Origin of the sequence: Moorella glycerini (genome assembly GCF_009735625.1) — a bacterium.
GTDB classification, from domain to species: domain Bacteria; phylum Bacillota; class DSM-521; order Neomoorellales; family Neomoorellaceae; genus Neomoorella; species Neomoorella glycerini.
Genome location: NZ_CP046244.1, coordinates 1 through 115,343 on the forward strand (window position 1 = coordinate 1; position 115,343 = coordinate 115,343).

Genomic DNA, 115,343 nt, shown 5'->3' on the forward strand with positions numbered 1-115,343 from the left:
AATCCTGGAAACATAGGAGCGAGAGATGCCCATTTTGCGGGCTATATCCCGTTGGGTACGCCGCAGGCCATGGAAAAGCCCGAAACGCATGGCCAGGACTTTTTTCTCCCGCGGTGTTAAAACATTCACTTTTTGCATAACCCATTGCCGTTCGTAAGAAGTTTCCACCATTTCCGCTACATCCTGGTCCGACCCAAGGATGTCAATTAAAGCAATTTCATTTCCTTCCTTATCCGTCCCGATGGGGTCATAAAGGGAAACCTCGCCCCGGGTCTTTTTCATGGCACGCAGGTGCATAAGGATTTCATTTTCAATACAGCGGGCGGCATAAGTAGCCAGCTTGGTACCTTTATTCATGTTGTAAGTATTAATTGCTTTGATGAGGCCAACGGTACCAATGGAAATCAGGTCGTCGTTATCCTCACCGGTATTCTCAAATTTTTTCGTTATGTGGGCTACCAGGCGCAAATTATGCTCGATTAAAATATTACGGGCCTTCTGGTCCCCCCGCTGCCAGAGTTCCAGGTATTTTTGCTCTTCTTCCTCACTCAAGGGCTGGGGAAAGGCATTATTGGTAATGTAGGACAGGAGGAAGCTAATGCCCTTTAAAACAGAAAGGGCAACCAATACAATCAAGCCTGCTTCCATAAGCTATACCTCCCGGGCCCGATAGCGTTACCCTTTATATATTTATGGAAGCGCGGCTTAATAAGTGCTTGTCCTGGAGATTTATATTTATTTTATGAGCCGGCTAACTTATCATTTATTCTCCCCCTTACCGTCCAACCCGCGTTTCAGCCCCTGTCGTTTTCAATGGAGCAGGCGTTATATACGTACCTGGCAGGTAATATTTCCTGGCTACTTGCGAGCACATTTTCAAAAAATAGCATACTAATCCTGCCTGTAACCAAGCCGGCGCGATATTTCCTCGCCGGCTTGGCGTACAAGCTGGCCAAGCCCGGGTACTCGCTCCAGCGTGAAGTGCAGGGTAGGGCCGGAAATGCTAAGGGCTGCTACTACCTGCCCACGGTGATCAAAGATGGGCGCGCCGACACAGCGAATCCCTTCTTCATTTTCGCCATCATCTATAGCATAGCCGCATTCCCGTACCCGGGCCAGTTCCGCCTGCAAAGCTGTCATGGTGGTAATTGTCCGGGGCGTAAACCGGGGCAAGCCCCTGCTGGCAATTACCTTTTCTATTTCTTCCGGCGGCAGGAAGGCTAGTATGGCCTTACCTACGGCCGTCGAATGGAGGGCCACCCGGCGGCCAATCTGGGAATACATGCGGATGGTACGGTTGCCTTCAACTTTATCAACATAGACGGCTTCCGGACCATCCCTGACAACCATATGGGCTACTTCCTGGCTCCTGGCTGCCAGTTCCTTGAGGTACGGGTGGGCAATGATCCGGGCATCGAGGCGTTCCAGCAGGCTACCGCTTAGATCCAGGATTTTTAAACCAAGGGTATATTTTCCCGTTGCCTGTTCCTGGTCAACATAGCCATAAGCCTTCAAGGTCGCCAGCATGCGATAGACGGTACTTTTATTGAGGCCCAGCCGGCGGCTGAGGTCGCTCAAGCCCACACCTTCAGCGGCTGCTGCCAGGGCTTCCAGGATTTTAAGACCCTTCTCCAAGGACTGGACGTGACCTTCAGTCTGTGGCAAAGTTATTCACTCCAGGAAATGAGATCTCCTGAATTATTGTAGCACTATTTTGAAGCGGGGAAAATCACTCTTGTGCTGGCAGAAATTTTATCTTATACTATTTGTAAGGCAGGATACGGGTGATTGCTTTTGTTATTAGCCCGATTATTGCGTGCTCTTCAAGTGAGTAACGCTCTTTCATTGCAACGCCGTATCCTGCCTTTCGGTAGCAATATTTAAGGCGGAAATGGTAAAAATCCGCCTCTTGAACAACCGCGTTGGCAGCCTTGAACAAGGCCAGGAAAAGATGAACTCCAGGCTGGATAACCTGGAGGGCAGGATGGTCAGCCTGGAGAAAGGCCAGGAACAAATCAATGCCAGGTTGGGTATCCTGGAGAAGGATGTAGCAAGGATCAAGAAGATTACCAGGAATACCATTAATTCTTCTGCCAGAACCTTACATGCTTGAGTTGAATATCAAGCACCGTACTTAATTATGAGAACCACCTCGTTCTAAAGCGCGTTTCAAGGCTGAATAGCTCTGGTATATAAGGAAGCAGGGTTCTTTTATTACCGCTGTTGTTTCCACTTGCTGATTCCTATATTTTGGATTTAGCATTTGGGTTGGCCCTTTCATTATGTCTAAGAAGCAGAAGAAATCTCTTTATAAACAGGCAAATATACTCCCGCATCCCTGACGACGCAGCCGGCTTTGCCGCCGTCGCGCATGATCTGGGTGCAGCGGCTGCAGGCTATGCATACCCGGCGCTCGTCCAGATAACCCCTGGTGAGCAAGTCCCGGGCGAAATCGGGATAGGCGAAGGCCAGCCTGCCGGCTCCGGCCAGGGTTGCCGCGCCGCGGGCGATATTGGCGGCCGCCGCGTGGCCGAAAAACTGCCGCAGCCAGCTGTAGCCGCTGCCGACAATGGCCAGTTCCGGTTCGGCCTCCTGTATCTCCCTGGTAATTTTAAACAACCTGGCGACGCTTTCCAGGGGGTGTTCGGCCGGCAGGCCCGCCCCCTTGGGGGGTATATCAAAGGGGCGGGTGACTTCCGGGTTTGTATAATAAGGATTGCCGGCCGAAATGCTGACCAGCGCTACCCCCTTCTCCTTGAGGAGGCGCACCAGCCGGATGGGGTCGGCGAGGTCGGGGCGGGTGTAATCTTCCGGATCAACGCCCCAGCCGTAGGGATAGGGATGGGCGTCATAGGCGTTTAACCTTACGGCCAGGATAAAGTCGTTACCTGTTTTGGCCCGCACCTTTTCCACCGTTTCCAGGAGAAAACGGCTGCGGTTGTTAAAATCGTCGCCATACCTGCCTGCGCGGGTATGAGCGGCCAGCAGCTCCGACAAAAGGTAGCGGTAACAGGACTTGATATCCACCCCGTCAAAACCCGCCTCCTGCGCCAGCAGGGCCGCTTCCACATATTTATCCTGCAGCTGTTCCAGGTCAGCGTCGGTAACTGGTTCCTGGTCAGGAGAAACCCCGGCCCGGGCATCTAAATAGGGGTCATGGTAAGCGATCACCGGCTGCGGCCTGCCGTAAGGCTTGCTGTAACGGCCGGAATGGGTTAACTGCAGGATACACAGGGGATGGTGGCCGGCCCCCATACTGTCCCTCGCTTCTCGCAGAGCCGTAGCAAGGAACTCTTTAAAGGAATGAACATTGTTGCGGTTGATATACAACTGCCGCAGATTGGCCCGGCCCCCGGGGACGACGGCGGTAGCCTCAAACCAGAGCAAACCTGCTCCTCCCCGGGCAAAACGCTGGTAGCGGCGGAATGTCAGTTCGGATGGGCTACCGTCTTCGCTACCATCACATCCTTCCATGGGGTGGATGGCCAGGGAAATTGGGCAGTTCCCGGCTGCCGATCTTTACCTTCCGCGCCAAGGGACGCAAATCCTCGATAAGCTCTATATCCAGTTTTAATTCGGCTATCTTTTCTTTTAACTCCTTGAGGTTTTTGAAGTTAAATTTGCTGAAGAGAGCCATAGAAGCCATCTCCTTAAAATTTGGATATGAATCAGGTTCTTTCGCGTTTGGTTTGGATGAAACAAAATTATGATGCGACCGCCCTTAAAATGGAGCCTCACACCCGTTTCTAAGGGGGAGGAGGCACAGGCCAGCTTCGCTTGTTGTCCCTTGCCAATTCATGCCAACACGGGCATTCCCCAGTGGCTCATTGTAGAGGCAGTTAAATCTAGCTTAAGCTGTTAACCAGACCATCTCCCTACCCACTCCGATCCCACTCCGTCTTATGAACTATAGTCGCATAAAGTATAATTTAACGGTATATCCCGTTAACGATTCCTGGCAGCTATTCCTCCATACAGTCGTATACGCCGGTGTTCCAGAGTTCGAGGCAGGCCTTTTTGGAGGCCTACCGGCAGACGAAAGCAGGGTAAATATATTATATTCCTACGGCCGCACTGGTTCTTGTGTCGTTATCGTCATCTGCCCATCCTTAAGGCTGATGACCAGGTCTGATAAAGGACAGGTTTCCTATGGGATAAGGACTGCCTTAAAGGCTTCCCTGCTGCCCATAACTCGACATTGCCGGCAATGGCCGGGATGGCTTCGTCGTCAAAATACTGCACCGGGCAGCCCATGGCTTCGGCTTCGACGTTATAGATATCGATGCCAACCGTAACCAGGTCATGGCCGTACAGCTCATAGGCCTGCAGTTGCCCGCGGACAATTAGATCTGCGCTCCTGGGAAGCCCCCGTGGGTGAAATTGCTGAACTTCAGTATATTGAAAATTATGGCAAACCCCACGGCGATCAAGGCATATACCGCGCCCAGGGAGATACCGTTAATTATCAATTGTGCCGTCATAATTTGCGCTCCTTTAAAACTCACGGGATGGCCGGGACGGGTCCGCAGGCCTGTACCCGTCCCGGTGCGTAACCCTACTATTGCTTCTGCTGCTCCTGGGTAATATAACGCTCTTTGGTAATATACTGGCCCTTCTCGATTTTAATCATCACCATGGAAAGGCCATAGGGACGGTGGGTATTGGGGGAGATGCTGATGTTACCTGTTGTCCCCTTGATGTCTTTTGTTTGCTCCATGGCGTCGCGGACTTTGACCGGGTCAAGGGCACCGGCCCGCTTAATGGCGTCAGCAATGACCAGGATACTGTCATAGCCAATAAAAACCTTGTTGAGGGGTTCGTCATTATAGGCCGCTTTATAGGCCGCGGCTACTTCTTTAATCTGCGGGTCTTCAGCGGCAATATTGTTGGGGAAATAAATATCGTTGGCGGCATCCCCGGCCAGGCTGGCGAAGGGCGGGGCGAAATCCAGGCCGCCGGTAATAGGTATATTTGATAGCTTCCTGGACGTCATTTTTGGTATCATACGTAACCAGCTTCAGCTTCTTGCCATTGATGCTGCCTTCTTTATTGATCTTGTCGATGGCCAGCTGGGCGCCGTTGGTAACCATCTTGCCCCAGACCGAGGTGGTAGAACTTAGATCCTGCAGGTTGCTGATGACAATCACATCACTGCTGCTTGCCTGGGTCTCCCCGCCGCCTGCCTGGTTCTTGCCCTGAGGAGAGGTGCTCTTGCCACAGGCTACCAGTACCAGAACCAGGGCTAAAATCATAAAAGACAAAACTAACTTTTTCATGCCTTCAGTACCTCCATTTTTTTTCTTTTTGCTTTTGTTTTTCCCTTTAGCCCGAAATTGGCTCTTAAGATTGGCGCCCTCCCTGCTTACACCCCCTTCCAAGCCATACATATGTGTCAGCATCTAGAGCCAACAGTAACGAATTTAATTTTAAACAGCAGGTGACCGGCGGCTATTTTATTTACCAGCAGCAAAAACCTGACCGGCCGGGCTATAATCTACCGAAGACCGTACGGCCCGTCAAATTCCTGCCGGTGTAAGAAAAATTTTGCGGCCTAAAAAGGAGGAAGCTACCGCCGAATAGGGCTTCATCCTTTTACTCGTGACCATTATTTCCACGGCAGATGAGGTAGCCGCCGCACCCGGATTCGCCGGCTTTGAAATAACATCTTTAGAAGCCCCGCAAGAGATGGATGAAATTAATGAGCCCTGGAGATGGCTCCAGGGCTCGTTGGTTTACCTCTGTACCCTGCCGGAGGCGTCGCCGCGCATGAGGTGCAGGACTTCTTCGCGGGTGACATGGTTAAAGTCGCCGGGGATGGTGTGCTTGAGACATGAGGCGGCCACAGCAAATTCCAGGGCCTCAGCCGGGACAAACCCTTCCGTGAGGGCGTAGATTAAGCCGCCGGCGAAGGCGTCACCGCCGCCGACCCGGTCCACAATGTGGATCTGGTAACGGCGCGAGCGGTAAAACTCCCGGCCATCGTAGAGGAGAGCCGACCAGCCGTTGTCAAAGGCGGAAAAGCTCTCCCTTAAGGTTATGGCCACCTTTTGCAGGTTAAAGCGAGTTAATAGCTCCCGGGCCACCTGGCGGTACCCTTCTTCGTTAATCTCTCCTCTGGTAACATCGGAAGCCGCCGCTTTAATGCCGAAAACCTTCTCCGCATCCTCTTCATTGCCGATGGCTATGTCTACACAAGTCATTAATTCCGTCATGGTTGCCCGGGCTTTTTCCGGTGTCCAGAGGTTCTTGCGGTAGTTGAGGTCACAGCTAACCGTAAGGCCCATTTCTTTCGCCGTGCGGGCAGCTTCCAGGGTAACGGCGGCCACATTCTCGCCCAGGGCGGGGGTAATACCGGTAAAGTGAAACCAGGAGGCGCCGGAAAAGATCCTGCCCCAGTCAAATTCACCCGGTTGTACCCCGGCAATGCTGGCGTACTTGCGGTCATAAACCACCTTTGAAGGCCGCTGGGAGGCCCCGGTTTCCAGAAAATAGATCCCGAGGCGTTCACCCCCCTGGAGGATATAGCTGGTATCCACCCCGTAGCGGCGCAGGTGGTTGATGGCTGCCTGGCCCAGGGGATTGGCCGGGACTTTGGTGACGAAAGCGACCTCAGCGCCATAATTGGCCAGGGAACAGGCGACGTTGGCCTCACCACCGCCGTAAGTAACTTCAAAGGAAGCGGCCTGGACGAAACGCTGGTAACCAGGGGTAGACAGGCGCAGCATGATCTCGCCGAAAGTAACTACTTTAGCCACAGGAAAAACTCCCTTCTTTCAAAATTAAGGCTAGCGATTATGATGGGGAGGCTTCACCACCCGGCGGCACCAATAATACAGATGAAACCGGCACCCACCAGGCCGTTTAGCCGTTTAACAGTCGGGGTACACCTCTTGCATAGCACCTGGCAGGCTGAACGCTCCCGTTCGTAATCCTTTCTCAGTTGGATTCTTGGCCGGGGCTAACTGCAAGTACGGTAAAGGTGAAAAAGATTATAACCCCCTCGCTGCCCGGATAGCCACCACAAACTGCCGCGCTGTATCCTCTACCAGGCCGTAATCGCCTGTCTTAGCGCCTTTAGTCAATTCCCCACCGACTCCCACAGCTTCGCAGCCGGCTTTGATCCACTGGCCGACGTTCTCCAGGCTGACGCCGCCGGTAGGTATAATCGGCGCCTGGGGTAATGGGCCTTTAATAGCTTTAATCATTTCCGGGCCAAACGCACTGCCGGGGAAAAACTTCACAAAATCGCTGCCAGCTTCCATAACTTCGACTATTTCTCTTATGGACATCGCCCCGGCCATACAGACTTTCTGGTAGCGGTTACAGGTTTTAACCATCTCCAGATCCAGGCAGGGGCTGACCAGGAACTCGGCCCCGGCCAGGATGGCCATCCGGGCCGTGGTGGCATCCAGGACCGTGCCGGCGCCAATGAGAATCTCCCCCTGTCGGTAAGTAGCCGCCAATTCCCTGATAACTTCCAGAGCCCCCGGTACGGTAAGGGTGATCTCAATGGCCTCCACCCCGCCCGCTTTAACGGCTTCAGCAATTTTGAGCGCCTGGTCCGGATTCTCCGCCCGGACTACCGCCACAATCCCGCAGTCGATAATCCGCTGCATAACCTTTAACTTTTGCATATTAACCCGCCTCCGGTTTATATAATGAAACACTGGTTTACTATAATAAAATATTCGCTGTGTTGGGTTGAATTCCTGCAGGATTTTTATAAATAAGTGCTTCCCCCGTTTAAATCTTTTTCTGCGGCACTAAAGCCAGGCTCAAGGCATACAATACTTTGCAAGCTTTAGCGAGGAGGTTTTTTTATGCGTTTTGGCCTTGCCCTGGGAGGTGGGGGGTTAAAAGGAGCGGCCCACTTAGGTGTTTTACGCGTCCTGGAGGAAAACGGTATTAAACCCGATCTCGTCGTCGGGACCAGCGCCGGTTCCATTGCCGCCGCCCTGTATGGGGCTGGCCTCCTGCCGGCCGTTAGCTCCATGAGCAGCCTCCCTGTTGCTAACATCTTTAGACTAGAAAACTACCGTTTTACCGGTTTGCCCCTGGGGCTAATTCATGGTGGCACCATTGAAGGCGTGCTGAAGCGGTCCCTGGGCAATCGCCATCTTTCGGAACTCCGGCCCCTGACAGCAGCCGTGGCCTGCGATATAATCAGCGGCGAAACAGTCATCTATACTGCTGCCCGGCCAGTTAAACCCTTGCCGCCGGACATGGTCCTGGGCGGCGACGTGCCTGCCTGGCAGGCCATCCGGGCCAGCATTTCTATCCCGGCCCTCTTCGCTCCCTATAAAATCGGCTCCCGCCTCCTGGTAGACGGCGGCCTGACGGACAACGTCCCGGCCGATATTGCCCGTTACCTGGGGGCTGATATTGTCATTGCCATCGACCTGGACTGCGGTGTCCCCAGCCGGGCCTTCCGTCATGCCGGCGAAGTCCTCCTCCAGAGCCTGGATATCATCAGCCGGCGGAATACCTCCCTTACCTTAAGGCTTTACGCCGACCTGGTCCTCAAACCCATTAAAAAACCCGTCAGTTCCTGGGACGTCAGTGAGTTCAGCAACCTGGTGGCCGCCGGTGCGGAAGAAGCCCAGCGCAATCTCCCGCAAATTCGCCGCCTGCTGGGGCGATAAAAAAGCCGGCTCCCGGGCAAGGGGCCGGCTTTTTTTAATTTGCAATTTACACCTTAAGATTACATCGGGTTACTTTAGCCAGTGCCTCGTTTATCGCCGCCGCTCTATTCTCGGGTACAATTACTGTTAAGTGATCACCTTCCAGAAGCCTGGTATTGCCGCGGGGAATGATTTCCCTGGCTCCTCTGCGAATGGTAACCAGCAAACAATCTAGGGGTAAAACCAGGTCTTTGACCCGGCAACCGCAGGCGCTCGCCCCGCTCTCAACTACAGCCTCGACAATCAGCATTTTGTCTTTAGGAGAGGGTTTGGAAATACCGTCACTCTTCGCCCTGGCTAAATCCCGTTCCAGCAGCATCTCATAAACGGGTAAACATCCCAGAGCCTCCGCCACTATATAAGCGATCATACAGGTAAAAAGAAGCGGTAAAATATGCTGGTAGTTACCTGTCATTTCGATTATGAGCACAATCCCGGTAAGGGGGGAACGCACAATAGCCACGAAATAGGCAGCCATTCCAATTACCGCAAAAGATGGCCCCAGGCCCTGAAAACCAGGAATAAGCAGGCCGCTGATCTCGCCAACAAAGGAGCCCAGTAAAGCCCCCAGAACCAGGAGCGGTAGAAAGATACCCCCGGGAACCCCAGCACTGTAACTTAACATAGTTAAAAGAAACTTGACTGCAAAGAGAAGGGGGATAATACCCACTTGAACCCGGCCCCAGAGGACATCTTCTGCCAGCTGGTGGCCGCCGCCTAAAACCTGGGGTAAGAAATAGCCCAAAACCCCTGCCAGCGAGACTGCCAGCGACGCCCGCAACCAGCGGGGCAGGCCTTTTAAACTGTCTGCCACATCAAGGCTTCCTTGCAAGGTGCGATTAAAAGCCACGCCTAAAACACCGGTTAATATTCCCAGGACTAAAAATGCCGGTAAGGTGGCCAGGGGTAAAGGTAATAATTCCTTAATGCGAAAGGTAGGAAGTGGCCCTAAAATCCTCTGGGATATCAGATCGGCAGTAACACTGGCTGCCAGGGCTCCTCCCAGTACATAGGGTGAAAAATTACGGCGCAGTTCTTCCAGGACAAAAACTACTCCCGCCAGGGGGGCGTTAAAGGCTGCCGCCAGCCCTGCTCCTGCACCACAGGCTATTAAGTGCAGTTCTTCCGTTTTGGACCGGCTAAGGCTTTTACTTACTGCCTGGCCGGCGGCAGCGCCCATTTGTACCGTCGGCCCCTCCCGGCCCAGGGATAACCCGGCCCCAATAGCCAGGACCCCGGCAATAAATTTTACCGGGATAACCCGCCACCAGATGAGCTCGCGCTGGCTAATCAGAACGGCTTCCACGTGGGGAATGCCGCTGCCGGCAGTTTCCGGAGCAAAACTGGTCAACCAGCCTGCCAGGGCACCGGCCAGGGCCCCCAGGCAGGGTAACACCAGCCAGCCCCAGCCGGGTATACCCCGTGCCCACGTTAAAAGCTCATTGCGCCATAAGTCCCCTTCCGTCAGGACTAAGCGAAAGGCTACACCAACTACCCCGGCGCTGGTGCCCGCTAAGGCTCCTTTAAGCAGAAAACGTAAAAAATAATCATACCGCCTTAGCAGCAGGCTATCATGAATAGAATGTTTTTTAAGTAAAAGAGCTTCGTCCCGCACTTCTTTTCCTGCCCCCGCACAGGCACTTCCCGATGTCACTTTTCCATTGTACCACCCCTTGACTTTTTTGTTAAGCCCATTCCCATTTTATGAATGTTTCTTCTCCGTTACCCGGACTTTATTGATACATTTCACCAGGGCTTTGACAAAGGCCGCCCGGCCCTGGCTACCGGTGAAAACGGGTTGATAGTCCAGTTCCCGGGCTGCTTTTTCCCAGCTGAGATCCCACACTTCGTTTAAAAAGACCGGTCCCGTCCATTCTCCTGGAGGAATTACTTGTAACTCCGAGCCGGAGCCGGTTAGTTCAATAAGCAGGCTGGCGATTTCTTCCCAGCTCAAATAAAGGCTCCCCAGGTTATAGGTTTGCCCGGCGGCCCCCGACCTGCTGAGGGCCAGCCGGCAGGCCAGGGCCAGGTCGGCCAGACTGACAAGTGTGCCCCCGGCAAGAACCGGCACCTGGATGGAGTCATCATGGAGTACCGCCCGTACCAGATTCCGCAAATGCCGGCCGCCGATTTCCTCGCCGAAGGCCCACCAGAAACGGAAAATGGTAACCGGTAAGCCCTGCTCGCGATAATAGTGGCGGCATAATTCCTCAGCCGCAAATTTACCCAGAGCATAAATGGGCTTACGGGCTTCACCTACCAGGCAGGGGTGGTCCTCGAGAACGGGCCGGGTTGTAGCCCGGCCATAAACTGTAGCCGTGCTGGTATAGATAAAATGTTTGACGCCAGCCCTGACAGATGCTGCCAGTAGATTTATATGCCCGACCAGGTCGCCACCAAAAATATCCAGGGGTTCATCGCTGAAGCTCCAGGCCAGGTGGATCACTGCCTCCACGCCGTCTACGGCCCGGGCTACCAGTTCCTTATCCTCCAGATTGCCCCCGCATAGATTGACCTGGCTGCTCCCGGGGCTATCAAGAAAACTTAGGGCCCGGTCCAGTACCCGCACCTGGTGGCCGTGATAACAGAAATCCTGGACCAGGTAGCGGCCAACATCGCCCGCACCGCCGGTTACCAGTATTTGCATGGTCAATACCTCCCTTCCCGTATTAAAAGCGGGGGTACTAAAGTACCGCCCGCTTTAACTTAAATTTTTAGCAAACTATAATTAATGTACAATTAACTTAGCAAGAGCTATGCTTGCGTTGTAAAGCCACCATCACCAGACTTCATACTTGGTAGCACTGGTTTTGGCATACTACGCAAAACCAGGGCTCCCAGAGCTGCTAAAAAGGCCATTAAAGCAGATACATAAAATACCAGGGACCAACCAGCTGCCTGGACCAGCAGGGCGGCCACATATCCACCCAGAATGCCACCAAATCCTTTAGCGCTATAAACAACACCGTAATTACTGGCTGCATAAGTGGTACCAAACCTGTCTGCTGTGGCGGGAGGGAACAGGGAGTAAATTTCACCCCAGGTAAGCATGATGCAGAAGATCAAAGCAACAAACAGCCAGGGGTTGCGCCCTAAGGTGGGCATTAAAGCAATAAAGATCGCATTTAGAGTATAAGCCACAAACATTGTGTTTTCCCGGCCGAACTTATCAGAAATTGCCCCCCATAGTATCCGGCCCAGGCCGTTAGAAATACGGTCCGCCGTCACACCCATAATCACAAAACTGGCAGCAATACCCACATCTTTGGCAAAGGGCTTTGTTTGCGCGGTCACCATCAGGCCACCGGTAGCCATAAAAATGAACATGATATAAATCAGCCAGAAGTGGGGGGTCCGTATCATTTCCCAGGGAGCAAAACCTCTCTTTTCATCCTGTTTTGTTTTATCCCTGGTGCTATGAGTTGAATGGCTTCTTTCCCAGGGCGGGTAACGGAGAATCTGGGCAACTATTAAAATAATAAACCCTTGCAATATACCAGTATAAAGGAATGCTGCAGCATAGCCCTGGGTTGCAAGTATTTTGCCGATAATTGGTATGAACGGCGCCGAACCGCCACCAAAGCCCGCGGCAATCAGGCCAGAAGCCAGGCCCCTCCTATCGGGGAACCACCTGACAGCTACGGCAATACTGCCACCGTAAACAAAACCAGCACCAAGGCCAGCCAGGGCATAGAAAAAGTACAAGGCAGGCAATGATTTCACAAATGCTAATGCCGTCCAGCCGATACCCACGAGTATACCGGCAACCGTAAAGAATATTTTGGGACCAAAACGATCTAATAAATAACCTTCTACGGGTTGGGTATATGTTTCAAACATAATAAAAAGCGTAAACCCGAGTTGCACTGCCGGCAGTTTCCAACCGAAAGCTTCCTGCAACGGGGGTACAAACAAAGTCCAGGCATATTGCAAATTGGCGATCATGATCATTCCAATAATCGCAGATACTAATTGTACCCACCTATTACCAAGGAAAGGACCATAAACCTCACGGGCATCATACATGGCAGGCTGAGTTTGCAAAGCCATTTAGAGCACCTCCCAAAATAATCTTATTATTTTACCCTTTATTTAATTTATTCCTTTTCCATTCTTATGTCGATTTTAATCGATTTTAATGGCTATATTTGGGAGGTAGAATGGCTATTGCTCTTACATTGTAATGATTAAGTAATGAAAGATTGCAACAGTATTTGCTATCACTCTCGAATCCTGGAACATAATAAATAAAACATCTAATCAACTCCTGCCCCCGGGTTTTTTATTAACCCGGAGGCAGGTGTTCTTTCTTTATGCGCTGGTCGCTACCGCCGGCACGGTGATGCCCACTTCGGCGCACCTGGCGTCGACGAAGGCCTGCATTTTGGCGATATGCTCTGGTTTCAGGTGGGTAAAGCGGCCCTGGAGCTTCATGTATTCGCTGACGGGCTTGCGCTTGTCGATCTTGACCGACAGCTTGTATTCGCCATTCTCGTATTCATAGAGCTGGAACATGCCCGTCTGGACGGCCAGTTTGGCCATCTCGATGGTCTTGTCGGCCGGGAACTGCCAGCCCTTGGGACAGGGAGCATGGATGTGGATATAAGCCGGACCTTCCTGGTTCAGACCCTTACGCACCTTGTTCATTAAATCCACCGGCCAGCCGATGGAGGCCGTAGCCACATATTTCAATTCCGGGTGGCCGTGGGCGATGACCTTGGGGTTATCCTTGGGGAAGAGCTTCTTCCCTTCCGGCACTACCGGGCCGGGTGGGGTAAAGGTGGTATGGGCACCGTAGGGTGTGGTCGGGGATGTTTGAATACCGGTGTTAGCGTAGGATTCATTATCGTAACAGATAAAGAGGACGTCATGGCCGCGGTAGAGCATGGCCGACAGGGCCTGGAGGCCGATGTCCACGGCGCCGCCATCGCCGGCCATAACGATGATGTTGGGGAATTCGGCGTCAGTCTTTTTCTTGCGGATCATGGCTTTAAAGGCAGCTTCAATACCGGATGCTACGGCACCGCCATTGGTAATCTGGGCATGGATCCAGGGTACCCGCCAGGGACCGCAGCCGTAACTGGTATTGGCCACGTACATGCAGCCGGTAGGACCGATAAAGATGGTATTGGGACCGGCAGCTTTGGCCACCAGGCGATAAGTCAGGGCCGGGCCGCAACCGGCACAGGTACGGTGCCCGGGGACATAGTACTCTTCCACAGGAGCCTTTTTCAGGGAAGTAATTCGTTCCAGCATTATTACTTTTCCCTCCTTCCGGGTAAACGTTTATAATTCAAAGGGGATCCAGTAAGCAGTCTGCTCAACTTTGCCTGTTTTAGCGATTTCCTTTAACTTCTGGTACATGCGGTAGAATTCGTCGTGGGTGACAACCTCGCCGCCCAGGCCAGCTACAAAACCGACAGTCTTGACTTTATCGCCGTAATCGTAAAGGGCCGCCCGCAGTTCCGACAGGAGGACACCGCCGCTGCAGGAAATGCCGAAGTTGGCCGAGACATCCAGGACGCCTATGGCCTTGAATTTAGACAGCCGCTCTTTTATCTGTTCTGTCGGGAAGGGCCGGAAGGTCCTGAGCCTTGCCACGCCAACCTTTTCACCCAGGTTGCGCAGGCGCCGGGCCACTGCTTTGGCCGTTTCCATGTGGGCACCCTGGCCGAACATGATGAGCTCAGCGTCATCCGTCAGGTATTCATCCAGATAGGGATCATATTTGCGACCAAAGATGCGGGCGAATTCATCGCAGGCCTCTTCTAAAACCTTGTGCACGTTTTTAACGGCCTGGTAGCGCTGGTACTGCAGGGGCGGTCCCATGGCCGGCTCAATCTGGGGACCGATGATCTGCGGGTTCCTGGGATCCAGGACATGGTGGTTCTTGTAAGGCGGCAGGAACTCTTTCACCTGGGCCTCGTCGGGAATATCCACCCGTCCCAGGATATGGCTGACGAAGTAGCCATCCAGGCAGGCGTACTGGGGCAGCAAAACCCGCGGGTCTTCACCTACCCGGTAGTAAATCAGGGTATTGTCCAGGGCTTCCTGGGGCGTGGAGGCCCAGCCCTGGATCCAGCCCTGGTCGCGGCAGCACTCGGCATCGGTATGCTCTTCGCCAAAGTCACCGGGCGGGTCCAGGGTGCGGTCGGCTATGGCCATTTGCACCGGCAGGCGCTCACCGGAAATGGGGGAATAGACTTCGAAAGCATAGGTTACCCCCACGCCGGAACTGCCGGTAAAGACCCGCGCCCCGGCAGCCGAAGCCCCGTAGACAACGCTCAGCTGGGCGTGCTCGCCTTCGCCGTGGATGAACTCGGCATCCAGTTCACCGTCGGCCACCATACGGGCCAGTTCCGACATAATGCCGGTATAGGGGCGGATGGGGTAGGAACAGATCACATCAACATCAGCCAGGCGGACGCCATGGGCCACTGCCACGCAACCAGAAATATTTCTTACTTTACCCATCTTTTTCACCTCCTGAAAAGATTAATTTTTAAAATCTAATTCTGGAACGTTACTCAAAGCACCGCTGGGGCAGACGGCGGTGCAGAGACCGCAACCTTTGCAGTATTTGAGGTTAAAGGTAGGTCCCTCATCGGTCATGGTTATGCAGGAATCGGGGCAGGAGATCCAGCAGGTCCAGCACTGGGTACAGGCTTCCTGGTTGAGAACAGGCCGCTGGATGCGCCAGTTACCGGTAATCATGCCTGCATTTTCGGTCTGCGGCGAGGGTACGGTGCCGGCAAAGGGCATTTGCTTCAAAAGCTCCCTGGCCGTTACGGCTACTTCTTCTACCACTTCATGGGCCGGAAGTTGCCTTATTTGCGCTTCTTCATAACCCCGGCGCATGGCGGCAAGATTTTTGACTACTGCTGTCAGGTTATCAATATCCACAATACCGGTTGCCTTGACAACGGCTCCGGCAATGGGGGCGGCTATACCGGCGCCAATTCCGGTAGCGTCAGTCGCGCCTTCAGCGCCGGATAGGGTCATAATGGCCTGGGCCATGCTATTGGCATCAACGGTAACAACCCGGGCCAGGTTGCCGGTATCGCCGAGGAATTCCAGGATGGTATCAATGCTGCGCCTGGTATTAACCACCAGGGTGCTGCCCGGCTTGATACCCTTCAGGATGGGGACACCCTTGACCAGGGCTTCCTCAACGACAACGACAATATCGGGGTTCTCATTTTCGTAAATGTACTTGCTTTCAATGGGATCGCTGCTGATGCGGGCGTAGGCCCGTACCGGGACATAGATACGGTCGGGGAGATCGACATAGTTCTCCCACGCTTGCACATACTTGCCTTCTCTAGCAGCAGCTTCCGTTAAGGCCACCACGATGTCGCGGGCGTCTTTATTCATGACCACGCCGCGGGCCCAGACGGTAATCTGCTTCAGGTTGGGTTCGACAAAGAGTTCTTGCGTGGACAATTGACGTTCCTCCTTTCTAGCCTGCCAGTGCTACATAGATGGTGTTTCCCACGGCCGGGAGCATTCCCGGCCGCCGGTACCCGGGGAATTCCAATGGCTGGAACACGCCCTGCCCCGGCCGCCACTTTATAAGTTACTGCTTTATCTTCCAGCCTCACCTCCCCAGCCTGCTCACTGCTCCGGGAATTACATTATTCCAGACGGGGCGGACACTGCGGTTATCCACCCCGGTCCGCACCTGGTGTTTTTCCCCCTGGATTTCAGCCAGGGCCTGCTCCAGGTGGCGGGTTTTGATAACACCCCGCCCTGGTTCGTTAGCCGTATCTCCCTTCACTATTTCGGCTACAGCCAGCAAGGCTGCCCGTTTACACACGGCTTCTATTTCTGAGCCTACCAGCCCTTCGGCTGCCTGGGCCAGGTTGTCTAAATTCAGGCCGCGTTCCACCGGACGGGAGCGTAAATAAATCGCGAATATTTCTCGCCGGGCCGCCTGGTCCGGGTAAGGAAACTCCAGGATCTGGTCAAAGCGTCCGGGCCGGAGGACGGCCGGGTCGAGGATGTCAATCCGGTTGGTTGCCCCCAGGACGATTACTTCCCGCAGGTCCTCCAGGCCGTCCAGTTCCATCAAGAATTGGGATACCAGGCGGCTGCCAATGTTGCTCCCTTCGCCGCTTTTACGGGCGGGCAGCAGGGCATCGATTTCATCAAAAAACAGGAGGCAGGGAGAGGCCTGGCGCGCCTTGCGAAAAATCTCATGCAGGGTCTTTTCCGCCTCCCCCCACCAGTGGGAAAAGAGGAGGGAACTGTTGACAGGGATAAAATTTATCCCGCTTTCCCGGGCGAGGGCCCTGGCAACCAGGGTCTTGCCTGTGCCCGGCGGCCCGGAAAGCAAGATGCCTTTCGGTGCCGGCAGGTCAAATTGCTGGAAAAGCTCGGGATACAGCAGGGGCCACTGGACCATGGCCTGGAGGCGCTCTTTAATCTCGGCGAGGCCCCCTACATCTTGCCACCCGGCCGAGGGAATCTCCATGGCAAACTCCCGCGTTGCCGAGGGCTCTACCTCTGCCAGGGCATCCAGAAAGTCACGCATGGTTACCTGGAGTTGCAGGTCATCCAGGGAGCCTTTCCCCAGCTGGAACCGGGCCAGGCCGCGGCGCAGGGCGTACATGCCTGCTTCCCGGCAGAGGGCGGCCAGATCGGCACCGACAAAGCCGTGGGTAATGGCTGCCAGTCGATCTAAGGAGACATCTCCTGCCAGGGACATGCCCCGGGTGTGAATCTGCAAAATCTCCCGCCGGCCCCGCTGGTCGGGCACGTTAATGGCTATCTCCCGGTCAAAGCGGCCCGGGCGCCGCAGGGCCGGGTCCACCAGGTCGGGAATGTTTGTGGCTGCGATCACAATGACATTGCCGCGGGATTCCAGCCCGTCCATCAAGGCCAGCAACTGGGCCACCACGCGCTTTTCGACATCGCCGTGAACGTCGGCCCGGCGGGGCGCGATGGCATCAATCTCATCCAGGAAAATGATGCTCGGTGCCTTTTTCCTGGCCTCGTCAAAAACCTGGCGCAGGCGGGCTTCGCTTTCGCCGTAGTATTTATGCATTATTTCCGGGCCGTTGACATGAATGAATTGGGCATCCGTTTCGGAAGCTACGGCCCGGGCAATGAGGGTTTTGCCCGTACCGGGAGCGCCGTACATGAGAATACCCTTCGGCGCTTCCACACCCAGCCGGTGAAACAATTGCGGGTATTTCAGGGGGAGTTCGATAATTTCCCGGACCCGCTGGACTTCTTTGGCCAGGCCGCCAATATCTTCATATGTCACCCGCTGGCCCCGGCCTTCCGTGTCCTCGCCGCCTTTAAAGCGTACCGCCGTGTCGCGGGTAATAACTACCGCTCCCCGGGGCGCTACCCCTTCGACAGTAAAGGCCTCATCGCCACCGGCAAACTGGGGGATGGTTATCTGGTCCCCGAGCATTACTGCGCGGCCAATTAAATATTTTTTCAAGTGAACAATCTCATGTTCACCGGCCAGGGTCCAGCCCGGGAGTACCGGTGCCAGGATGACGGTCCGGGCCGGCTGCCAATCCTGGCTGGTCAGGGTAATGCCTTCACCAATACCGACCCCGGCATTCTGTCTTAAAATACCGTCCATCTGGATGTTCCCGGGCGGGCACCCCTCTTGAAAGGCAGGCATAACCCTGCCCACCGTCGTCCGCTTGCCGGTAATGGCTACCACATCATTAGGTTTTAAGCCCAATTCTTCCATCACGTCGGAAAGTACTCTCACAATACCCTTGCGGGCATCTTCGACCATACCTTCACAAACACGGAGTTTAACACCAGCTGCGGGCATAAAAAGCGTCCCCTCGCCGTCCATTTAATATTACTGGTATACGGTATACCTTGAATACAGTTTTTAAAACTGTTTCTCCTGCACCTGTACGCTCCTGAACTTTATAGCCTGTCGAATTTATGCTACTTATGTCAGCTATTTTAGACCACCAACAGACCAGATATTAAATATCGTGTTTGGTATACCTTTTGTTTGCCTTTAAAATTATTCGACACCTCGCCGGAGATTCCTGCTGGTTAAGCAAAACTTTTTCGTTAAAAGCTGGTATTTTTTTGATCCCTTAAGGCCAGCTGGAGGAAGTAGGCCTGGCGGGAATTTTCTATATGCTGCCGGGCAATTCTTTCCGCCCTTTCGCCGTCACCTTTCATGAGGGCTTCCAGCAGTTCCCGGTGCTCCCTGGTTGCGGCCCTCGTCCGGCCGGGGATACTGTACCCAATCCTGGTAAAGCCTACTATATAATCCACCAGATTGTCAATCATCTGGTGCAGGCGGGGACTCTCGGCAGCCTTACAGATGATTTCATTAAACTCCAGGTGCAGCTCCTGCAACCTGTCGTAATCGTCTTCGTCACAGGCCTTTTCCATGGCATTTACAAGTTCATTTAATCTTTTTAACTGAATTGGATTAATATGTTCAGCAGCCAGCCGGGCGGCCAGTCCTTCCAGAACGGCCCGGATGCTGTAGACCTCCCAGGCTTCCCGGGTGGACATGCGGGCAACCACTACTCCCCGCCGGGGCAGGTGCTCGACCAGACCTTCCAGCTCCAGTTTGCGGATGGCCTCCCGTACCGGGGTGCGGCTGACACCCAGTTGTTTAGCAATTTTCCGTTCCACCAGGCGGGTTCCCGGCTCCAGACGACCGGTGAGGATGGCTTCCCGTAAAGCATTGTAGGCTTCCTGGCGCACAGGCTGGTAGTTCTGCAGGTCGATTGGTTCAAGCAAGCTTTCCATCATATTCCCTCCTGCGTCTTTTTCTTAAATACATGCCGTTGCCTGCCGCATATGGTACATGGGATACCTTAACTTAAAATTAACACATATTTGGGCCAAAAACAAGGGGGGACAAGTAAAAGTAAAAGTAAAACGCGCTCTTCCCCGCTTTTAACGGGGAAGATTGCGCGTTATACCTTGTCTACCCCTTTTCTACCGGCAGGCCGGCCATTTTCATTTTTTCCCTGAATTCTTCCTCGTACTCCTCATAGGTGTGAACCTTGACCGGGTAATTCCAGGGGTTGATGTGCCTCCTGGCACGGCTATCATTGGGCAGGTTGCGGGTCGGGCTAAGGAAAATACCACCCATGTGCACCAGCTTGCTGAAGGGGAAGTAGGCCCCCAGGATACATACGAGAAATAAGTGGATGTAGAAAAGAACGCCAATTCCTGCCGGGACTCTGGGCCTGAAGGTCACCAGTCCCATAGTTAATTCCTTAACCGCTGTAATGTCTACCCTGAAAAAATAGCGCATGAGGATGCCCGTGCTGGCTATTCCCAGGATCAAAAAGAGAGGCAAGTAGTCGGCCGGGAGGGAGATATAGCGCACCTGAGGTATAACCACCCGCCTGAGAAAGAGATAAGTCACAGCAATTACAATCACTATGTCAGTTACATAGAGCCCCTGCAGGCCGATGCGGAAAAATCCATCGATGCTTTCCAGCCAGGGCACAAAGGCCGGCGCCGGCTCGGTAAAAAAGCGCAGGTGACGGAGAAAGATCAGCAAGAAGGACCAGTGAAACATTAGTCCCCCCAGCCAGAGCCACTTTTCCCAGTGATAGGCCAGCCTGGGGCCCTGGTGTAATTCCATCCTGGTATTTCTTAACAGGGAGCGAAAGAGCAATACCTCCAGGGCCATCCTGCCGATCACGCCGGCAGTGCTGGAAGGGTTGTCAAAGGTACTCGCCTTGATCCAGGGCAGGGATTTCTGTTGCCCGGCAGTGGTAGGTATCCGGAAAGGGACCGGCACCCGCGCCCACTTTATAACCCGGTAGGCCATCCCTGCCAAAAAGATGGCGATGGCGGCGTAGGGTATAATAACTCCAAACAGATATTGCAACCCTGCCACTCCCACGCCAAGAGTGACAACCATAATTAAGGCAATAACGATAAAGAAGGAAAAGGCCATTCCCATATCTTTACCCCTCGTTTCCGCTAAACTGTTTCTTCTTTGACAGCAATGGCTATTTTATATAAGAAGGTAAGTATCAGGAAGCCGGTTGCCCAGACTCCCAGGGCAATTAAGGTTTCCGGCAAAGTAGGCACGTACTCGGTAACCCTTTCAAAGGGATTGGGTATAAAGCCGCCGATGACCAGGCCTATTCCCTTTTCGATCCACATGGAAATAAAGACTGCCGCGCAGGCTGCCTGGAGGTAAGTATCCCTGGTGCGCGTCGCGGGGTTAATTAAAAGGACCAGGGCCAGCACCGCCAGGATGGCAAAGGTCCACATCCAGGGCACGAGCTTGCCATGACCATCCAGGCCGGCAAAGAGGTATATAATGCTGGACATACCATGGGCGGGTACCTGGCTGTAGAAGGCAGTGAAAATTTCCAGCCCGACGAAAAAGACGCTGATAATGGTGGCGTAGGTGACAATTGCCGCCAGCTTTTGGATGGCTTCCCGGCCGGGATCAAATTTACTGACCCGTTTAATGATATAGCTCAGGAGGATCAACAGGGCCGGGCCGGAAGCAAAGGCCGACGCCAGGAAGCGGGCCGCCATAATGGCCGTCAGCCAGTAGTGCCTGCCCGGCAGTCCGGCGTAGAGAAAGGCCGTAACCGTATGAATACTGACCGCCCAGGGGATGGAGATGTAAACTAATATCTTTGTCCAGGCCGGGGGCGGAACGGCTTTATATTCTGCCTCCAGGGCATGCCAGCCGGCAATGATATTTAACAGGAGATACCCGTTCAGCACGATCATATCCCAGAAGAGAATCGAATTGGGGGTGGGATAGAAGATCATATTCAACAGGCGCATAGGTTTACCGAGGTCCACTATGATAAACAATAAACACATGATCAGGGCGGCAACAGCCAGAAATTCGCCCAGGATGGTAATCCTGCCGAAGGCTTTGACATTATGCAGGTAATACGGCAGAACGACCATCACCGCCGAGGCCGCCACCCCCACCAGGAAGGTGAACTGGCCAATATATAAACCCCAGGAAACGTCCCGGCTCATGCCGGTGATAGTCAGGCCTTTTTGCAACTGCCAGAGGTAGCAGGCCAGGCCTATCGCTACCAGGACGAGTAAGAAAATTACCCAGACCCAATATTTTTTACTTCCAGTTAAAGCCTTGACCAGCATAACTACCTATCCTCCATCAATCGGAAGTCAGAGGCTGGAAGTCATCCAGCACCCAATCTTTGCTAAATTAGTTATTTTTTCTTATATGAGGTAATAAACACTGGGGCGGGTTCCGAGTTCCGGTTTACGCTGAACGGTATAACGGCTGGCCAGTATTTTTCTTATGCCGCTGTTGGGGTCTTCCAGGTCGCCGAAGATCAGGGCTTCTGCCGGGCACGCTTCGACACACGCCGGTAGCTGTCCGGTGTCAACCCTCTCGGCGCAGAAATTGCACTTTTCCACGACACCCTTTTCCCTGGTGGGAAACTCCGGGTTTACTTCTTTGATAAAAGGCCGCGGGTCGCTAAAGTTAAAGCTCCTGGCGCCATAAGGGCAGGCAGCCATACAGTAGCGGCAGCCTATACAGCGGTGATAATCCATCATGACGATGCCATCCCGGCGTTTAAAGGTTGCCTTTGTGGGGCAAACCCTCACACAAGGCGGGTTCTCACAGTGATTGCAGAGCACAATAAAGGGTTTGCCTTTTATAATCTCCGGTATATACTCATGCTCCCCATCCGGGAAAGCATTTTCATAGGGCTCAGTCCAGATCCACTTGATTTCTTCTTCTTTATTGGCAATATCAGGTATGTTGTGAGCCCTCTGGCAGGCCAGAAAACACTTCCGGCAACCTTCTTGATATTTGGGCCAGCACTTTTTCATATCAATGACCAGGCCCCATTTCTTACCGGCCAGGGCTTTCGAACTCGTATTATACTCCGTGCTATTACCTGCGAAGCCCTTAACTGCCGGCCAGAGGGTGAGCCCCAAGAGACATGCGCCACTGGCTTTTAAGAAATTTCTCCTGCTCGTTTTCATCACTTACTCTCCTTTGGCTCAATATGGCAGGTCCAGCAGTCAGGTTGGACATCTAAATAATTATGGCACTGGTCACAAAACTGGGCCTTGCTGGAGTGGCATTGCAGGCAGGTCTTCTCCAGGCTCATCTCGTACTCTTTGCCGTTGCTGGCTACATAAATCCTTTTACCCTCCCGGACAACCCGGGTGCGCCACTCATCCAGCAACTTCATATGGTCGGTGCGCATGTACGCTGTGGCCTCAACACACTGTTTCTCGGGTAACTGCTGGATGGCCGGCGTGTCGAGGCTGGGTGCCGGTGCCGGGGGGGCGGCTTTACCTGCATTGGCCCAGAAAGGGAAGGTCACCAGAACGATAAACACAATCAGGCCGGTAATAATGTAACGGGAATCATTCACCGCCGTTCTCCTCCTTTCCCTTTACAGGCAAAGGTTCTCCCCGCAGATTTGTCTCCCTTGCGGCTTCCCCGGTCATTACCAGGGCATTGCCGACCAGCTCGTGGACGCCGGCAACTGCCACGCCTGGTGCCCAGTAATCCATGAGGGCCGGGAAGACAGCCCGGTCAACGGCGCAGATGCAGGCCAGCATATTAACGCCGTATTTATCCCGGACGTACTTCACCGCGTTGGCCCGGGGGAAGCCGCCGCGCATTCTCATTTCCATATATTCATCGGAATTAAGGCCCGACCCGCTGCCGCAGCAGAAGGTCTGCTCCCGGATGGTATTCTCTGGCATCTCATAGAAATTCCGGCAGACATTTTTAAGGATATAGCGCGGTTCTTCAAAGAGCCCCATGGCCCGGGCCGGGTTGCAGGAGTCATGGAAGGTTACTTTCAGGTGGTCATTGCGGCTGGGATCCAGTTTAATTTTGTTATGCCTGATCAGGTCGGCCGTAAATTCAACAATATGGACCATCTTGGTTGACCTGGCATTTTCAAATTTAGTACCGGTTATGGGGGAAACCGGCTCCTCCAGGAAATCGGCCGGGCCGTTCATAGTATCCATGTACTGGTTGATGACCCGCCACATGTGGCCGCATTCGCCGCCCAGGATCCACTTCACCCCCAGCCGTTTTGCTTCAGCATACATCTTGGCATTGAGCCTTTTCATCATCTCATGGGAGGTGAACATGCCGAAATTACCGCCCTCAGATGCGTAGGTGCTGAAGGTGTAGTCAAGGCCGATTTCATGGAAAAGCATCAGGTAACCCATGAGGGTATAGGTACCGGGATCGGCGAAAACGTCGCCGGAAGGTGCGATGAAGAGGATTTCGGCACCTTTGCGGTTGAAGGTCGGTTCCACCCTGATACCGGTAATATTTTCAATTTCGTCGACACAGAACTCAACCATATCTTTAAAGGCGTGGGGTTCAATGCCGACGTGATTTCCCGTCCGGTAACAGTTGGCTACCGGGGCGGCGATCCAGTCAATATTACACCCGACCAGGTTGAGGAGTTCCCTGGCGATCATGGTAATTTCTGCCGTGTCGATGCCGAAGGGGCAGAAAACTGAACAACGGCGGCATTCGGTGCACTGGAAGAAGTAGTAGTACCATTCCTTCAGGACATCCAGGGTCAGTTCCCTGGCCCCGATGAGTTTCCCCAGGAGCTTACCTGCCGTCGTGAAATCCTTGCGATACACCGAGCGGAGCAGTTCAGCCCTCAAGACCGGCATATTCTTGGGATCCCCGGTGCCGATGAAGAAATGGCACTTGTCGGCACAGGCGCCGCAGCGCACGCAGGCATCCATAAAGATTTGTAAGGAACGGAACCGCCCCAGCCGTTCCCTCAGGCCTTCCAGGATAATTTCCTGCCAGTTTTCCGGGAGTTTCCAGTCTTCGTCTTCCGGTGACCATTCCCGGGGGTTGGGGAGGCCTACGGCTTCCAGGTTTTTAGGCTTGGCGCCATACAAGTAGGTGCCACGCCTGAATTTTACCGGGGTATCCATCCACCCCGTGCGCGGCGGTTTATAATTAATCGCCAGCAGTTCATCAGGTTTCGGTAGCGATGCCATTTTCCCACCTTCTCAATAAGGAAAATTTATGGTCACGTTTGCCCTTTCCAGGAACCTGGCAGTTCTATTTTTAATCTCCTTTACCTTGAGATCCCACAGCTGCTCCCGGCACTGCATGTAAATATCGAAGGCCAGGAGGGCCAGGTCTTCCAGACGGGCTTCCACTACATCAAGGGAAAGGCCTTTTTCCCGGATTTCACCAGCCAGTTCCTCCTTGAGCACATGCTTTAACTGGAAAATAAAGGCAAGGGCCTGGGAAGGAGAGAAATCCTGGACCGCCCTGATCCTGATAATACTATCGAGACAGGCCCTGACCCTGCCAGCTTCCATCCCCTGGAGGATTTCCTCATAAAGGCCCTCTAATCCCTGGTAGATAGTCGTGCCCACCGGATTGGCGAACCGGTCCTGTTCTTCCTTCAAAAACCGGGCCGTTTCCGCAGGGTAAGAGTCCAGTACTCTCTGATACCATTTTTGTAAAATGGCGCTTTTCCTTTGGGTTAAAATTTCGTGTGTACCTGGCAAAATATTATTTCTGCCGTCTTTCACAAACTCCCCTCAATCCCTTCGTTCACCGGAGCACTACTTTTGGTATTTATAAATTTAGTTCGCTATTTCTCTTAAAATTCCTGCTGCTGGCAGAAATATTTTTTTGTACTTGTAAAATGCCTGTATCTGTCGTCCGGTACTGCTGCTGCCTGCTGCCATTGACCGCTGGACGACCGCTGGTGTATACTCATTCTTAACTGAGGTGATGATATTGGCCGGTAACAACCGGGAACATTCGTATTTTACCTTTTTGTCTTCTATGAAACTAGGCCTTTTGCTTTTATTGCTCCTGGGAGTACTGGCTTCCCTGGGGAGCTTCCTTCCCCAGGGCCAGCCCGCTGGGTTCTACCGTGCTTATTACGGAGAACTACCTGGAAGATTGATTGTCCTCTTGTCCCTGGACCACTTATACCACAACTGGTGGTTTATTACCCTTGGAACAATTTTAACTGTCAACATCCTGACCTGCTCACTACGGCGAGTAAAAAAAGCCCCTGGCCGGCGTGGATGGGGTTCCATTATCCTGCACTTAAGTATCCTGGTGATCCTGGCCGGGGCGGCCATATCTGGGGTTATGGGCCGGCATACCTATGTCGAAATAGGTGTCGGCGACAGCCTTGACCTGACCGGCAGGGGTTTCCCGGGCCAGGTTTTAACGGTTAAGGATTTTAAAATTGAATATTACGAAAACCTCCAGCCCAGGCAGTACATTAGCAGCGTATCCCTTAAAACAGCTGATGGCCTGGAAATTGAGCGAGATATCTGGGTAAACCGTCCCTTAAAATTTAAGGGCTTGAAAATTTACCAGACCAGTTACGGCTGGCTGGCCCGGGGACAGGCCGTTATTGACGGTAAAGCGGTACCTTTCGACCTGGCCAGTGGCCGGGGTCTTGACATCGACCCGGGCAAAAATGTAAGGCTGGTCTTTTTCTTTATTCCTGATTTTGATGAACAGGGGGGCGGGTTACATTCACGTTCCCCCTTGCCCAATAATCCCAGACTGGCTGTCGTCCTTTTCCAGGATCATCAAGTAACGGCGAGGCAAGTCCTGGCCGAGAATGAAACGAAAGCCGTGGACGGCTATCCCGTTACCTTTTCCGGCTACCGTTATTACACCGGACTGGAGATCAAAAAAGACCCGGGGGTTGGAATAATTTACACCGGGTTTATCTTGTTATTGCTGGGTTTTGTTCTTCGCTACCTGGTTCCTGATAAACATGTCCCGGGAAGAGCACCGCATGACAGTTAGCATCGTCACCGGCGGACAAGTAAAAGCGAAGAAGTAAAAACGAGAGGTGGCGCCAAGATATGGAATCCAGTTTTAACCTGGTAGCCTATATTTTGTTGCTGGTAGCCGTTACTTTGAGCCTGATCTCCCTGTGGCGGCCCAACAAATATACCGGTCCCCTGGCCCTGGCGGCCCTGGTGCTGTCCTTTGCTTCCCTGACCCTGGCCCTGGTGCTGCGCAGCATTACTGGCGGCAGGCTGCCCTTTGCTACTTTATACGAATTTGCCCTGCTTTTTGCCTGGGGCATACTCCTGTTTTATCTTATTTCCCGTAAGATGATCAAATCGGACCTGTTAATGGTCCTGGTAGCTCTCCTGGAAGTAATTATCCTCTCCTATAGCAATACCTTATCTTCTGGCACCAGGCCCCTGATGCCGGCCCTCCAGAGCATCTGGCTGCAGTTTCATGTTCTTACGGCCATCATCGCTTACGGCGCCTTCGGCCTGTCCTTTTGCTTAGGTCTTATCTACCTGCTCAAAGAAAAGGGATACGACAGCATCGGCGAAAGTATCCTGCCGCCCCTGGCTAAGATCGATAACCTGCTCCACTGGTCGGTAGCGGTGGGATTTCCCTTTATGACCCTGGTTCTAATTACCGGGGCCGTCTGGGCCGAAGAGGTCTGGGGCAGGTGGTGGGGCTGGGACCCCAAGGAAACCTGGGCTTTAATTACCTGGCTGATTTACGCCGCATATCTCCACGCCCGGAAAACTTACGGCTGGCGGGGGAAAAGGGCCGCCATTATGGCCATTGTGGGCTTTCTGGCGGTGCTCTTTACCTTGTTTGGCGTCTCACTACTCCTTCCCGGCGCCCACAGCTATGTATAGGTTTAGGCCAGGCCTTCAAACCTGCGGGCGGCGGCCAGGACCTTCTGGATATAGGCCTGCGTTTCCCGGTAAGGAGGAATGCCGCCGTAACGTTTAACGGCGCCGGGGCCGGCGTTGTAGGCTGCCAGGGCAAGGACCAGATCACCCTGGAAGCTGTCCAGAAGCTGCCTCAAGTACCTGGCGCCGCCGTCCAGGTTGGCTTCCGGGTCGAAGGGATCCGTCACCCCCAGGGCCCGAGCTGTTGCCGGCATGAGCTGCATGAGCCCCGTGGCCCCGGCCGGTGATACCGCCCGGGGATTAAAGCCGGACTCCGCCTCGACTACCCCCTGGAGCAGGGCTGCCGGCAGGTTGTACCTGGCCGCCACCCGGCTGATGAGGTCTTTAAAGCCAGAGCCGGGCAGGCTGCGGGCCCCAGAAACAGGGTTAGGGGCGGCAGTTGCCGGCTTTCTGCCCGTCCCTGTTGCCTCTACTGCCGGGGATTGTCCCTCTTCCAGTTCCGCCAGGAGCACCAGGTAAAAAAGGTTATTGAAGTAATCTTTACTGCCGCCGGTATTACCCGCCGCAGTCGCCTGCATTTTGGCCCAGGCTGCTACCAGCGGCGCCAGGGAACTGATATCCATACCTGTCTCCCTTCCTTATTAAGCACCTGCACCTCATTATACCATAATCACCGGCAACCGGGGATAGTTTACTGGATTGCGCCGGTTGTTGACGTAAATCCCCGGCGTTGTTACAATAAGGCTGAGACAAAGGCTTAAAATGAAGGAGAATAATAATGCCTGTTTACGAATTTCGCTGCCTGGAGTGCGGAAAACTTTTTGAAAAGCGTTTTGCCAGTATGCATGAAAAGGTCGAACTCCAGTGTCCTGAGTGCCAGTCCCGGTCCCTGGAACGGGTAATCAGCCGGGTTAATTTTCTCACCCGTCCGGGAAAGGGCGAGCAAAAACCAAAGCTCACGACCAAATCCTGCAGCCCCGGCAGCAACTGCATGACCCTGGATATCCCGGGACCGGAGGAATAAAGGTTAGGGAAAAGAAGAGCAGGGAGAAGCAACCCATGAGCAAAGAGCTTGCTCTCAAGCCAACCTGCCCCTTTTGCGGGTTACCCGTTGCCAGGCCCAAAGAGCAGGTTACTCGCCGGCCAAACGAAATGCCGGTAGAGTCCTGTTCCTGTGGCGCCGTCTATGCCTGCGATATAACCGGTCACAACCTGGGAGCGGCTTTTATTGAAGCCCTGGTCTTTAGCTGTAACCTGGACTGGGATCTGGCCTGGGGCCTGCTACCAGAGGAGGATTACCTGGAAAAGCTGGTTGAGAACTACGACTATGAAACCCATTTAATTGTTCCCGGCGGGTTTTATGAGGGCAGGAGAATCTCCGGCGCCCTCTATTTCGTTAAACTGCACCCGGATATCCTGGAGGTTACCCGCCAGGGGGTGCAAAAAAAATTGGCGCGAGCCGCCGCCATTTCCTCCCAGACATCTACAGCGCCTCCTGGTGAAAAGAAGTTCACTAAAAAAGAAATCGAGGCCCTGGTAAATGAATATCAGGTCGAAACCCTTTTAAATATAGCCAGGTCTGAACGGCGCCTGATCAGGGAGTTGCAGCGGCTTCTCTATGCTGGCGACGAACTGCTCCGCTTCCGGGCCGCTGATATTTTAGGTAAAGTAGCCGCCTTCATTGCCCAAAAGGACCCGGAAAATATCGCCCGGCTGCTGCAGCGATTATTAACCTCCGTCACGGGCCCTGGTTCTTCAGGCTGGGGGGCCATCGATGCCGCCGGTGCCATTATCGCCAGCCTCCCGGAAACCTTTGCCGGGTACATTCCTGCGTTGTACCAGTTGCTGGCAGACACAACCCTCCGGCCCCAGGCCTTACGGGCCATCGGCAGTATTGCCAGGGTAAAGCCCGGGCTTATCCGCCCGGCCTGCTTACGTTTTCTACCTTTTCTCCAGGACCCGGACCCTGCAACCCGGGGCTATACGGCCTGGCTCCTTGGCAATTTAAGCGCAGCAGCGGCCAGGGATATGCTGCGGGGTCTTCAGGATGACGGGCAGCCAGTAACCTTCTACGACAGCGGCAATTTACAAAAAAAGACAGTGGCTCAACTGGCGTCTGAAGCCCTGGCCAAAATGGAGGTTGGCGAACCTGTACACGGGTATTAGTTTTTGCGGTATGGTTCCAGTTTCTGCAGGAATTCCGGGTGGACGTTAAACCCGAGTTCAAGGGCCCGGTCAATGTGCTCAATCGCCCTGGCCAAATCCCCGTTTAAATAATAGGCATAGGCGAGATTATTATGCCCCAGGGCAAAATCAGGTGCTATCTCCAGTAACTTCTGGCCGGTGGCGATGGCTTTGGCGATGTTGCCCCGCTGGAGATAACAATTAGCCAGGTTATTCCAAGCCTGGACGATCCTGGGGTTCAGCTCAATGGCCTTCTCCAGGGCGGCAATGGCCTCTTCCGTCCTGCCCATTTGGGAATAAGCAAACCCCAGGTTGGCATAGCCCCGGGCATACCGCGGCTCGATGGCGATGGCTCTTTCGTTGGCTGCGACTACCTTTTCCAGCTCCCCCTTTTGCCAGTAGATATAGCCCAGGTTTACATAAGCCTCAAACATGCGGCCGCTGCTGGTAATTGCCTCTTCAAAGGCCGCAATTGCCTCGTCCCATTTCCCCTGTTGCATATAGGAAACCCCCAGGTTGTAGAGCGCCGTGGCGCACCCGGGGTTTTCCGCGAGTATTCGCTTTTGCCCGGCAATAAAGTCTGCAAAATCCTGCGGCTCAGCCATCCCCTTCCTCCTCCGCATATAAGATATGAGAAATGAGAAGTGAGATTTTAGGTAAGAACTGGCATGGCCAGTTCTTAGCATAATTCAGACCTCTGACTTCCTGCTTCCGACTTCCATATAAAGGAGAGGCTGCTATCATATATGTTTGGCAGCCTCTTTTCCTAAAAAACGTATTTGCTGGGCTTTATTTTCCCTCGCTTCCGGGACCTTGCGGAGCGCCCAGCACTCAACTCGTTTGGAACAGGTGCTCTTTGTGAACAAAACCTTTGCGAGTTGAGTGCTGGGTCAGCCGTGAGGCTTAAGGCGGGATTCCCGGCCATGTTAGGAGTTTGCCCCGCCCTCGCTCTTGGCACAGCTTGTGGCCACTTCGCCGCTCAGGCCAGGCCGCTCGCTCCCAACTCCTACCTGCCTGCTTACTGGTCTTCAGTTATACCCCTTCCCTTTAAACCGTACATGGTGGTGCTACCGGTGGAGAAGTAGATTAATTTTTCTTCGTTAACCAGTTCCGTAGCGGCCTTTTTAATATCCCTCATTTTGGCTTCCGGTATCCTGGCCTGGACGGCCTTTTCCAGGTCTTTGAAGTAGAACTTGCTCTTTTTACTGGTCTCGGCAAACTCGAGGATGGCCTTTTTAATCTCCTCCATCATCGCTCATACCCCCTTATCTTCAGGCAGGCCTAGTCGTCAATACCTCCTGCCGCCCTGGAGACTTCCCAGGCCGCCCCGGTAAACTTAAACTGGGTGCTGGTGCGGTAGGTATCGTAGGCCAGGCGATAATCATCAATCAGGTGCTCGGTAAAGGGCAGCTCGCACTTCTCAAAGAACTTCTCCCAGCCGATCCGTTCCGCCCAGTCGCCGATGCGCTCATACTTCCTGGCCTCAGCGGCATAAACTTCAATGATCTTCTTGACGGTGGCCACCACTTCCGGGAAGCGGGGGAAATTATTGGGCAACCAGGGTACGATTACTTTGGAAAACTTGGGTTCGCTAATGCGATTGGATATCTTGCCGCCGGCCAGGACGGCCACCCCATCACCAAGCTTATCGGCAATGGGCAAAGCCGGGCACATGGTATAACAGTTGCCGCAGAACATGCAGCGTTCTTCTTTTATTTTTACCGTCTTCCTGCCGTCTTCTGTTTTACCCGGGGAAATAGCCCCTACGGGACAGGCGGTAATGGCCAGGGGTATCTCACAAATCGAGTCAATATTATCGTCCACAATGGGCGGTTTGCGGTGGATGCCCAGCAGGGCGATATCCGAGCAGTGCACGGCCCCGCACATATTTAAACAGCAGGCTACGGAAATCCTGACATGGGCTGGCAGGGTCATGCCAGTAAAGTAGTCCATCAGCTCATCCATGATGGCCTTGACCATGGAGGAAGCGTCGGTAGCCGGGGTATGGCAATGGATATAGCCCTGGGTATGGACAATATTGGTTACCCCTGCACCCGTACCGCCGATGGGGAATTTGTAGCTCCCCGAGATATATTTCCGGCTTAGAAGGTCCTTTTTCAAAGCCTCAACCTTTTCATAACTGGTGACCATGAATTCGATGTTATTGCGGGTGGTGAAACGGACATAACCGTCACAATATTTATCGGCAATATCGCAGATCTCGCGGATATTTTCGGCCGTCATGAACCGGGAGCCGCCGCATCTTACGGTAAAAACCTTGTCTCCAGTTTCGGAAACATGGACCATAATACCCGGCTCTAAGATGTCATGATAAAGCCATTTACCGTAATTCTTTTGAATAACCGGCGGGAAAAACTCCCAGAAGTGCCGGGGGCCAATATCGGTAATCCTATTTTCCGTCGGTTTCTCCGGGTTGTATTTACCAAGGCGTTCTTGCGATAAGGCCATGATGCCAACCTCCTCCTATCGTTTATGCCGCAGCCGGTAATCTTTGATATCGCGCTTCCAGCCGCCGGGTACGTCTTCTTCTTTCCAGAAGATATACGGGTTGGTGCGCGGCATTTTAACCATCTGGGGAGCAGCCGGGACGCCGATAACCTCCAGGAACCTGGGCAGCCCTTTACGCTGGATCAGTTCGCCCAGGCGCTCGCGGTTCTTGCCTTCTTCAATCCACCAGTCCCAGACCTTCTCGAGCAGCTCTTTGATGTTGTCGTAGGGTGCTTCGGCTTTCATAAAGGGAACGGTCAATACCGCCAGCTGGGCGCCCTCCAGGATCGGTGCTTTGGCTCCAAAGAGGATGCTGACGCCCGTGTCGATGCCAGGCCTTAAAGCCCTGGGCATGGTATTGATACAGTGCATGCAGCGGTTGCATTCCTGGTTATTGATTACCAGCTTGCCGTCCTCCATGACCATACACCCGGTAGGGCAGAGATCAATGACTTCCTTCTGGATATCGAACTTGCCCCAGTCGCGACCGCTATGGGCGCCGCCATTGGGTTGAATTTCGCCCCTGATATAGGCCTGGACTGCTTCCTGGTCGATGCGGATGTCGTCCCGCCAGGTACCGATTAAGGCCATGTCAGAACGGGCCAGGGAAGCCACACAGCCGTTGGGACAGCCATCAATCTTGATCTTGAATTTATAGGGGAAGGCCGGGCGGTGCAGCTCATCCTGGTAATGGGTAGTCAACTCGTAGCACAAATCCTGGGTATCTATGCAGGCGAATTCGCAGCGGGCTTTGCCGATACAGCAGGAAGGTGTGCGCAGGTTCGAGCCCGAGCCGCCGAGATCCTGGTCCAGTTCATGGGTCAGGTCATAAAAGAGGGGCTCTAACTGTTCGGTGGTGGTCCCCAGCAGGATGATATCACCGGTGGAGCCGTGCATATTGAACATGCCGCTGCCCCGGAACTCCCAGAGATCACAGAGGGCCCGCAGGAAGTCCGTTTTGTAAAACTTACTGGCCGGTTGATTGACGCGCAGGGTATGAAAATGGGCCACAGAAGGATATTTTTCGGGAACATCGGAATAGCGCCCGATAACGCCGCCGCCATAACCAAAGACGCCGACAATGCCGCCGTGCTTCCAGTGGGTTTCCCCGTCATCAAAGGATAATTGCAACTGGCCAAGCAAATCATCCACTACATCCTGATCAATCATCATCCGGTCTTTAGGGAGTTTCTTGCGGTGCAGGGCTTCCCGTTTGGCGTCGGCGACAAAGCTGGGCCACGGTCCCTTCTCCAGCTCCTCTAAATCAGGAATATCATGCTTGATCTTAAAATCTTTAAGCTCTTCTTCCGTGTAGTTATGCAGTTCTTCGTCCGTGTAGATGCGTAACTCTTCATACTTCAGTTCCTTTTGTGGCCGCTTTGGTTTAAAATCCATCGGCAATACCCCCTTTGTTGGTGTTTGTTGATTTTTTCAATCCTCACCCGGCGTGAAAGCCTGGCGTACGACGTCCAATACTATTCGGCAGGGATCAAACTTCGCCTCCTTCCCGGCAATGAATTTGAAAGAACTATCGTTAGCGTTTCCCGGCCGGGACTGCAAAGAATAGTTAGCGCAATCCCAAACCTTTTTTCAGAACCCTTTTGCAAACTAACCGGCCATGCCAGGTAGGCACAACCAAACATGAAAATAGGGTTATTTTCTTGTTAACACAAGTGATACCAAACCCCTTTGTTGCTCAAGGAACTACTTTTGCTATTTATAAAGTTAGTTCGCTATTTCTCTTAAAATTCCTGCTGCCGGCCGAATTTTTTTCTTCATTTCCACCAGAAGCAAAAGCGGCAGGCTGGAAGCCTGCCGCCCGGTATTCGCCTTTTGCGCCGTGTCGCCACCTACCCCGGTTACCATCATTTAACTAACGGCGGGGCAGGGGATGCTTGTACTCTTTATGCCGGTTATGCCTGGACTATTACCTGTCCCGGCCCGGCTTCCACCTCCCCGATAATCCTGGCCGCCGTCACGCCGCGCTCCTTGAGAGCTGCCATCAGTTCTCCCGCCTTCTCTCCGGCTACAGCAATCAACAAGCCGCCGGAGGTCTGGGGATCGTAGAGGATGTCCTGAAGTGCTTCCGGTACGCCAGCGTCCATACTGACATCCTTGGCAACATAACGGCGGTTATTATAGGCACCGCCGGGGATCAAGCCCAGAGCCGCAAATTCCAGAGCCCGGGGCAGGACTGGAATAGTACGGGCATGGATCACCAGGTTAACGCTGCTGCCCCGGGCCATTTCCAGACCATGTCCCAAAAGGCCGAAACCGGTGATATCGGTACAGGCGTGGACCCCAACAGCTACCATAGCGGCCGCCGCCTCCCGGTTCAAGGTGGCCATCCAGCGGCTTACCTCTTGCTCTAGCTCCGGCGTGGCCATTTCTGCTTTAATGGCGGTAGTAATAATCCCCGTCCCCAGAGGCTTGGTCAGGATGAGCTTGTCCCCCGGCCGGGCACCACAGTTGGTAACTATCCTGTCCGGGTGGACGACGCCGGTTACCGCCAGGCCATACTTGGGTTCCTCATCGTCTATGCTGTGGCCGCCTACCAGGACGGCCCCGGCCTCCAGCACCTTGTCGGCCCCACCCCGCAGGATCTCTCCCAGGACGGCAATATCCACCTTTTTGCTGGGGAAGGCCACGATATTCATGGCCGTCAGGGGTTTACCGCCCATGGCATAGACGTCGCTCAGGGCATTGGCCGCGGCAATCTGGCCGTAGAGATAAGGGTCGTCGACAATGGGCGTAAAAAAGTCAATGGTCTGGATCAGGGCCAGGTCGTCCGTCAAGCGATAAACCCCGGCGTCGTCGACACTATCCATACCCACCAGGAGATTGGTGTCCTGCATCACCGGCAGGTACTGCAGTACTTGCTTCAGGGTCCCCGGACCCATCTTGGCCGCTCACCCGGAACTGCAGGAAAGCCGGGTTAACTTTGGATTTTCTATCTTAGGGCTAAACCCGCAAGCGTTGTCAGATTGTGCCATTATTTCCGCCCTCCTTCCTCCTCTTATTTTACCAGCTTTTAGCCAGGCCATGTATGACAAAAAGGCATAATAAAAAGGCCCTTAAGGGCGCCTTCTGAGCGGGTAGTACCTTGACAGTATTCAAGGTTACGGGGAAAGCAAAATATGCATCTATACTCTGGCATCTTTCTTCCGGATCAGGTAGGAGTAATAATCGTCCCTTATCTCTTTACTGATAAGGGTATGTCCGGCCTGCTGGCACCAGGCCGGTAAATCAAACTCCGAGGCCAGGTCATCAACCCATACTTCCAGCAAATCCCCGGGTTTAAGCTTTTGTATCTGTTTTGCCGTAGCCATTAACGGCCCGGTACAGTTCATACCCCGGCAATCAAGTACTTTACGGGTCACTAAACTTCTTCCTCCCGTGTATTCCCCTGGAGTAGCCTGATCAGGTTCAGGACCAGGTTGCGCTCTTCCTCTTTAGCACGGCTTACAAAACGCCGTATTTCTTGATACTGGTCTTCGGCAGCTACACTTAAAGGGCGCCGGTTTTCATTCAATGAATGCAAGAAATCCAGCAACCCCCTGATCTCCATTTCTTCCCAATCGGCCAGGGCGCGGACAATTTGCTGGAGAACCGGGCGTCGCAGGGCCTCCCGGATGTCGGCAGCCAGGCGATAATCCAGGTATAAATCTTCCTCCTCTTCCTCCATGAGGAAGTAGCAGGTTGATACCCCCAGGGCTTCGGCCAGGCTGCTCAATGTTGCCAGGGAGGGCTGGATGCGGTCCGTTTCGATCTGGCCGATAAGGCTGTGGGAAATACCCACCTGCTGGGCCAGTTCCTTCTGGGTCAGGCCCATCTTTTCCCGCAAGCGCTTTAATTTATTGCCCAGGGTATCCTCCTGGCTGGAACGCAGGAGGGAACTGGGGGACACCTCCAGGACGGCAGCCAATTTCTCGAGAGTTTTTAACGAGGCCGTCGACCGCGAGCGCTCGATCTCGCTGATATGGGCCAGGGATACGCCGGAACGACGGCTCAATTCGCTTAAGGTTATCCCCTTTTGTTCTCGCAAGCGCCGCAGCCTGGCCCCTACAGTATTTTGGTCCTTGTTACCATTTTCCTCTGTAAAGTAACTAATATCTACATTTAAAATACCGGCTACCTCCGCCAGGGTAGCTGTCGAGAGGCGCCTGGTTCCCTTTTCTACCTCGGCCATACAGTCCGGGGCAATATCCAGGCGGTCGGCCAGTTCCTCCAGGGATATGCCCCGCTCTTCCCGTAACTTCTTTAACCTTTCCCCTACCGTCATAGCAAAGCTCCTCCTTATTTCCCTTACAATGTTACCGTTTTTATTTTTCTTTTACCGGCTGCCAGGCCCACCAGGTTCGCCGCCCATTCGGGGTGGGTGGGAGCATAGAGATGATTGTAGCCGGCCAGGACCCTGTTATAAAGGATGCCGTCCACCCGGCCGTCGATACCAAAGCCGCGCTGCACCCGGTAAAGAAAACGCACGGCCCTGCGGTCCAGATTAATTACCCGGGAATGATGAAACTCATGGCCTTTAATGAGGCTGCCCCGGCTTAAAAAGGGGCTGTCTCCCTCTACCAGCATGGTTGTATAGCCGTGGCCCTGGGGCCGGGAGGACATGGTGACATCTAAGGGCAAAGCGCCGCTCATCTCATACCAGCGTCCCTGGTAATTAAGGCGCCTGGCCAGGTACATCAGCCCGCCGCACTCGGCATAAACGGGCATGCCTTCAGCTACAGCCCCTTTGACCGCCTGGCGGAGAGATACATTGGCCTCCAGCCGGCCGGCAAAAACTTCGGGAAACCCGCCCCCTATATACAGGCCGTCGATGGCCGGCAGCTTTTCATCCTGCAGGCTATCTATGGTAATCACTTGCGCGCCGGCCTGCTCCAGGGCCTCCAGATTTTCCGGGTAATAAAAGGTAAAAGCGCGATCTTGAAAGATACCCAGGCGTACCTGTGGTAAAGGCGGTTGCTGCCCCTCTGGCCCGGGGGGCAGGGCCGGGACCTGGCTGGCAATGGCCAGCATGGCGTCCAGGTCAACGTTCGCAGCAATGGCTGCCCCGGTGGCTACCAGGGCGGCATGGATGCTTTCGTTTTCTCCAGCCGGGATCAGCCCCAGGTGACGGTCGGGAATAACAAAATCCCTCTTTTTAGGCAGGGCTCCCAGGACCGGTAAGCCGGTATAGTGTTCAATGGAGCGCCGCAACATATCTTCATGCCGGGGACGGGCTACCTGGTTTAAAATGACGCCGGCTATCCTTACCCGGGGATCAAAATTTTGAAAGCCCTGAACCATGGCTGCCGCGCTCCTGGTCATGCGAACGGCATCAATAACTAAAATCACCGGGCATTTAAGAGTACTGGCAATGGCCGCCGTGCTGTTGCTTCCCTCCAGGTCCAGGCCGTCAAAGAGCCCCATGGCCCCTTCGATTAGCCCCAGGTCGGCACCCCGGCAGCCAGCGCTGAAATGTTGCTCTAATTTTTCCGGCGGGAGAAAATATAAATCCAGGTTGCGGCAGGGACGGCCTGCGGCCAGGGTCAACCAGCTAGGGTCGATGAAATCCGGCCCTTTCTTAAAGGGCTGCACTACCAGGCCCCTTTGCCGCAGGGCAACAATTAAGCCCAGGGTAATGGTTGTTTTACCCGAACGCCCGTGGGGCGCGGCAATTACCAGGCGCACGCTTCCCGCCACCTCCCCCCTAATAGCGAAAATGTAGGTCGCGGCGAATGCTTGTCTGGGGCACCCTTTTATCTACCAGTTCCTCCAGCGGGCCGGCACCGATGGTTGCTAAAAAATCGCTCCAGCCCGTACGTTCGATAAACCCGGCCAGCCTTTCCCCCGGTTTTCCTGCCCTGCGCCAGTAGTTGATAATAACCTCGATGCGGTCAATGATGGCGCTATAGTCCAGGGGCCGGGCCGGTACCCGGGGAAAGACGATGGCCGCCATTTCGGGCCCCTTGCAGCTATTGCCGCCATGACCGCCTGCGGCAATGGCCACGTAGCTCTTTTTCTTCAGGCTAATACCTTCAGGGGCCACCTGGACGCAGGAAGTGCAACGCACGCAACGATCGACATCAATGGTTACCAAGGTTCCCTTCTCAGTTTGCCGGGGCCGGATGGCTCCCGTGGGACACCAGGAGACCAGCAGGCCAATGTCGATATTGGCGGCCAGGAAGCGGGCCTCGTCTACCTCTGGCACGGCGTCATATAGACCCAAAATACCAATATCGGCTTCCACCCCGCCGCCGCACTGGTTGGGACAACCACCGATAGAAATCTTTAAAGGAGCCGGCAATTCCTGTTGTAAAAAGTCCTGGTAAAAGTAATCAGTTATCGCCTGGGCAATACTGGGTGCATCGACAGCGGCATTCTGGCAGTGGATAAAAGAGGTGCAGCATTTTACCTGGTGCAGGGAGTTGCCTGTACCTCCGGCCGGGAAACCGGCGGCTTGCAATTCGGCCAGGAATTTTTCCAGTTTTGCGGGCCTGACACCTACAAACTCGAAACCCTGGCGGCTCGTGCGGCGGCCGGTTAAAGCATACTCCCGGACCCAGCGAGCGAGATCCCGCAAGGTGCTGGCGCTCAAGAGGCCGTTGGGGGGCAACAGGATGCGTACCGTTAACAGTTCGCTGCCATCTGCCGCCAGGTGGCGGATAACGCCAGGTTGTACCAGTTCATGCCATACCCAGCTGCCCTGGCGGGCCAGCAACTCAGCAGGTATTTCCCGGCGGTAGTCGGGCATAATGCCGGCCGGCAGGTCAGGTGCGTCCACCCCGGCCACCTCCTTTAAAAACCATTTCTTTTGGGACTTAAAAGGATCTGGGGCTCGACCTTCAGGCCCAGCTCCTTGAGAACCCAGAGGGGACCCACCCGGACGATAAAGTCCCCCACCCGTTCTTTCTTCCTGGCATTATCGGCCCAGAGTTCCAGGAAGGCGCCAAAGAGATCGCCGATGGCCGTATAATCATCATCCTTAATAGGGATGAATGGTACCAGGACATAACCCACCATAGGCCCCTGGGGGCCGCGGTGGCCATACTTACCCCCTGCCACCCAGGCCACGCCCCGCTCCCGGCCGGGACGGATGGCCGGGCAGAAATTGATGCAGGCCATGCAGTGCCAGCATCTGTCCGGCGCTACAGTGAGAGTGGAACCTGTCCAGTTTAAAGCCCCGGCCGGGCAGGCCGCAATCAGCCCGGCCAGGTCACCGCCGGCCTGCTGCCAGGCAGCCAGGACTTCGTTATTTATTTGCGGCAAATCACGGTAAACGCCAATAAAGGAGTGATCCTTTTGCATCATGGCCCGGATGCAATCATTGGGGCAACCGGCAACACCACTTTTCACCTTCTGAGGGTAACCGGGGTATTGCTGTTCATCAATAAAGCGCTGGCCCAGGTAGGTAGCCAGGGCCGGGGCATTGATCAGGGCCATATCACACCTGGCCGGGCCGCAGCAGGCTGTTAAGCAGCGCAGGTCATTGCCGGTAGAACCGATATCCAGGCCCGCGGTATTTAATTCCCTGACCATGGGGACCATTTGCTCCCGAGTGGTATAGATTTCAATGGTGCCACCGCTCGTGAGGTGGATGAGGCCTTTACCATAGGTTTCGGCACAAGTAGCCAGTTTTTCCAGCGTCCCGGCCGATAACCACCCCCCTGCCGGGGGCAGGATGCGCAAGTAGGCCGATTCCTCAATTATCTCCGGCCGGCAGCTGTTGCGTACCGCGACGCCGGAAGGTAATTCCGGTATGCTGATATACCCCCCGTGGCCGTAGGCAGTTTCCCCTGTTGCCAGTCCCTCTTCATACATGGCCAGGGGATAGCGACTATCGCTTAATTCCCGGACATGGCTGGGGGAAGGTCCTTTCATGAGCTGGCGGCAAAGGGGGAACTCCTTGCTGTCTCCGGGCAAAACTTAACACTCCTTTGGCATGGGCAGGCCGGTAATCTGGCTGATTTCACCTATAGGATTGCCCGGGAAAAGTTTATAAATCTGCTTTTTATCCAGGCCGCTCAGTTTAATCAGGTTACGCAAGGTACAGATGGTCCGGTGCTGGTCATAGTACTCATAGCTAATTGCTATTAATTTCCAGTGGTCTTCGTTTAAAATAATGCCCCTCTGCCTGGCCCGGGTGGTAATTTCTCTTTTTTTATCATCTGGCGGCAGCACCTTCTGCCATCCTCCCCCGAATTGATATAAAGGCCAGCACTGGCGCGCTGGCCTCCCTTTTGATATTTTACTTTACACGCAACCGGTCGGCTTGGGTAAACCGGCAATCTTGCAGGCCCCTTTGGCCGGGCCGCTGGGGAAGAGATCGTAGATCTGTTTCAGGCTGAAACCTGTTTCTTTGCAAAGTTTGCGGATCATGGGGGCAATACCAAACTGCTGGTAATACTGGCGCAGGTAGTTAACTACCTTCCAGTGATCCTCGGTCAGTTCGGTTACCCCTTCGGTTTCGGCCAGGGCTTTGGCTACGGCCTCATTCCACTTGCTGGGGTCGGCGATAAAACCGTCCTCATCAACTTCAATTTCGATGCCACCAACATTAATTGCTGGCATGGCCAACACCTCCTGCTAGATTTTATTATACCTGTACCTTTGTATTTAGGCTACAGGCTAATAACACCATGATTGTTAAACATTCCTTGTTCTTGCTTTCTAATACGTGACAGCAGCTTTTAACGCACCAATGCGTTGGCTACCAGTTCGCTAACGCCGGCGAAGCGTACCGGCAGTTGATAGTAATTGATAATCTCGCGAAACTGGCCCTTGCAGTTGGAACAGGCCAGGGCGATGATACTGGCCCCTGAAGCCTGCAGCTGCTCGGCTTTGATCTTGCCGTAAGTTTCCATGCGGAACTTGCGGAAATCGCCCTTTTCCATGATAGCAAAACCGCTGCCGCCGCCACAGCAGATACTCATTTCCCGGTTGGGCGTCAGCTCGCGAAAATCAAGGCAGCAGGCCTTGAGGATGCGCCGGGGCTCTTCATACAGGCCACCCAGGCGGCCCAGCTTGCAGGAATCGTGGTAGGTAACAGGCTCCGGGTTTTTCTCCGGGTCAACCTTAATCCGTCCTTCCCGGATCCATGCATCTTCCAGTTCCAGGATGCTCTTGACCTCAAAGGGTCTCTCCTCAGGGGGAATGAGCCTTAACATTAAATACTTCAGCGCTTCAAAGGCATGGCCGCACTCGCCCACCACCAGGGTCTTAATCCCCAGTTTTCTGGCTGTTGCTACCTGAGCCTTAACAATGGTGGTAAATTCGGCATCGCTATAGAATACGCCGTAATTAACGGCATCGTTGATGCCGGTCGCCGGGGAATTTAAGGTCCAGTCAACGCCGGCGGCAGCCATGACCTCAGCCGCACCCATGACCGTCTCGGCAAAGGCCAGGTAGTCTCCGGCATTATGCATGAGCAGGTATTCGGCGCCCTCTTTATCTACCGGTATTTTAACTTTATAACCCTTTGTATCCTCAATCTCTTCCTCGAGAAATTCAATCATATCCAAAAAGGCGTTGGCCGGCGTGCCGGTAGCGTTACCGAATTTTGCTTGTTTCTGGGTGCCGTTTTTCTTGAGCTCGTCAGGGGCAATATCAATAGCGTCGAAAATCTTCCTGGCCTCCCGGGCAATGACGCCGTTATCGATGGCTACCGGGCAGACGTAGGCGCAGCGCCGGCAGATAGTGCAGCGGTAAATGTTCTCGGCCATGGCGTTGAGTTTTTCTTCCGTCAGATTCTCCGCCCCTACCAGGCCCGGAAAGATTCTCCCGGGCAGGGTGAAGTAGCGCTTGTAGACTTTACGCAGCATATCGGAACGGTAAACTGGATGGTAGATATCTTTCTTCCCGCTGGCCAGGTAAACCGGGCAGACCTCCGCGCAGGTACCACACTTCATGCAGGTATCCAGGGATAAGGTATAGGGTAACCAGAAGGTCCAGTTATCCCTTTGCTGGAGGGACTTCTTCATGGCCTGCAAGAATTTCTCTACCCGTGGCTCGTCTGGTTTTAGCGTTTCATCGGATAGTACCCGGTAGTCGTCAAAAACTTTACGCATTATTCCATTTCACCCCACTTAACCTTGTGATAGGTAAAATACTTGACGGCAAAGTGCGCCATACGGGTAAAAGGGATGTAGATCATAAAAAGCCACAACAACAAAAGAAAGATCAGGTAGCTTCCTGGCAGTGGTAAGTGGGGTTTCAAGGTTAACAAACTGATAAAATAACTCCGGAAAGCAAAATCACTGAGAGCCCCACTGGCGAGGGCGGCAAGGGCCACCAGTAAGATAAAGAGCAGGTTCAAGTATTCCACCGGCGCCGAAATCTGGCGTAGTTCGGCAGCAAATAAGCGCAATAAAAGCAACAGGCAGGAACCTGTCAGGGCTAAAACCCCGCCGGCTATACCCAGATCAATGGCGAAGGGGGCCCCCACCAGCAAGAAAAACAGCCAGAAGACGACTAAGTAAATACCCCAGTGCATAACCAGGGAAGGAAACCATAATTTGCGGTTATGGTGAAAAAGGCTGCGGAGAGTGAAAACCTCGGTCACGAGTTCGCCCAGCTGGCCTCCCAGGGTACGCGGGTAGGGAAAAAGTTCCCAGTGCAGGTTTGCCGGCGCATTATACCAGGATGCTACTTTATAACCCAGGCCCAAAACCAGGATGGCGATAGATACATACGGCAAAACGCCACCGATGAATGATTGCCAGAAATTCATAAACTGCCCCCCTCAAAAGCTTGTCATACCCTGCATGTTTACGTTCACGCAAGTGCAACTATGATATTTATAAAATCCCGTTAGTTATTATTCTTTTTATTTCGCTATCGAGGGCAGTTTTCCTGCTGCCGGCAAAAAATTTTTTGGTATTTATAAAAAGAGCTCAAGGCCCCGGCAATCCGGGACCTTGAGCTTATAGAGGAACGAAACATGGTTGTTTTACCTAAATTGTATGAGTTACCAGCAGGAGCACCACCAGCAGGACAATCCCCAGTCCCAGGCTAATGCTGATTAGCTTTTTTTCGGCAGGCAGCAAATCAAACCATTCTTCCTCTTGCGGCAGGCGTTCTTGTTCGGCCATTTTTAGTTACCTCCTTTTTAGGCTACCGTCGGCGGGGTTATGCCGTGGAAGAAGAGCCAGGAAATAATCAGGCCGATCCAGATGATGAAGCCGAACAGGCAGACAACATAGACGACAGCCAATCTGCCCATGCCTTCTTCCCAGAGCTTTTTAAAGTTGGACATTAAACCGATGGTGAAGAAGGTCAGGGCAAAGAAGATGCCCCGGAAAGTGCCCGCCTGGCCAATGCCTGCATTTAATAGTTTTAATGTATCCTTGCCTACAACTTTACCAATCAATATAACGAGGATAAACAGGGCAGCGTAACCGAGAACGAATTTCGGGAACCGCAGCCAGATATCCCCGGTGTTAACTTTTTCACCTTCACGCCGGTCGATCTTCCAGGACCAGATAATGGCCAGGATAAAGGCCCAGATGGCAATGAAAATGTCGATGAAGACCTTGACGGTCGTGGTCGCCATAAGCATCCAGCCTTCCTGCCACTTTACGCCCAGGGCGCTGATGGCCTTGCTCCTGATCAGGGCATCGACCATAGCCCCACTCGCAGCCGCGGCGCCGTCGGTCTTGACGGCCAGACCCATCCAGGCACCGGCCACCATGGGTTCCTTGTAGAGCCAGGCCTGGGCGGCAAAGGGCAGGATAATCAGCTCCACGACGGCAAAGATAACGACCAGGGATGAAACAATAATAGGGATCACCGGGCGGGCCTTGATGGCGCCACCGGTGGCAATGGCCGCGGAAACACCGCAGATGGAAATACCCGAGGCCAGGGGTGCGGCCCATTCGGGGGTGAATTTAAAGTACTTGCGGGCAATGAAGTAGACCAGGGGCCAGTAGATCAAATAGGCTTCGATAATGGCGCAGAGTCCCCGGAAAACTACCTGGGCAGTTAAACCGGTAGAATGGAGGGCATTAAGGCCAATCTGACCCCCCAGGATAACTATAGCTGTCTTCACAAACCACTCGGGTTTTGTTGCTTCTTGAAGATAACGGGTAAGTCCTGGGAAAAAATTACCAATAATTAAACCTACGATCAAAGCAATAATAAAGCCCGATTCACCAGTCATACGTAACGACCAGGGAAGCTTTAATTTTGCCAGCTGGTCCGGTGTAGCGGCAATATAAGCATAGTTACCGATCATCCAGCAGATATAAGTAATGAAGAAGATAATGGTAAACCCGCTGATGAAACGGCGGACATTGCCACCCATGGAAGCTACGCCAATACTCAGGACTACCGTCAAGAATATATACGTAAGAATTAGCGAAACAATACCGGGTAGGCCCTTGTAGACATCCGACACCGGCGAGAGGGCCTTGGAAAGATCGAGCCACATATTCGTTTTAACCGCCCAGCCGATCAGGTCGGCACCGGTTATCTTCAGAAAACCGAGGAAAAAGATAAATAATCCGATCCATAATGCCCACCAGTCTTCACTCTTAAGCAGTGACGAGCGGGCTCCTTTGGCTTCCTGGGCCATTTTGTTCCCCCCTAAAAACTATTTACTTTAATTCTGTTGGTAATAATCCTCCCTTGCTTTTCCCTTAGCTCCTTAACTGTATCACCACCTCCTGGCGCTCATTCTCACGTTCACTTTGTCCTCGCTTTCACCTCCTCTTCCCATGTTAGCAGGGTACCTTTTAAATTAAAAAGAGAAAAGATAAACGTTATCGCGTTAATAAATTATATTTATGCGCTCCTGGACGATATGCTTAACCTAACACTCACACCAGTTTTATTATGTTAATTATCCTTGCGCTAACATTCCCAAATCGTTAGCTATTATTAAATGTATTTCGCCATCATTAAGCATTTTCCTGCTGGGAGGAAAAATTTTTTAGCTAAAAAATAAAAAGGGCACCCTCCAATCCGAATGCCCCAATAATAGCGAACGGTCGCTACTATTCCCCCCAGGAGATATTGCCGTCGTTACTGAGGTAATAGGCCAGGCGCTGGAGGTCGAGGTTGTAATCGGCGTTATAGACCAGGACATCTTCCGGCACGCTTAAGGTGATAGGCGCGTAGCTTAAGATACCTTTAATGCCGCATTTAACCAGTTCATGGGCCACCTTCTGCGCTTCTTCCGCCGGCACGGCCAGCATGGCGATTTTAATATCCTTCTCTTTCACAAAAGCAGGCATTTCCTCCATGGGGCTGACCCGTTGCCCACCAACCATGAGTCCGAATTTTTCCGGGTCCCGGTCAAAGACGCCCACCAGGTGAAAATGCCGGCCATATTTCCGGTTGTGCTCAGCCAGGGCCATACCCAGTTTACCGGCGCCGACCAGGATAAAGGGCCACTCCTTGTCCAGGCCCAGGATACGGCCAATGGCCTCTTTAAGGTAGGTTACGTTATAACCCACGCCGCGTTTACCCAGCTCACCAAACCAGGCCAGGTCTTTACGGATTACCGAAGGGTCGACCCCGACCCTGACCCCGAGGACCTGGGAGGAAATTTCTTCGATCCCGTGTTCTTCTATTAAATTGAGGCAACGGTAATAAAGAGGTAAGCGGTCAATAGTTGAACGGGGTATTTTAATCCGAAAAGGCATTAATGCTCTCCCTCGCTTTTACTTATTCCGGCTTTAATTATAACAAAAACTAAAGGAAAAATCATTTGTTAAATTTAATTACCGTTCCCGGCCTGGTAGCGGGCCAGCGCCCGGTTGTGTTCGGCCAGGGTACGGCTAAAATAATGTGTTCCATCAGGTTTGGCGACAAAATAGAGGTAATCAGTTGCAGCCGGCTTTAAGGCCGCGAGGAGCGAGGCCCGGCCCGGGCTGGCAATGGGACCGGGCGGCAGGCCGTTGACCCGGTAAGTATTATACGGGGAATCAATCTGCAGGTCCTGGTAGGATAAGACGGGCTTGGGCGCGGGCAATAAATATTCCACCGTGGCGCAGGATTCCAGGCGCATGCCCTTTTTCAGGCGGTTGACAAAGACGCCGGCAATCAGGGGGCGTTCTGCATCAAGCTTGGCTTCCCGTTCGACTATGGAAGCCAGGGTAACGATTTGGCGGGTATTTAACTCCAGGCCCGGGTCTTTCTCCCGGCTGATTTCCTGGTAAACCTGGTTAAAGCGCTTGAGCATCATCAGGATAATCTCCTCCGCCGGCGTCCCCCTGGCCACCCGGTAGGTGTCGGGAAACAGAAAGCCCTGGACGTGTTCCGGACCGGAAGGCAGGCCCTGCAAAAAATCAAAGGGATAATCCCGGGCTGCAGCCCGGAGGAAATCCTCCTCCTGGATCACGCCCTTCTGCTGGAGCAGGGCGGCTATCTGGCGCACAGTATAGCCTTCGGGAATGGTAAATTCAATCTCATGGACCTTGCCCGCCGCCAGCAGGCCGATGATCTCCCGTAGGGAAAGGCCAGGGGAGATTAAATAATGGCCGGGCTTTAGCTGCCTGTCCAGGCCTGTAACCATGGTCACCAGCCGGAAGGCCAGGGGACTCTTGATTATCCCCTGGCTGGTAAGACTACTGGCGATGACGGCGGAACTTGATCCCGGCGCAATGGTTACCTCTACGGCCGGGGCACCGGGCTTCGCCGGGGCCAGCAGGGTCAGGAAAAAATACCCGCTCCCGCCCACGGTCAGAATAATTATTGCCAGGAACAATATTAACCGGCGATGCCAGGGCCGCCCGCAAGCTAGATTATAACTTGGTTCCAGCTCTTCCCCCATAATCCTATGTTTTCTCTCCCGGATTATTTTTTTTCATTATATCAGGACCCGGGGGAAGGTACAACCTTTTCCGCAGGTTGACCCCGGCGGACGACCCGGGGTAGAGGCGGGTATAAATCCTGGGAAACAACCTCTTGCCGTCCTTCTTTTCCCTGCCGGTGGATAATCCTGATAACCCTGGTGCGGAAACCCGGTTTTCCCTCCTGTTTAACTTCCACCCTTTCAGGAGGCCAGTAGGGTACCACTTCCACTTCTTCCGGCGGGGGGATCTTTTCAATTACCTGGCTCACCACCTCAGCGGCGGGGGCTTCCCCGGCGGCATAAAAGGTCATTGCCAGCTTATCACTATCCACCCCGGCCTTTAACCAGTACCAGAAGGGAGTATCGTTGCGGATTTTAAGATCAATCAGGCCATAGGCTACGGTGGCATCCCGGCCCGGCGGCACATAACCTATGGCCAGGCCATGGGGCTGGCGCTCGACAATGGTTAATCCGGCAGCCAGGGCGGCATTATAAAGGGTTGACGACACCTGGCAGACACCGCCGCCAATGCCGGGTACAAAGTTACGATCTTCGATAACCAGGGCTTCCCGGTAGCCACGCTCTATGGTCCGCGGCCCTACCACCTGGTTAAAGGAGAACTCGCCCCCCGGCGGTAACCAGGTACCATCCAGGGTGCGGGTCGCCAGCCGGATGTTGTGGGTACGGTCGGTATCAGCCGGATTAAAAAAGGTGGTAAAGGTCCCGGCTGGTTTTTCAATTTTCCGGGCTGCCAGGGCGGCGGAAGTCAAACGTGGTTCAAGGCGGTTCAAGGGGATGTCGATTACCTGCCCCGGGGATGAATCTGCCAGGCGGGCCAGCAAGCTCTCAGTATCCACCTGCCAGCCGTCCTGGGACGGGATTAAGTAGGGTTGACCGTTATTGTCTATTTCCAGGCGCGCATCTACTGGCTCTTTCAAGATATCGCCGCCCAGGTGTTTTAATTCTGCCTGGAGGCGGTCTTGATCCCACTGATATACCAGATCCAGCCGGCGCCTTTGAGATGCGAAGACAGACAGGCGTTGCTGCAAATTCCCGGCCCGGCCCAGGGCCCAGGCCCGGGACAGGGTAGCCTCAATATCAATTTTCATACCCAGGGCCCGGGGAGAGGTTGTCATTAATCTGTCATCCAGGCGCAATTTGATTTCCCGGTCCAGGATTGCCATGGCCAGTTCCATTATTTTTGACCTGGCAGCAGCCGGCGGCAGCCCTCCGACCGGCCAGCCGGCAATGGTTACTCCCGGGAAAATGCGGCCGGAAAAATAAATTCCCATTACGGCCAGGCCGGCCACTCCCAGCATAAAAATTAGAAATGCTGCCAGTTTCCACCTGACCATGGGCCCACTTCCCGCCAAACTCTTTTAAAACATAATATGCCCCCTCCGAGCTGGAGATACAAAGTAAATTTAAGGCAAAGCCCGCCAGTTTAACTGGCGGGCTTTTTCCTCTTCACTCTTCCTCTTCCTCTTCTTCACCCAGGGCGTCTTCCCAGGCCTGGGCCACCCTTTGCCATTCGTCTTCATCCTCAATCTCATAGAGGATCTCGTTGCCATCGTCATCCAGGCCAATCTTTAAAACAATGGCTTCACCTGCGCCGGTATCGCCGCTTGCCACTGGTAACAGGATGGCATACTCATCATCTTCGACATTGAGGATATCTACGACTACAAACTCATGCTCCTGCCCTTCATCATCTGTCAGGACGACGGTGTTTTCCTGGTCGGCCATGTCCTCACTCCTTTTTCCAGGATAGGCCTATCATACCCCATTTTGCCCCCGCCGGTCAAGGTATCCCTGTAAAATTATACTGGCCGCTACCTGGTCGACAACGGCCCGCCGCCGGCGGCGGGAAAGATCGGCCTCCAGGAGGATTTTATCGGCCGCTACGGTAGTGAGGCGTTCGTCATAAAGGTGCACCGGCAGGCCCAGATCCGCCTCTAGCCTGGCGGCAAAGGCGCGGGCTTCTCCAGCCCGGGGCCCGAAGGTACCGTTCATATTGCGGGGGAGCCCGACCACCACCTCTTCGACACCGTACCTGGCAACTAATTGCTTCAGGGTCTCCACATCGGCAGCCGTACTTTTCCGACGAATGGTGGTCACGCCTTGGGCCGTCCAGCCTAAAGGATCGCTAACGGCTACGCCAATGGTTTTGCTGCCGACATCCAGTCCCATAATGCGCAATTCAAATCACCTTAAGGCAAAAATCGCGGCAGGCGCCGGCGCAATAACCGCAGAGGATGCACTTATCCGGTTCGACTACCACCCGCCCGCCTGCCAGTTCCAGGGCTCCCTGGGGACAGCGCTTGACGCAGGACCCGCAACCCCGGCACCAATCTTCCACCAGGAGCCGGCGCCCCCGCCCCTGGACCTCCACCAGCAATTCCGCCGCCGGTTCCCGGCCGCTAATCCAGGCGACATTCACCTCTACCTCGGCCAGGGACTGCATGCCCACGGCTACGGCATCAATGACCGGGGTGGCCAGGACAAACTCCAGGGCCTGCCGCGCTTGTGATACCAGGTGGCCGCCACCCAGGGCCTTCATGGCATAGATCCCCTTGCCGTTAGTATGGGCCAGGGTAATGGCAGCCAGCATCTCCTCCCTGCTGCCGTCCAGTATCCCCAGCCCCGCCTGGTTGTACAGGGGATGGATAATGTCCACCTCCGGCATCATGGCTGCCGCCCGTACCGCTGCTACCGCATGGGAAGAGATACCCACGGCCCGCACCAGGCCGCGTTCTTTGGCTTCCAGGAGGTACTCCAGGGCCGGCCGGTGGCCGGCCAGGGTCAGGGCCGTTTCCTGCTCGTGGAGTAAAAAGATATCAATAACTTCCCGGTCCAGCTCCCGCCGGGCCTCTTCTAAGCTCCGGGCCATACCTGCTGCCGTGTAGTCGTAGGACTTGGTGGCCACGACCACCGGTTCCTGCCAGCCCTGCAGGGCGGCCTTGATATAAGGATAATTGGCGTAACACTGAGCTGTGTCGATAAAGTTGACGCCCAGCTCCAGGGCACGGCGAATGAGGCTGGCCCCGGTAGCAATACTCAGGCCCGCCTGGAGCGGGCCTATGGTTAAAGAGCCAAAGCACAGGCGGGATACCCTGATCCCGCTGGCTCCCAGGGTGGTATAAAACATGGCGCTAACTTCCTGATTATCTATTTCCTGATTTCGGCCAGCTTCTTCTCCCAGTAAGCCAGCTTTTCTTCGGTACGGTTCAAAATCCGTTGATCCTGGTCAGTAAAGAAACCTCCTTCGGCCTTCGCCCGGGCTTCCTCCAGGTGGGCGCGCATAGTTTGGAGGCTGCGCTGGTAAAGCTCCAGGGCATAGGCCGCCCGTTCCCGTTCATGCCCCCAGCCCCCCTGCCAGTCACGTACCGCGGCCTTCAGGAGGTCAAAAAACTTATCGCCTTCTGTATAGAGGTTGACCGTCAACTCCACATCCGACAGGGCCATGGGTATCAGCCTCCCATTTAAGTTAAATAACTCTTCAGTAACTCAGCGATGATTTCGTCCCGCTCCACCCTCCGAATCAAATTACGGGCCCCCCTATGGCTGGTAATGTAAGCCGGGTCCCCTGAAAGGAGATAACCGATTAACTGGTTTATGGGATCGTACCCCTTTTCCTTTAAAGCTGCCTGCACTTCTGCCAGCACATCCCGGACCTTAACCTTCTCCTCTTTCTCCACTTTAAACATCATTGTTTCCTGCATGTCCCCGGACATTACCTTCACACTCCTTGCGGTTTCCCGGTTCTCACTTAACGAACCTGTTGGGCCACTACCTTAAGGCTGTAGGCCAGCGCCTGGTCCAGCTTGCTGGGATCCTTGCCGCCGGCCTGAGCCATATCCGCCCGGCCTCCGCCGCCGCCGGCAGCAATCCGGGCCACTTCGCGCAATAAATTCCCGGCATGGACGCCCCGCTTTACCAGGTCTTTGCTCACCATGGCGACAAAATTAACGCGGCCGTCATGCTGGGAACCCAGTACCACCACGCCTGAACCCAGCTTATCCCGTACTTTATCGGCCAGCTCCCGTAAGGCCTGAGCATCGGCTATATCAACCCGGGCCTGCAACACCGGTATCCCGTCTACTTCCCGAACCTGGCCCAGCAGCTCTCTTACGGTATAACCGGCCAGCTGGTTACGTAACCTGGTGATTTCCCGCTCCATTTCCTTGCCTTTATCCAGGAGCTGCTGCACCCGCCCGGCTACCTGGAAGGGCGGTACTTTGAGCAAACCGGCAACGGCGGCCAGTTCCTGGTACTCCCGGCTTACCAGGTCCAGGGCGGCCGCTCCCGTTACCGCTTCTACCCGGCGCACGCCGGCACCAATGCTGCTCTCGCCCGTCAGCCGGAAAAGACCAACCTCGCTGGTGGAGCGCAGGTGGGTACCGCCGCACAGTTCCAGGCTATAGGCATCAATCTTTACTACCCGCACCCGTTCGCCGTATTTCTCGCCAAAGAGGGCCGTGGCCCCCATGGCCTTTGCTTCCTCGAGGGAAGTCTCCAGGGTCGTTACCGGTAAACCGGCTAAAACCCTAACATTGACTTCTTTTTCGATAGCCCTGAGCTCTTCTTCGGTTAAGGGAGCAAAATGGGTAAAATCAAAGCGCAGCCTTTCCGGCGTTACCAGGGAGCCGGCCTGGCTGGCATGTTCACCCAGGACATTCTTTAAAGCCCGGTGCAACAGGTGGGTCGCTGTGTGATTCCTGGCCGTGGCCAGGCGACGCTCCCTGTCCACCATCACTTTCACTTCCTGCCCGGCTGTTAGATTTCCGGCAGTTACCGCCACCTGGTGCACAATCTTCCCATCGGGCAGGCGCCGGGTATCCTGGACCATGGCCGCGCCGCTCGTCCAGCTTAAACTGCCCTGGTCCCCCACCTGGCCGCCGCCCTCCGGGTAGCAGGGTGTCCGGTCCAGGACGACATGGCCGCTTTCGCCCGCGACCAGGGAAGAGACTCGCTCACCGTCCCGGACCAGGGCCAGGACTTTACCTGTGTCTTCCAGCCGCTCGTAGCCGGTGAATTCCGTGCCGCCGATGTCCCCCAGGTTGCCGGCAAAGGCCAGGGCAAATTCATAAGCCTTAACATCTTCCCGGGCCGCCCGCGCCCGTTCCCGCTGGGCTGCCATGGCATCTTCAAAACCGGCCCGGTCGACCTTAAAGCCCTGCTCGCCAGCAATTTCTTCCGTCAAATCAAGGGGGAAACCATAGGTGTCGTATAAAGTAAAGGCTTCCTGCCCGGTTATTGTTTGCCGGCCTTCTCCCCCGGCGCGCTCCAGGATACCGCTTAAGACCCGCATGCCATCATTTAAAGTTTCATGGAAACGCTCTTCTTCCTGGCGAATTACCCGCTCGATGTACCCCTGCTGCCCTGCTACTTCAGGGTAGGACTGCCCCATAATATTGACCACCGTGGCTACCAGGCGGTACAGGAAAGGCTCTTCCACCCCCAGGGTCTTGCCAAAGCGGGCCGCCCGGCGTAAAATCCGGCGCAGGACATAGCTGCGGCCCTCATTCCCCGGTAAAACGCCGTCGGCAATAAGGAAGGTACAAGCCCGGGCATGGTCGGCAATGACCCGGAAGGGAAAACCGGCCTCCCCCCGGTCGTAGTTCCGCCCGCTGAGGCCTTCCATGGCCCTGATCAAAGGCTGCAGGAGGTCGGTATCAAAATTGCTGTCCACCCCCTGTAAAACCGATGCCACCCGTTCCAGCCCCATGCCGGTGTCAATACTGGGCCGGGGTAGAGGCGTTAAATTACCGCCGGCATCCCGTTCATACTGCATAAAAACCAGGTTCCAGATCTCCAGCCAGCGGTCACAGTCGCAGGCCCCCAGGGCGCAGGGGTTGGAGCGGCAGGCATGCTCCGGCCCGCGGTCGTAGATAATCTCGCTGCAGGGACCGCAGGGGCCGGTATCGCCCATGGCCCAGAAGTTATCTTTCTCCCCCATGCGCACAATCCGTTCCGCCGGCACGCTGGCTACTTCCTGCCACAGCCGGTAGGCCTCATCGTCATCCTGGTAGACGGTAATCCAGAGGCGTTCCGGCGGCAATTCCAGGACCCTGGTTAAAAACTCCCACGCATAGGCAATGGCCTCGCCCTTGAAGTAATCGCCGAAAGAGAAATTACCAAGCATTTCAAAAAAGGTATGGTGACGGGCGGTACGCCCCACGGTATCCAGGTCATTATGTTTGCCCCCGGCGCGAACACACTTCTGGGCCGTCGTCGCCCGTTTGAAAGGGCGCCGGTCCAGGCCCAGGAAGACATCTTTAAACTGCACCATACCGGCATTAGTAAAGAGCAGGGTCGGGTCGTTGGCCGGTACCAGGGAAGAACTGGGGACAATGGTATGACCCTTGCCGGCAAAAAAACTTAAAAACCTCTCCCGGAGCTCATTCCCCGTCAAAAAACGTCAACTCCTCGTCAAAACTAAACCTCGCCCCCGCCCCGGGGCGGTGAACGAGGTTCTACCGGCTAAATTTTTCTACATTATACCTGAAGCGGCGAAGGTTGTCAATGAAGGTTCACGCTCCAGAAAAGGTACCCGGCCGTCATTTCCCGGCGGGAAACGTAGCGGCCATTGACCAGGTGAGCCTGGACGTAATCGGCAATGGCCCGGCGTACCGCCGGCGTCAGTTCCAGGTGGGGATAAAAGAAAATCTCCAGTTCCTCAATAGCCTGGTCAGGCTCCAGTTCCCTGGTGCTTACCTTCTGCTCTAGCTCCAGGGAGGGAGCATAACCCCAGGCATAAAGCAGATGGAATATATAGAGGACATCCGCCGGTATCCCCGGCATTTCCCCGCCAATGAGCTGCTGCCACAACTCCTTACGGCCGCTGATTTCCTGGCGCACGTGGCCGGCCAGGAAACAGCCCCCCCGGGAAGCGGCAATCATTTTTCTTAAAGTGGCCGCATCCTTAATCCCCGGGCTCATGAGGGCCAGGACCAGGTCAAAGCTTCCCCGCCAGCCTTGCCTGTCCAGGTCCACCTCCTCCCAGGTCATCTGGACCGGCTCAATATTGGTTATGCCCTCTTCTCCGGCCCGCTCCTTTAAAATGGCCAGCATCTCCTCTGCCGGGTCCAGGGCCACCACCCGCCGCGCCCGGCGAGCCAGGGGCAGGGCGTAGTTACCGGTACCGCAGCCGATATCAAGTATCTCCAGGTCCCGGTCCAAACCGCCATGGTGGCCCAGCCAGTGGAGGACCTGGGCTACCCTCTGCTTCCCCTCTTCCCCGCCGGTCTGGCGGGCAAAATGGCCGGCGCGCCGGTTCCAGTAGGAGCTGCCGTCCCGCTCCGGCCGCCGCCGGCCGTAGAGGGACTGCCGGCGCTCCTCCTGCCAGGCCCCTTCCCAGAAACCGGCCCGCTGAAATAGGGGTAACTCCGTGGTAACCATCAATAATCACCTCTTCTCCTATTTTATCCCTTTGGCGGTATTTTTCCAGATGGAAAGAAATTGACAGCAAATAGTTATACCCAAATGGATCAGGGAAAATTTAAAGAGGACCTTGATCTCCTCGGTGACCTAATGCGAGAACACCGCCACGAATTAGCCCGGGAGAAAGGCTATGGAAGATAACCAGACAGGTTGAGGTTTTCTAGCCAGGTTGAAAACAAAAGCCCCTCACTTTCAGTGCAGGGGCGACTATCATGCGGAGCTTTTATTTCGCCAGCATCTCGCTCAAGACTGTTGGGAAGAAGGCGTAAAACTCGGTGGAGCGGACGACATCCTCAATGGGTACCTGATCCAGAACGGTATGGGCGTATACCTCATCGCCAGGGCCGAAGCCGATGGCCGGGATACCGGCTTTACCCATCCAGTAGGTGCCGTTGGTGCTGAAAACCCACTTGCCTATACCTGTGGACCGGCCAAAAAGCTGCTCATAGGTTTTGAGGCCGGCCTGCACCAGGAGGTGATCCTCCGGTAAGGCCCAGGCCGGGAAGTATTTATCTACTTTAAAGACAAAGCCGGTATAGCTGGGTTCATCAAATTCCAGCACTTCCACCATGCCGCCGAGGGGCGCGGCCACTTTGCGTACCTGCTCCACGGCCATCTCCTGGGTTTCCCCAAAGGTCAGGCGGCGGTCGATGTATATAAAGCACTCATCGGGCAGGGCATTGATGGAAGGCGTCTTGCAGTGAATATCAGTGACGGCAATGGAGCCTTTCCCCAGGAAGGGGTCATCAATAAACTCGTCCCCCATCTGGCTGATACCTTTGATAATTTCCGCCATCTTATAAACAGCATTGACCCCGCGCTCCGGGGCGCTGGCATGGCAGGTCCGGCCCTTGGTGGTAACCTTCATCTCCACCCGGCCGCGGTGGCCGCGGTAGATATTCATTTTCGTCGGCTCACCGATGACCACAAAGTCGGGTTTGATCTTATCCGTGACCACCAGGGAGTTGGGGGCCACGCCGTCGCAGATCTCTTCGATATTGCCGAAGTAATAAAGGGTGAAATCCCGGCTGAGGCCCAGGTCCTTCATAATTTTGAGGCCATACACCATCCCCGGGGTCGAATTTTTCTCATCCCCGGCGCCCAGGCCATAGAAGATGCCGTTCTCTAGCTTGCCCTGATAGGGGTCCCACTGCCACTGGCCGGAATCGGCTATATCAACCGTGTCAATATGGCTGTCGTAAAGCAGGACCTTCGGACCGTTGCCAATGCGGCCGACGATATTGCCCATGCTGTCCAGGAAGACGTCGTCAAAACCCAGCTTTTTCATTTCCTGGCCAATGCGCTCGGCCACCGCTTTGATGTTCCCGTTGGGGCTGGGGATGGCCACTATGTCCCGCAAAAACTGGATTATGTCCTCCCGGTGCCTCTCTACCTCCGCCTTAATTTTTTTAATAGTTTCCTCATGCATCTGCTTTCCCCCTCTTAGCGCTGCTTAACTTGGCTTTAATCGGGTTGTCATTTTTAACTTACAGTTAATTTATTTCCACGTTGAAAGCAAAATTCCTGCCGGTTAGTAAAAATTTAACTGCTAAATTAACTGCTAACCAGGCGCGCCCAGATAAATTTCACCAGAATGCGGCCAATAGCCGTCAGGGGTACGGCCAGGAGCAGGCCGGTCACGCCCCAGAGTTCGCCGCCGGCCAGGAGGGCAAAGATAATTACCAGGGGGTGCAGGCCGACACTTTCACTTAGAATACGGGGTGCCAGTAAACTACTTTCTACCTGCTGGACAATGACCATGACTGCCAGGGCGTAGAGGGCCGTTTTTTTGGCTTCCAGCAAGGTCAGGGCCAGGACGGGAACAGCGCCGATTACCGGTCCAAAATAAGGAATTAAATCGGCCAGGCCCACTACTACGCCTAAGATGACTGCGTACCGGGAACCGACCAGGGCCAGGCCCAGGCCTGTTAGGATACCTACAATCAGGGACACCAGCAGGTGGCCGCGGATGAAACTGGTCAAAACCCGGTCAATCTCCAGCCACAGGCCCAAAACATCTTCTTTCACCTGGATGGGTAGCAGGTGGCTGGCCGCCCGGCCGATCTGTTCACTATCGCGCAAGAGGTAGTAGGCTAAAATTGGCGCCAGGAGGAAACTGGCAGCCCCGGCCAGGAGATCGAGCAAGGCCTGGAGGGCCTGGCGGGTGCCCTGCTGAAAGGTAGCGCTGATATTGGTGATAGATTCATCTAAAAGCCGGCGCAGGCCGGCAGGTATGGCTACCTGATGGTAACGCCGGTAGAAACCCTGGAGCAGGCCTTCAACCTCGGCCGTAAAGGCCGGTAGCTGGGTAAGAAATTCATTTAATTCCCGGATTAGCTGGGGTAAAATAAAGAAAAACAACGGCAGGGACAGGGCCAGGATAAGCAGGTAGAGGAGTAAAATGGCCAGGGGCCGTCTTAAACCCTTCTTCTCCAGCTTGACCATGGCCGGCTTTAAAAGGTAGGCCAGGAAGGCCGCCAGGAGGAAAGGTGTCAAAATCTCGCGCACGCGGTACAGAAAAAATAAGGCCGCGGCCAGGAAAAGCCCGGCCCCGGCCAGGCGCCAGATTTTGAAAACCCGCTTTGTTGTCATGCTTTTCCCATCCTAAGGTCTAACCTGGGGGCGGCGGCGGACAACTCCCCTGGAGCGCGCCGGGAACTGCTCCTCTGGCAGTGCAGGAGGCACCGGTTCTTGCTGCCACAGAGGTGTTTCCCGGGGCCAGTTTAAGATACTGCCGATTATGGCCCCCATGATGCTGCCGGCAATAAAACCACGCCAGAAGCTCACGCCCACTTTGCTCCCCTACCCTTCCAGGGCTATTAAGGTCCCGTCCTCAGCGACATTAAAGATTTCCCGGCGATCGTTAAATTCTACATAACAATCCCAGCAATAGTATTGATCGGTACCGATTTTACCGATGGATTTACTCCCGCAGTGGGGGCAGTTTAACATTTTACCCACTCCCTCATGATTACTGCATCCGTACTCCACTCAACCTCCCCGGTGAGGGGGATTTCCTGGCGCCCCTCCAGGAGGTCGTTGACCAGGCCCGTAGATATCTCCAGGGCCTTCACCTGGCCAGAAGGAAGATCAACTACCAGGTCCTCTACCAGGCCCACTTCCTGGCCGTCCCGGCTTAAAAGGCGCAGGCCTTTAATTTCCTGCCAGCGCCTGAACCCTGCCGGCAATTCGTGGCCGACGGCCTCTGCACCGGCAACAGTAAAGGTTTTTGGGCCCCTGGCCTGCAATTCCTCAAAGGATACCACCCGGGGCTGCCGCAGCCAGTTGCCGCCGGCCAGAACCAGGGCCTTTAAAAGGCCGCTTTTCTCGTCATAAAGGAGGTCCTGGACCCGGCCCAGTTCTTCCCCCCGGTCCTGGCTGATGACCGGTAAACCAACCAGTTCCCTCCCCTTGGGCATAGCCGAACCTCCGCCAAAAAAGATAACCTTCCTCTAGTATAACCAGGGAAGGTTAACGGCATGCGCTTGGCGTTTCTCCCATTCATCGCAAATCAGGAACTTGGATAGGCTCAATGGTCCCGCCGCCTACCACCAGGTCACCCTGGTAGTAAACGACCGCCTGGCCCGGGGTGATGGCCCGCTGGGGCTCGTCAAACTCCAGCCTGGCCCGGCCGTCTTCCAGGGGGTACCAGGTGGCCGCCGCCTCGGGGGCCCGGTAACGAATTTTAGCCGTTACCCGGGCCTGGGAGGGCAGTTCCCCCCACAAGATGTAGTTGTTGTCCCGGGCATAGAGAACACACCGCTCCAGGTCTTCTTTGCCCCCAACAATAACAGCATTGCGTTCTGGATCCAGGGCTACCACAAAGTACGGCTTACCCAGGGCCAGACCCAGACCTTTACGCTGGCCGATGGTATAATAAGGTAATCCCCGGTGCTGGCCCAGGAAGCGGCCTTGAACATCCAGGATCGGGCCGGGTTTTATAGCCTGCGCTACCTTGCCGCGGAGGTAAGCGCGGTAATCGCCCTCGGTGATAAAACAAATATCCTGGGACTCGGCTTTTTCGGCTACCGGCAGGCCATACCGTTTAGCAATTTGGCGTACTTCAGTCTTGGTATACTCTCCCAGGGGTAATATGATATGGGCCAGCTGTTCCTGGGTGAAGGAATAAAGAACATAGCTCTGGTCCTTGTCGGCATCCCGTCCTCTAGCCAAAAGGTACCGGTCGCGCCCGGCATCGTAAAGGCGCCGGGCATAATGGCCGGTGGCCAGATAATCCATACCCAGGGCCCTGGCCTTTTTTAAAAGGGCATCAAACCTTACCCTGCGGTTGCAAGCTATGCAGGGATTGGGAGTTTCCCCTTTTAAGTAAGAGGCGATAAAATAATCAATGACTTCCCGTTTAAAAAGCTCGCGAAAATTTAAGACATAATAAGGTATATCCAGGATACCGGCCACCCGGCGGGCATCGTCGACGGCAGCCAAACTGCAACAGCCGGTTTCCCCCGCTGGTGGCGGCGTACCCTCAGGCCACTGGTCCAGGGTAACGCCGATTACTTCATAGCCGGCTTCCTTCAATAATGCGGCGGCCGTAGAACTGTCCACGCCGCCGCTCATGGCTACCATAACTTTTTCCTTGCGGGCCGCTTTGGCCACCCCCTGAATTTAGGAAGTCAGAAGGCCACATTAGCTCATCATCGTGAGGAGAATCTCAGGATGCTTTCTTACTCTTATTCTGGAAATCTTCGATGGCTTTATGCAGGGCGTCGGCAGCCAGGTTGGAACAGTGCATCTTCTGGGCCGGCAGGCCATCCAGGGCCTCGGCTACCGCCTTATTGGTTATTTGCAGTGCTTCTTCTATTGTTTTTCCTTTGACCATTTCCGTCACCATGCTGCTGGTGGCAATGGCGGCACCACAGCCAAAGGTTTTAAACTTGACATCCTTGATAATGCCGTCTTCTACCTGGATATACAGGCGCATGATATCGCCGCAAACGGGGTTACCTACTTCTCCGACACCGCTGGCATTTTCAATCTCGCCCACATTACGGGGATTGGTAAAATGGTCCATAACCTTTTCCGAATACACCCTGCTCACTCCCTTGTTTCTCCTTTTTTTACCTGTTGTACAGGGGCGACATGGAACGCAGCCGGGCCACTATCTCCGGCATAACTTCCAGGACGTAGTCAATATCTGCTTCCGTATTGTCACGGCCCAGGGTCATGCGTACCGAGCCGTGGGCCACTTCGTGGGGAATCCCCATGGCCAGGAGGACATGGGACGGGTCCAGGGAACCGGAAGTACAGGCCGAACCGCTGGAAGCGCAGATGCCCTTCATGTCCAGGCTCAAAAGCAGGGATTCGCCTTCCACATAGCGGAAGCTGAAGTTGGCATTGGTGGCCACTCGTTTTTCCCTGTCGCCGTTTAACTGCACATCCTCAATCCGGCTCATAATACCGTCAATCAGCTTGTCCCGCAGGGCCTGCAAGCGTTCCATCTCAGCAGGCAATTCCTGGCCGGCCAGTTCCGCGGCCCGGCCAAAGCCGATAATACCCGGCATGTTTTCCGTGCCCGGCCGGCGCTTGCGCTCCTGGGCCCCACCGTGGAGGATAGGGTTAATCCTGGTCCCTTTACGGATATAAAGACAACCAACGCCCTTGGGCCCGTAAATCTTATGGCTGGAAGCCGAGAGCAGGTCAACATTCAATTCATCGACATTAACGGGGATTTTGCCCACGCTCTGGACGGCATCGGTATGGAAGATAATCCCCCGCTCCCGGGCCAGGTGTCCTATCTCTTTAATGGGCTGGATGGTACCCACTTCATTGTTGACGTGCATGACGCTGATGAGGATGGTTTCATCGGTAATGGCCTCTTCGACATCCTCTACCCGTACCAGGCCTTCCGGGGTTACCGGCAGGAAGGTTACTTTAAAGCCATGGCGCATCAAATACTGAGCCGTATGCAGGACGGCATGGTGCTCAATACTGGAGGTTATAATATGGCGGCCCTTTTTCTCGTTGGCCGCCGCCGTGCCGATGAGGGCCAGGTTATCAGCCTCAGTACCACCGCTGGTAAAGAAGATCTCCTCCGGCCGGGCCCCGATGAGGCTGGCTACCTTTGCCCGGGCCTCGTCCAGGGCCTTTTTCGCCTCCCGGCCGTAACTGTAAATGGTGGAGGGATTGCCAAAGGCCTCATCCTTGAGAAAAGGCAGCATGGCGTCCAGTACTTCGGGCCGGACTGGTGTGGTGGCACTGTGATCAAGGTAAACCCTGCGCATTAATTCCACCCTTTTCTTTCCTCAAATATAATACATGTAGTATTTGTCGTTTTGCTGTATTTTACTGGCTTGGGCTACCATGTCAGCCAGGGTAAAGCTGTCCAGGACGTCGCTGATGCTGTCCCGCACCTTTTCCCAGATGCCCCTGGTGACACAGGTTTCCGCCCGCTCGCAGCCCTCGCCTTCGCCGGCATTCAGGCAATCTACCGGGGCAATAGGACCTTCCAGGACGCGGATAATATCTCCCACGGTAATTTCTTCCGGGTCGCGGCTGAGGATATATCCTCCCTGGGCGCCACGGACGCTTTTTACCAGGCCGGCCTTGCGCAAAACGGCAATGAGCTGTTCCAGGTAATGCTCGGAAATATCCTGCCTTTCGGCCACACTTTTAATGGGGATGGGGCCTTCGCCGTAATGCTGGGCCAGGTCAAACATGGCCCGCAGGCCATATTCACCCCGCGTTGAGAGTTTCACCCCACCACCTCCAATCCCTACTGGTTTCCTCGGCAATAATATCTTAGCAACTAACTCGGGTATTGTCAATGCTAAAGTTGACTTTTTTACTCTGCTTTTTAAATTATCCCGTACGGAAAGAAAATATACTGATTTTAGATTCCTTCCCTGGTAATTTCGATTAATTGTTTTAAGTTAGAGCACTCTTTAACGACATGGCAAAAAGGAGCGTAAAGGCCTATTAAGCTATCCTGGGTATTCCACAGGGTCCTGGGTTGGGGATTCAGCCAGATAACTTTTCTTGCTTTCCTGGCTATCCGGGCAAAAGTTTCCACTTCCGGCCGTCGCCAGTTATTACGCGCATCGCCCAAAATTAATAGACTTGTCCAGGAGCTTACCATATCTCCATAACGCTCCAGGAAGAGCTGGAAAACGCGCCCATAATTAGAAAAACCGCTTGCCGAGCAACGGCTAAAACGCGCTACCCGCTCCATTGCCTCAGCAGCCGGGAGGGCGGCGACTTCCAGGGTAATTTCAGCAATTTCATCAACAAAGGCGAAAGTGCGCACCTGGCGAAAAGTATGCTGCATGGCGTATACCATTTCCAGCATAAAAAGGCTAAAAGGAGCAACCGACCCCGAAACATCGCACAGGACTACCAGTTCCGGCTTTGCTTCGCGCTTCCTGCGGTAACGCAACCGCCAGGGCACACCTCCCCGCCGGCAGGCTTCCATAACCGTCCGGCGCAAGTCTATCTTTCCTTTTGGCGCTGCCCGGTAGCGCCAGGAGTACTTGCCTCCTAAATATTGCCCCAGGCGCTTCAAATAAGGCCGCAGGACGGCAATATCTCTTGCAGCCAGATCGGACCAGTTCTTTTCGACCAGGTTATAGGCCCGCAGGATAGGTACTAACGCCTGCGGGCCAAACTTCCGAAATAATTTTATCTCTAACTTTTGGCGGATTAACTTTTCTACCAGCTCCAACCTTTGCCGGGCAACAGAGGCCTCTGTTTTGCCTGCCTGTTCTAATAAATTTAGCCTGTGCTGGACCGCCTTCCAGTTTAACGCCAACCTGGCTTCTTTTACTTTTCCGTCCAGGTGGTCCAAAAACTCCTCCCGCAATTCACCCTGCTGGGCCAGGGAGAACTCGGTCAGGAAATCCAGGGCCTTGTCTGACCCCTCCAGGAGGGCTGCCAGGACATCCTCCACCGGCAGCTGCCTGCTGGCGTGTTTCAGGCCCTGCCCGCTTACAGTACCCCTGCTGCCATCCAGCTTTTTATCTTCCCCGCCAGCACCGCCCCCCTGGAGTTCCAGAAGCCTGGCCAGGGGCATTAAGTTTTCGTATTTTTTTACCAGGGTAACCCGTAAAACGTCCAGCCAGCAGGCAGGAGGGGTAACATTCAATCCCCGCCAGGCATCCAGTACTTCGTCCAGGGAAACGCTTACTCCGGCTGCCCGCAGTAAGGAGGCAATGTCCAGCAATAACCCCGGGATATCCCGGCTGCAACAATCCAGCCCTTTATTTCTCAACCCTGCTCCACCAGCCCCTTTTAGCCTGTACCAGGGTCAGGTCTTCATGGTTTTTGATCAATACCGGTAACGTGGCCCTAATTACCTTCTCATCTATATCAGTTACTTGCAGTTCCTGCAAAACTTTAGCCCATTCCAGGGTTTCCGCTATGCTGGGCGGCTTTTTTAAGCCCCGGCTACGCAGGCTCTGGACGAAACCCACTGCCTGGGATGCTAACGGAGCTGGTATGGACGGCATTTTCAACTTCAAGATGGCTAGCTCTTCCTCACGGCTGGGGTAGTCCAGATAAAGATAAAGGCAACGGCGTCTCAAGGCATCGCTCAATTCGCGGCTGCGGTTGCTGGTAATAACGACTATAGGCCTGCTCCTGGCCTGAATGGTGCCATATTCGGGTATAGAAACCTGGTAATCGGAGAGGGCTTCAAGGAGAAAGCTCTCAAATTCCTCGTCGCTTTTATCAACTTCATCAATGAGCAGGGTAACAGGCTGGCAGCTCAACATGGCCTGCAGCAGGGGGCGCGGTAATAAAAACTCCTCGCTAAAAAGATCTTTTTTGACCTCCTGCCAGGAACTCCTGCCTTGCGCCTGCAGGTAAAGGAGTTGCTTGTGGTAATTCCATTCATATAGGGCCCGGCTTTCGTCCAGTCCTTCGTAACACTGGAGGCGAATTAATTCGGTAGCAGTAGCCCGGGCAAGGGCTTTAGCCAGCTCTGTCTTGCCAACCCCTGCCGGCCCCTCTACCAGGAGGGGTTTACCTAAAACTTCGGCCAGGTAAGCCGCCGTCTTAATGGTATTACCGGCCAGATACCCGGCGCGATACAACTTTTGACCGGCATCCTCAGGGCTTTGGAAAAACAAAATCAACGCCCTCCAAGAATGTAAATCATTTAAGCAAAATTATACATTATAGCATTTTACCATGCCAGGCCTTCATGGGGGGAATAGCAAACTCGCGCCGCAAATGGCCAGGGCTTGCAATACCTGGCAAGGTATGCTAGTTTTATTTCTGCTGGAAATTTAGCAATAGGAGGGCTGAACCTTGACTAAAGACGTAATTGCTGCCATTAAAGAACGGCGGAGCATCCGCCGTTTCAAGCCCGACCCCATTCCCGAAGCTACCATCGGCCGCCTGCTGGAAGCAGCCTGCGCCGCGCCTTCGGCCGGTAACGTGGAGCCGTGGTTTTTCTATTGCATCTATAAGGACGATCTAAAAGAAGCCCTGGCCCGGGCAGCCCTGGGCCAGAAATTCGTTACCCGGGCGCCGGTCGTCATTGTGGTATGCGCCGACCCGGAAAGGGCTGCCACCGCTTACTGTGAACGGGGCCGCAATCTTTATTGCCTGCAAGACACGGCTGCTGCCGTCACTAACCTCCTGCTGGCCGCCACCGGCTACGGCCTGGGGACCTGCTGGGTAGGGGCTTTCAGTGAAGCTGAGGTAAGCCGCGTTCTTTCTTTACCACCCAACCTGCGGCCGGTAGCCATCATACCGGTGGGTTATCCCGACCAGACGCCGGCACCGCGGCCGCGCCGTTCCCTGGAAGAGGTGGTAAGGGTTATACGTTAAATAAAAGTCAAACTGGCCCCGGGATTCTTCCCAGGGCCAGAAAAGCCATTAGATGTTCTTCAGGGACCTTGTAAAGGACGGCCCTGGCTTTAAAACCATTTACCGTGGCAGGAAAGTCAATCCTACCCGGCTATCTTCCTGACAAACTCCCTGGCCCGTTCCAGCAAGGGCCCGCAGTAATCTTCTACCTGGCCGTGGTCGCACAGGGCCGTCAGGTCCGGATCCAGGGGCAGGGTGCCCAGCAGGGGGATACCGGCTTCTGCTGCCGCTGCTCCGGCGCGGCTGGGACCAAAGAGATAAATTTCCTTGCCGCAGTCCGGGCAGAGAGCATAGCTCATATTTTCAACCAGGCCCAGGATCTTAACGTTCATCATGGCCGCCATCTTTACAGCTTTGCGGACCACCATCTGGGCCAGTTCCTGGGGTGAACTGACAATGACCAGGCCGTCCAGGGGTAAAGACTGGAGCACCGTCAGGGGGGCGTCCCCGGTCCCCGGCGGCAGGTCTACCAGCAGGTAATCCAGGTCGCCCCAGATCACATCGGTCCAGAATTGCTTGACGGCCCCGCCGATCAGGGGACCGCGCCAGATGACCGGGTCATCTTCATGGGGCAGCAAAAGGTTAAGGGACATGATCCGGGTACCTCCGGGACTTTGGGGCGGGATCATGCCGTGACCGGTGCCCTCCGGCGGCCGGCGGACGCCGAACATCCTGGGAATGCTGGGACCGGTAATGTCGGCATCCAGGATGCCCGCCTGGTAACCGGCCTGTTGCAGGGCCACCGCCAGCAAAGCCGTTACCGAAGACTTGCCGACGCCGCCCTTGCCGCTCATGATGCCGATAACGTGCTTGATGTTGCTCAGCTCATGGGGCGGGATGCGGCCCGGCTTTTTGGCCTCGCAGGTGGTAGAGTTGCAGGTTGCCGGGTTGCAGGTTTCGCAAGCTTCTGTAGCCAATGTTTTTCACCTCGTAATAATTATACCCTTTTGCGGTCATATGTCAATTAAGAAATAACTGCTATTTTACATCCAGTTGCAAAATGCTAAAATGGAGATAAAAAGCCTGTCCCCTCTTGAGGTGTCATTGATGGACTTATTCGAACAAGCCAGCGAGGAAAGCCGGGAGGCACGGGCGCCCCTGGCGGTAAGGATGCGGCCGCGTACTCTAGATGAATTTGTCGGCCAGGAAAAGATCGTCGGGCCCGGTACCCTGCTGCGCCGGGCTATTGAGAATGACAGCCTGACCTCCATTATCCTCTGGGGGCCGCCGGGGAGCGGCAAAACGACCCTGGCCCGGATTATCGCCCGCATGACCAGGGCCCACTTTGAGTCTTTAAATGCCGTTTTGGACGGCGTTAACGATATTCGCCGGGTAATTGCCGCCGCCCGGGAGCGGGAAAAATACTACCAGCAAAAGACGGTCATCTTTGTGGACGAGATTCACCGCTGGGCCAGGAACATCCAGGACGCCCTCCTCCCCTGCGTTGAGGAAGGGTTACTCACCCTCATCGGTGCCACGGTGGAAAACCCCATGTTCACTGTCAATGCCGCCATCCGTTCCCGTTCCAGGATCTTCCGCCTGGAGGCCCTTACCAGTGAAGCCATCCTGGCCCTCCTCCGCCGGGCCCTGGCGGATCCCGAGCGGGGCCTGGGTAAATTTAGCGTCGAAGTCCAGCCGGAGGCCCTGGAGCACCTGGCCCGGGTGGCCAACGGTGATGCCCGGGTAGCTTTAAACGCCCTGGAGTTTGCCGTCCTCACCACCCCACCGGACGAAAAGGGCCGGCGTATCCTCACCCTGCAAGTCGCCGAAGAGGCCATCCAGCAGCGGGCCGTCCTTTACGACCGGGACGGCGACCAGCATTACGACTGTGTTTCGGCCTGGATTAAAAGCATGCGCGGTTCCGATCCCGACGCCGCCCTCTACTGGCTGGCCCGGATGATCTACGCCGGGGAAGATCCGGCCTTCCTGGCCCGGCGCCTCTTAATCCATGCCGCCGAAGATGTGGGCCTGGCTGATCCCCAGGCCCTGATGGTGGCCAGCGCCGCCGCCCAGGCTGTGGAACGGGTGGGCCTGCCGGAGGGCCGCATTATCCTGGCCGAAGCTACCCTCTATATTGCCCTGGCCCCCAAGAGCAACTCGGTCATCAAGGCCATCGACGCCGCCCTGGCGGCAGTGGAAAAAGAAACCGCCGGCCCGGTACCAATCCACCTGCGGGATGCCAACTACCGGGGCGCGGCCGCCTTCGGCCACGGGAAGGGCTATAAATACCCCCACGACTACCCCGGCGGCTGGGTGGAACAGCAATACCTGCCGGACAACCTCCAGGGGAAAGTTTTTTACCACCCCAGCGACTACGGCCGGGAAGGGCAAATGAAAACCGCCTGGCAACAGCGCACCGGGCGGCGGAAATAATGGGCTAGTTTATAAATTCTTCTCCAGCACCTGGACCAGTTTGTCTTTCGTCTGGTACCCTACCAGCCGGGAGACAACTGCGCCGTTTTTAAACAGTAAAAGGGTGGGAATACTCATAATGCCGTAATCAGACGCTATCGAGGGATACTCGTCCACGTTGAGCTTGGCCACCTTGATTTTACCTTCGTATTCCCCGGCCAGTTGCTCCACAAGGGGAGCAATCATCCGGCAGGGGCCACACCAGGCGGCCCAGAAGTCAACCAGGACCGGGAGCTTCGCGGAGAGCACTTCTTCTTTAAAATTGGCATCCGTGAGGGTAACGATATTGTGCGCTGCCAAACCTATCCTCTCCCTTCGCTTTTTTCCCTTTAGCTGGTGAAGCGGTTTAAAACATCAATAAGCTCATCAATTATTTCTCCATCTTCCTGATTGACTATGGCCGTCCGGACACAGCCACGGACATGGGCTTCAAAAATCATGGTGCCGACCTTTTTCAAGGCTGCCCGCGCGGCGGCAATTTGAATGAGAATATCGACACAATACTTGTCCTCTTCAATCATGCGGTGGATACCCTTGACCTGACCCTCGATCTTCCGCAAGCGGAGCAGTAAATCATCCCGCTGGGGTGCATAGGAACTCTCCTCGCCAGGCCTCCTGCTCACTTCCCTAAACCTCCTTCCCCGGGGATACCCTCATCCAGTATACCGCATTATTATAATAACGGCAACTAAAAATCGGCCCGGTTCAGGATGTTCCTTACCACCAGACTGGCCAGGAGCAGGCCGGCCACGGCCGGGACAAAAACCATACTGCCGGGGGGCTGTCTCTCGCCTGGCGCCAGGTTCGGGTTGGGCCGGGTCGCCAGGGGCGGTTCTTCTGAGTAGACCACTGTCAGGCCCGTAGTGATGCCCCGGGCTTTTAGACCCCGCCGGACGGCCCGGGCCAGGGGGCACCCCCGGGTAGCGCTGATGTCGGCCACCCGTAAACGGGTGGGATCCAGGCGATTGCCGGCTCCCATACTGCTGACCACAGGTACCCCTGCCTGCAGTGCCGTAGCCAGGAGGTCTATCTTCGCTCCCACACTGTCAATGGCATCCACCAGGTAATCCAGGTCGCGCCGGACAAATTGCGGGCCTTTTCCCGGGCTGTAGGCTTCCTGCCGGGTAACTATGACTGCCTCCGGGTTGATCTCCCGGCAGCGCCGGGCCAGGACTTCTACCTTGGGCTGGCCCAGGGTTGAATGTAGAGCCGGTACCTGGCGGTTGATGTTGCTGGGTCGAACTACATCCGCGTCCACCAGTTCCAGGTAGCCTATACCCGCGCGGGCCAGGGCCTCCACAGCAAAGGAGCCGACTCCGCCGGTACCAATTACCGCTACCCTGGCTGCCGCCAGGCGGGCCCGCCCTGCAGGACCAATGAGCATTTCCGTGCGGGACCAGCTACTCTCCACCTTGCCCACCAAAAAATAAAACCCCACAAATGCCGTGCTCACCGTGTGTTTAATGAACCCGCTCTCCGCAGGTGGGTGCCTCCCTGGACGCTTTTTGCTTCCCCTCCAAGGGGGCCTGCAAGCCACGCCCAGAGGTTGGGCTCCCTTTGTATAGGTGTTGGCTCAAAACTCCACGGTGCAACACGAACATCGCAGGGTAAAATTCTTTACTCCTCCTGTTGCAAGGATGATGTTAACACAAACTTAAAGGATTTGCAAGTACTATGCTTTGCCAGCACTGCTTAGTTTACCCGCCGGACGGGCGGTAGTCTTCAGGTGCAGCTCCAGGAGCTGCTCCGGTACGACTGTTGATGGAGCCGCCGTCATCAGGCAGGTCCCGCTCTGGGTCTTGGGGAAAGCGATGCAGTCGCGGATGGTATCCCGCCGGGCCATGAGCATAATCATCCGGTCCAGGCCAAAGGCAATGCCGCCGTGGGGCGGGGTGCCGTATTCAAAGGCCTCCAGCAGGAAGCCAAATTTCTCCCGGGCCTCCTCCGGGGAAAAGCCTAAAAGGCTAAACATTTTTTCCTGGATATCGCGGCGGTGAATGCGGATGCTGCCCCCGCCCAGCTCGACGCCGTTTAAAACCAGGTCGTAAGCCAGGGCGCGCACTTTTAAAGGTGCGGTATCCAGCAGGGGCCAGTCCTCTTCCCTGGGCATGGTAAAGGGGTGGTGCACGGCCACATAACGCTTTTCTTCCGGGCTGTATTCCAGTAAGGGGAAATCCGTTACCCAGGTAAAGGCCAGTTGCTCCGGCTCATAGAGGTGCAACCGCCGGCCTAGTTCCAGGCGTAAGGAGCCCAGGGCGGTAGCCGCCACCGTCTCGCTATCGGCAACAAACAGGAGGAGGTCCCCTTCCCGGCCTCCCATTCTGGCCACCAGTTCCTGGAGTTCCTCGCTGGTAAAGAACTTGGCAATGGGAGAACGGATACCCTCGGCCGTAATGGCCATCCAGGCCAGCCCTTTGGCACCAAAGACGGCCGCAGCTCGCGTCAATTCATCCAGTTCCCGGCGGGAGAAACTGGCGCCACCGGGAACGCACAGGCCCCGTACCACCCCGCCCCGGGCGGCCGCGTCGGCAAAAACTTTAAAGCCGCACCCTCTAACCAGGTCGGATACATCGATAATCTCCAGGCCGAAGCGGACATCAGGTTTATCGGACCCAAAGCGGGCCAGGGCCTCTTGATAGGTCAGCCGCGGCAGGGGAAGGGTAAGTTCAATCCCCAGGGTTTCCCGGAAAACATGGGCCATTAATTCTTCCACCAGGTTTAAAATATCTTCCCGCTGGATAAAGGACATCTCCATATCCAGCTGGGTAAACTCCGGCTGGCGGTCGGCCCTTAAGTCTTCGTCCCGGAAACAGCGGACGATCTGGAAATAACGCTCTATACCGGCCACCATGAGAATCTGTTTAAAGAGCTGGGGTGACTGGGGCAGAGCAAAAAATTCCCCCGGCCGCAGCCGGCTGGGCACCAGGAAATCCCGCGCCCCTTCCGGGGTGCTGCGGGTCAGCATGGGTGTTTCAATTTCCCAGAAGCCCCGGCTGTCCAGGAAAGCGCGGATGGCCCTGGTCGTCCGGTAACGCAGGTACATTATGCCCTGCATTTCCGGGCGGCGCAGGTCCAGGTAGCGGTAACGCAGGCGTAAGGCTTCGTCGACCTCAATGTTATCCTCAATGTAAAAGGGCGGCGTTTTGGCCCGGTTAAGGATGCGCAGTTCCCGCGCCTCGACTTCAATGGTGCCGGTAGCCAGTTTGGGATTGGCTGTGCCTTCCGGCCGCGGCCGCACCCTGCCGGTCACCGCCACCACATATTCATTGCGTACCTCTTCGGCTTTCTTAAAGGCCGGTCCTGCCTCCGGGTCGCAGACAACCTGTACCAGGCCGGAACGGTCGCGCAAGTCGATAAAGATGAGGCCGCCGTGGTCGCGGCGGCGGTGCACCCAGCCCATGAGGGTTACTTCTTTACCTGTATCTCCTGCCCTGAGCTCCCCGCAGCCATGGCTGCGGTGCAGCCCGGCCATAGACTCGATCACTAATATCCACGCTCCTCCGAAATCACTAAGGCTTACAGTTCAGCCCATATTTCACTTTAGTGGAAATAATTAGTGTGCGTTATTGCTGTATAAACTTTACTCTGGCGGTATAGCTATACTAAAATGTGTCTTTTTACCATTGCATGCTTGCACCTAGCATTTATCTTTCCTTTGGCTTTTTTTAAAACTAGGCAACAGAAGGCTTTTCTTCTAGAGTTACTGTGTAACCTTGGGCTTCTATTTGCTTTACTAACCGCCTTATTCGGCGTTCTCGTTCTTCTTTGGTATAGTAGTTTGGTCCTGGATCCTGGTAATGGGCTTTATCTTTTAGGAGATGGTAGATAATTTTTATCAGACTATGGGCGATGGCTAGCAGGGCTTTTTTCTTGCCTAGTCGTGGCGCTAATCGACGATATTTCGCGGAGAGATAGCTGTCTTTTGTTCGTATTGCGGCCCAGGAACATTGGACTAATATTGCTCTTAAGTGTTGATTTCCTTTACGGGTTTTCCCACTCTTTCGTTTACCGGCACTTTCGTTGTTACCGGGACAGACCCCTGCCCATGAGGCTAAATGGTCAGCATCAGGAAAGGGGGTCATGTCGACGCCTATTTCGGCAATTATATCCTGGGCTGCTTCTTTTTTTATGCCGTTTACTTCAGCTAGTCTCCCCGCTTCTTCGAAAAAAGGCTCCATCCTTTTTTCGATTTCGGCATTTAGTTCTTCGATTTGTTGCTCTAAAAACTCCAGGTGCTCTAGTTGTTGTTTCAACAATAGCCGGGTATGTTCTTCTATTTTCCCCTCCAGGGCTTTTTCTAGTTCTGGTATCTTCTTGCGTAATTTCCCCCTGGCCATTTGCGCTAGTTCTTTTGGATCTTCGTTCCCGTTAAGCATCGCTTTTAGTATCTCTCGCCCTGATACGCCCATGATATCTGTGGCTACTGAACTTAATTTGATATTGCTGTTTTCTAGCTGCTTTTGGACCCTTTGCACCTCGCGGCTGTGTTCTGCTACCAAAGCCGCCCTATACCTGGTTAACTCCCTTAATTCCCTTATTTCTTTCGGCGGGATAAAGCTTCCTGCTAGCAGGCCATGCCTTAAAAGTTCGGCTAGCCACACCGCGTCTTTGCAGTCGGTTTTCTTCCCCTTTAAGGCTTTAAAGTGTTCGGGGTTGATCAATATTAATTCTGGTATTTGGCCTTCTAAAATGTTGTATATCGGTTTCCAATATACTCCGGTGCTTTCCATGGCTACGGCAGTAACTCCGTTTTCTAAAAGCCATCCCCGTAACCCTTCTAAGTCTTCGGTCATGGTGCCAAAGGTTCTTATTTCTTGTTTTAGTTGTTTTTCTCCTGGCGTGATCAGACACGCCACTACCTTTTTCTTGTGGACATCTAGCCCACAGCAGCGTTCATACACTACTTCCATTTCGTGGTTTCTTGCTTTCCCCTCTTTCTTTTTTATTTTTTATTTAACTACTGCCAAGAGACACCTCCATGGTCTAAGAATCTCCTCCACGTGCTCAGCCTTCCAAGGCGGGTACTTTACCTTGTTGAGGCCTGCTTTACAGTTCGTGGTTCCTAAAGGTGTCTGGATCAGACTCCTCCTCGGGCTCCTTGTCCGGCACCAGAGCGAAATCGATCCTTTTCATGGCAGTGTTTTAACTTATACTATCACCTATTTCATGTGTCGTGGAGGGGGCGCCAGCCCCCATGGGGGGCTCCTCTAAAATGCCGGTATTTCACCTGGCTTTGTTTTTGCTCGCTCCCTGGCCCTCTCGGAGCGGCCTAAGGCTCAGCCGTGAGGCGGAAAGATCGGGGTCCCCGCCTATTCGGCATCCTTGCCTTGAGAATCCGGCCTCGGACCTCCCGTTCCCGGCCGCCCTCGCTCTTCGGCGCAACTTCGGCCGCTCAGCCGCCCGGGCCAGGTCGCTCTCGCCATACAAAAGCCAGGGGCCACTGTCCCCATACGGGACTCTTACCCTAACTTCCCACTCAATTTAGCCACCACAGGTTCCCTTCACCCGGCGGCAATACTCCACTGCTGCCTCTAAAGGTACTTCTTCCTGGGCCCCGGTATCCAGGCAGCGGACCAGGACCTGCCCCCGGGAGAGTTCTTCCTCCCCGAGGATTACGGCCAGTCTGGCCGGATAGCGGTTGGCATACTTCATCTGGGCCTTGAGGCTGCGGCCCAGGTAGTCTTTATCAGCCATTAAGCCTCCCGCCCTTAAACCGGCCAGCAGGTGTACGGCAGCCCTTTCTACCCCGGCGCCGGCCGTGACTACCAGGACATCTATCCCTCTATCCGGCGTTAAATCCCGGCCCTGGGCTTCCAGGGCGAGCAAGACCCGCTCCAGGCCCAGGCCGAAGCCAATACCCGGCACCGGTTTACCCCCCAGGGCCTCCACCAGGCCGTCATAACGACCGCCGCCGCCAATGGAACTCTGGGCGCCGATGCCTTTGACCATTATCTCAAAGGCTGTGTTGGTGTAGTAATCCAGGCCGCGTACCAGGTGCTCGTCCAGGATAAAGTCAATCCCCAGTTCTTGCAGGTACTCCTGGACGCGCTCGAAATGCTCACCGCAGTCCGGGCAGAGGGAAGCGGCTAGCGTCGGCGCCCCGGCCACTATCTCCTGGCAGGCCGGGCTCTTGCAGTCAAAGATGCGTAAAGGATTACGCTCAAAACGGCCCTGGCAGGTGGGGCATAGATCGGTTAGGTGCGGCCGCAGGTAATCCTGCAGTTTCTCCCGGTGCCGGGGCCGGCAGGCCGGGCAGCCGACGCTGTTTAAATGCAGTTCCAGGTCCTTCAGCGCTAGGCGATTATAAAAATCCATGGCCAGGGCGATAACCTCGGCATCCAGGGCCGGGTCACGGGAACCAAAGGCTTCTACCCCAAACTGGTGGAACTGGCGCAGCCGGCCAGCCTGGGGGCGGCCGTAACGGAACATGGGACCCAGGTAAAAAAGCTTTACCGGCAGTCCCCCGGCCTCCAGGTGGTGCTCCAGGAAGGCCCGCACTACCGGCGCCGTGCCTTCCGGCCGCAAAGTCACGCTGCGCCCGCCGCGATCGGTAAAGGTATACATTTCCTTCTCCACAATATCGGTGGTATCCCCGACGCCGCGGTTAAAAAGCTCGGTATGCTCAAAAACAGGCGTCCGGATTTCCCGGTAGCCGTACAGCCGGCTGACCTCCCTGGCAGTGGCCTCCAGTAAGTACCAGCGGCCCACCTCCTCCGGGAGGATGTCTTCCGTACCCCGTGGTCGACTGGTTAGCATCTCAGGCCTCCCTTAAGTAAAAAAGGGATTATCGGCCCGCTCGGCACCAATGGTAGAAGCCGGGCCGTGGCCGGGATAAATTTCCAGCTCGTCATCCAGGACAAAGAGCTTTTCTTTAATGGAATTAAGCAACTGATTAAAAGAACCGCCGGGAAAATCGGTACGGCCAATGGAACCGGCGAAGAGGGTATCGCCGGTAAAGATTAAACCCTCGCCCTGCAAACAAATCCCACCCGGGGTATGGCCGGGGGTATGGATAACCGTCAGGGTAATGGTCCGGCCAACGGTGATGGTGTCGCCCTCCTGCAAGAGGCGGTCGGCCCCGGGGCTGCTTACCCTGGTGCCCATTAGCACGGAAAGATTGCGCCCGGGCTCCGTAAGGAAGGGGGCATCGTCCCTGTGGATGAGGATGGCGGCGCCAGTGGCGTTCTTTATAGCCCCGTTGGCCCCAATATGGTCGATATGGCCGTGGGTATTGATGATATAGCGGATTTTTAAGCCCGCTTCCCGGGCTGCTGCAAGAATCCGCTCTCCTTCGGCACCGGGGTCAATGACGGCCCCTTCTTTAGTTTCCTGGCAACCGACCAGGTAGCAATTGGTGCCAATGGGACCCACAACCATGGTTTTGAGAAACATTAGTCCACCTTCCCCCTGAAAACCAGTTTGATACCTGTTTAAAACAGACATGTGCCTGCATTTCCAGCAAATAAGCAGCTGGGACCGCAAGCTCTATTCGGAAACTGTTGGAGCCAGTTTCTGCACCGCTAACTTCCCACTACTACTAAAATAACCTCTCGCTGTCCAGGAGCATGGTTACCGGGCCATCGTTTTCCAGGGCTACCAGCATGTCGGCCTGGAACTGGCCCGTCGCTACCCTGATCCCGTATGCCGCCAGGGAGGCAATAAATTGCCGGTACAGCTCCCCGGCTAATTCCGGTGGCGCCGCAGCGGTAAAACTGGGCCGCCGCCCTTTGCGGCAGTCGCCATAGAGGGTAAACTGGGAAACGGCCAGGACCTCGCCGCCTACCTCCCGGACCGATAAGTTCATTTTACCTTCATTATCAGCAAAAATCCGCAAGTTGGCTACCTTGTCGGCCAGGTAGGCGACATCATCACCATTATCTCCCTGGCCTACCCCAAGGAAAACCACCAGCCCGGGGCCAATGGCGCCTACTTCCTGCCCCTCGACCGTCACCCGCGCCCTTTTAACCCGTTGCACGACCGCTCTTATACCTGTCACCTGCCTTCCAGTTTAACACAAAAAACCACGAAAACAAAGCCCGTGGTCATCTTAACCGGGAACCACCCTTTTGACCTCCATCACATCGCGGATACGGCGGATTTTATCCATAATATAGTTCAGGTGCTCCAGGCTCCTGATTTCAATCTTTAAGTCCACCAGGGCCTGGTCATTCCTGGTGGCCCGGGCGTGGACAGAGTTAATAATAGTTTTGGTATCTGCCACTGCGGCCATAATATCCATGGCCAGGTTGGGCCGGTCCAGGGCCAGGGCCTCAATATGCACCTGGTAGGTGGCGTCAGCGGTACCGTCCCAGGCCACCTCAATAATCCGCTCCCTTTCCGTTTCCCGGTGGTGGTTGATATTGGGGCAGTCGGCCCGGTGGACGCTGACCCCCCTTCCCCTGGTTATATAACCCAGGATGGCATCCCCGGGCAGGGGATTGCAGCAGTGGGCCAGGCGGATGTCCAGGTTATCCATCCCCTTGACCCGGATGCCATGGGAAGGTTTGCCGTAGCCGCTCCAGGGCTTAACTGTTGTTTTAGCAACCTCCGCAGGCGGCGGTACTTCTTCTTCCCCCTTCAGACGGCCGAGTACCTGATAGGGGGTAAGGACGCCATCGCCCACCATGACATACAGGTCTTCGCTGGTGGCCACATTGAATTTCCGGGCCGCTTCCTGGAGCAAAGCGAGTTTTAGAATTTCTTCCGGGTCAAAGCCCTGCTTCTGGCATTCCTTTTCCAGCAGTTCCCGGCCCCTGGCCAGGTTTTTCTCCCGCTCTTCCTTTCTAAACCACTGGCGGATGCGGTTTTTGGCCTGGGAAGTCTTGACGATGTGCAGCCAGTCCCGGCTGGGGCGGCTGCCCTTGGTGGTTAAAACTTCAACAATATCCCCTGTTTTTAACTTATAATCCAGGGGTACAATGCGGCCGTTAACCCGGGCCCCGGTACAGCGGTGGCCCACATCGGTATGCACCCGGTAGGCGAAGTCTATGGGCACCGAACCGGCCGGCAGTTCCACCACATCCCCCCTGGGGGTAAAGACGTAGACGCGATCGGAAAAGAGATCGATCTTCAGGGATTCCATGAACTCCCGCGGATCGCGCAGCTCTCGCTGCCAGTCCAGGAGCTGCCGCAGCCAGGTCAATTTTTGCTCAAAGTCCGGGTCCGAGTTACCGCCGTCTTCTTTATAGCGCCAGTGGGCGGCAATACCATATTCGGCCGTGCGGTGCATTTCCCAGGTGCGGATCTGGATCTCAAAGGGATCACCGTTAGGCCCGATAACGGTGGTATGCAGGGACTGGTACATATTGGGCTTAGGCATGGCAATGTAATCCTTAAAGCGCCCGGGGATGGGCTTCCAGAGGGCATGGACCAGCCCCAGGACGGCATAACAATCCTTTACGGTATCAACAATCACCCGGACGGCGATGAGGTCATATATTTCGCTTAACTCCTTGCCCTGCTTGACCATTTTATTATAAATGCTGTAAAAATGCTTGGGCCGCCCCTGGATGTCGGCTTTAATACCACCTTCGGCTAATTTCTCCCCCAGGATCTTAACCACTTGCTGGATATATTCTTCCCGTTCCCGGCGCTTCATGTTGATGCTGTTGACCAGCTCATAATAGCGTTCAGGCTCGAGATAGCGCAGGGACTGGTCCTCCAGCTCCCACTTCAGGCGGAAAATACCCAGGCGGTGGGCCAGGGGAGCGAAGATTTCCAGGGTCTCCCGGGCAATCTCCTGCTGCTTTTCCGGCGGGTGGTGTTTCAAGGTGCGCATGTTATGCAGGCGGTCGGCCAGCTTGATCAGGATGACCCGGATATCCTGGGCCATGGCCAGGAACATCTTGCGCAAAGTCTCCGCCTGCTGTTCTTCCTTGGTCTTGTATTCCAGGCGGCTGAGCTTGGTGACGCCGTCGACCAGAAGGGCCACTTCATCGCCAAAGATTTCCTTGATGGTATCCAGGCTGATGGGCGTATCTTCCACCACGTCATGGAGCAGGGCTGCTGCTATAGTCACGACATCCAGCTGCAATTCCGCCAGGATGGCGGCCACATTTAAGGGGTGGGTAATATAATCTTCCCCGGAGCGCCGCTTCTGTCCCTGGTGGGCGGCAGCGGCAAACTGATAAGCGTCCTCCAGGAGCTTCAGGTCCGTTCCCGGCTGGTAACTTTTAACCTGTTGCTCCAGTTCCTTCAGGTCCACAGGACATCACCTCCCGCCTGTTATTTGCCGGTAAAATTTCCGGGCCATTTCCGTTTCAGCTAAGAGCTGGCGGTAACGCCGGGAAGCCATTAAATTGCTCCTGGCAGCTACCTCCTGGAGATGGACAGCCAGTTCCTGGCCCTGGTTTTCGACGCGGATGAGCCCCAGTTCCTCAAAAATCGCCAGGTACCATCGTTGATGATAACCTTTATTATTAATTATGTAAAGGCCACTGCCGTTGTTAGTCCCCTTTTGCAACTGGCGGTAAAATGCCGCCAGTTCCTGGCGAAGATTTTCCGGCTGCCTGTCCCCTTCCCGGATGTTGATATACACTTCCGGTACCTGTTCAGCCGCCGGCAGGGCCAGTTCTATTTCTTCCTGGCTGCCGGGAGAGTAATTAAAGATTACGGCGCCTGCCGGGTAAAACCACGCCGGCATCTGCCGGCTGGCTACCAGCAGCGGCAGCCGGCCGCTCAAAGCCCCTTCCCGGGCGAGCCAGAGGTGCCGGGGATCAAGAAAAGTATCTACGGCCAGCCGCACCCCCGGCAACTCCTGCCGCAACCGGGCTGCCAGTTGCAGCATCTGCGTAGCGTCCCTTTCATAAAGGAGGACGTTTTGTCCCCTGGCCAGCAGGTCTGCCAGGAGGGGCAGCAGTTCCGGGAATACCTGCCAGGTTGCCGGATCACCGGCAGGCCGTAACACGTACCCTGCCTCCTGTTCACCAGTAACCAGGGCAGATATCAGGAAGGAGTCTTGCCGGGCTTCTGTACCTGCCGGCCAGAAGGGGTGACAGGTAATGATCCCCCTTCCCTGGCTTAAAATCCTGTTAAAACCCGCCTGTCCCAGCCAGGGGCCCAGGGGGCGTAAGGATACTGGATTCTTTAAACATCGCTTTAAACCGTAATAGCACTGGCGGATAGCCAGGCTGGTGGCGAATAAAAGCCCCGTGACAGGCCGGTTGCCGTTTAAGACTGCCTGCAATTGCCGGCACCAGGTGGGATTGGCACCTGCCTGGCTGGTTGCCGCCACCAGTTCCTTACTTACAACCGGCAGTGCTGGTATCCTGCCGGCCGGCCGGAGGGCTGCCAGCGAAAGCTGGAGCTCCTCCCGTCCCTGGTAGTTGTCCCGCTCCAGGTAAAAGGCCAGATCCACCAGGTCACCGGGAGACAGGCCCGGCGGTAATTGCAGGTTAAAGCCAATGGCCTCCACTTGCCTGCCTTCCCCGCCTACCGTCAACTTTAAATGGGCACCATTGCTGCCGACCTGGCGGGCTGCCTTTAAGCGGGCGTTGCGGTAGACCAGGAGGGGGCGGGGATTGCCCTCGCCATAGGGAGCCAGGCCCTCCAGCTCCGCCAGTAGCTCCCAGTCCAGCTGGCTGAAAAGGACTTCCGCCTCAGGTGCTATTGCCGGAGCCGGTTGCACCTCAGTCATCAGTGACCTCACAGCTTCATTAAAAGCGGCCTGGAAGGCCGGGATTTCTTTAGCAGCGATCTCCAGCCCCGCTGCCTGGGCATGGCCGCCAAAGGCCAGGAGGTGAGAACGGCACCTGGTAAGGATTTCATGGAGATTGATACCCGGGAGGCTGCGCGCCGAACCCCGCCCTCTATCCCCCGCCAGGGCAATTAAAACAACCGGGCAGTTAAATTTTTCTACCAGGCGGGCGGCAACAATGCCAGTTACCCCCGGGTGCCAGCCCTCAGCCGCCAGGACCAGGCCCTGGTCGCCTGCCGCGTAAGCTTGCGCGGTCATGGTTTCGGCCTCGACGGCAATGCTCTCCTCCAGGAGCCTGCGGGCCTGGTTTTCCTTCTGCAGGTGCTGGGCCAGCTCCAGGGCTCGCTGGGGAGAAGAAGTAAGTAAAATTTCCAGGGCCGGCATGGCACTTCCCAGGCGGCCGCAGGCATTCAAGCGGGGAACAAGGCCGAAGGCCACTTCCCGGGCCGTCCACTCCCTGGCCGGCAGGCCTGCCACCTCTCCCAGGGCCTTCAGGCCGGGCCGCGCGCCTCCGGCCAGGGCTTTTAAACCCAGCTGGACCAGGAGGCGGTTTTCTCCCAGGAGGGGTACGGCGTCGGCGATGGTTGCCAGGGCTACCAGGTCCAGGGCCCAGCCGGCGGCCACTTCCCCTTGCGGCGCGAGGCCAAAGTAATTCGCCAGGGACTGGGCCAGTTTAAAGGCCACCCCGGCGCCGCAGAGGGGAGGCAGGTCCGGTGCCAGCAGGGGGTTAACTACGGCCCTGGCTTGCGGCAATTCCGTCCCGGGCCGGTGGTGGTCGGTAATAATCAAGTCCAGCCCCTGCTGCCTAACGAAGATAGCTTCCGCCAGGGAAGTAATGCCGCAGTCCACCGTTACCACCAGGCGGCAATCTAACTCTAACGCTTTCATGAGGCCCTTCTTTTTTAAACCGTAGCCCTCGGCCAGGCGGTCGGGCAGGTAAACTTCCGCCTCGACCCCCAGGCGCGCCAGGGTTTCCAGCATAATGGCCGTGGCCGCCAGGCCGTCAACATCATAGTCACCATGGACCATGATTTTTTCCCGCTTTTCTATGGCCTGGACCAGGCGATCCCGGGCCGCCGGCAGGCCGGGAATTTTCTCCGGCGGGATGAGATTGGCCGGGTCCGGCTGGAAAAAGGCCCTGGCCGCTGCCGCCGTAGTTATGCCCCGGTTGAGGAGAATTTGCGCCGTCACAGGGGAGATATGTAACTCCCGGGCCAGGGCCAGCCTCTCCGGCAGGTTAACTGGAGGTATGGCCCACTGGGTTCCTGTCAAGCTTCCTGCTCCCTTTCCAGCCGGCCTGCCCCTGCTCCCGCTCCCGCTGCCGCTTGCTCGCGGTGGGCTATGGTTTCCTGCAATCTTTTAAGCTGGCTTTTTAATTCTCTTATTTCCCGTGCCTGGCGTACCTGCCTGACGGCGCCCAGCAAAAATACCACCAGGGCACCGAAGGCTGCCGACCCCAGGATAACCAGGACCAGGGAAATATTGCTAAATTGCCAGGATAAAAAATTAATTTCTACCGGGCCTGCATTCTGGACGGCAAAGATAGCCACCAGCAGGGCAAAAAAAATGGCCAGGAGGGAAAAAATCTGCATCGCGGTCCACCCCCGAAAAATAGACGCTGTTCGCGTCTATTCAATTCGACTTCGAGGAACGATTTTCCTTCTCCGGGCAGGTGGTGCACACCCGGCAATCCAGCGGTGATGAACAGGGTTCGGCATGGATTAAAACATCGGTGTAAGGCAGAGCTGCTCTTATCTCATCGCCGATATGCTCGCAGAGGTCATGGACATAATCGATATGCTTGTAACGCGGCACCACCAGGTGCAGGTCTACCTGGCGGTCCCGGCCGGCCTTGCGGGTGCGTAATTTATGAAATTCAACATATTCATCGGCGTGCCGGGCGATGATTTCTTTAATTACCTGTTCTTCTTCAGCCGGCAGGCTGACATCCATCAGGGGCAGCATGGCCTCCCGGGTTAAATGGTAGGCTGCCTTGATGATCATGGCGGCCACCACCAGGGCCACCAGGGGGTCCAGCCATTGGAAACCGGTAAAATAAAGGGCTGCCAGGCCCAGCATTACCCCGGCGGAAGTATAAACATCGGTACGTAGGTGCCAGGCGTCGGCCTCCAGGGCGATGGAATCCGTATCTTTCGCTACCCGGAAGAGATAGCGGGAAACCAGGTAGTTGACCAGGCCGGCCCCGCCCATGACGGCTATGCCGGTCAGGGGTTCATTAATGGCATGGCCACCGCCAAAGAGCCTTTTGAGAGCTTCATAGATAATCCAGAGGGCTGCCAGGAAAATCAGCAGGGCTTCAATGGTACCCGAAATGTTTTCAATTTTACCATGGCCGTAGCGGTGCTCGGCATCGGCCGGCTTGCTGGCTTCCCGGACGGAAAAATAGGCTATGGCTGCCGCCACCAGGTCCAGGCCAGAGTGGATAGCTTCCGACATAACGCTGACCGAATGCATCCAGTAACCGGCCCCCAGTTTGCCCAGTACCAGGATGATGTTGGAAAAGATAGATACCCTGGCAGCTCTGGTCCGCAAATCCATTCTTTAGGCCTCCTGCATCCTTATAAAAGTAAAAAATTGGACTTCATCCGGGAGCGATGAAGTCCCTGGCACCAGGCCTTTTATTCATTGTACAACGCCGGCCGGCCTTCTGCAAGCTACCGGCGCTAAAAAAGTCCAAGCAAGCGCCCGCCCAGCAGCACAGCCGGTAAAAATAAAGCACCCAGCCGTAAGCAGGGTAAAAACAATCCCACGACTAATTCAGATAGTGAATACCGTCGCGCGAAAAAAGCCGCTCCCAGGCTGCCGGTACCCCCGGCCAGGATCAATCCCCACAGAGTACCGAGAAAGATCCCGGCCAGGAGCAGGGCCGTCAAACTACCTGCTAGCAACTGTTTTCCAGCCAGGACTGCTTCTTTATGCCCCTGGTACCAGCGCCGGGCAATTCCTTCTGCTGCCATCAGAGCAGCAGCTCCCACGACCGTAGCCAGGGCGACATAAGGGGCCGCCAGCCCCGGGACCAGGCCGGTGGCGCCAAAAATTACCCCTACAGCCCAGAGGAGCAATAACCCCCGCCAGGGCCGGACCATCCCTATCGCCAGGGCCAGGGTAAAGGTTAAACCGCCCAGGAAGGGAATAGCTAAACGGATATCCATTGTTAAGCATACCTGCAGGCCTATTTTTTACGTTTAGCATACCCCCGCTGCGGTTAGCTATACTGCCCGGCGTCAGGCTGATTGCCTCGAAGTTGATAAAAATAATAGATAGCCTGTCACATTACCGGGCAGGCTATCTATTTGAACTCCTGCTTATAACCGTTAACACTAATTGGAGGTTACCTTGCGCGTCTTGGCCTTGGTCGCAGCCTTGGTCGCCGCCGCCTGCCGGTGGTGTTCCCGGCTAAGGTTACGAAAATCGATCCACAAGGGGCTGGCGGTAAAGATTGATGAATAAGCACCGCTGATAGTACCAATGAGCATAGCCAGGGCAAAGGTCCTGGTGGTCTCACCGCCCAGGAGCATCAACGCCAGCAGGGCGATGATGACCGTCAGAACGGTATTTATCGACCTGGTTAAGCTCTGGTTAATACTGCGATTGACCAGTTCCTCTATAGTTTCCTTCTTGCGCAGCCGCAAGTTTTCCCGGATGCGGTCAAAAATGACAATGGTGTCGTTTATAGAATAACCGATAATGGTCAGGATGGCCGCCACAAAGGTACTGTCCACTTCCCAGCGGAAGATAGCAAAGAAACCTATCGTCACCAGGACATCGTGAATCAGGGCCAGGATGGCCGCCAGCCCGGATAAAAATTCAAAACGGATAGTGATATAGATGATCATCAACACCCAGGCAATGGCCATGGCTTCGATACCTTTAATGGTTAATTCCCGGCCAATGGTGGCGCCAACCTTTTCGTTACGCTTTAAATCCAGTTGCCCCAGTTTATCGCGCAAGGCACCAATAACCTGGTCGGTTTGCTCTTCATTGAGTTCTGTTGTCCGGATCAGAAACTCATTATTGCCCGCTGCCTGGATGGAGCTGTTACCCAGGTCGAGACCGCCGAGAACCTCCCGGACCTGGCCGGCAGTAACCGGTTGCTGGAACTGGACCTGAATAATGTTCCCGCCGGTGAAATCAATGCCAAAATTAAGTACCGGCCGGTGCAGGGCCATGGCGATTAGTCCCGGAATAATTATTAGCAGCGAAAGGGCATACCACCACTTGCGCCTGCCGACAAAGTCAAAATTAAAGTTCATTAAATCTCACCCCTCGCTGCTACCGGAATTTGCTCTTCTTTAACCCCGTAGAGCCACAGTTTGTGGAAGGCCGGGACGCCAATCACCAGGTGCAAGAGGAAACGCGTCAGGGTGATGGCTGTAAACATGCTGGCGGCAATACCCAGGGACAGGGTAATGGCAAAGCCGCGCACCGTGCCGCTGCCCAGGAAGTAAAGGACCAGAGCTGCCAGCACCGTCGTGGCGTTGGAGTCAAAGATAGTGGTAAAAGCCTGTTTAAAGCCGGCATCAATAGCTGCCCGTAAAGTCTTACCATTACGCAGTTCCTCTTTGAGGCGCTCGTAGATAATAACATTGGCGTCGACGGCCATACCCACCGACAGCAAGAGACCGGCTATACCCGGCAGTGTCAGGGTAGCCTTTAATGCCCAGAGAACTCCCAGGACGATCAGGCCGTAAATAATCAAGGAGAAATCGGCTACTAATCCCGGCAGGCGGTAAACAACAAGCATAAACAGGGCAATTAAAACCAGGCCAGCAATAATAGCCGTCTTGCTCTTGGCCAGGGAATCCGCTCCCAGGGTTGGACCCACGGCCCGGCGCTCAATAATCTGCACCGGTACCGGCAGGGCACCGCCGCGCAGTAAAGCCGCCAGGTTGGCTGCCTCCTGGAAGGAAGCAAAGCCACCCCTGATGACCGCCTCGCCGCTGGGAATGGCTTCGTCAACGTGGGGGTTAGTCAGCAGCTGGTTGTCCAGGTAGATGGCTATATGCCGCCTCGGGTCGCCCCTGCTGTAGCTGCTGACCAGCTTCTGGGTTATTTCGGCAAACTTTTTGGTGCCCTCGGCATTAAATTTCAGGGTAATTTCCGGCTCCCTGGTCTGCTGGTCAATAACGGCTTTGGCATCCTTCAAATCTTTCCCGGATACTACCACCTGGCCGTCACTGGTGCGGAACTCCAGCTGGGCCGTCTTGCCGATCATTTTAACGGCCTCTTCCGGGTTATCATACCCGGCCAGCTGGATAATCAGACGGTCGCTACCCTCCCGCTGGATCACCGGTTCAGCTATCCCCAGCTGGTCGACCCGGTCGCGCATAACCCGTTCCAGGGCGACCATGTCCTCATTGGTCACCGCGTGTTCCGGTGTGCTCTGGGCCTGGGCGAGGATATAAACACCGCCGCGCAAGTCCAGGCCCAGTTTCATGGCCCGCATTAAAGGTTGAAAGGCTCCTATGCCTAGCGCCAGGATGGCGATCATAACAACGACGAGCTTAAAGAAGCCGCCTGCTCCTTTTCCCCCTGCCAAAACTCTCCTGCCTCCCTTGACAAAATGCGACTGTAGGACAACCTATTATAACTCCAGCCGGAGTTACCCGTCAATTGCTGCCAATACCACTTCCACCAGTTTTTACTACTTTACAGCAGCCGGGCCTCGTTCACCACCAGCCCAAAATGGCAGTCGAGGAAAGCAGCGGCCCGGCGGCACATTATCATCCGCGTCAGGAAGATCTCAAAATACTCCATGGGCGTACTGATGGAGAGGTCAATGGTCAGTTCCAGGGTAATGGTACGCCTGGATGCATCTACCCGTAAAAAGGAGTGCTGGACGGCGTAATTGACCCGGTCGTGGATATCAAAGGTGCTGATATCATTATTGCGCACCCGGGAACGATGGACATCGGATTTATCCGCCAGGATGAGGGCCGCCCCTACGGTATTGACGGCCTGGCCATATTCCTCTTCATGGTTACCGATGGCGCCCACAATGGTGGCTACCTCAGCGGTGGGCATGCCCAGGCGGGTCAATATGCGGTAAGCCAGCAGGGCGCCTGTCTGGCCGTGATCCTGCCGGCTGATCACATTGCCGATATCATGCAGGTACCCGGCTATAGCCGCCAGTTCGGCCAACCTCCGGTCATAACCAAGGTGTTCAAGCACGTTATAGCTGATCTTCGCCACCAGGTTCAAATGGCGGTGGCTGTGTTCGGTAAAACCCATGGCGCCCAGGTGTTCATTACCTTTAACAATCAGCGCGTCTACTTCGGGATCCCTTTTAACATCTTCCAGGGTCACCGGAGCCAATCCTGATTATTCCTCCTGTCCCGGCACATAGGCCACCCCGCCCTTGTCCACCTCGACCTCAACCCTGTCGGCAATGCGGATCATCAAGGTTTTATCTTTGATTTTCGTTATCCGGCCATGCAACCCGCCGGCCAGGACCACCCGGTCATCCACCTTCAGGCCGTTTAACATCTCCTGGCGCCGTTTTTGTTGCTTTTGCTGGGGCCGGATCATCAGGAAATAAAGTATTCCAAAGAAGACTAACATGTAAAAAATGGTTCCCGCCCATTGCTGCATGAAACAACCACCATCCTTGCTTATATTTGGTCTTTAACTCCTTAACATTCGACGCAGGTATGGCTAATACCTGCCCATCTTAGATTTTTCCCGAATTATATTTGGTATAAAAGTCGGCCGCCATTGCTTCCAGGTCATTACTGGCGATGGCCTGGCGAATACGGCGCATCAGCTTCAGCAGGAAATATAAATTGTGAATGGTTGTCAGCCTGAGACCCAGGATTTCATCGGCCTTGAGCAGGTGCCGGATGTAGGCCCGGCTGTAGTGGCGGCAGGTATAGCAGTCGCACTCCGGATCCAGGGGACGGAAATCCCGGGCATAATCAGCGTTCCGCACCACCAGCTTGCCGTAAGTGGTCATTACCGTGCCGTTGCGGGCAATGCGGGTGGGTAGGACGCAGTCAAACATATCTACCCCTCTTTTTACCCCTTCAATCAGGCAGTCCGGCGAACCTACCCCCATGAGATACCGGGGCTTGTTTTCGGGTAGATATCCCTGCAGGTCCTCCAGGATGCTGTACATCAATTCCTTGGGTTCGCCGACGCTTAAACCCCCAATACCGTAACCGGGAAAGTCCAGGGCCGTGATTTCCCGGGCGCTGCGGCGGCGCAATTCGGGAATTACCCCGCCCTGGATAATGCCAAACACCGCCTGGTCCTCCCGGCGGTGGACCTGCAGGCAAATTTCCGCCCAGCGACTGGTGCGCTCCACGCCGGCTTCTATTTCTTCCCGGCTGGCCGGGTAGGCGACACACTCATCAAAGGCCATAGCAATATCGGCACCCAGGGCTTCCTGGACGGCCATAGACTCCACCGGTCCCATGAAGTGGGTCGAGCCGTCCAGGTGGGAGCGAAAAGTCACGCCTGCATCGCTGATTTCCCGCAAATCGGCCAGGCTAAAGACCTGGAAGCCGCCGCTGTCGGTGAGAATGGGTTTTTCCCAGTGCATGAAGTTGTGCAGGCCCCCGGCTTCCCGGATGATGGCGGCACCCGGGCGGAGGTAAAGGTGATAGGTATTGGCCAGGATGATTTGGGCTCCCACTCCGGCCACTTCTTCCGGCGTCATGGTTTTAACGGTGGCCTGGGTGCCGACGGGCATAAAGACCGGCGTTTCGACGGTGCCATGGGGCGTTTTTAGTCGCCCCAGCCGGGCGCCGGTGGCCCGGTCACGCTTAAGCACGGTAAAGGTTACGGCAGGCAAAACAGCTAGTTCCTCCCAGATTAAATATCTGAAAATTAATCTTTCAAAATCAGCATCGCATCCCCGAAGCTGAAGAAGCGGTAACCCTCCGCAACGGCAGTCCTGTAGGCGGCCAGGATTTTTTCCCGGCCGGCAAAGGCACTGACAAGCATGAGGAGGGTCGACCTGGGCAGGTGGAAGTTGGTGATGAGGCAGTCAATGGCCTTGAAGCGGTAGCCGGGGTAAATAAAGATATCCGTCCAGCCGCTGCCAGGCTGGATAAGGCCATCTTCCGTAGCTACCGTCTCCAGGGTGCGGACTACCGTCGTGCCCACGACCACTACCCGTCCTCCCCGGGCGCGGGCGGCATTAATGGCCGCCGCTGCCTCCGGGGTCACTTCGTAGTATTCGGCATGCATCTGGTGTTCTTCGATGTTTTCCACCTTAACGGGGCGGAAAGTGCCCAGGCCGACATGGAGAAGGAGGTAGACTATTTTCACCCCCTGCTCCCGCAGTTGCTCCAGGAGGCGGGGGGTAAAGTGCAGGCCGGCCGTCGGCGCTGCTGCCGAGCCTTCCACCCGGGCATAAACCGTCTGGTAACGCCCGGGGTCCTCCGGCTTTTCTTTAATATACGGCGGCAGAGGCATCTCCCCCAAGCGGTCCAGGAGGGCTTCAAAGGGACCTTCCCGGTAAGAAAACTGCAGTACCCGCCCCCCGGCGCCGGTCGTTGCCATGGCCCGGGCCCTCAGTTCTCCCTGGCCAAAGATTATCTCCGTACCCACCGGCACCCGCCGTCCCGGCCGCACCAGGGCTTCCCAGGTATCCCGGTCGCGTCGTGTCAGCAAAAGCACTTCGATCCTGGCTCCCGTACCGGCCCGGCGTCCCCAGAGGCGGGCCGGTATCACCCTGGTCTCATTTAAAACCAGGACATCCCCGGGGCGGAGATAAGCCGGCAAGTCATAAAAATGGCGGTGTTCCAGGTAGTCCCTATCCCGGTGCAGGACAAGGAGCCGCGAGGCATCCCGCGGCTCCGCCGGTGCCTGGGCAATCAATTCCGGGGGAAGATCATAGTCGAATTCTTCCAGACGCAAATCAATCTCTCACCTACTGCTATGTTTACAGCGGCGCAATCTTTAAGCGGCCGTCAAAGCGGTCCTGGTTATAATAGTGTTCAATAATTTGCTGGTAAGTATACCCTTTTTCCGCCATCCCCATGGCGCCCCACTGGCTTAAGCCTAAGCCATGGCCGTTGCCCCGGCCCTGGAAGACCACCTGGCGGAACATTTTCGGCACGCTGCGGGTACCATCCCGGCCGGCTACCATATACTCCCCGGCGGCGCCGTTGGGGGCATTCATCACCCCGCCGGCTCCCAGGGCTACCAGCTCGGCACCGTAATTCACGGCACGCTGCCCGCCGGAACCGTCGACGATGTAGACTGTAGAATCCATCTGCACATTAAATAAAGTGCTTTTTAGAACATCCCGGCCGAAAACGGCCCGGATGCCGTCCCGGAAGGCTGAGGCCGTTCCGGTGGTCGTGCGGATGTCCATCCTGGTGACCCGGCCGGAAACCGTTTCCTCCTGTTCGTCCCTGCGCAGGCGGGAAAGAACCAGGTCAACAACATCCCCAGTTGCCCCCTGGCCCTGCCCGGCCAGCCAGGCATTAACTTTTTCCTGGACCTGCTGCCGGGTCAGGGTTATGGTCCAGGAATAATTATTGGCCGGCCAGCCGTTGGCCGCCTGGTAGGGATACCTTAAAGCCCACTCATCCTCCGGCGATGGTACCCCGCGCAGGTAGGGCAGGGGATTGCTCCAGACATTCTCGCTGTCCTCGGTATAACCACCGGCATTGGCATGAAAGTAGGCCTCGATAACCTTGCCGTCATAGTAGATTACCTGCCCGCGGGTAGCATCAACGGCTTGAATGACTTTATCGCGGTAAGGACCGTAGTTGACCTCGGCTTCATAACCGCCATAGACCTGCGTCGTGGTATCATCGGTGACATCATATAGGGCGGCCGGTTTCAACCTGGTGACGGCATAGGAACGGGCAATCACAGCCTGGGCCTTGAGGGCCTCGATGCCGGCACTGGCCGGCATTTCCCTGCCCACCACGCCGTAGAGGTATTGTTCCAGGTCCAGGGTATTGATGGCCATCAGGCCATTGTCCCCCTTGAGAATATTTAAGCTACCTCGATAACGCTGCCCCTGGTAGCGGAAGAGATTTAAAGCCCCGTCGTCCCTGGCCTTAAGCTGGATAGGGCCGCCGAAGGTACCCGGCAGCGGCGTGCCCTCCCGGATTAATTGCCAATCGACGCCGGTTTTTTTTACCGTCCACTTTTCTCCCGCCTTTACCGGGCTGATTTCTTTACCGCTGTAGCCATCAATTAACTGGTAACTCCCCTGCTCTACCTGGAAGTCCACCTGCGCCAGTTCGCCATCGAGCAAGACCCGGATTACTGGTGCGTCCCCTTTAGAGACGGCACCTGCCGGTATGGTTGCCAAAACCAGGAACAAAGCAACCAGGAGAGCAACCGCTAGTCCTCGCGGGAAGATTTTATTTCCCAATTTTCTTCTCCCCTTTATCGCTATCTACCCGATCTACCTGGTTAGGGTCGGGTCGTAAAGATTTCCCTGGAATTCCGGGGGTACCGCTCTTCCCCTTCTCAGTGAACACCTCAAATCTGGTCCCTTTCTTACCCGGGGCAACCTCAAGTTCGTTACGGTTAGATGACTGCCCCGGCCGGTCTTGATTACCGGCAATATTTTCCGCCTTCTCACGCGGGCCCCGCTCGTTGCCACGCTGGTTGCCATAACTATTACCACCGGGAACCTGTTGCCCCAGGGCTCTCTTGAGGGTTGCGCCCAGTTGCTGTTCCTTTTGTAAGAGGTCTTTATCTTGCTGCAGCTTTTGCAATAACTGCTCCCAGTTAGTGTCAAACCTCGCCAGGACCCTGGCCAGGCTCTCTTTTTGCAGGTCAGCCGCCGTAACCGGGAGTCCCGCGTCCAGGGCTTCCAGGAGGATGCTGTATTTCCCCGCCGACAGGCCGGTAGCTTCAGCGTGCTGGCGGATTTCCGGCTGGACGGTAGCCGCCTCCACTACCGCCTGGACCCGGGCCTGCTGCAGGACATTCCGGGCCTCGCGGGTTAACTTCTGGCCCAGTTCATCGCCGGCCGCCAGTTTTTCCTGGCCGGCACCGGTAGCAGGGATCACTGTTACCACCATGGCTCCCTGGCGTCCGGGCAGGTAGTAACCCTGGCGCACGGCTTCCCTGGTCAGGACCTGGATAGCGATAGCTGCTTTTTCATCTTTAAGGGCAACGCCAGCCAGCAACTTTTCCCCATCGCTATTTAATCCCCGCGCACTGAGCACCCTTTCCCGGTCATCCACCGCCAGTTCAATGCTGGGATTGATGTCGATATTAATATAAAAGGCCGGTTGACCGGGGGTTGGCGGCGCCATCGCCCGGCGCGCCAGGGGGAGGACCAGAAAAAGCAATAAGATTACTGCCGCTGCTGCCATCATAGCCTGCCAGGGGGGCCTCTTTTTAACCAGGGGCAACATAACCTCTTCCCCTACTTCTGGCAGCAGCCCGGTCAGGTGGAGCGTGCGCCACTCCCCCTCAGGGGTCAAAACAATAACCTCATTTCCCTGCCTGGCCACCACCAGCCCCCGCTCAGCGTCAAGCATCCTGACCACCCCTTTTGCTTTGACCTATGTAGTCTGCCAGGTATTCATAATCGCCCATCAGCATGAGTGCTGCGGCGATAATATATTTGCGGTGGCGCTCCAGGGTTTTGCGGCTGGTTTCCACGGATTTTACCAGGGCTTTCAGGGGCAAAGCTTTGCGTTCCCGGAGGTACTGGCTGAAGAGGGGGTTGGCTGCCACTACCCGGGCGGCTGCCAGGGCCCGGTCACGGGCGTCCCGGTGCTGGGGGCTGGCCTTGACCAGGTCCTTGAAGGTTATGCCAAATTTAGCTAGTTCTTCCCGGTAGCGCTCTATTTCCCGGCGCCGGTCGGCCAGTTCGTTGACCATATTTATCTCTTCCCCGCCCAGGGGATCGACGGTGGCTGCCGTTTCGTTCTCCAGGGCCTGTAAGGACAGCACCCGCCGGTGCCGCCCTTCCCGGCGAAAATAGTCAACTAAACGGCGGCGGATAATGGTCTCGGCCAGGGTTAAAAAGTTGGAGCCACCGCCCGGGCGGAAACTATCGATGGCTTCGTTAAAGGCCATCAGGCCGACGCTAGCCTCGTCATCTTCCCCCAGGCGGATAAAATGACCCGTTACCCTGGAAACGACGGCCAGGATAAAGGGGGTAAAGCGGCGGATTAATTCCTCCCTGGCCCCGGCATCCCCGTTCCTCGCCTGAAGCAGTAACTGGTTGGGGTCTGCTTCCGGTGGCACTTCTAGCCTCACCTCTCATAGTATTCGTAAGGCCTTGACGTTTTCCGACTACTGGAGGCTAACGGCGGAAGATTAAGTTTAAGACGATGGTCAGGATGAGGCTTAAGAGGAGGGAACTGAGTAAGGGGAAATAGAAGGTGAAGTTGCCCTTCTGGATGTAAATGTCCCCCGGCAGGCGCCCGAAGGAAAAGAGTTTACCCATCCCAAGAAGGATTAAACCCATCAGGGCAATTAGTAGCCCCATCCCCAGCAGCATTTTGCCGAAAAAACTCCAGTCGCCCACGGTAGTCCCCCCGTAAAAAGCGTATTTGGTCTGGCTTTTTGGCGCTTGCTTTGTGGTACTCTTTTCAAAATAAATGGTCCAGCCGGGCTATCCCCAGGTGCTCGTAGGCCCTGGGTGTGGCCATGCGCCCCCGGGGGGTGCGCTGGATAAAGCCGTGCTGGAGCAAAAATGGCTCGTAGACATCCTCTATGGTATCCGGCTCTTCACTGATGGCCGCCGCCAGGGTTTCCAGGCCCACCGGGCCACCGTTAAATTTCTTGATGAGGGTTAACAACAGGCGGCGGTCGGAGCTGTCCAGGCCTAAGGAGTCGACTTGCAGGAGTTCTAAAGCTTCCCTGGCTACCTCCCTGGTAATGATCCCCCCGGCGCGGACTTCGGCGTAATCCCGCACCCTTTTCAGCAGGCGGTTGGCCACCCGGGGCGTTCCCCGGGCGCGGCAGGCAATCTCCCTGGCCCCTTCAGGTTCAATACCTACCTGCAGGATGGTTGCCGCCCGGAGAATAATTTGCTCCAGCTCCTCCAACCGGTAAAACTCCAGGCGGGAACTAATGCCAAAGCGATCCCTTAATGGCGAAGACAACAACCCGGCCCTGGTGGTAGCACCCACCAGGGTAAAGGGGGGTAAATCCAGGCGGATGGAGCGGGCGCCGGGGCCTTTACCCAGGATAATATCCAGGGCAAAATCTTCCATGGCCGGGTACAGGATCTCCTCCACCTGGCGGGGCAGGCGGTGGACTTCATCAATAAAGAGGACGTCCCGGGGCTGTAAATTGGTAAGAATGGCGGCCAGGTCTCCGGCTCGTTCCAGGGCCGGCCCCGAGGTAACCCTTAAACTTACCCCCAGCTCATGGGCAATAATCCCGGCCAGGGTGGTCTTCCCCAGGCCGGGCGGGCCGTAGAGCAGGACGTGATCCAGGGCTTCCCCCCGCTCCCGGGCCGCCTGGATAAAGATGCTCAATGTTTCCTTGACATGCTCCTGGCCGATATATTCGGCCAGGCGGCGCGGGCGCAAGCTCACTTCCAGCTCTTCGTCTTCCCGGTGCAGGTTCCCGGCCAGCAAACGCTCTGCCGTCAATCAGCCCCACCTCCCCGGCCAATAGTTTTCAACACTCCCTGGAGGACGGCCGCTGTATCAGCCTCCGGCCCCAGTTCCGCCTTAACCCTGGCCAGGACCGGGCTTATCTCATCCCGGCTGTAGCCCAGGGCCAGGAGGGCGGCCAGGGCTTCATCATTATCGCCGGCCCCGCCATCCCAGGCCACCCTGGCCGTTGCCCTGGTCTCACCGGCCAGGCCGGATTTTAAAATGGCATCTTTTAATTCCAGGAGCAGGCGTCTGGCCTTCTTGGCCCCGATGCCGGGCAGGGCAGTCAGGAAGGCAGTATCTTCGGCAACAATAGCCCGCGCCAGCTGTTCCGGAGCCGCTGCCGCCAGGATCTGGAGGGCACCGCGGGGTCCAATGCCGGCCACCCCCAGCAAAAGGGTAAAAAACCTTAGCCCCTCGGGCCGGGTAAAGCCGTACAGCTCCAGGGCGTCTTCCCTGACTACCAGGTGGGTATAGACAGCAACCTCTGTCCCCGGGGGCGGCCAGGATTGCGCGGGCGGTGTACGGACGAACCAGCCGATGCCCCCGGTTTCCACCAAAATACCTTCCGGCATTACCTGGCGTAACTGGCCGCGCAAGTAACCAATCACTGCTGCAACACCCCGGCTTCCCGCTGGCGCCAGGGAGCCAAACTGGCGTGGCAAATGGCCACGGCCAGGGCATCGGCCACATCATCGGGGTCCGGTCGACTTTTAAGCCCCAGCAGGGCCTGAACCATCCGCTGGACCTGTTCCTTAGGAGCCCGGCCGAAACCGGCCACCGCCTGTTTAACTTCCAGGGGCGTATACTCGGCAACGGGAAGGCCCGCATGAGCCGCCGCGAGCAACGCCACCCCCCGGGCCTGGCCTACCGCCAGGGCCGTGCGGCTATTTTTATTAAAAAAGATTTCTTCAATGGCCATAATATCCGGCCGGTATTTTTTTATTATCTCCTGCAGTTGGTCGTAAATCAGGGCCAGGCGCAGGCTTGCTTTTTCCCCTGCCGGCGTCCGGATGCAGCCATAGGCATAAGCCTGCAGGTGCCCCGCAGTCGCCGCCTGTACCAGGCCATAGCCGACAATGGCTGTACCAGGGTCGATTCCCAGGATCAACATCCTTTTACTCCTCCCTGGCAATTATTCGACGTTAAAGATAGTACTTCCTTTTTTTGAGCCAAAATAAAAATCAGCGCTCTTCCAGCGCTGATCTCTAGGGGCGGAATTCATCCAGGCTGTCCAGGGCTTCCAGGACTTCTTGTTCGGAGTTAAATTCGGCCTGGCCATTTTCTATTTTTTCCCGCCAGCTAGGCGGCAGGGAAGTAAATTTCAGGTTCGTCACCCGCATTAGTGGCCCCAGGCTGCCGGCCGGGCCCTGGTAAATGGCCACCAGGCCATCCTTGACGGCCAGGTGGCGTTTGGGAGCATCGGCAGGGCAAAGACCATCTACCTCCTGGGTTATAACCAGGCGTTCCCTCTCCCGGGTTATGCGCCAGCCCTCGGGCGGCGGGAAAAGGATGCTCAATTCTTCTTTACCGGCCCAGTTCCACTTGACCCCTGCCGGCAAAGGAATGGGTTCCCTGTGACCGCAGTCGCGGTAATATCTCTCCAGGCGCGGTTCCTCCAGCACCCGTGGTTCCAAAAGGCCCGGCACCCTTAAGATAACCGGCCTTTGCCCGGTACTGACCCTGGCCTCCTGGAAAGCCACCAGCCCTCCAAGGAGAAAAATCACGAGGCCAATAAAAATAAAGCGCCGGCTAACGTCGCCCACGGTGGCGCCTCCTCATAACAGGAATTACCACACCTTCTAGCTTTGCCGGCGCGGCGGGGTTTTATACCAGGTTATAACTCCACTTGCTCCATAATGGCAGCAGGAATGTCGGCGTTGGTATAGACTGCCTGGACGTCATCGTGATCCTCCAGGCGGTCCACCAGGCGCATGATTTTAGCGGCCATTTCCGGGTCGTCAATGGTTACTGTCGTCTGGGGTACCATTTCTATTGCGGCGCTGGTGATGGCCGCCCCGGCTTCCTGCAGGGCTTTCTTTACCCTCTCCAGGTCCTCGGGAGCCGTCTTTATTTCCAGGGCTTCGGCATCACTATCATCAACATCTTCAGCCCCGGCCTCAATGGCCTGGAGGATTAATTCTTCCCTGGTTTCTCCCACCGGGACTTCTACGCTAATGACGCCCTTGGGGTTAAACATCCAGGCTACACAGCCGCTTTCCCCCAGGTTGCCGCCGTTGCGGGAAAAGATATACCGGATTTCGGAAGCCGTGCGGTTGCGGTTGTCAGTGGCAATATTAAGCAGCATGGCTACTCCACCGGGGCCATAGCCTTCATAAACCATTTCTTCATAGGCTGCGCCTTCAATCTCGCCGGTACCGCGCATAATGGCCCGCTGGATATTCTCATTGGGCATATTGACTTCCTTGGCCCGGGCGATGGCTGCCTTCAAACGCGGGTTACCTTCCGGGTCACCGCCTCCCTGCCGGGCGGCGATGATAATCTCCCGCCCTATTTTGGTAAAGAGGCGGCCCCGCTTTTCATCGGCCTTGGCCTTACGATGTTTTATATTGGCCCACTTGGAATGTCCGGACATTTTTACCCCCCTCTCACCTCTAACTGCCGTTAAAATTCTAGCATATAAGACCGCCGTTAAGCAATAAGCCTCATTGTCCCCTGCCGGAAATCACTGTAATATTTTACCTCGAAGATTGGAAGAATTTTATGTTAACTTTTTTGGCTCCTATATGGTAAAATACCATTAGTTACTTTAACGTCATGGCCACCAGAAACGCCGAATTTCTTTTACGAGCTAACCTCGCAGGCGTTGGAGGGGGGGTGGATTTTTTATTGGTCCGCCGGGCGTTAAAGTAATTAGGTTTGTAAAGGAGGGGTTAGTTTTGCGGTCTAAATGCAAAACCCTGGCCGCATCCCTGGCTGTATTATTAATTGTCACCACCCTGGCTATCGTACCGGTCACACCTGTTCAAGCTGCAACTTACTATGGTAACTATTATGCTTTCCATTTCTCACCGCAAAATTATTTATCCATCAGGTATTACCGCCCGCAACCGGCATCTCAACCCCAACCGGCCCCGGCACCCCAACCCCAGCCGGCACCGGCTCCAGTTCCCGAACCGCAGCCGGCACCCCAACCGGCACCAGCGCCCGCACCTCAACCTGCACCCCAGCCGGTAACCGGCAGCTACCAGTTAAGCCAGTTTGAGCAGAAGGTCGTTGACCTGGTCAATGCCGAGCGGGCTAAGGCCGGGCTGAAACCGTTAGCCGTAGATCTGCAGCTGGCAAAAGTAGCCCGCCTCAAGGCTGAGGACATGCGGGATAATAATTACTTCGGCCATGAATCGCCTACCTACGGTTCTTTCTTTACCATGTTACAGAAATTCGGTATTACTTACCGTACCGCCGGGGAAAACATTGCCGCCGGCTATCGCACTCCCGAAGCCGTGGTTGCGGCCTGGATGGGTAGCCCCGGCCACCGCAGCAATATCTTAAACCCCAGTTTTACGGCCATTGGCGTTGGTTATGCCCGCGGCGGTAGCTACGGCAACTACTGGGTGCAGGAATTCATCGGGAAGTAGAGAATCCTCCACATCATCGCCGCTTTCTCTCCGCTTTTGTACCTGATTTCACAATTAAGTATGACTTAATACGTAAAGGCCCCTTTTAACCTGGCCGGTGGGTTAAAAGGGGCTATTTAATCTGGCGATTAATCTACCCGACTTTAAAAAGTTCGGTACTGAGATAGCGCTCGCCGGTATCCGGGGCAATGGCCAGGACTTTTTTGCCGCTGCCCAGGCGCCGGGCCACCTGCAGGGCGGCATAAACGGCTGCGCCGGCAGAGATGCCTACCAGCAGGCCTTCCTCCCGGGCCAGGCGCCTGGCGGTGATGAGGGCGTCTTCGTTGGAGACGGTAATAATCTCATCGATTACCTCGCGCCGGAAGACCTGCGGGACAAATCCGGCCCCGATCCCCTGGATCTTATGGGGCCCCGGCTGGCCCCCGGAAAGGACGGGGGAAGCCGCCGGCTCCACGGCAATTATCTTTATCCCCGGAATTTCCTGCTTTAAAACCTCACCGGCACCGGTAATGGTGCCGCCGGTACCTACGCCCGCCACAAAGGCATCCAGATCTCTGCCCATTTGCTCTAAAATTTCCCGGGCCGTGGTACGGCGGTGTACGTCGGGGTTGGCCGGGTTTTCAAACTGCTGGGGCATGAAATAATCAGGGTTTTCCCGGACTAATTCCAGGGCCTTGTCTACGGCCCCCTTCATACCCAGGTGGCCCGGTGTCAGGATAAATTCGGCGCCATAGGCCGCCAGGAGCTTGCGGCGTTCAATGCTCATGGTTTCCGGCATCACCAGTATTAAACGGTAACCGCGGACCGCTGCTACCATGGCCAGGCCAATACCGGTATTGCCGCTGGTGGGTTCCACGATGGTGGCACCCGGTTTAAGTTTGCCCGCTGCTTCCGCAGCTTCAATCATGCTGAGGGCGATCCGGTCTTTAACGCTCGCCCCGGGATTAAAATATTCCAGCTTGGCATATACTGCCGCCCCATTCTCCGGCAGGCGGTTTAAGCGTACCACTGGAGTCCGGCCGATTAGCCGGGTTATGTCGGTGGCTACCTGCATGGTTACTTCCCCCTTAATGTATAGTATGCTTATCGGAATTAATTACATTTTAACTTCCAGTGCAAGCTGTGTCAAGTGAAAAGCCACTGCACCTCAGTATTATGCAGTGGCTTGGCTGGCATAAATGCCCGGATTTATATGGCCTCGAGGAAAATTTTATGATCGACCAGGGCCATTTCTTTGATGCGGGCGCGCAAGATTTTCTTTTTACCAAAGATGTCTTCCATCAGGATGCCATCTTCCCGGGGCAGGACCCGGTCCACATTTTCAAAGACCAGCTCCTCCTCCCCGTTCTCTTTCAATAGATAAGCATTGGCTTCACACATCTTTTCGCGTTCCTCCTTCGTAAAAGGCTTTGAGACGCCGGGCCAGGGCATCAATCAGGTGGGGTAAGGGTTCGGCTACAACACCGATTATTTCCACCCCGGCCTTATTTAGAGGCAGGAGAAATTTACGGGCCGGGCTGGCGGCAATGGCCGCCGCCATGGCCGGCGTCAGTTCCCCCAGCATGGCGTCGGCTATAAGGATGGCCACGGAACCGGTAATGGCGTCTACCCGGGGAGCGTTATAGATAATGGCCCTTTCCCCGGTGGCCCCTTCATTAGCCCCGGCCTTGAGCATGGCTACGGTGGCGGCAGCGTTAGTCCCCAGGGCCAGAATTTCTACCTCTGGCGGCAATTCTTCCCTGAGCCTGGCGGTAATATGCCTGCCGATGCCTCCCCCCTGCCCGTCTACTACTGCTATCCGCAGGTATAACCCACTCCTTGTTATGAAATGCAAAAAGGGCCACAGGGAACCTTGTCGACTCCAGTGTCGACTCCGACCTCCTCGTGGCCTTCCATCCAGCGCGGTCTCCACACCGCTTTATGATGATATATTCGCCCTCCAAAGCTCGATTCCTGCCTGGTGGACAAGAAAAATTAAAATTCTGGTGCCCGCAAAATACCTTTTATAAAGTCAGACCCCAGGGAAATATAGGTCTGGGGAACTGGCCCGACAATAATAGCCTCCGCCACCGGGATGGTAGAGGCAACCTTTACCTGTTCCCTGCTGAAGGGGGCAACTACCTGGACTTCGCTCTCTACCTGGAGGTAAATGCGGTGGCGCGTCTGGTTGATACCGGCGGCTTCAAAGGTGTCACCGACGTTGACGTTAACGGTGCCCAGGGGAATAAAACGTAGAGGCACCGGGGGTCCGTAGGCTGCCAGGAGTTTTAGCCCCAGCACTTGCCCCAGGGGTAAGTAATAGGTTTTGCCTTCCAGCCGGGCCAGGTGCTCCTGGATGGCCAGCTGGGCCTGGGCCTGGAGGCGGCTGATGCTCAAGGCGTCGGCCTGCATGAAAACTACCCGGCCATCGCTGCTGCCCGGTTGAATCAGGCTGTTATAATTTACCTGGCCAGTTATTTTATCCAGCACTGCCTGCTGCATGGCCTCGGTAGCTGCCCAGCGGGCCTGGGCCGCAGCTACCGTCTCCAGGGCCAGGTGCAGGCGCCATTCTAACAGGAAAAGCACCAGCAGGCCGGCTACTATTACCAGCGCCAGGGCTCCCCATGGCCGCCGTCCCGGTCGCCGCCACCGCCGCCGCAAGGCAAACCACCCCCATATAGAAGTATACTCCGGGGGCGGTTAAAATGTGAAATAACTTTTAGTGAGGGGCAACAGAAACCCGCAGCCGGGCAAATTTGCGTTTGCCGGCCTGGAGGACCGCCCCGTCTGGCACATCAATCTCGGCCTCGGGATCATGCAAGCGCTCGCCGTCGAGTTTTACTGCTCCCTGGCTGATGAGGCGCCGGGCTTCACTGGTACTGGGGGCCAGGCCTGCCTGGACCATCAGGCGTGGCAACCACATCCTGGCTTCACTAACAATTACCTCCGGCATTTCCTCCGGCAGGTCGCCCAGCTGGAAGACCTGGCGGAATTCCTTTTCCGCCTCCCGGGCAGCAGCCTCCCCGTGGTAGAGGCCGGTAATCTCCCGGGCCAGGCGCATCTTTACGTCCCGGGGATGCAGGCTACCATCGGCGAGGCCTTGTTTTATGGCCTCCAGTTCCTCCAGGGGCACGGCCGTCACCAGCTCGAAGTAAGTCAGCATAAGTTCATCAGGCAAGGACATGGTCTTGCCGTACATCTCCCTGGCCGGTTCGTTGATACCGATATAATTGCCCAGGCTTTTACTCATCTTCTGCACGCCGTCCAGCCCGGGCAGGATGGGCATCATCATGGCTACCTGGGGCTCCTGGCCGTACTCCCGCTGTAACTGGCGACCCATGAGGAGGTTGAACTTTTGGTCCGTTCCCCCAAGTTCGACATCCGCAGCCAGGGCTACGGAATCGTAGCCCTGCATCAGGGGGTAAAAGAATTCGTGGACGCTAATAGGCCGGTTCTCCTGGTAACGGCGGGCAAAATCGTCCCGTTCCAGCATCCGGGCCACGGTAATCTTGGCAGCCAGCTGGATAACATCGGCAAAGGTGAGCCTCGCCAGCCACCGGCTGTTAAAGGTAACCTCGGTCCGGCCCGGGTCCAGGATTTTAAAAATTTGCTCCTTGTAGGTTTCGGCATTGGCCATGACTTCAGCTTCCGAGAGCTGCCGCCTGGTTTCGGATTTACCGGTGGGGTCACCGATTCTCCCGGTAAAGTCGCCGATAATGATAATCACCTGGTGGCCCAGTTCCTGGAACTGGCGCAATTTCTGGAGTACTACCGTATGGCCCAGGTGGATGTCCGGGGCCGTTGGGTCCAGGCCCAGTTTAACCCGCAGGGGTTTCCCGGTGCTAAGGGACTTTTTTAGCTTGGCCTTTAAGTCTTCCTCCGGTACAATTTCGGCCACACCGCGGCGTAAGACTTTAAGCTGCCGCTCAACTTCCCGTTCCAACAAAATCATCCTCCGTAAATTGCTCTTTCCTGAGCCAGCTCAAGGCGGGATTGTAAAACAGGCGTCGATACAATTAGCGAACCTGTTTAAGTTTAGCATAAGCAGTGACTAAGCTTCAAGCTCTTATCATTCCCCTGGGGGTAAAGCTATGTTATAATAAAAAAGCCGTAAAGGAGGTCATCCGGAAAAATGGCACCCCCTAAAAAACGTAAACGCAGATTAAATGTCTTCCGTGCCCTGTTACTGGCCCTGCTGGTCCTGGCGGTGGTGCTGGTGGGCGCCGGCGCCGGTTTTGCCATCGGCGTCATCCGTACTATGCCTGACTGGCAGCCCGACAAGCTCCAGCTGGCCATGACTACATTTATATATGATAAAGACGGCCAGCTGGTGGAAGAATTGCACGGCGAACAAAACCGCATTGTTGTACCCCTGGAAAAGATACCTGAAGACCTGCAAAATGCCGTCATCGCTACCGAGGACGCCCGTTTTTATCAACACCATGGCGTTGATCTAAAAGCCATCCTGCGGGCCTTCTGGATCAATTTGCGGAGCGGCGGCATCCGCGAGGGCGGCAGCACCCTGACCCAGCAGCTGGCTAGAAATGCCTTTATTGAGAATCCTGAACGTACCTTAAAACGTAAAATTCAGGAAGCCTTAATGGCCATTGAACTGGAACGCACCTACACCAAAGAAGAAATCCTGGAAAATTACCTCAACATTGTTTACCTTGGACCCGGTACCTACGGGGTAGAAGCGGCGGCGCGGTTATACTTCGGTAAATCTGTGTCTGACCTGGATCTTGCCGAGTCTGCCATGCTGGCCGGCTTGATCCAGAGCCCGGCCAACTATGACCCCCGTTCTAAAGGCAATGAGGAAGCTGCCAAAAACCGCCAGGCGCAAGTGCTGAACAACATGGTCAAATACGGCTATATTACCCCTGAACAGGCAGAAAAGGCCAAGGCGGAAAAACTGGAATACCGTGAAGCCCCCAAAACAAAGGCCGAAAAATTTCCTTACTTTATCGACGCCGTTGTTGATGAAGCCGGCCGCCTGCTGGAAAGCCAGGGTATTGAATCCGCCGAGCTTTACCGGGGTGGCCTGAAAATCTATACTACCCTCGACCCCAAAATCCAGGCCGAAATGGAAAAAGTTTACCAGGATAAATCCAATTTTCCTCCCGGCAGTCCCGACCGCCTGATTGAAAGCGCCATGGTGGTCCTGGACCCCCGCACCGGTGAAGTACGGGGCCTGGTAGGCGGGCGGGATTATACCACCAGGCGGGGCTTCAACCGGGCCATCCAGGCCGAACGGCAGCCTGGTTCCACCATCAAGCCCCTGGTTGTCTATGCCCCGGCCCTGGAGAAGGGTTACCCTCCCGCTTTTGTCATCGATGATGTACCGGTTACCTTCCCCGGCACGCCCAAGCCCTTTACCCCGGCCAATTACGACGGCCGCTACCGGGGGCTCATCAGCATGCGGGAGGCCGTGCGCTGGTCCGTTAATATTCCAGCCGTTAAAATGCTCAATACCATCGGCGTAGATGCGGGCTATGAATTCGGCCGCCGGCTGGGCCTGCCCTTAAAGCCCGAGGACCGCAACCTGGCCCTGGCCCTGGGAGGCCTGACTACCGGCGTCTCCCCCCTGCAAATGGCTGCCGCCTACGGCGCCTTTGCCAACCAGGGGGTATACATTAACCCCCACCTCGTGACCAAGATTACCGATCGTAATGGCCGGGACTTAATTGTCAACAGGCCCCAGCGCCGGGACGTCATGAGCGAGCAGGTTGCCTACCTCATGACTGATATGCTGGAAACAGTCGTTACTGCCGGTACCGGTAAAAATGCCCAGATAGGCCGGCCGGCAGCAGGTAAAACGGGTACCACCTCCCTGCCTGATACCCCGGAATACAGGGGCCTTAAAGGGGAAAAGGACGCCTGGTTTGTCGGTTATACGCCCGAGCTGGTAGGAGCCGTCTGGATGGGCTATGACCAGACCGACGCCAAACACTACTTGAAGAGTGTTGCCGGTGGCGGCTACCCGGCTTTAATCTGGAAAAAAGTAATCGGCGCCGCTTTAAAGGATCAACCCGTCCAAGATTTCCCCCGCCCCGCCGGCATAATTTATGCCGATGTCGATGCCAAGTCGGGCCTCTTGCCCAGCGACCTGACGCCCAAGGAGTTTATCGTCAAGGAAATCTTTACCCAAAGCATGTTGCCCAAGAAAGTGTCTGATGTCTGGGTCCAGGTCCAGGTCTGCACCACCACCGGCCAGCTGGCTTCGCCCAATTGCCCGGATGTAACGACCGGGGTCTTTTTAAAGCGGCCTGACGGCTATAACGGCCCGGTGAAACCGGAGGACGCCTACCTGGAGGCGCCCACGGAAGTCTGTACTCTCCACGGCGGCGGAAGCGGTGACAGGCCAGGGCTGGTAAGCATCTGTACCGACCCCCGCCACGGCGCCGGGTTATTCCTGGCCAATATCCCGCGACCCGGGCAGGGTGGTGGCTGCCCGCCCCAGTACGTTAAGAAGGTCCAGTTACCCCCGGAAAAAGTGCCCACCCGGTACTGTGACCTGCCCGACCACCAGCTCACCAAAGATACCTCGGGACCGGGTAACCAGGGGGTCGGACCGCCGGCACCCAACCTTAAAGGGCGGCTGGAAGTCGGCCCCAATGTCAGCCAGCCCCGGGTGATCCTGGAATGGAACGTTCCCGGCGAGGGCGAGTTCCTCTTTTCCATTGAACGTGTCGGACCCGGCTCGAGCAGCAGGAGCCTGGCCATAGTGAAGGAAACGGCGTATACTGATGCCAGCGTGAAGCCCGGCGTTACCTACTACTACCGGGTCATCGCCCTGGATGAGAAAAATAAAGCGAGCACGCCGTCCAACGAGGTCACCATTGCCGTGCCTAAAAAATAAGGGCAACCCCGGGAAATTTTTAGCCCGGGGCTTTTTATTGGCTTCCTGCCTCATGCCTCATCTTCCAATATCCACTACCGTAACGCCGCTGCCGCCTTCGCCGGCCCCACCCAGGCGAAAGCCCTTGACCAGGGGGTGCTGCCGCAGGTAATCCTGCAAGGCTGCCCTTAAGGCACCGGTGCCCTTACCGTGGATTAAGCTCACCTGGTTCAATCCCGCCAGGACGGCATCATCCAGGTAGGCATCAACCCGGTGGCAGGCTTCTTCTACCGTCAGCCCCCGCAGGTCGATCTCCGGCCTGATATCGTCATTACCAGCCGCTTTTACCATCCAGCCAGGTTTAGTGTCTTCTTTTTTAGGACCATTTTTAGACCCGGCCCGGGCTACGTCTTCTAACAGCCGCAGTTCCTTTAAAGGAACGGTAACCTTCAAGGCGCCGACCTGGACCAGGACTTCCCCCTGGTCATTGGGGGGGCTCAAGACTTCCACTGCCTGTCCCCAGGCTAGAAGGTAAACCCTGTCCCCGGCCCGGAGATTTTCCGGCGGCCGGTTTGGGGCTGCCGGCCGGTATTGAGCAAGCCCTGCATCCACGGCATCTTCCAGTTCCTTTAATTGCCGGCGCGCCCGGGTTACTGCCTGCTGCTGGCCGCGTAAACTTTCTTCAGCCATGGCCTTTTCCAGGCGGGCCATGATTTCCCTGATCTCGGCCCGGGCCCGGCGTAAGAGCCCCCGGGCTTCCTCGCGTACCTTCTCCATTTCCCTGGCGGCCTGCTGCTGCCATGCCTCTTTAGCCCTCTCCAGCTCGGCCCTGGCCGCCTCCGCCTCCCGGCGCAAAATCTCGGCTTCCTCCCGTTCCCGGGCACTCACCCGCTTGTCTTCAGCCAGGCCGGCTATCAGGCGGCTGACCCGCTGGTTTTCTTCCCCGAGGAGGCTCCGGGCCCGGTCAATAATGGCGGGTGAAAGGCCTAAACGGGAGGCAATGACAAAGGCATTGCTCTCACCCGGGGTACCGATGATGAGATTGTAGGTGGGCTGGAGGGTGCGGCTGTCAAATTCCACAGCCGCGTTTTCCACCCGCGGGGTAGCATAGGCATAGGCTTTCAGTTCGCTGTAGTGGGTGGTGGCCACCGTCCTGGCCCCAGCGCCGGTGAGGTAATCCAGGATGGCCATGGCCAGGGCCGCCCCTTCTGTAGGGTCAGTACCGGCCCCCAGTTCATCCAGGAGGACCAGGCTGCCCGGTGTTACCTCTTTTAAAATAGCGACAATCTGAGCCATGTGGGCCGAAAAAGTACTTAATGATTGCTCAATGCTCTGCTCGTCGCCGATATCGGCATAGACGGCGGCCGTAGGGTCAACCTCCGTGCCTGCGGCTGCCGGCAGGTGCAGGCCACACTGGGCCATGAGGGTAAATAAGCCCACGGTCTTTAACGTTACCGTCTTGCCACCGGTATTGGGACCGGTAATGACCAGGGTATCAAAATCTTCGCCCAGGGTGAGGCTGACGGGCACCACCCTTCCTTTAAGCAAAGGATGCCGGCCACGGTAGATGTGCCAGCGTCCCTCATTATTCAACCGCGGCTCCACGGCCGCCATCTCCTGGCTCAAGCGTCCCTTGGCCAGGGTAAAATCCAGTTCGCCCAGGGCAGCCAGGGTAATTTCCAGCGTCTCCTGCTCCCGGCCGATGAGATTGCTTAAATGTCGCAGGATGGCCTCTATTTCCCTGGCTTCAGCAGCTTGAAGGCGGCGAAGTTCATTATTTAGCTCTACCAGGGCCATGGGCTCGATAAATAGCGTCGCCCCGCTGGCCGACTGGTCGTGAATCAACCCCGGTACCTGGTGGCGGTACTCCTGCTTGACCGGGAGGACATAACGATCATTGCGGATGGTATACAGGTTATCCTGGAGGTATTTCTGCATTTCCGCTGAACGGAGGTAGCCATCCAGGCGTTCTTTTATCCTCTCCTGGGTCTTGCGTACCTGCTGCCGTAAAGCTAAAAGCCGCGGCGTCGCCTGGTCTACAACCTCACCGTCGGCACCAATGGCCTGGCCGATGGCCTTTTCCAGGTGGCGGAAATCGCCGATCCTGGTGGCCATCTCCCGCAACACCGGCCAGTTGCCTTCCAGGCCCAGGAGGAACTGCCGCAATCTCCTACCCCCGGCCAGGGTGGCGGCCACCCGCAGTAACTCCTGCCCCTCCAGGAGCCCGCCCACGGCCGCCCGGGCCACCTCCACCCGGATATCATGGATATTGCTCAAAGGGATATCGGGGTAACGCCGCAACACCTGCTCCGCCTCGCTGGTAGCCTGGAGGCGCCGGCGGGCCACCTCCAGGTCCCGGGCCGGCTGCAGGGAGCGGGCCAGCTCCGCTCCCAGGGGTGAGAGGCATTTCTCCTCCAGCCGCTGCAGGATTATATCCAGTTCTAATTTGCTATAAATCTTGTTCAATGTATTGCCTCCATTTTACTCCGGCCCATCCCCTGGAAAAACAAAGTCCCTGATCTGGTTAACTGCCAGACCGGGAACTTGTTTTATCGCCAATGCCCCTTTCTAACTCTGCTAGTTTATCTTGCAGGTCCCAAACTTCCAGGCCGGTGATAATTGTAAAATGTTTGGGGTTGGTTGTTAAAAGCGGTACCTGGAGTTGCAAGGCCGTGACGGCAATTACCGCATCAGCCAGGCTGGCAGTAAATCCCTGAGCCCGCAGTCCCCGCGCCAGCAATCCGGCCCTGGTGGCCAGTTGCTCGTCAAGAGGAATTACCTTGACGCCTGTAAAAAAATGGCGTGTTGGCTCTATTTCCCGTTCCTTCGCTCCCTGCCAGATCTCGGTAACACTCACCGCCGCAACAGCCATCTGGCCTTCATCAACTAAAGAATTAAAAAGTTCCATCATGCCTGTTATATTACGAAGATGGGCAATGATTGGCCCTGTATCCAGCAAGCAGACGAATTTGCCCTTGGATACATCTTCAATCAATATTCTTCCACCCACCCCTGGTCTCTTCCACATATTTCGTAATATCGGTGATAGTTTGTAGTTCCGGGTGGTCTTCTTGCCGCCAGGACCCGACACTTTTCTTAAAGCCCCTACGGGCGCGATCCCGCGCTACATACTCTTGCATCCCGGCAGTAATATAAGCACTGAGGTTTGAAGTCAAATGTTTCAATTCTTTTACTAGATCCTCCGGCATGGTAATGGATATTTTAACGGTTTTCATGCCCCCCACCTCCCCATCCTATAATACTACATAATAATCATACTTGCAAGTAATACCAGATCTAAACCACTCCCCGGAAATAATGACCGCGGGTAATGCCGGCAGGAGCCAGGGCTTCCGCTTCCCCGGCCAGTGCCGCCAGGATCTCCCCTGCGTCCCCGTTCTCCAGGGCGGCCAGGGCCTCGCGATACAGGCCCGTCACCCGCCGGATATAGCCGGGCGCCTTTTCCCGTGCTTCGATCCGCACCCAGTCAAGACCCAGGGCGGCAATCTCCTCCAGGTGGTCGATGAGGCTCATTTCCCTGGCATTATATAAATAAAAACGGCACTGCCGGTCGGTAGTGACAGGGAATACCAGGCCCAGGCGGTCTTTTAAACCGTAACGTCCCCGCCGGCAGGGAGCAGTGCAGGCCCGGCCCGGCCTTTTGCCCCCCAGGCGCGCCCCCAGGACGCAGTGAGCCGAAACCATAAGGGGTAAAGCCCCGTGGACAATGGCTTCCACCGGCAAAGGGGGGTCCAGTTCCCGCAGTTGTTCCAGGTTCATTTCCGTGGAAAGGGTTACCCCTGCAAGCCCTGCTACGGCTAAGGCTTTGAGAGACCAGGTATTGAAGGCATTGAGGGGATAGTCGCCCCACCCCCCCAGGCCGTACTCCTTTAAGATTTGCAGGCCGCCAAGGCCGGCAATGAGGAAAAGGCTTGCTCCGGTAGCCGCCAGCCTTTCAAGTTGCCGGGCCACGGCTGCAGCTTCAGTCTCATGCCAGATCCGCGGCAGGGCCGGGATGACTGCCGCCCCCTTTTCTCCCGCTGCGGCCATTAGCTCCTGCAGGGCAGCAGGGTCCGGGGGTTCCCGGTCCTGCCAGGTTTCACCGGCGAGATAAACCCGCCCGGCCCCGGCCGCCAGGGCGGCCCGGGCTCCTTCCAGGTCGCCCACGGCCACCGCCAGGCGCGGCACCCCTCGTAAGTCCTGCCTGCCGGGACCGGCTGTACCTTCGTTCCAGGGGCCGCGCCCCTTGCCTGTCTCTAACCCGGCCCCTGGCCTCCCCCGCCCCTGCCGGGGTAGGAGCTGTTCCAGGCCTTCCTCAAATTCTGCTGCCGGCGGCACCCGTTGCGGAAAGATTGCCAGGCGTACTTGACGTAACTTTTCTATAGCTTCCCGGCGGGCGCGGTTTAACTCGCTTAAGGGCACCATCACCGGCCCTGCCAGGCTGGTAATGAGTTCTGCCAGCCGGTAGGGGGTATTGCCCAGGCGGCCCAGGTGCTCTGCCAGTACAGCTTCATCCAGGGGGTGCCGTTCCGCCGCCGCGGCGGCTATAGCAGTCCGGGCCTGGACCCGGTGCCCCTGGGGATCGATAACCTCCAGCTTTAAAGGTTCTCCCGGCCGGGCCGCAACCTTCATGGCCAGGGGCAGGCGTCTCTCTTCCCGGGGTGAGGTATAGGTGCGCCGGACTTCCTTCAGGAGTTCCACATCGCTGGTCTTAAAAATGCGGTCCCCGGGCCTGGTTGACGGGGGCAGTTCCAGGGCTACCGTAGTCCCTGCCGGGGCGAAGGTTACCTCCCTTCCTCCCTGCCAGATATGGCGCACCACCAGTCCTTGATGGCCGCCCCGGCTCACCCAGACTTCCAGGCCGTCCCCCTGGCGGAGGGGGGCTTCCAGGTGGACCAGAAAGCGCTCCCCCTGGCGGCGGGCGGCCCGGCCCAGGTAAAGGCCGCGATTGCTGGGCCGGCCATAGCTCATCAGCTCAACCCCCGGGTCCCTTTCCAGGTAGCCCGGGGTAAAGTCGCGGTTGAAGATCTGGGCCACCGCCCGCTCCTCTTCCGGCAATACCTGGAAACCTCCCGGGTCGGCCAGGTAACGGTCAATGACCCGGCGGTAGGCCCTGGTAACTACGGCCACATACTCGGGACGCCGCATCCGCCCTTCAATCTTAAAAGCTTTCACACCGGCAGCTATTAACTGCGGTACCCGGTCCAGGGTATAGAGGTCACGGGTGCTTAACAGGTGTTCCGGTTTCAACTCCAGCGGCCTTCCCCTCTCATCGACCAGGGTATAGGCCAGGCGGCAGGGCTGGGCGCAACGGCCGCGGTTACCGCTGCGGCCTCCTACCATGCTGCTAAGCAAACACTGGCCGGAATAAGAAAAGCAGAGGGCGCCGTGGACAAAGGCTTCCAGTTCAATATCCACCTGGCGGCTGATGGCCCTGATATCGGCCAGGGATAACTCCCTGCCCAGGACGACGCGCCGGAAACCCTGCTCCTGCAAAAACTTAGCCCCAGCGGCGCTGGTTACCGTCATCTGGGTGCTGCCGATGAGGGGCAGTTCAGGGAGGAGCCTCCTGGCGAGGACCGCCAGTCCCAGATCCTGGACAATGATGCCGTCCACCCGGGCTTTACCCAGGAAATAGAGGTACTCCAGGGCTTCCGCCAGTTCCCTGTCGGCCAGGAGAATATTAACGGTCACGTAAACGCGGGTGCCGCGCTCATGGGCGTAGTCAATGGCCGCCAGGATTTCTTGCCGGGAAAAATTTTCCGCTCCCTCCCGGGCATTGAATTGCTTCCCGCCCAGGTAAACAGCGTCAGCGCCATTACCTACTGCTGCCTTTAAGGCCTCCGGGCTACCGGCCGGGGCCATGAGTTCCACCCTTGCCATTGTACCACCTCAAGGCATATTATACCGCCAGGAAAGGCAATAAAAAACGCCGGCAGCGAATATTTTACCGCTCCCGGCGTAAAATTGCCGTCTGCAGTTAACCATCTTAGTTTTGGTCCACCCGGCACAGGGCTTTATCATGGGGCGAATAATCAGCCCCCATATACCAGTCCCAGTTGGACCGCAGGCAGTTATAACGTTCATCCAGGCGGGCATAGGCTTCATTTAACTCGGCAACTGTAAGGGTAGGCAGTGCCTGTTTGTATTCTACCTTGGCTAAAACCTGGGCCATCGTCAACGCCTCCCTTGGAAAATTCCTTTTGCTAGAGTTATTTTACCATACTTTTTTAACAGTTGCGTCATTCTTCGCCTACAAGGTCGTTTCCCCCTCCCCAGTGGTTAAAAATCCCCCCTGAACGGTTTTTTGTACTTCCCTTCACTATCTTTAAAGATGCAAATCCCGTGCCAGGCCATAAAAAAACGGCCTTCGCGCCTTGAGAGGCCTTGCGAAAGTCGTCTTTTTTACAAACCTGGAATCCGGTGTAATAATACAATTATTTGTATCCCTAGACCCTGATAGCCTAAAAAATACGGCTTTATGCCTATCCATATTTTTGTATCATGTTCAATTTTTTGTATTAGCTATTTTATTCGTGGGCCGCAGGTTATAGCGTTTGATCATTTCATTAAGGGTGCTGCGCTTCAGGCCCAGGATTTCTGCAGCCCGGGCCTGGACCCACTGGCTTTCTTCCAGGGCCTGCACGATCAGGCTGGTTTCATAGGCCGTCACCGCTTCTTTGAAGCTCATCCCCCTGGTATAGGCCCAGCCCGAAGTACCTGTTGCCAGATTACGGAACTGGCGCGGCAGGTCGCCGAGTTCGATTTTTTTCCCTTCGGTTAAAATTACCGCCCGCTCAATGACATTTTCCAGTTCCCGCACGTTGCCTGGCCATTCGGCCCGGACCAGGGCGTCCATGGCCTCGCTGGTAAAGCCGGTAACCTCTTTGCCCAGGCGCCGGCTGATTTTTTCCAGGAAATGGCGGGCAAGCAAGGGAATATCGTCCCGCCGTTCGCGCAGGGGCGGCAGCCAGATGCTGATAACATTGAGGCGGTAGAAGAGTTCAGGCCGGAAGGAACCTTCCCTGACGGCCTTCTCCAGGTCGCGGTTGGTGGCCGCCAGGACGCGGACATCCACCCGGGTGGGCCTCGTTTCTCCTACCCGCAAAAATTCCCCTTCCTGGAGGACCCGTAAAAGTTTACTCTGCAGTCCCAGGCTGATATCGCCGATTTCATCCAGGAAAATGGTTCCCTCATGGGCTTCTTCAAAGAGCCCCTTTTTGGCCGTCACCGCCCCGGTAAAGGCGCCCCGGGCATGGCCGAAAAGCTCGCTTTCCAGCAAAGTTTCCGGCAGGGCGGCACAATTGATGCTAATGAAGGGCGCCTCACTGCGGCGGCTGTGGTAGTGGATGGCCCGGGCCACCAGCTCCTTACCGGTACCGCTTTCCCCCCGGATGAGGACAGTAGCATCAGTTTTGGCCACCTTTTCAATCAGGCGATAGACTTCCTGCATGGCGACGCTATTACCCACCAGCTGGCCAAACTGGCCCTGGAAGACCTTGAGTTCCTGGCGCAGGTGCAGGTTGCTTTTTTCCAGCTGGGCAATGAGATAGGGCAGGCACATGCGGTTTTCGGCCAGGCCGTGGTAGACGGCAATAGCCTTCTCCCGGCAGGAAGGATAGCCACAGGCACCACAGTTAAGCTCGTCTTCCGGCGTCAGCTTGCCCAGCTCCGCCAGGATACCCCGGATGTCGGCCTCGCTGGGGCGGGGGAAGAAGATGGTTTTATCATGGAATTCCCGGCGTAAGTTTATACCTTCCAGGTTCATGGGTTTGGGTTTAGCCTGTTCCAATCCCTGGCGGGTAAATTCGGCTACAATTTTACGCCGGCGGAAGGAGGAAAATTTATTTTCCTGCATAGGGCCGTTGATACAGCCCTTGCAAAAGAGCATATCGACCATCTGGGGGACCATTTTACCCTCGTTAACGGCCTTCAAAAATTCCAGGCAGTCCTCCCGGCCTTCCACCACCAGGACCTGGTTGGCCAGGATATCGGCATCAATCCCGGCACTCCTGAGCAGGCCGCCGCCTACAGGGTACAACCGGCCCAGGTAGGCCGGTTCACTGTCAAAGTCGAGGTTGCCGCAAGAAGAGACGTCGATTTGCCGCGCCGCCAGCATTTCCTTAAGTTCAGGAAAGGTAAGGACGGCGTCGATGGCCCCGGCCACCTCTTCCTCGCGGGCCTCACTTTTTTTGGCCACGCAGGGACCGATGAAGACCAGGCGGTTGTCGGGTCCCAGCTTTGTTTTAAGATAACGGCCCAGGGCGATCATGGGTGATACTACCGGCACCAGCTGGGGTAAAAGGCGGGGATAATACTTGCTTACCAGGTTTACTACTGCCGGGCAGGGGGTACTGATGAGTCCCTGGCGTTCCCCGGCTTCCTGGAGGTAGCGGCGGTATTCCAGGGTGACCAGGTGGGCGCCAAAGGCCACTTCATGGACTTCGGCAAAGCCCATTTGCTTCAAGGCCGCCACCACCTGGCCCGGCCAGGCCGGGTGAAATTCGGCCACAAAGGAAGGAGCCAGGCAGGCAATGGTCCGACCGGAGGCCAGCAATTGCTCCACTTTGGCAATTTCCTGTTCCACTAGCTTGGCCTGCTGGGCACAGACCTGGACACAGTGGCCGCAGGCTATACACAGTTCGGGGACCACCCGGGCCTGGCCCTCAACTACTTTAATCGCTTTGACCGGGCAGTTACGGATGCAGGCGTAACACATCCGGCATTTACCTGTGATGGTTTTCACTATTTCCATGACATACCACCCTTAACCGCACCATTTTTCTTTATCTATTATACAATACATATCGCCGGATGGCGAGACGGATTTTTGAATTAGCGCCGATGATATTTAATATAGCTTGGCAAAAGAAAAGCTACCTTAAATTAAGAAAGGTAGCTTTAAAATAAGGAGGTTACACTGGGTGTACGCCATTGACTAAACAGGTAGGGTTATCACTATTCGTGATTATTATTGCTAAAAAACAACTCATCTACCGTCAGGCCGAAAAAATCGGCCAGTTTTTTCATGGTGTCCTTCCTGGGGTAACGCTGGCCCCTTTCAATCATGGCATAGGCGCTCTGGGTTATCCCTACAGCTATCGCCACCTTCTTCTGGGTGAGGCCGCGCTCCCGGCGTAACTGGTACATTTTTTCATTTCGCATAGAGATCACCATATATGGTTAGGAAAAACTCCTGTTAGTAATAATTTAATCACGTTTTGCAATTTATGTCAAGGGATCACGGGTTAATTTATCACAATTAGTGATATAATATTGTTTGCTATCACAAAGAGTGTTAAATTGGCAGTAGTTAGCTGACTTCCGGCAACGATGTTATCGCTGCCCAATCTTATAGCTTATAAGTCAACTGGGGGTCTATCATGAAATCCCTTGGCGAAAGATTAGCAGCTTTACGGAAAGAAAAAGCCTTAACCCAGGCTGAAATGGCCCGCCGGCTCAATATGGGCCAGAGTACCATTGCCATGTATGAAAGGAATAAGCGTTCCCCCGATGCCGAAACTCTGCAGAAGCTGGCGGATTTTTTTAAGGTATCCGTCGATTTTCTCCTGGGACGGGTTGATTCTCCCCATCCAGTAGTCTATGAACCCCAGGATGAAAAGCAGCGCAAAACAACCTTGCTTCTCCAGGAACCCGGGGTCAGGACTTTTCTTGCCGATCCCCTGTTTGAAGATTTATTTAAACGCCTCTCTGAACTGACACCCCAGGAGAAGGCCAAACTGGCCCGGTATTGGAGCCAGGCCTTGAAGGATATAGAAAAAGAAAGGCTAAGGCTACGACAGTCCGGTGGCCGGGACCTGCCGGCAGGTCAAAATAATGATAGAGAGCATCCTTAACGTTGCACCGCCCCCTACCCAGAGAAAATTCACCTTGAGGCGATCGACGCTTTCCTTTCCATGATGACCAGCCTGGCCCAAGTATAAAGCGCCCTCCAGAAACCTTCCTCTGGAGGGCTACATCTATTTTCGGCGGAGCACCGGTCCGTTCAGCCTTGCTGCTTTAACTGCCGGAACAAATCAACGGCCACCCCGGCCATGACCCGGTAACCCTGGCGGCCGGGGTGGGCGTCGTCAACAAAAAATTCCCTTTTACCCCACCCCGTTGCCGGCTCCAGGAGGGGGGTATAAAAGTCCAGCAACTTTAATCCCTGGGACAAGACCAGGTCCCGGCAGGCCTCGCGGTAACCCTCAAGAAGCCCGGCCATCTTCTCCAGGAAAGGGAGGGGGATATCTGAACCCGTCTGGCAGAGGGGCGGTGGCAGGGCCATTACCGGCTGGATGCCCGCCCGGAGGGCCTTATCCACCATGGCCCGGAGATTGTTGCTTACTTCCGTAACGGCAAATCCCGCCCAGGCGTCATTGGTTCCTCCCATAATAGTTACTACCCGGGGCTTGAGCCGGACAACATCCTGGTCGAAACGGGCCAGCATTTCACCTGTCGTTTCGCCGCTTATACCCTGGTTTACCACCACCAGGCCGGTTTCCCTGGCCGCCAGCTCCAGCCAGGAAGCCTCCGGGCCAAAGGGATAGCCCCAGGTCAGGCTGTTGCCCATGCCTACGAGATCAACCGCGGTCATGGTTATAACAATCACACCCTCAGCCCCAACTAATGAGGTTTTTATAGAATGCTACCCTTTGTTTTTTGTAGCCCATACTTTATTTCTTTTTTAATCACAGTATAGCAGCAGGCTCCTCATTGAGCAAGACCAAAACCCAGAATGAAAGTTTTATGGGTATGTAAACTAAAGGAGGCAGGGTTTTCCCTGCCTCGCTATAACCTTAAGGCTATCTCTTTTCTATCGTGACTTTGCCCGTCTTGGTATCTAAATCAACCTTAACCTTGCCATTTTTAATATCTTCGGGAACCTGTTTGATCTTCTTAACAATATCCGCCGGTAGCTTCTGCTCAAAGTCATAGAGGGGAGCCAGGTAAACGGCGCCTTCCTTCACGCCTACCATATAAACGGCGGGCTGGTACTTGCCTTCCATTACAGTCTTCGCCAGGTAGATCATGGCTTTACCGATGTTCTGGACGCCACTGGTGACAACGGTATCCGGTGCGACGCTGTGCTGGTCGAAACTGCTGCCAATAGCATAAACCTTTTTCTCTTTCGCTGCCTGGATAGCCCCCAGGCCGGCCTGGTTGGCATTGCCTAAAACAACATCCGCTCCTTGATTGATCATACTGAGAGCAACTTCTTTCATTTTGCCTACGTCACTGAAGCTGCCAATAAAGGTACTTAAAACTTCGACATTCGGATCGATATATTTGGCCCCCTGCTTGAATCCCTCTATCCCCAGTTTAATTGGGGTTGTCTCTTCACCGCCAATGGCCGCCACTTTTTTGCTTTTCGTTAGAATAGCTGCCGCAGCGCCCTCCAGGAAACCCATTTCGGCGCTGTTAACTGAGAAAGAGGAGATATTTTTATCGCTAAAATACCCATTGGTGACAATAAAGATGGTTTTGGGAAATTGGGGCGCAACCTTTTTGGCAGTATCAACAAATTCAAAGCCGTGGGCGAAGATAAGGTTGTATCCCTGGGTAGCGTACCCCCTTAAAACTTCTTCCTGATCGGATTTGCTGACGTTTTCCGAATAGGCCGTTTGTATACCCAATTCTTTTTCTACCGCTTTGACGCCGTTATAACCGGCGGCATTCCAGCCATTGTCATTAATCGGCCCATTGAGGACCAGGGCTACTTTAAAATCCCCGGGCTTGCCCCCCGCTCCCGCCGGAGAACTCTGGCCACCGCTACCGGCCTGCTTGGAGTTGCCGCCGCAACCGCTAAAAACAAGGGCCGTAGCAAGGAGCAAAACCAGTAAACCTGCCAGAAGCAAAGACCTCGACTTAACCTTCACTATTCAGGACCTCCCCGTGTTCCTGGCCGCACAGCCGGCGGGCCAGGTAAATATAGACGTTGGTCACCCTCACAAAATCATCAAGGCTGATAGGGTAGCGCCGTTTTGGCCCGTAAATTACAGCTGGTATACCCGCTTCATTAAAAGCATTACTTCACGCCACATGCTGGAATAGGGTGGGTCGGCCAGTTCCAGGGGCGTACCGGTAACCTCCCTGTGGGCCGCCTCCAGGGCCTTCACAACCGGCATGACCCCTTCACTTTCATAGCCGCGGCGGTAAAGAAATAATTCCACCTCACCCCGGGCACCAATTGAGTCAATCAGTTCCTTGAGTTCTTCCTGCACCTCCCCTGGTTTTTGTTTGGGATTCAGGCGGGGCTGAAGCCCACCTTCCAGGCTTTAATCCCCTGCTCCTGAAACCATCGGTACACATATTCACCGGCCTCCCCTTCCCGGCCATAGGGGCTGGGGATATTGCCGAGCTGCAGCAGCAGGTCCAGTTATTCCTGGCGGTTTACCGTCGGCATCTACTCACCTCTTCAGGCCGGGCAGGATTTTATCCAGATCCACCCGGGGGTAGCGGACGCGCTTGTAGTCGTCTCTGAGGTTCAGGGCCAGGGTGGCGTCAATGGCGAACTTGGTATGGGTACCGTCGGGGCCGGTGGTGGGGTCGTTCTCCATGCCCTGGGCATAGGGAACGGTAAAGATATCCCTCTGGGCGTCGACGCGGGTGGCGATGGCCCAGAGGATATCGCTCGGCTGGTAGATGTCAACGTCAGTGTCGACGACCACGGCCACCTTGATATTGACGTGGGTCATCAAAGCCGCCAGGGCGATATTCTTGGGCTCGCCCTCGTTCTTTTTATCGATGGCAATGACCGCCATAAAGCCGCCGCTATAGGGGGTAAGATGGACGGCCCGCACATTGGGCGAGGCGTGTCTGGTCATATTTTGGAGCATTATTTCTCGCGATAGGACATTGCCCAGGTAAATATGTTCAAAGGAACCCGGCACGATGGTCCGGAATATGGGATTATGGCGGTAACTTAAAGCCGTAACTTCAAAAACAGGATTCTGGTATACTTCACCAAAATGGCCCGTAAACTCGGCCAGGGGCCCCTCGGTCTCCCGCTGGTGAGGCGGGACAAAACCTTCTATGATGATCTCTGCTCCGGCGGGCGCGAATAAATCTACCGTAGTACACCTGCTGACAGGTAAAGGCTGGCCATTAATTGCCCCCGCCAGTTTGGCCTCATCTTCTTCAATGCGAAAGCCCGCAGCGATTTCCACAGCCGGGTCAACGCCGATGGCCACGGCCACGGGCAG

General features: G+C 55.5%; 118 protein-coding genes, 1 other RNA gene and 1 pseudogene (1 of these 120 running past the window's edge). 11 read left to right on the plus strand and 109 right to left on the minus strand.

Translation table 11 applies throughout. The annotated features are described in order from the left end of the window. Both sigK and MGLY_RS00010 read right to left on the minus strand, forming a co-directional pair. Positions 1 to 648, minus strand: a 648-nt coding sequence (gene sigK / locus MGLY_RS00005; protein WP_156271174.1) for an RNA polymerase sporulation sigma factor SigK, incomplete at its 3' end; no start/stop codon positions are given. 243 nt (positions 649 to 891) lie between these two features. Continuing rightward, positions 892 to 1,665 carry an IclR family transcriptional regulator gene (locus MGLY_RS00010; protein WP_156271175.1) on the minus strand — a complete coding sequence of 258 codons (774 nt, stop codon included), beginning with the start codon at positions 1,663 to 1,665 and terminating at the stop codon, positions 892 to 894. 226 nt (positions 1,666 to 1,891) lie between these two features. Between MGLY_RS00010 and MGLY_RS00015 the strand changes: the two genes are divergently transcribed. After that, positions 1,892 to 2,113 carry a hypothetical protein gene (locus MGLY_RS00015; RefSeq protein ID WP_156271176.1) on the plus strand — a complete coding sequence of 74 codons (222 nt, stop codon included), beginning with the start codon at positions 1,892 to 1,894 and terminating at the stop codon, positions 2,111 to 2,113. A gap of 173 nt (positions 2,114 to 2,286) precedes the next feature. Here MGLY_RS00015 and MGLY_RS00020 read toward each other — a convergent pair whose 3' ends face one another. The 8 genes and pseudogenes from MGLY_RS00020 to MGLY_RS00050 form a co-directional block, all read right to left on the minus strand. After that, positions 2,287 to 3,474, minus strand: a complete 1,188-nt coding sequence (locus MGLY_RS00020) for an oxidoreductase (RefSeq protein WP_211661970.1) — start codon at positions 3,472 to 3,474, stop codon at positions 2,287 to 2,289. Beyond that, on the minus strand, positions 3,461 to 3,637 hold the full coding sequence (locus MGLY_RS17915; RefSeq protein ID WP_211661972.1) for a hypothetical protein: 177 nt from the start codon (positions 3,635 to 3,637) through the stop codon (positions 3,461 to 3,463). The genes MGLY_RS00020 and MGLY_RS17915 overlap by 14 nt, the downstream gene beginning before the upstream one ends. A gap of 458 nt (positions 3,638 to 4,095) precedes the next feature. Further along, complete coding sequence (locus tag MGLY_RS18675) at positions 4,096 to 4,344, minus strand: uroporphyrinogen decarboxylase family protein (RefSeq protein WP_422880119.1); 249 nt, start codon at positions 4,342 to 4,344, stop codon at positions 4,096 to 4,098. A 17-nt stretch (positions 4,345 to 4,361) separates the two neighbouring features. After that, positions 4,362 to 4,481, minus strand: a pseudogene (locus MGLY_RS18085) (branched-chain amino acid ABC transporter permease); the annotation flags it as partial. Between the two features lie 77 nt (positions 4,482 to 4,558). Continuing rightward, entirely contained in the window at positions 4,559 to 4,969 is a 411-nt protein-coding gene (locus MGLY_RS17925) for an ABC transporter substrate-binding protein (RefSeq protein ID WP_246187519.1), read from the minus strand. Beyond that, a complete protein-coding gene (locus MGLY_RS18090; protein WP_246187384.1) occupies positions 4,872 to 5,276 on the minus strand; it encodes an ABC transporter substrate-binding protein in 405 nt (134 codons plus the stop codon). Before MGLY_RS18090 ends, MGLY_RS17925 begins: the two co-directional genes overlap by 98 nt. Positions 5,277 to 5,732: 456 nt before the next feature. Next, a complete protein-coding gene (locus MGLY_RS00045; RefSeq protein ID WP_156271178.1) occupies positions 5,733 to 6,755 on the minus strand; it encodes a sugar kinase in 1,023 nt (340 codons plus the stop codon). A 234-nt stretch (positions 6,756 to 6,989) separates the two neighbouring features. After that, positions 6,990 to 7,634 (minus strand): bifunctional 4-hydroxy-2-oxoglutarate aldolase/2-dehydro-3-deoxy-phosphogluconate aldolase, encoded by a 645-nt coding sequence (locus MGLY_RS00050; protein WP_156271179.1) that lies wholly within the window; start codon positions 7,632 to 7,634, stop codon positions 6,990 to 6,992. Between the two features lie 186 nt (positions 7,635 to 7,820). Here MGLY_RS00050 and MGLY_RS00055 point away from each other — a divergent pair, with 186 nt between their 5' ends. Then, positions 7,821 to 8,642, plus strand: coding sequence for a patatin-like phospholipase family protein (locus MGLY_RS00055; RefSeq protein ID WP_156271180.1), 822 nt, complete (start codon positions 7,821 to 7,823; stop codon positions 8,640 to 8,642). 46 nt (positions 8,643 to 8,688) lie between these two features. Here MGLY_RS00055 and clcA read toward each other — a convergent pair whose 3' ends face one another. The 14 genes from clcA to MGLY_RS00125 form a co-directional block, all read right to left on the minus strand. Next, positions 8,689 to 10,296 (minus strand): H(+)/Cl(-) exchange transporter ClcA, encoded by a 1,608-nt coding sequence (gene clcA, locus MGLY_RS00060; RefSeq protein ID WP_156271181.1) that lies wholly within the window; start codon positions 10,294 to 10,296, stop codon positions 8,689 to 8,691. An 87-nt stretch (positions 10,297 to 10,383) separates the two neighbouring features. Next, a complete protein-coding gene (locus tag MGLY_RS00065) occupies positions 10,384 to 11,328 on the minus strand; it encodes an NAD-dependent epimerase/dehydratase family protein (protein WP_156271182.1) in 945 nt (314 codons plus the stop codon). Between the two features lie 107 nt (positions 11,329 to 11,435). Next, positions 11,436 to 12,731: an oxalate/formate MFS antiporter gene (oxlT, locus tag MGLY_RS00070; protein ID WP_156271183.1), complete on the minus strand. Its 1,296-nt coding sequence runs from the start codon at positions 12,729 to 12,731 to the stop codon at positions 11,436 to 11,438. 261 nt (positions 12,732 to 12,992) lie between these two features. Then, positions 12,993 to 13,937 carry an oxalate oxidoreductase subunit beta gene (locus MGLY_RS00075; protein WP_156271184.1) on the minus strand — a complete coding sequence of 315 codons (945 nt, stop codon included), beginning with the start codon at positions 13,935 to 13,937 and terminating at the stop codon, positions 12,993 to 12,995. Between the two features lie 30 nt (positions 13,938 to 13,967). Continuing rightward, on the minus strand, positions 13,968 to 15,155 hold the full coding sequence (locus MGLY_RS00080) for an oxalate oxidoreductase subunit alpha (RefSeq protein ID WP_156271185.1): 1,188 nt from the start codon (positions 15,153 to 15,155) through the stop codon (positions 13,968 to 13,970). A 21-nt stretch (positions 15,156 to 15,176) separates the two neighbouring features. Next, complete coding sequence (locus tag MGLY_RS00085) at positions 15,177 to 16,124, minus strand: oxalate oxidoreductase subunit delta (RefSeq protein WP_156271186.1); 948 nt, start codon at positions 16,122 to 16,124, stop codon at positions 15,177 to 15,179. Between the two features lie 154 nt (positions 16,125 to 16,278). Next, positions 16,279 to 18,480 carry a CDC48 family AAA ATPase gene (locus MGLY_RS00090; protein ID WP_156271187.1) on the minus strand — a complete coding sequence of 734 codons (2,202 nt, stop codon included), beginning with the start codon at positions 18,478 to 18,480 and terminating at the stop codon, positions 16,279 to 16,281. A 254-nt stretch (positions 18,481 to 18,734) separates the two neighbouring features. Next, the gene (locus MGLY_RS00095; protein ID WP_156271188.1) at positions 18,735 to 19,430 is read right to left on the minus strand and encodes a GntR family transcriptional regulator; all 696 of its coding nucleotides are present in this window, start codon (positions 19,428 to 19,430) and stop codon (positions 18,735 to 18,737) included. A gap of 181 nt (positions 19,431 to 19,611) precedes the next feature. Further along, positions 19,612 to 20,604, minus strand: a complete 993-nt coding sequence (gene dsrM, locus MGLY_RS00100; protein ID WP_156271189.1) for a sulfate reduction electron transfer complex DsrMKJOP subunit DsrM — start codon at positions 20,602 to 20,604, stop codon at positions 19,612 to 19,614. Positions 20,605 to 20,624: 20 nt separating this feature from the next. Then, positions 20,625 to 21,782, minus strand: a complete 1,158-nt coding sequence (gene dsrP, locus MGLY_RS00105) for a sulfate reduction electron transfer complex DsrMKJOP subunit DsrP (RefSeq protein WP_156271190.1) — start codon at positions 21,780 to 21,782, stop codon at positions 20,625 to 20,627. Positions 21,783 to 21,863: 81 nt separating this feature from the next. Then, the gene (gene dsrO, locus MGLY_RS18380; RefSeq protein WP_156271191.1) at positions 21,864 to 22,640 is read right to left on the minus strand and encodes a sulfate reduction electron transfer complex DsrMKJOP subunit DsrO; all 777 of its coding nucleotides are present in this window, start codon (positions 22,638 to 22,640) and stop codon (positions 21,864 to 21,866) included. Then, a complete protein-coding gene (dsrJ, locus tag MGLY_RS00115; RefSeq protein WP_156271192.1) occupies positions 22,640 to 23,038 on the minus strand; it encodes a sulfate reduction electron transfer complex DsrMKJOP subunit DsrJ in 399 nt (132 codons plus the stop codon). The genes dsrO and dsrJ overlap by 1 nt, the downstream gene beginning before the upstream one ends. Then, positions 23,031 to 24,653 (minus strand): sulfate reduction electron transfer complex DsrMKJOP subunit DsrK, encoded by a 1,623-nt coding sequence (gene dsrK / locus MGLY_RS00120; protein WP_156271193.1) that lies wholly within the window; start codon positions 24,651 to 24,653, stop codon positions 23,031 to 23,033. Before dsrK ends, dsrJ begins: the two co-directional genes overlap by 8 nt. Positions 24,654 to 24,665: 12 nt before the next feature. Then, on the minus strand, positions 24,666 to 25,199 hold the full coding sequence (locus tag MGLY_RS00125; protein ID WP_156271194.1) for an RsbRD N-terminal domain-containing protein: 534 nt from the start codon (positions 25,197 to 25,199) through the stop codon (positions 24,666 to 24,668). A gap of 259 nt (positions 25,200 to 25,458) precedes the next feature. Between MGLY_RS00125 and MGLY_RS00130 the strand changes: the two genes are divergently transcribed. Together MGLY_RS00130 and ccsB are read left to right on the plus strand one after the other, a co-directional pair. Beyond that, positions 25,459 to 26,448 carry a cytochrome c biogenesis ResB family protein gene (locus tag MGLY_RS00130; RefSeq protein ID WP_170290845.1) on the plus strand — a complete coding sequence of 330 codons (990 nt, stop codon included), beginning with the start codon at positions 25,459 to 25,461 and terminating at the stop codon, positions 26,446 to 26,448. A gap of 59 nt (positions 26,449 to 26,507) precedes the next feature. Then, on the plus strand, positions 26,508 to 27,311 hold the full coding sequence (gene ccsB / locus MGLY_RS00135; protein WP_156271196.1) for a c-type cytochrome biogenesis protein CcsB: 804 nt from the start codon (positions 26,508 to 26,510) through the stop codon (positions 27,309 to 27,311). A 2-nt stretch (positions 27,312 to 27,313) separates the two neighbouring features. Here ccsB and MGLY_RS00140 read toward each other — a convergent pair whose 3' ends face one another. Continuing rightward, positions 27,314 to 27,931, minus strand: a complete 618-nt coding sequence (locus MGLY_RS00140) for a lytic transglycosylase domain-containing protein (protein ID WP_156271197.1) — start codon at positions 27,929 to 27,931, stop codon at positions 27,314 to 27,316. 155 nt (positions 27,932 to 28,086) lie between these two features. On the opposite strand from MGLY_RS00140, the gene MGLY_RS00145 reads away from it, so the two are divergent. Next, positions 28,087 to 28,332 (plus strand): FmdB family zinc ribbon protein, encoded by a 246-nt coding sequence (locus MGLY_RS00145; protein ID WP_156271198.1) that lies wholly within the window; start codon positions 28,087 to 28,089, stop codon positions 28,330 to 28,332. A gap of 35 nt (positions 28,333 to 28,367) precedes the next feature. Then, entirely contained in the window at positions 28,368 to 29,474 is a 1,107-nt protein-coding gene (locus MGLY_RS00150; protein WP_156271199.1) for a DVU0298 family protein, read from the plus strand. On the opposite strand, the gene MGLY_RS00155 is transcribed toward MGLY_RS00150, so the two are convergent. From MGLY_RS00155 to MGLY_RS00335, 38 genes are all read right to left on the minus strand, one after another. Beyond that, positions 29,471 to 30,097 carry a tetratricopeptide repeat protein gene (locus MGLY_RS00155; RefSeq protein WP_156271200.1) on the minus strand — a complete coding sequence of 209 codons (627 nt, stop codon included), beginning with the start codon at positions 30,095 to 30,097 and terminating at the stop codon, positions 29,471 to 29,473. The genes MGLY_RS00150 and MGLY_RS00155 overlap by 4 nt on opposite strands. A 413-nt stretch (positions 30,098 to 30,510) precedes the next feature. Next, positions 30,511 to 30,741, minus strand: a complete 231-nt coding sequence (locus MGLY_RS00160) for a dissimilatory sulfite reductase D family protein (RefSeq protein ID WP_170291169.1) — start codon at positions 30,739 to 30,741, stop codon at positions 30,511 to 30,513. Positions 30,742 to 30,773: 32 nt separating this feature from the next. Further along, on the minus strand, positions 30,774 to 31,961 hold the full coding sequence (gene dsrB / locus MGLY_RS00165; RefSeq protein WP_156271202.1) for a dissimilatory-type sulfite reductase subunit beta: 1,188 nt from the start codon (positions 31,959 to 31,961) through the stop codon (positions 30,774 to 30,776). A gap of 15 nt (positions 31,962 to 31,976) precedes the next feature. Then, positions 31,977 to 33,395, minus strand: coding sequence for a dissimilatory-type sulfite reductase subunit alpha (dsrA, locus tag MGLY_RS00170; protein ID WP_156271203.1), 1,419 nt, complete (start codon positions 33,393 to 33,395; stop codon positions 31,977 to 31,979). Positions 33,396 to 33,725: 330 nt separating this feature from the next. Next, positions 33,726 to 33,869: a hypothetical protein gene (locus MGLY_RS00175; protein ID WP_156271204.1), complete on the minus strand. Its 144-nt coding sequence runs from the start codon at positions 33,867 to 33,869 to the stop codon at positions 33,726 to 33,728. 44 nt (positions 33,870 to 33,913) lie between these two features. Then, entirely contained in the window at positions 33,914 to 34,954 is a 1,041-nt protein-coding gene (gene selD, locus MGLY_RS00180; RefSeq protein WP_211662115.1) for a selenide, water dikinase SelD, read from the minus strand. Between the two features lie 189 nt (positions 34,955 to 35,143). Then, a complete protein-coding gene (locus MGLY_RS00185; protein WP_156271206.1) occupies positions 35,144 to 35,380 on the minus strand; it encodes a sulfurtransferase TusA family protein in 237 nt (78 codons plus the stop codon). Next, positions 35,380 to 36,282: a helix-turn-helix domain-containing protein gene (locus MGLY_RS00190; protein ID WP_156271207.1), complete on the minus strand. Its 903-nt coding sequence runs from the start codon at positions 36,280 to 36,282 to the stop codon at positions 35,380 to 35,382. Before MGLY_RS00190 ends, MGLY_RS00185 begins: the two co-directional genes overlap by 1 nt. A gap of 23 nt (positions 36,283 to 36,305) precedes the next feature. After that, positions 36,306 to 37,682 (minus strand): cobyrinic acid a,c-diamide synthase CobB, encoded by a 1,377-nt coding sequence (locus tag MGLY_RS00195; protein ID WP_156271208.1) that lies wholly within the window; start codon positions 37,680 to 37,682, stop codon positions 36,306 to 36,308. 19 nt (positions 37,683 to 37,701) lie between these two features. Further along, entirely contained in the window at positions 37,702 to 38,775 is a 1,074-nt protein-coding gene (locus MGLY_RS00200; RefSeq protein ID WP_170290847.1) for a hypothetical protein, read from the minus strand. A 14-nt stretch (positions 38,776 to 38,789) separates the two neighbouring features. Continuing rightward, the gene (locus MGLY_RS00205; RefSeq protein ID WP_170290848.1) at positions 38,790 to 39,914 is read right to left on the minus strand and encodes a hypothetical protein; all 1,125 of its coding nucleotides are present in this window, start codon (positions 39,912 to 39,914) and stop codon (positions 38,790 to 38,792) included. Between the two features lie 3 nt (positions 39,915 to 39,917). Then, complete coding sequence (locus MGLY_RS00210) at positions 39,918 to 40,172, minus strand: TusE/DsrC/DsvC family sulfur relay protein (protein ID WP_156271209.1); 255 nt, start codon at positions 40,170 to 40,172, stop codon at positions 39,918 to 39,920. Between the two features lie 72 nt (positions 40,173 to 40,244). Next, positions 40,245 to 40,562 carry a TusE/DsrC/DsvC family sulfur relay protein gene (locus MGLY_RS00215; protein ID WP_156271210.1) on the minus strand — a complete coding sequence of 106 codons (318 nt, stop codon included), beginning with the start codon at positions 40,560 to 40,562 and terminating at the stop codon, positions 40,245 to 40,247. A 119-nt stretch (positions 40,563 to 40,681) separates the two neighbouring features. Next, entirely contained in the window at positions 40,682 to 42,058 is a 1,377-nt protein-coding gene (locus MGLY_RS00220; RefSeq protein ID WP_156271211.1) for a (Fe-S)-binding protein, read from the minus strand. Continuing rightward, complete coding sequence (locus tag MGLY_RS00225; protein ID WP_156271212.1) at positions 42,058 to 42,720, minus strand: respiratory nitrate reductase subunit gamma; 663 nt, start codon at positions 42,718 to 42,720, stop codon at positions 42,058 to 42,060. Before MGLY_RS00225 ends, MGLY_RS00220 begins: the two co-directional genes overlap by 1 nt. 223 nt (positions 42,721 to 42,943) lie before the next feature. Continuing rightward, positions 42,944 to 43,081 carry a hypothetical protein gene (locus tag MGLY_RS17735; protein WP_170290849.1) on the minus strand — a complete coding sequence of 46 codons (138 nt, stop codon included), beginning with the start codon at positions 43,079 to 43,081 and terminating at the stop codon, positions 42,944 to 42,946. 17 nt (positions 43,082 to 43,098) lie between these two features. Continuing rightward, positions 43,099 to 44,562: a YeiH family protein gene (locus MGLY_RS00230; protein ID WP_156271213.1), complete on the minus strand. Its 1,464-nt coding sequence runs from the start codon at positions 44,560 to 44,562 to the stop codon at positions 43,099 to 43,101. Between the two features lie 421 nt (positions 44,563 to 44,983). Then, positions 44,984 to 45,634: a redox-sensing transcriptional repressor Rex gene (locus tag MGLY_RS00235; RefSeq protein WP_156271214.1), complete on the minus strand. Its 651-nt coding sequence runs from the start codon at positions 45,632 to 45,634 to the stop codon at positions 44,984 to 44,986. 74 nt (positions 45,635 to 45,708) lie between these two features. Further along, complete coding sequence (gene mltG / locus MGLY_RS00240; RefSeq protein ID WP_156271215.1) at positions 45,709 to 46,764, minus strand: endolytic transglycosylase MltG; 1,056 nt, start codon at positions 46,762 to 46,764, stop codon at positions 45,709 to 45,711. A gap of 41 nt (positions 46,765 to 46,805) precedes the next feature. Then, entirely contained in the window at positions 46,806 to 48,140 is a 1,335-nt protein-coding gene (locus tag MGLY_RS00245) for a VanW family protein (RefSeq protein ID WP_156271216.1), read from the minus strand. Positions 48,141 to 48,252: 112 nt separating this feature from the next. Next, a complete protein-coding gene (locus tag MGLY_RS00250; protein ID WP_062283685.1) occupies positions 48,253 to 48,531 on the minus strand; it encodes a DUF1292 domain-containing protein in 279 nt (92 codons plus the stop codon). Between the two features lie 30 nt (positions 48,532 to 48,561). Then, positions 48,562 to 48,984, minus strand: coding sequence for a Holliday junction resolvase RuvX (ruvX, locus tag MGLY_RS00255; protein WP_062283683.1), 423 nt, complete (start codon positions 48,982 to 48,984; stop codon positions 48,562 to 48,564). 1 nt (position 48,985) lies between these two features. Further along, complete coding sequence (locus MGLY_RS00260; RefSeq protein WP_156271217.1) at positions 48,986 to 49,933, minus strand: aldo/keto reductase; 948 nt, start codon at positions 49,931 to 49,933, stop codon at positions 48,986 to 48,988. Between the two features lie 20 nt (positions 49,934 to 49,953). After that, positions 49,954 to 50,250: a hypothetical protein gene (locus MGLY_RS00265; protein ID WP_156271218.1), complete on the minus strand. Its 297-nt coding sequence runs from the start codon at positions 50,248 to 50,250 to the stop codon at positions 49,954 to 49,956. 17 nt (positions 50,251 to 50,267) lie between these two features. Continuing rightward, positions 50,268 to 50,519: an IreB family regulatory phosphoprotein gene (locus tag MGLY_RS00270; protein ID WP_156271219.1), complete on the minus strand. Its 252-nt coding sequence runs from the start codon at positions 50,517 to 50,519 to the stop codon at positions 50,268 to 50,270. A 35-nt stretch (positions 50,520 to 50,554) separates the two neighbouring features. Continuing rightward, entirely contained in the window at positions 50,555 to 53,200 is a 2,646-nt protein-coding gene (alaS, locus tag MGLY_RS00275; protein WP_156271220.1) for an alanine--tRNA ligase, read from the minus strand. 107 nt (positions 53,201 to 53,307) lie between these two features. Continuing rightward, positions 53,308 to 54,186: a class I SAM-dependent methyltransferase gene (locus MGLY_RS00280; RefSeq protein WP_156276050.1), complete on the minus strand. Its 879-nt coding sequence runs from the start codon at positions 54,184 to 54,186 to the stop codon at positions 53,308 to 53,310. A 265-nt stretch (positions 54,187 to 54,451) separates the two neighbouring features. Next, positions 54,452 to 55,657: a YgeY family selenium metabolism-linked hydrolase gene (locus MGLY_RS00285; protein WP_156271221.1), complete on the minus strand. Its 1,206-nt coding sequence runs from the start codon at positions 55,655 to 55,657 to the stop codon at positions 54,452 to 54,454. Positions 55,658 to 55,782: 125 nt separating this feature from the next. Then, positions 55,783 to 56,820 carry an AI-2E family transporter gene (locus tag MGLY_RS00290; RefSeq protein ID WP_156271222.1) on the minus strand — a complete coding sequence of 346 codons (1,038 nt, stop codon included), beginning with the start codon at positions 56,818 to 56,820 and terminating at the stop codon, positions 55,783 to 55,785. Positions 56,821 to 56,832: 12 nt separating this feature from the next. After that, complete coding sequence (locus tag MGLY_RS00295; protein ID WP_156271223.1) at positions 56,833 to 57,015, minus strand: hypothetical protein; 183 nt, start codon at positions 57,013 to 57,015, stop codon at positions 56,833 to 56,835. Positions 57,016 to 57,030: 15 nt separating this feature from the next. Beyond that, entirely contained in the window at positions 57,031 to 57,180 is a 150-nt protein-coding gene (locus MGLY_RS00300; RefSeq protein ID WP_170290851.1) for a hypothetical protein, read from the minus strand. Next, positions 57,174 to 57,647 (minus strand): PRC-barrel domain-containing protein, encoded by a 474-nt coding sequence (locus MGLY_RS00305; RefSeq protein WP_156271225.1) that lies wholly within the window; start codon positions 57,645 to 57,647, stop codon positions 57,174 to 57,176. The genes MGLY_RS00300 and MGLY_RS00305 overlap by 7 nt, the downstream gene beginning before the upstream one ends. Positions 57,648 to 57,729: 82 nt before the next feature. Further along, the gene (gene mnmA / locus MGLY_RS00310) at positions 57,730 to 58,812 is read right to left on the minus strand and encodes a tRNA 2-thiouridine(34) synthase MnmA (protein WP_156276052.1); all 1,083 of its coding nucleotides are present in this window, start codon (positions 58,810 to 58,812) and stop codon (positions 57,730 to 57,732) included. A gap of 85 nt (positions 58,813 to 58,897) precedes the next feature. Further along, on the minus strand, positions 58,898 to 59,275 hold the full coding sequence (gene nifU, locus MGLY_RS00315; RefSeq protein ID WP_156276054.1) for a Fe-S cluster assembly scaffold protein NifU: 378 nt from the start codon (positions 59,273 to 59,275) through the stop codon (positions 58,898 to 58,900). Positions 59,276 to 59,303: 28 nt separating this feature from the next. Next, a complete protein-coding gene (nifS, locus tag MGLY_RS00320) occupies positions 59,304 to 60,467 on the minus strand; it encodes a cysteine desulfurase NifS (RefSeq protein WP_156271226.1) in 1,164 nt (387 codons plus the stop codon). 21 nt (positions 60,468 to 60,488) lie between these two features. Continuing rightward, on the minus strand, positions 60,489 to 60,941 hold the full coding sequence (locus MGLY_RS00325) for an RrF2 family transcriptional regulator (protein ID WP_156271227.1): 453 nt from the start codon (positions 60,939 to 60,941) through the stop codon (positions 60,489 to 60,491). A 134-nt stretch (positions 60,942 to 61,075) separates the two neighbouring features. After that, positions 61,076 to 62,449, minus strand: a complete 1,374-nt coding sequence (locus tag MGLY_RS00330; RefSeq protein ID WP_170290852.1) for a VWA domain-containing protein — start codon at positions 62,447 to 62,449, stop codon at positions 61,076 to 61,078. Next, a complete protein-coding gene (locus MGLY_RS00335; RefSeq protein WP_156271228.1) occupies positions 62,439 to 63,308 on the minus strand; it encodes an AAA family ATPase in 870 nt (289 codons plus the stop codon). The genes MGLY_RS00330 and MGLY_RS00335 overlap by 11 nt, the downstream gene beginning before the upstream one ends. Before the next feature lie 181 nt (positions 63,309 to 63,489). Between MGLY_RS00335 and MGLY_RS00340 the strand changes: the two genes are divergently transcribed. Beyond that, entirely contained in the window at positions 63,490 to 64,014 is a 525-nt protein-coding gene (locus tag MGLY_RS00340) for a nitroreductase family protein (protein WP_156271229.1), read from the plus strand. A 122-nt stretch (positions 64,015 to 64,136) separates the two neighbouring features. On the opposite strand, the gene MGLY_RS00345 is transcribed toward MGLY_RS00340, so the two are convergent. Then, positions 64,137 to 64,970: an Mrp/NBP35 family ATP-binding protein gene (locus tag MGLY_RS00345; RefSeq protein ID WP_156271230.1), complete on the minus strand. Its 834-nt coding sequence runs from the start codon at positions 64,968 to 64,970 to the stop codon at positions 64,137 to 64,139. Positions 64,971 to 65,100: 130 nt separating this feature from the next. Here MGLY_RS00345 and MGLY_RS00350 point away from each other — a divergent pair, with 130 nt between their 5' ends. Continuing rightward, the gene (locus MGLY_RS00350; protein WP_156271231.1) at positions 65,101 to 66,426 is read left to right on the plus strand and encodes an AAA family ATPase; all 1,326 of its coding nucleotides are present in this window, start codon (positions 65,101 to 65,103) and stop codon (positions 66,424 to 66,426) included. A gap of 9 nt (positions 66,427 to 66,435) precedes the next feature. Here MGLY_RS00350 and trxA read toward each other — a convergent pair whose 3' ends face one another. The 29 genes from trxA to MGLY_RS00495 all read right to left on the minus strand — a co-directional run bounded on the left by trxA (position 66,436) and on the right by MGLY_RS00495 (position 94,318). Continuing rightward, positions 66,436 to 66,765, minus strand: coding sequence for a thioredoxin (gene trxA, locus MGLY_RS00355; protein WP_156271232.1), 330 nt, complete (start codon positions 66,763 to 66,765; stop codon positions 66,436 to 66,438). A gap of 29 nt (positions 66,766 to 66,794) precedes the next feature. Further along, complete coding sequence (locus MGLY_RS00360) at positions 66,795 to 67,088, minus strand: metal-sensitive transcriptional regulator (protein ID WP_054936450.1); 294 nt, start codon at positions 67,086 to 67,088, stop codon at positions 66,795 to 66,797. Between the two features lie 65 nt (positions 67,089 to 67,153). Further along, the gene (locus MGLY_RS00365) at positions 67,154 to 67,876 is read right to left on the minus strand and encodes a tRNA threonylcarbamoyladenosine dehydratase (RefSeq protein WP_156271233.1); all 723 of its coding nucleotides are present in this window, start codon (positions 67,874 to 67,876) and stop codon (positions 67,154 to 67,156) included. 16 nt (positions 67,877 to 67,892) lie between these two features. Beyond that, positions 67,893 to 68,077: non-coding RNA, 6S RNA (ssrS, locus tag MGLY_RS00370), on the minus strand. Between the two features lie 60 nt (positions 68,078 to 68,137). Then, positions 68,138 to 69,937, minus strand: a complete 1,800-nt coding sequence (gene aspS, locus MGLY_RS00375; RefSeq protein ID WP_170291170.1) for an aspartate--tRNA ligase — start codon at positions 69,935 to 69,937, stop codon at positions 68,138 to 68,140. Between the two features lie 199 nt (positions 69,938 to 70,136). Further along, positions 70,137 to 71,375, minus strand: coding sequence for an IS110 family RNA-guided transposase (locus tag MGLY_RS00380; RefSeq protein WP_156271235.1), 1,239 nt, complete (start codon positions 71,373 to 71,375; stop codon positions 70,137 to 70,139). A gap of 571 nt (positions 71,376 to 71,946) precedes the next feature. Further along, positions 71,947 to 73,221: a histidine--tRNA ligase gene (gene hisS / locus MGLY_RS00385; RefSeq protein WP_156271236.1), complete on the minus strand. Its 1,275-nt coding sequence runs from the start codon at positions 73,219 to 73,221 to the stop codon at positions 71,947 to 71,949. 12 nt (positions 73,222 to 73,233) lie between these two features. Next, positions 73,234 to 73,857: an MBL fold metallo-hydrolase gene (locus MGLY_RS00390; protein ID WP_156271237.1), complete on the minus strand. Its 624-nt coding sequence runs from the start codon at positions 73,855 to 73,857 to the stop codon at positions 73,234 to 73,236. A gap of 145 nt (positions 73,858 to 74,002) precedes the next feature. Further along, complete coding sequence (gene dtd / locus MGLY_RS00395; RefSeq protein ID WP_156276058.1) at positions 74,003 to 74,452, minus strand: D-aminoacyl-tRNA deacylase; 450 nt, start codon at positions 74,450 to 74,452, stop codon at positions 74,003 to 74,005. 60 nt (positions 74,453 to 74,512) lie between these two features. Then, positions 74,513 to 76,669, minus strand: coding sequence for a RelA/SpoT family protein (locus tag MGLY_RS00400; protein ID WP_156271238.1), 2,157 nt, complete (start codon positions 76,667 to 76,669; stop codon positions 74,513 to 74,515). Positions 76,670 to 76,675: 6 nt separating this feature from the next. Continuing rightward, positions 76,676 to 79,432 (minus strand): single-stranded-DNA-specific exonuclease RecJ, encoded by a 2,757-nt coding sequence (gene recJ / locus MGLY_RS00405; protein WP_170290853.1) that lies wholly within the window; start codon positions 79,430 to 79,432, stop codon positions 76,676 to 76,678. After that, positions 79,429 to 79,752, minus strand: coding sequence for a LapA family protein (locus MGLY_RS00410; RefSeq protein WP_156271239.1), 324 nt, complete (start codon positions 79,750 to 79,752; stop codon positions 79,429 to 79,431). Before MGLY_RS00410 ends, recJ begins: the two co-directional genes overlap by 4 nt. A gap of 40 nt (positions 79,753 to 79,792) precedes the next feature. Next, positions 79,793 to 80,719 carry a cation diffusion facilitator family transporter gene (locus tag MGLY_RS00415; protein WP_156271240.1) on the minus strand — a complete coding sequence of 309 codons (927 nt, stop codon included), beginning with the start codon at positions 80,717 to 80,719 and terminating at the stop codon, positions 79,793 to 79,795. 125 nt (positions 80,720 to 80,844) lie between these two features. Continuing rightward, positions 80,845 to 81,333, minus strand: a complete 489-nt coding sequence (locus tag MGLY_RS00420) for a hypothetical protein (RefSeq protein WP_156271241.1) — start codon at positions 81,331 to 81,333, stop codon at positions 80,845 to 80,847. A 168-nt stretch (positions 81,334 to 81,501) separates the two neighbouring features. Beyond that, positions 81,502 to 82,434 carry a protein translocase subunit SecF gene (gene secF / locus MGLY_RS00425; RefSeq protein ID WP_156271242.1) on the minus strand — a complete coding sequence of 311 codons (933 nt, stop codon included), beginning with the start codon at positions 82,432 to 82,434 and terminating at the stop codon, positions 81,502 to 81,504. Continuing rightward, the gene (gene secD / locus MGLY_RS00430) at positions 82,434 to 83,720 is read right to left on the minus strand and encodes a protein translocase subunit SecD (RefSeq protein ID WP_246187385.1); all 1,287 of its coding nucleotides are present in this window, start codon (positions 83,718 to 83,720) and stop codon (positions 82,434 to 82,436) included. Before secD ends, secF begins: the two co-directional genes overlap by 1 nt. Positions 83,721 to 83,830: 110 nt before the next feature. Beyond that, positions 83,831 to 84,496, minus strand: a complete 666-nt coding sequence (locus MGLY_RS00435) for an HD domain-containing protein (protein WP_156271243.1) — start codon at positions 84,494 to 84,496, stop codon at positions 83,831 to 83,833. Between the two features lie 6 nt (positions 84,497 to 84,502). Then, the gene (gene yajC, locus MGLY_RS00440) at positions 84,503 to 84,772 is read right to left on the minus strand and encodes a preprotein translocase subunit YajC (RefSeq protein ID WP_156271244.1); all 270 of its coding nucleotides are present in this window, start codon (positions 84,770 to 84,772) and stop codon (positions 84,503 to 84,505) included. Between the two features lie 79 nt (positions 84,773 to 84,851). Then, positions 84,852 to 85,973, minus strand: coding sequence for a tRNA guanosine(34) transglycosylase Tgt (tgt, locus tag MGLY_RS00445; RefSeq protein ID WP_156271245.1), 1,122 nt, complete (start codon positions 85,971 to 85,973; stop codon positions 84,852 to 84,854). A 35-nt stretch (positions 85,974 to 86,008) separates the two neighbouring features. After that, positions 86,009 to 87,043 (minus strand): tRNA preQ1(34) S-adenosylmethionine ribosyltransferase-isomerase QueA, encoded by a 1,035-nt coding sequence (gene queA, locus MGLY_RS00450; protein WP_156271246.1) that lies wholly within the window; start codon positions 87,041 to 87,043, stop codon positions 86,009 to 86,011. Positions 87,044 to 87,068: 25 nt separating this feature from the next. After that, complete coding sequence (locus MGLY_RS00455; RefSeq protein ID WP_156271247.1) at positions 87,069 to 88,520, minus strand: SpoIID/LytB domain-containing protein; 1,452 nt, start codon at positions 88,518 to 88,520, stop codon at positions 87,069 to 87,071. Continuing rightward, positions 88,510 to 89,643 carry an anti-sigma factor domain-containing protein gene (locus MGLY_RS00460; protein WP_156271248.1) on the minus strand — a complete coding sequence of 378 codons (1,134 nt, stop codon included), beginning with the start codon at positions 89,641 to 89,643 and terminating at the stop codon, positions 88,510 to 88,512. Before MGLY_RS00460 ends, MGLY_RS00455 begins: the two co-directional genes overlap by 11 nt. Beyond that, entirely contained in the window at positions 89,636 to 90,358 is a 723-nt protein-coding gene (sigI, locus tag MGLY_RS00465; protein ID WP_156271249.1) for an RNA polymerase sigma factor SigI, read from the minus strand. The genes MGLY_RS00460 and sigI overlap by 8 nt, the downstream gene beginning before the upstream one ends. Positions 90,359 to 90,416: 58 nt before the next feature. After that, positions 90,417 to 90,641 (minus strand): DUF2905 domain-containing protein, encoded by a 225-nt coding sequence (locus tag MGLY_RS00470; RefSeq protein WP_054935458.1) that lies wholly within the window; start codon positions 90,639 to 90,641, stop codon positions 90,417 to 90,419. A 64-nt stretch (positions 90,642 to 90,705) separates the two neighbouring features. Further along, entirely contained in the window at positions 90,706 to 91,716 is a 1,011-nt protein-coding gene (gene ruvB, locus MGLY_RS00475; RefSeq protein ID WP_156271250.1) for a Holliday junction branch migration DNA helicase RuvB, read from the minus strand. After that, a complete protein-coding gene (gene ruvA / locus MGLY_RS00480) occupies positions 91,713 to 92,333 on the minus strand; it encodes a Holliday junction branch migration protein RuvA (RefSeq protein WP_156271251.1) in 621 nt (206 codons plus the stop codon). Before ruvA ends, ruvB begins: the two co-directional genes overlap by 4 nt. Beyond that, entirely contained in the window at positions 92,330 to 92,836 is a 507-nt protein-coding gene (gene ruvC, locus MGLY_RS00485; protein ID WP_156271252.1) for a crossover junction endodeoxyribonuclease RuvC, read from the minus strand. The genes ruvA and ruvC overlap by 4 nt, the downstream gene beginning before the upstream one ends. 94 nt (positions 92,837 to 92,930) lie before the next feature. Beyond that, positions 92,931 to 93,488, minus strand: a complete 558-nt coding sequence (locus tag MGLY_RS00490) for a hypothetical protein (RefSeq protein ID WP_156271253.1) — start codon at positions 93,486 to 93,488, stop codon at positions 92,931 to 92,933. A gap of 71 nt (positions 93,489 to 93,559) precedes the next feature. Next, positions 93,560 to 94,318, minus strand: coding sequence for a YebC/PmpR family DNA-binding transcriptional regulator (locus tag MGLY_RS00495; RefSeq protein WP_156271254.1), 759 nt, complete (start codon positions 94,316 to 94,318; stop codon positions 93,560 to 93,562). A 304-nt stretch (positions 94,319 to 94,622) separates the two neighbouring features. On the opposite strand from MGLY_RS00495, the gene MGLY_RS18645 reads away from it, so the two are divergent. Then, positions 94,623 to 95,321 (plus strand): CAP domain-containing protein, encoded by a 699-nt coding sequence (locus MGLY_RS18645; protein ID WP_156271255.1) that lies wholly within the window; start codon positions 94,623 to 94,625, stop codon positions 95,319 to 95,321. Between the two features lie 133 nt (positions 95,322 to 95,454). On the opposite strand, the gene cysK is transcribed toward MGLY_RS18645, so the two are convergent. The 5 genes from cysK to tyrS form a co-directional block, all read right to left on the minus strand. Then, positions 95,455 to 96,375 (minus strand): cysteine synthase A, encoded by a 921-nt coding sequence (gene cysK, locus MGLY_RS00505; RefSeq protein WP_156271256.1) that lies wholly within the window; start codon positions 96,373 to 96,375, stop codon positions 95,455 to 95,457. A 134-nt stretch (positions 96,376 to 96,509) separates the two neighbouring features. Next, complete coding sequence (locus tag MGLY_RS00510; RefSeq protein WP_156271257.1) at positions 96,510 to 96,701, minus strand: CooT family nickel-binding protein; 192 nt, start codon at positions 96,699 to 96,701, stop codon at positions 96,510 to 96,512. Then, a complete protein-coding gene (locus MGLY_RS00515; RefSeq protein WP_156276062.1) occupies positions 96,694 to 97,125 on the minus strand; it encodes a DUF3842 family protein in 432 nt (143 codons plus the stop codon). Before MGLY_RS00515 ends, MGLY_RS00510 begins: the two co-directional genes overlap by 8 nt. Before the next feature lie 170 nt (positions 97,126 to 97,295). Further along, positions 97,296 to 97,961 (minus strand): sporulation protein YunB, encoded by a 666-nt coding sequence (gene yunB / locus MGLY_RS00520; protein ID WP_156271258.1) that lies wholly within the window; start codon positions 97,959 to 97,961, stop codon positions 97,296 to 97,298. A 58-nt stretch (positions 97,962 to 98,019) separates the two neighbouring features. Then, on the minus strand, positions 98,020 to 99,252 hold the full coding sequence (tyrS, locus tag MGLY_RS00525; protein WP_156271259.1) for a tyrosine--tRNA ligase: 1,233 nt from the start codon (positions 99,250 to 99,252) through the stop codon (positions 98,020 to 98,022). A 180-nt stretch (positions 99,253 to 99,432) separates the two neighbouring features. On the opposite strand from tyrS, the gene MGLY_RS00530 reads away from it, so the two are divergent. Further along, positions 99,433 to 102,159: a transglycosylase domain-containing protein gene (locus MGLY_RS00530; protein WP_156271260.1), complete on the plus strand. Its 2,727-nt coding sequence runs from the start codon at positions 99,433 to 99,435 to the stop codon at positions 102,157 to 102,159. A 57-nt stretch (positions 102,160 to 102,216) separates the two neighbouring features. Here the strand turns inward: MGLY_RS00530 and MGLY_RS00535 are convergent, their stop codons facing one another. The 7 genes from MGLY_RS00535 to MGLY_RS00565 form a co-directional block, all read right to left on the minus strand. Then, positions 102,217 to 104,604 (minus strand): endonuclease MutS2, encoded by a 2,388-nt coding sequence (locus MGLY_RS00535; RefSeq protein WP_156271261.1) that lies wholly within the window; start codon positions 104,602 to 104,604, stop codon positions 102,217 to 102,219. Between the two features lie 58 nt (positions 104,605 to 104,662). After that, a complete protein-coding gene (locus MGLY_RS00540) occupies positions 104,663 to 105,133 on the minus strand; it encodes a type II toxin-antitoxin system VapC family toxin (RefSeq protein ID WP_170290855.1) in 471 nt (156 codons plus the stop codon). Further along, on the minus strand, positions 105,126 to 105,374 hold the full coding sequence (locus MGLY_RS00545; RefSeq protein ID WP_054935444.1) for a type II toxin-antitoxin system CcdA family antitoxin: 249 nt from the start codon (positions 105,372 to 105,374) through the stop codon (positions 105,126 to 105,128). Before MGLY_RS00545 ends, MGLY_RS00540 begins: the two co-directional genes overlap by 8 nt. Positions 105,375 to 105,435: 61 nt before the next feature. Beyond that, the gene (locus MGLY_RS00550) at positions 105,436 to 108,021 is read right to left on the minus strand and encodes a U32 family peptidase (RefSeq protein ID WP_156271263.1); all 2,586 of its coding nucleotides are present in this window, start codon (positions 108,019 to 108,021) and stop codon (positions 105,436 to 105,438) included. Positions 108,022 to 108,127: 106 nt separating this feature from the next. Further along, positions 108,128 to 108,313, minus strand: coding sequence for a hypothetical protein (locus MGLY_RS00555; protein ID WP_156271264.1), 186 nt, complete (start codon positions 108,311 to 108,313; stop codon positions 108,128 to 108,130). A gap of 333 nt (positions 108,314 to 108,646) precedes the next feature. Further along, complete coding sequence (locus tag MGLY_RS00560; protein ID WP_156271265.1) at positions 108,647 to 110,893, minus strand: sigma 54-interacting transcriptional regulator; 2,247 nt, start codon at positions 110,891 to 110,893, stop codon at positions 108,647 to 108,649. 203 nt (positions 110,894 to 111,096) lie between these two features. Continuing rightward, entirely contained in the window at positions 111,097 to 111,288 is a 192-nt protein-coding gene (locus MGLY_RS00565; protein WP_246187387.1) for a helix-turn-helix transcriptional regulator, read from the minus strand. A gap of 233 nt (positions 111,289 to 111,521) precedes the next feature. Here MGLY_RS00565 and MGLY_RS00570 point away from each other — a divergent pair, with 233 nt between their 5' ends. Further along, positions 111,522 to 111,995, plus strand: a complete 474-nt coding sequence (locus MGLY_RS00570; RefSeq protein ID WP_156271266.1) for a helix-turn-helix domain-containing protein — start codon at positions 111,522 to 111,524, stop codon at positions 111,993 to 111,995. A gap of 149 nt (positions 111,996 to 112,144) precedes the next feature. On the opposite strand, the gene MGLY_RS00575 is transcribed toward MGLY_RS00570, so the two are convergent. The 4 genes from MGLY_RS00575 to MGLY_RS00590 form a co-directional block, all read right to left on the minus strand. Continuing rightward, complete coding sequence (locus MGLY_RS00575; RefSeq protein WP_170290856.1) at positions 112,145 to 112,750, minus strand: SGNH/GDSL hydrolase family protein; 606 nt, start codon at positions 112,748 to 112,750, stop codon at positions 112,145 to 112,147. Between the two features lie 193 nt (positions 112,751 to 112,943). Beyond that, complete coding sequence (locus MGLY_RS00580; RefSeq protein ID WP_170290857.1) at positions 112,944 to 114,017, minus strand: BMP family protein; 1,074 nt, start codon at positions 114,015 to 114,017, stop codon at positions 112,944 to 112,946. A gap of 117 nt (positions 114,018 to 114,134) precedes the next feature. Further along, positions 114,135 to 114,362: a hypothetical protein gene (locus MGLY_RS00585; RefSeq protein ID WP_156271268.1), complete on the minus strand. Its 228-nt coding sequence runs from the start codon at positions 114,360 to 114,362 to the stop codon at positions 114,135 to 114,137. 186 nt (positions 114,363 to 114,548) lie between these two features. Beyond that, positions 114,549 to 115,343: the 3' portion of a UbiD family decarboxylase gene (locus tag MGLY_RS00590; protein WP_170290858.1), read on the minus strand. It continues 552 nt past the right edge of the window; the window shows 795 of its 1,347 coding nt (coding positions 553–1,347); its start codon lies off the right edge, out of view; its stop codon occupies positions 114,549 to 114,551.

Coding starts and splice junctions, on each gene's coding strand:
- MGLY_RS00155 (WP_156271200.1), bottom strand. CDS start 30,097: ATGGCTGAGCCGCAGGATTTTGCAGACTTTATTGCCGGGCAAAAGCGA.
- MGLY_RS00390 (WP_156271237.1), bottom strand. CDS start 73,857: ATGTTTCTCAAAACCATGGTTGTGGGTCCCATTGGCACCAATTGCTAC.
- MGLY_RS00570 (WP_156271266.1), top strand. CDS start 111,522: ATGAAATCCCTTGGCGAAAGATTAGCAGCTTTACGGAAAGAAAAAGCC.
- ccsB (WP_156271196.1), top strand. CDS start 26,508: ATGGAATCCAGTTTTAACCTGGTAGCCTATATTTTGTTGCTGGTAGCC.
- MGLY_RS00265 (WP_156271218.1), bottom strand. CDS start 50,250: ATGGCCCTGTCGGATGTGGAGTTGACGGTCAACCTCTATACAGAAGGC.
- MGLY_RS00300 (WP_170290851.1), bottom strand. CDS start 57,180: ATGTTAAACTGCCCCCACTGCGGGAGTAAATCCATCGGTAAAATCGGT.
- MGLY_RS00215 (WP_156271210.1), bottom strand. CDS start 40,562: ATGCCAGCAATTAATGTTGGTGGCATCGAAATTGAAGTTGATGAGGAC.
- MGLY_RS00130 (WP_170290845.1), top strand. CDS start 25,459: ATGAAACTAGGCCTTTTGCTTTTATTGCTCCTGGGAGTACTGGCTTCC.
- MGLY_RS00150 (WP_156271199.1), top strand. CDS start 28,368: ATGAGCAAAGAGCTTGCTCTCAAGCCAACCTGCCCCTTTTGCGGGTTA.
- MGLY_RS00065 (WP_156271182.1), bottom strand. CDS start 11,328: ATGCAAATACTGGTAACCGGCGGTGCGGGCGATGTTGGCCGCTACCTG.
- dsrM (WP_156271189.1), bottom strand. CDS start 20,604: ATGGGAATGGCCTTTTCCTTCTTTATCGTTATTGCCTTAATTATGGTT.
- dsrK (WP_156271193.1), bottom strand. CDS start 24,653: ATGGCATCGCTACCGAAACCTGATGAACTGCTGGCGATTAATTATAAA.
- MGLY_RS00235 (WP_156271214.1), bottom strand. CDS start 45,634: ATGCCTTTTCGGATTAAAATACCCCGTTCAACTATTGACCGCTTACCT.
- MGLY_RS00050 (WP_156271179.1), bottom strand. CDS start 7,634: ATGCAAAAGTTAAAGGTTATGCAGCGGATTATCGACTGCGGGATTGTG.
- MGLY_RS00160 (WP_170291169.1), bottom strand. CDS start 30,741: ATGGAGGAGATTAAAAAGGCCATCCTCGAGTTTGCCGAGACCAGTAAA.
- MGLY_RS00410 (WP_156271239.1), bottom strand. CDS start 79,752: ATGCAGATTTTTTCCCTCCTGGCCATTTTTTTTGCCCTGCTGGTGGCT.
- MGLY_RS00015 (WP_156271176.1), top strand. CDS start 1,892: ATGGTAAAAATCCGCCTCTTGAACAACCGCGTTGGCAGCCTTGAACAA.
- dsrB (WP_156271202.1), bottom strand. CDS start 31,961: ATGGCCTTATCGCAAGAACGCCTTGGTAAATACAACCCGGAGAAACCG.
- cysK (WP_156271256.1), bottom strand. CDS start 96,375: ATGCAGGTAGCCACCGACATAACCCGGCTAATCGGCCGGACTCCAGTG.
- dsrO (WP_156271191.1), bottom strand. CDS start 22,640: ATGAAAACGAGCAGGAGAAATTTCTTAAAAGCCAGTGGCGCATGTCTC.
- MGLY_RS00090 (WP_156271187.1), bottom strand. CDS start 18,480: ATGCCCGCAGCTGGTGTTAAACTCCGTGTTTGTGAAGGTATGGTCGAA.
- MGLY_RS00285 (WP_156271221.1), bottom strand. CDS start 55,657: ATGCATGAGGAAACTATTAAAAAAATTAAGGCGGAGGTAGAGAGGCAC.
- secF (WP_156271242.1), bottom strand. CDS start 82,434: ATGAACTTTAATTTTGACTTTGTCGGCAGGCGCAAGTGGTGGTATGCC.
- MGLY_RS00420 (WP_156271241.1), bottom strand. CDS start 81,333: ATGGATATCCGTTTAGCTATTCCCTTCCTGGGCGGTTTAACCTTTACC.
- MGLY_RS00555 (WP_156271264.1), bottom strand. CDS start 108,313: ATGGCCCAGGTTTTAGCCAAGGTAGAATACAAACAGGCACTGCCTACC.
- MGLY_RS00545 (WP_054935444.1), bottom strand. CDS start 105,374: ATGAAAACCGTTAAAATATCCATTACCATGCCGGAGGATCTAGTAAAA.
- MGLY_RS00220 (WP_156271211.1), bottom strand. CDS start 42,058: ATGCGTAAAGTTTTTGACGACTACCGGGTACTATCCGATGAAACGCTA.
- MGLY_RS00415 (WP_156271240.1), bottom strand. CDS start 80,719: ATGGATTTGCGGACCAGAGCTGCCAGGGTATCTATCTTTTCCAACATC.
- tyrS (WP_156271259.1), bottom strand. CDS start 99,252: ATGATTTTGTTGGAACGGGAAGTTGAGCGGCAGCTTAAAGTCTTACGC.
- MGLY_RS00145 (WP_156271198.1), top strand. CDS start 28,087: ATGCCTGTTTACGAATTTCGCTGCCTGGAGTGCGGAAAACTTTTTGAA.
- MGLY_RS00250 (WP_062283685.1), bottom strand. CDS start 48,531: ATGGCCGACCAGGAAAACACCGTCGTCCTGACAGATGATGAAGGGCAG.
- MGLY_RS00095 (WP_156271188.1), bottom strand. CDS start 19,430: ATGGAAAGCTTGCTTGAACCAATCGACCTGCAGAACTACCAGCCTGTG.
- MGLY_RS00560 (WP_156271265.1), bottom strand. CDS start 110,893: ATGGAAATAGTGAAAACCATCACAGGTAAATGCCGGATGTGTTACGCC.
- MGLY_RS00495 (WP_156271254.1), bottom strand. CDS start 94,318: ATGTCCGGACATTCCAAGTGGGCCAATATAAAACATCGTAAGGCCAAG.
- MGLY_RS00260 (WP_156271217.1), bottom strand. CDS start 49,933: ATGTTTTATACCACCCTGGGAGCCAGCGGGATCAGGGTATCCCGCCTG.
- MGLY_RS17735 (WP_170290849.1), bottom strand. CDS start 43,081: ATGGCCGAACAAGAACGCCTGCCGCAAGAGGAAGAATGGTTTGATTTG.
- MGLY_RS00055 (WP_156271180.1), top strand. CDS start 7,821: ATGCGTTTTGGCCTTGCCCTGGGAGGTGGGGGGTTAAAAGGAGCGGCC.
- MGLY_RS00175 (WP_156271204.1), bottom strand. CDS start 33,869: ATGATGGTAACCGGGGTAGGTGGCGACACGGCGCAAAAGGCGAATACC.
- mnmA (WP_156276052.1), bottom strand. CDS start 58,812: ATGGTAGCCATGAGCGGCGGCGTGGACAGTTCTACGGCCGCCGCATTA.
- nifS (WP_156271226.1), bottom strand. CDS start 60,467: ATGCGCAGGGTTTACCTTGATCACAGTGCCACCACACCAGTCCGGCCC.
- dsrP (WP_156271190.1), bottom strand. CDS start 21,782: ATGCTGGTCAAGGCTTTAACTGGAAGTAAAAAATATTGGGTCTGGGTA.
- MGLY_RS00530 (WP_156271260.1), top strand. CDS start 99,433: ATGGCACCCCCTAAAAAACGTAAACGCAGATTAAATGTCTTCCGTGCC.
- MGLY_RS18090 (WP_246187384.1), bottom strand. CDS start 5,276: ATGAAAAAGTTAGTTTTGTCTTTTATGATTTTAGCCCTGGTTCTGGTA.
- MGLY_RS00245 (WP_156271216.1), bottom strand. CDS start 48,140: ATGGTCAGGTGGAAACTGGCAGCATTTCTAATTTTTATGCTGGGAGTG.
- MGLY_RS00510 (WP_156271257.1), bottom strand. CDS start 96,701: ATGTGTGAAGCCAATGCTTATCTATTGAAAGAGAACGGGGAGGAGGAG.
- MGLY_RS00550 (WP_156271263.1), bottom strand. CDS start 108,021: ATGGCAAGGGTGGAACTCATGGCCCCGGCCGGTAGCCCGGAGGCCTTA.
- MGLY_RS00225 (WP_156271212.1), bottom strand. CDS start 42,720: ATGAATTTCTGGCAATCATTCATCGGTGGCGTTTTGCCGTATGTATCT.
- MGLY_RS00140 (WP_156271197.1), bottom strand. CDS start 27,931: ATGGATATCAGTTCCCTGGCGCCGCTGGTAGCAGCCTGGGCCAAAATG.
- MGLY_RS00565 (WP_246187387.1), bottom strand. CDS start 111,288: ATGTACCAGTTACGCCGGGAGCGCGGCCTCACCCAGAAGAAGGTGGCG.
- MGLY_RS00460 (WP_156271248.1), bottom strand. CDS start 89,643: ATGCTTGACGCTGAGCGGGGGCTGGTGGTGGCCAGGCAGGGAAATGAG.
- yajC (WP_156271244.1), bottom strand. CDS start 84,772: ATGCAGCAATGGGCGGGAACCATTTTTTACATGTTAGTCTTCTTTGGA.
- aspS (WP_170291170.1), bottom strand. CDS start 69,937: ATGGCCGGGCTGCACCGCAGCCATGGCTGCGGGGAGCTCAGGGCAGGA.
- hisS (WP_156271236.1), bottom strand. CDS start 73,221: ATGCTAACCAGTCGACCACGGGGTACGGAAGACATCCTCCCGGAGGAG.
- MGLY_RS00305 (WP_156271225.1), bottom strand. CDS start 57,647: ATGCCCAAGGGGAGGGAACTGGTTGGTTTACCGGTCATCAGCCAGGAC.
- MGLY_RS00280 (WP_156276050.1), bottom strand. CDS start 54,186: ATGGTTACCACGGAGTTACCCCTATTTCAGCGGGCCGGTTTCTGGGAA.
- oxlT (WP_156271183.1), bottom strand. CDS start 12,731: ATGGCTTTGCAAACTCAGCCTGCCATGTATGATGCCCGTGAGGTTTAT.
- MGLY_RS00230 (WP_156271213.1), bottom strand. CDS start 44,562: ATGGCCCAGGAAGCCAAAGGAGCCCGCTCGTCACTGCTTAAGAGTGAA.
- MGLY_RS00350 (WP_156271231.1), top strand. CDS start 65,101: ATGGACTTATTCGAACAAGCCAGCGAGGAAAGCCGGGAGGCACGGGCG.
- mltG (WP_156271215.1), bottom strand. CDS start 46,764: ATGGGGGAAGAGCTGGAACCAAGTTATAATCTAGCTTGCGGGCGGCCC.
- ruvC (WP_156271252.1), bottom strand. CDS start 92,836: ATGTTGATCCTGGGAATCGACCCTGGTACAGCCATTGTCGGCTATGGC.
- dsrA (WP_156271203.1), bottom strand. CDS start 33,395: ATGGATTTTAAACCAAAGCGGCCACAAAAGGAACTGAAGTATGAAGAG.
- MGLY_RS00020 (WP_211661970.1), bottom strand. CDS start 3,474: ATGGAAGGATGTGATGGTAGCGAAGACGGTAGCCCATCCGAACTGACA.
- MGLY_RS00380 (WP_156271235.1), bottom strand. CDS start 71,375: ATGGAAGTAGTGTATGAACGCTGCTGTGGGCTAGATGTCCACAAGAAA.
- MGLY_RS00075 (WP_156271184.1), bottom strand. CDS start 13,937: ATGCTGGAACGAATTACTTCCCTGAAAAAGGCTCCTGTGGAAGAGTAC.
- MGLY_RS00290 (WP_156271222.1), bottom strand. CDS start 56,820: ATGACAACAAAGCGGGTTTTCAAAATCTGGCGCCTGGCCGGGGCCGGG.
- MGLY_RS17915 (WP_211661972.1), bottom strand. CDS start 3,637: ATGGCTCTCTTCAGCAAATTTAACTTCAAAAACCTCAAGGAGTTAAAA.
- MGLY_RS00080 (WP_156271185.1), bottom strand. CDS start 15,155: ATGGGTAAAGTAAGAAATATTTCTGGTTGCGTGGCAGTGGCCCATGGC.
- MGLY_RS00190 (WP_156271207.1), bottom strand. CDS start 36,282: ATGACGGTAGGGGAAAGGTTAAAGAAGTTACGGGAAGAGCGGGGCATA.
- MGLY_RS00270 (WP_156271219.1), bottom strand. CDS start 50,519: ATGTCCGGGGACATGCAGGAAACAATGATGTTTAAAGTGGAGAAAGAG.